The 109312-nt window shown below is 68.8% G+C and carries 108 protein-coding genes, 1 pseudogene and 2 riboswitches (2 of these 111 running past the window's edge); of the genes and pseudogenes, 46 read left to right on the top strand and 63 right to left on the bottom strand.

What is annotated here, in order from left to right; translation table 11 throughout:
• The 10 genes from CKCBHOJB_RS16520 to CKCBHOJB_RS16475 all read left to right on the top strand — a co-directional run.
• Positions 1-8 carry the end of an MFS transporter gene (locus tag CKCBHOJB_RS16520; RefSeq protein WP_281049758.1) on the top strand. The gene continues 1861 nt to the left of window position 1, outside the view, so only the last 8 of its 1869 coding nucleotides appear in the window; the start codon falls outside the window, past its left edge; its stop codon occupies positions 6-8.
• Positions 9-209: 201 nt separating this feature from the next.
• Entirely contained in the window at positions 210-1835 is a 1626-nt protein-coding gene (locus CKCBHOJB_RS16515) for a sulfatase-like hydrolase/transferase (protein WP_281049757.1), read from the top strand.
• A gap of 247 nt (positions 1836-2082) precedes the next feature.
• Positions 2083-2946 (top strand): urease accessory protein UreD, encoded by an 864-nt coding sequence (locus CKCBHOJB_RS16510; RefSeq protein ID WP_281049756.1) that lies wholly within the window; start codon positions 2083-2085, stop codon positions 2944-2946.
• Positions 2947-3038: 92 nt separating this feature from the next.
• The gene (ureA, locus tag CKCBHOJB_RS16505) at positions 3039-3341 is read left to right on the top strand and encodes an urease subunit gamma (protein WP_281049755.1); all 303 of its coding nucleotides are present in this window, start codon (positions 3039-3041) and stop codon (positions 3339-3341) included.
• A 183-nt stretch (positions 3342-3524) separates the two neighbouring features.
• Entirely contained in the window at positions 3525-3830 is a 306-nt protein-coding gene (locus CKCBHOJB_RS16500) for an urease subunit beta (RefSeq protein ID WP_281049754.1), read from the top strand.
• The gene (gene ureC / locus CKCBHOJB_RS16495; RefSeq protein ID WP_281051712.1) at positions 3830-5581 is read left to right on the top strand and encodes an urease subunit alpha; all 1752 of its coding nucleotides are present in this window, start codon (positions 3830-3832) and stop codon (positions 5579-5581) included. Before CKCBHOJB_RS16500 ends, ureC begins: the two co-directional genes overlap by 1 nt.
• Before the next feature lie 47 nt (positions 5582-5628).
• Positions 5629-6177, top strand: a complete 549-nt coding sequence (ureE, locus tag CKCBHOJB_RS16490) for an urease accessory protein UreE (protein WP_281049753.1) — start codon at positions 5629-5631, stop codon at positions 6175-6177.
• A 44-nt stretch (positions 6178-6221) separates the two neighbouring features.
• Positions 6222-6944 carry an urease accessory UreF family protein gene (locus CKCBHOJB_RS16485; RefSeq protein ID WP_281049752.1) on the top strand — a complete coding sequence of 241 codons (723 nt, stop codon included), beginning with the start codon at positions 6222-6224 and terminating at the stop codon, positions 6942-6944.
• Positions 6941-7621: an urease accessory protein UreG gene (gene ureG / locus CKCBHOJB_RS16480; protein ID WP_281049751.1), complete on the top strand. Its 681-nt coding sequence runs from the start codon at positions 6941-6943 to the stop codon at positions 7619-7621. Before CKCBHOJB_RS16485 ends, ureG begins: the two co-directional genes overlap by 4 nt.
• Before the next feature lie 82 nt (positions 7622-7703).
• A complete protein-coding gene (locus CKCBHOJB_RS16475; protein WP_281049750.1) occupies positions 7704-7913 on the top strand; it encodes a HupE/UreJ family protein in 210 nt (69 codons plus the stop codon).
• A 22-nt stretch (positions 7914-7935) separates the two neighbouring features.
• Here CKCBHOJB_RS16475 and CKCBHOJB_RS16470 read toward each other — a convergent pair whose 3' ends face one another.
• The 3 genes from CKCBHOJB_RS16470 to CKCBHOJB_RS16460 form a co-directional block, all read right to left on the bottom strand.
• The gene (locus CKCBHOJB_RS16470; RefSeq protein ID WP_281049749.1) at positions 7936-9210 is read right to left on the bottom strand and encodes a TRAP transporter large permease subunit; all 1275 of its coding nucleotides are present in this window, start codon (positions 9208-9210) and stop codon (positions 7936-7938) included.
• 73 nt (positions 9211-9283) lie between these two features.
• Complete coding sequence (locus CKCBHOJB_RS16465; protein WP_281049748.1) at positions 9284-9781, bottom strand: TRAP transporter small permease; 498 nt, start codon at positions 9779-9781, stop codon at positions 9284-9286.
• Positions 9782-9867: 86 nt separating this feature from the next.
• Complete coding sequence (locus CKCBHOJB_RS16460) at positions 9868-10854, bottom strand: TRAP transporter substrate-binding protein (RefSeq protein WP_281049747.1); 987 nt, start codon at positions 10852-10854, stop codon at positions 9868-9870.
• Between the two features lie 217 nt (positions 10855-11071).
• Between CKCBHOJB_RS16460 and CKCBHOJB_RS16455 the strand changes: the two genes are divergently transcribed.
• Positions 11072-12076, top strand: coding sequence for an adenosine deaminase (locus CKCBHOJB_RS16455; RefSeq protein ID WP_281049746.1), 1005 nt, complete (start codon positions 11072-11074; stop codon positions 12074-12076).
• Between the two features lie 9 nt (positions 12077-12085).
• Here the strand turns inward: CKCBHOJB_RS16455 and CKCBHOJB_RS16450 are convergent, their stop codons facing one another.
• The gene (locus CKCBHOJB_RS16450; RefSeq protein ID WP_281049745.1) at positions 12086-13138 is read right to left on the bottom strand and encodes a patatin-like phospholipase family protein; all 1053 of its coding nucleotides are present in this window, start codon (positions 13136-13138) and stop codon (positions 12086-12088) included.
• On the opposite strand from CKCBHOJB_RS16450, the pseudogene CKCBHOJB_RS17985 reads away from it, so the two are divergent.
• From CKCBHOJB_RS17985 to CKCBHOJB_RS16435, 3 genes and pseudogenes are all read left to right on the top strand, one after another.
• Positions 13089-13613: pseudogene (locus tag CKCBHOJB_RS17985) on the top strand (hotdog domain-containing protein); the annotation flags it as partial. The gene CKCBHOJB_RS16450 and the pseudogene CKCBHOJB_RS17985 overlap by 50 nt on opposite strands.
• Positions 13614-13784: 171 nt before the next feature.
• Positions 13785-14165 (top strand): acyl-CoA thioesterase, encoded by a 381-nt coding sequence (locus CKCBHOJB_RS16440; protein WP_281051711.1) that lies wholly within the window; start codon positions 13785-13787, stop codon positions 14163-14165.
• Between the two features lie 163 nt (positions 14166-14328).
• Positions 14329-14793, top strand: coding sequence for a c-type cytochrome (locus CKCBHOJB_RS16435; protein WP_281049744.1), 465 nt, complete (start codon positions 14329-14331; stop codon positions 14791-14793).
• Between the two features lie 94 nt (positions 14794-14887).
• Here CKCBHOJB_RS16435 and CKCBHOJB_RS16430 read toward each other — a convergent pair whose 3' ends face one another.
• From CKCBHOJB_RS16430 to nosZ, 10 genes are all read right to left on the bottom strand, one after another.
• Positions 14888-15520, bottom strand: a complete 633-nt coding sequence (locus CKCBHOJB_RS16430) for a nitrous oxide reductase accessory protein NosL (protein WP_281049743.1) — start codon at positions 15518-15520, stop codon at positions 14888-14890.
• The gene (locus CKCBHOJB_RS16425) at positions 15517-15888 is read right to left on the bottom strand and encodes a hypothetical protein (RefSeq protein WP_281049742.1); all 372 of its coding nucleotides are present in this window, start codon (positions 15886-15888) and stop codon (positions 15517-15519) included. Before CKCBHOJB_RS16425 ends, CKCBHOJB_RS16430 begins: the two co-directional genes overlap by 4 nt.
• On the bottom strand, positions 15888-16157 hold the full coding sequence (locus CKCBHOJB_RS16420) for a hypothetical protein (RefSeq protein ID WP_281049741.1): 270 nt from the start codon (positions 16155-16157) through the stop codon (positions 15888-15890). Before CKCBHOJB_RS16420 ends, CKCBHOJB_RS16425 begins: the two co-directional genes overlap by 1 nt.
• A 14-nt stretch (positions 16158-16171) precedes the next feature.
• Positions 16172-16714, bottom strand: a complete 543-nt coding sequence (locus CKCBHOJB_RS16415) for a nitrous oxide reductase accessory protein NosL (RefSeq protein WP_281049740.1) — start codon at positions 16712-16714, stop codon at positions 16172-16174.
• 39 nt (positions 16715-16753) lie between these two features.
• Positions 16754-17569 (bottom strand): ABC transporter permease subunit, encoded by an 816-nt coding sequence (locus CKCBHOJB_RS16410; RefSeq protein WP_281049739.1) that lies wholly within the window; start codon positions 17567-17569, stop codon positions 16754-16756.
• A 10-nt stretch (positions 17570-17579) separates the two neighbouring features.
• Positions 17580-18521: an ABC transporter ATP-binding protein gene (locus CKCBHOJB_RS16405; RefSeq protein WP_281049738.1), complete on the bottom strand. Its 942-nt coding sequence runs from the start codon at positions 18519-18521 to the stop codon at positions 17580-17582.
• Positions 18493-19779, bottom strand: a complete 1287-nt coding sequence (locus CKCBHOJB_RS16400; RefSeq protein ID WP_281049737.1) for a nitrous oxide reductase family maturation protein NosD — start codon at positions 19777-19779, stop codon at positions 18493-18495. Before CKCBHOJB_RS16400 ends, CKCBHOJB_RS16405 begins: the two co-directional genes overlap by 29 nt.
• A gap of 151 nt (positions 19780-19930) precedes the next feature.
• Positions 19931-20353 carry a transcription regulator gene (locus tag CKCBHOJB_RS16395; protein WP_281049736.1) on the bottom strand — a complete coding sequence of 141 codons (423 nt, stop codon included), beginning with the start codon at positions 20351-20353 and terminating at the stop codon, positions 19931-19933.
• A gap of 28 nt (positions 20354-20381) precedes the next feature.
• On the bottom strand, positions 20382-22559 hold the full coding sequence (locus tag CKCBHOJB_RS16390; RefSeq protein WP_281049735.1) for a NosR/NirI family protein: 2178 nt from the start codon (positions 22557-22559) through the stop codon (positions 20382-20384).
• 195 nt (positions 22560-22754) lie between these two features.
• Positions 22755-24713: a TAT-dependent nitrous-oxide reductase gene (nosZ, locus tag CKCBHOJB_RS16385; protein ID WP_281049734.1), complete on the bottom strand. Its 1959-nt coding sequence runs from the start codon at positions 24711-24713 to the stop codon at positions 22755-22757.
• Positions 24714-24928: 215 nt separating this feature from the next.
• Here nosZ and CKCBHOJB_RS16380 point away from each other — a divergent pair, with 215 nt between their 5' ends.
• Both CKCBHOJB_RS16380 and CKCBHOJB_RS16375 read left to right on the top strand, forming a co-directional pair.
• Entirely contained in the window at positions 24929-26266 is a 1338-nt protein-coding gene (locus CKCBHOJB_RS16380) for an ATP-binding protein (protein ID WP_281049733.1), read from the top strand.
• Positions 26263-26805 carry a response regulator transcription factor gene (locus tag CKCBHOJB_RS16375; RefSeq protein WP_281049732.1) on the top strand — a complete coding sequence of 181 codons (543 nt, stop codon included), beginning with the start codon at positions 26263-26265 and terminating at the stop codon, positions 26803-26805. The genes CKCBHOJB_RS16380 and CKCBHOJB_RS16375 overlap by 4 nt, the downstream gene beginning before the upstream one ends.
• Positions 26806-26821: 16 nt before the next feature.
• Here CKCBHOJB_RS16375 and trxC read toward each other — a convergent pair whose 3' ends face one another.
• Positions 26822-27259 (bottom strand): thioredoxin TrxC, encoded by a 438-nt coding sequence (gene trxC, locus CKCBHOJB_RS16370; RefSeq protein WP_281049731.1) that lies wholly within the window; start codon positions 27257-27259, stop codon positions 26822-26824.
• Positions 27260-27408: 149 nt separating this feature from the next.
• On the opposite strand from trxC, the gene CKCBHOJB_RS16365 reads away from it, so the two are divergent.
• A complete protein-coding gene (locus CKCBHOJB_RS16365; protein WP_281049730.1) occupies positions 27409-27996 on the top strand; it encodes an NAD(P)H-dependent oxidoreductase in 588 nt (195 codons plus the stop codon).
• Positions 27997-28032: 36 nt separating this feature from the next.
• Here the strand turns inward: CKCBHOJB_RS16365 and CKCBHOJB_RS16360 are convergent, their stop codons facing one another.
• Positions 28033-28443: a putative zinc-binding protein gene (locus tag CKCBHOJB_RS16360; RefSeq protein WP_281049729.1), complete on the bottom strand. Its 411-nt coding sequence runs from the start codon at positions 28441-28443 to the stop codon at positions 28033-28035.
• 199 nt (positions 28444-28642) lie between these two features.
• On the opposite strand from CKCBHOJB_RS16360, the gene CKCBHOJB_RS16355 reads away from it, so the two are divergent.
• Entirely contained in the window at positions 28643-29818 is a 1176-nt protein-coding gene (locus tag CKCBHOJB_RS16355) for an alpha-hydroxy acid oxidase (RefSeq protein ID WP_281049728.1), read from the top strand.
• Between the two features lie 24 nt (positions 29819-29842).
• On the opposite strand, the gene CKCBHOJB_RS16350 is transcribed toward CKCBHOJB_RS16355, so the two are convergent.
• Both CKCBHOJB_RS16350 and CKCBHOJB_RS16345 read right to left on the bottom strand, forming a co-directional pair.
• Entirely contained in the window at positions 29843-30190 is a 348-nt protein-coding gene (locus CKCBHOJB_RS16350) for a DUF1840 domain-containing protein (protein WP_281049727.1), read from the bottom strand.
• A 17-nt stretch (positions 30191-30207) separates the two neighbouring features.
• Complete coding sequence (locus CKCBHOJB_RS16345) at positions 30208-30765, bottom strand: hypoxanthine-guanine phosphoribosyltransferase (protein WP_281049725.1); 558 nt, start codon at positions 30763-30765, stop codon at positions 30208-30210.
• A gap of 242 nt (positions 30766-31007) precedes the next feature.
• Between CKCBHOJB_RS16345 and upp the strand changes: the two genes are divergently transcribed.
• Positions 31008-31640 (top strand): uracil phosphoribosyltransferase, encoded by a 633-nt coding sequence (upp, locus tag CKCBHOJB_RS16340; protein WP_281049724.1) that lies wholly within the window; start codon positions 31008-31010, stop codon positions 31638-31640.
• A 120-nt stretch (positions 31641-31760) separates the two neighbouring features.
• A complete protein-coding gene (locus CKCBHOJB_RS16335) occupies positions 31761-33008 on the top strand; it encodes a uracil-xanthine permease family protein (protein WP_281049723.1) in 1248 nt (415 codons plus the stop codon).
• On the opposite strand, the gene CKCBHOJB_RS16330 is transcribed toward CKCBHOJB_RS16335, so the two are convergent.
• From CKCBHOJB_RS16330 to CKCBHOJB_RS16320, 3 genes are read right to left on the bottom strand one after another with little or no spacing between them, the layout of a single operon-like run.
• On the bottom strand, positions 32941-33342 hold the full coding sequence (locus CKCBHOJB_RS16330; RefSeq protein ID WP_281049722.1) for a YqjK-like family protein: 402 nt from the start codon (positions 33340-33342) through the stop codon (positions 32941-32943). The genes CKCBHOJB_RS16335 and CKCBHOJB_RS16330 overlap by 68 nt on opposite strands.
• 16 nt (positions 33343-33358) lie before the next feature.
• Complete coding sequence (locus CKCBHOJB_RS16325; RefSeq protein ID WP_281049721.1) at positions 33359-33751, bottom strand: phage holin family protein; 393 nt, start codon at positions 33749-33751, stop codon at positions 33359-33361.
• A gap of 4 nt (positions 33752-33755) precedes the next feature.
• Positions 33756-34067 (bottom strand): YqjD family protein, encoded by a 312-nt coding sequence (locus tag CKCBHOJB_RS16320; protein ID WP_281049720.1) that lies wholly within the window; start codon positions 34065-34067, stop codon positions 33756-33758.
• Positions 34068-34268: 201 nt separating this feature from the next.
• Between CKCBHOJB_RS16320 and CKCBHOJB_RS16315 the strand changes: the two genes are divergently transcribed.
• Positions 34269-34763 (top strand): TlpA disulfide reductase family protein, encoded by a 495-nt coding sequence (locus tag CKCBHOJB_RS16315; RefSeq protein ID WP_281049719.1) that lies wholly within the window; start codon positions 34269-34271, stop codon positions 34761-34763.
• 39 nt (positions 34764-34802) lie between these two features.
• On the opposite strand, the gene CKCBHOJB_RS16310 is transcribed toward CKCBHOJB_RS16315, so the two are convergent.
• A complete protein-coding gene (locus tag CKCBHOJB_RS16310; protein ID WP_281049718.1) occupies positions 34803-35585 on the bottom strand; it encodes an exodeoxyribonuclease III in 783 nt (260 codons plus the stop codon).
• Positions 35586-35601: 16 nt separating this feature from the next.
• Here CKCBHOJB_RS16310 and pyrE point away from each other — a divergent pair, with 16 nt between their 5' ends.
• From pyrE to CKCBHOJB_RS16290, 4 genes are all read left to right on the top strand, one after another.
• Positions 35602-36270 carry an orotate phosphoribosyltransferase gene (gene pyrE / locus CKCBHOJB_RS16305; RefSeq protein WP_348634873.1) on the top strand — a complete coding sequence of 223 codons (669 nt, stop codon included), beginning with the start codon at positions 35602-35604 and terminating at the stop codon, positions 36268-36270.
• Complete coding sequence (locus tag CKCBHOJB_RS16300) at positions 36251-36931, top strand: hypothetical protein (RefSeq protein WP_281049716.1); 681 nt, start codon at positions 36251-36253, stop codon at positions 36929-36931. The genes pyrE and CKCBHOJB_RS16300 overlap by 20 nt, the downstream gene beginning before the upstream one ends.
• Before the next feature lie 130 nt (positions 36932-37061).
• Positions 37062-39068, top strand: a complete 2007-nt coding sequence (locus CKCBHOJB_RS16295; protein ID WP_281051710.1) for a molybdopterin oxidoreductase family protein — start codon at positions 37062-37064, stop codon at positions 39066-39068.
• A complete protein-coding gene (locus CKCBHOJB_RS16290; protein ID WP_281049715.1) occupies positions 39065-39847 on the top strand; it encodes an NAD-dependent deacylase in 783 nt (260 codons plus the stop codon). The genes CKCBHOJB_RS16295 and CKCBHOJB_RS16290 overlap by 4 nt, the downstream gene beginning before the upstream one ends.
• Positions 39848-39933: 86 nt before the next feature.
• Here the strand turns inward: CKCBHOJB_RS16290 and CKCBHOJB_RS16285 are convergent, their stop codons facing one another.
• The 3 genes from CKCBHOJB_RS16285 to CKCBHOJB_RS16275 form a co-directional block, all read right to left on the bottom strand.
• On the bottom strand, positions 39934-43812 hold the full coding sequence (locus CKCBHOJB_RS16285; protein ID WP_281049714.1) for a DUF3683 domain-containing protein: 3879 nt from the start codon (positions 43810-43812) through the stop codon (positions 39934-39936).
• 157 nt (positions 43813-43969) lie between these two features.
• Entirely contained in the window at positions 43970-44320 is a 351-nt protein-coding gene (locus tag CKCBHOJB_RS16280; protein WP_281049712.1) for a RidA family protein, read from the bottom strand.
• A 65-nt stretch (positions 44321-44385) separates the two neighbouring features.
• A complete protein-coding gene (locus tag CKCBHOJB_RS16275) occupies positions 44386-44787 on the bottom strand; it encodes a DedA family protein (protein ID WP_281049711.1) in 402 nt (133 codons plus the stop codon).
• 42 nt (positions 44788-44829) lie between these two features.
• Here CKCBHOJB_RS16275 and CKCBHOJB_RS16270 point away from each other — a divergent pair, with 42 nt between their 5' ends.
• Complete coding sequence (locus tag CKCBHOJB_RS16270; protein WP_281049710.1) at positions 44830-45363, top strand: PsiF family protein; 534 nt, start codon at positions 44830-44832, stop codon at positions 45361-45363.
• 72 nt (positions 45364-45435) lie between these two features.
• Here the strand turns inward: CKCBHOJB_RS16270 and CKCBHOJB_RS16265 are convergent, their stop codons facing one another.
• The 3 genes from CKCBHOJB_RS16265 to CKCBHOJB_RS16255 form a co-directional block, all read right to left on the bottom strand.
• The gene (locus tag CKCBHOJB_RS16265) at positions 45436-46317 is read right to left on the bottom strand and encodes an FHA domain-containing protein (RefSeq protein ID WP_281049709.1); all 882 of its coding nucleotides are present in this window, start codon (positions 46315-46317) and stop codon (positions 45436-45438) included.
• 68 nt (positions 46318-46385) lie between these two features.
• Positions 46386-47339 (bottom strand): tRNA 2-thiocytidine(32) synthetase TtcA, encoded by a 954-nt coding sequence (gene ttcA / locus CKCBHOJB_RS16260; protein WP_281049708.1) that lies wholly within the window; start codon positions 47337-47339, stop codon positions 46386-46388.
• A 76-nt stretch (positions 47340-47415) separates the two neighbouring features.
• The gene (locus CKCBHOJB_RS16255; protein ID WP_281049707.1) at positions 47416-48183 is read right to left on the bottom strand and encodes a pteridine reductase; all 768 of its coding nucleotides are present in this window, start codon (positions 48181-48183) and stop codon (positions 47416-47418) included.
• A gap of 170 nt (positions 48184-48353) precedes the next feature.
• On the opposite strand from CKCBHOJB_RS16255, the gene CKCBHOJB_RS16250 reads away from it, so the two are divergent.
• Complete coding sequence (locus CKCBHOJB_RS16250) at positions 48354-49529, top strand: SAM-dependent methyltransferase (RefSeq protein ID WP_281049706.1); 1176 nt, start codon at positions 48354-48356, stop codon at positions 49527-49529.
• A gap of 18 nt (positions 49530-49547) precedes the next feature.
• Here the strand turns inward: CKCBHOJB_RS16250 and CKCBHOJB_RS16245 are convergent, their stop codons facing one another.
• The 5 genes from CKCBHOJB_RS16245 to CKCBHOJB_RS16225 are packed head-to-tail and all read right to left on the bottom strand — an operon-like array spanning position 49548 to position 55213.
• Positions 49548-50351 (bottom strand): alpha/beta fold hydrolase, encoded by an 804-nt coding sequence (locus tag CKCBHOJB_RS16245; protein WP_281049705.1) that lies wholly within the window; start codon positions 50349-50351, stop codon positions 49548-49550.
• Positions 50348-51574 (bottom strand): multifunctional CCA addition/repair protein, encoded by a 1227-nt coding sequence (locus tag CKCBHOJB_RS16240; protein WP_281049704.1) that lies wholly within the window; start codon positions 51572-51574, stop codon positions 50348-50350. The genes CKCBHOJB_RS16245 and CKCBHOJB_RS16240 overlap by 4 nt, the downstream gene beginning before the upstream one ends.
• Complete coding sequence (locus CKCBHOJB_RS16235; RefSeq protein ID WP_281049703.1) at positions 51574-52218, bottom strand: glutathione S-transferase family protein; 645 nt, start codon at positions 52216-52218, stop codon at positions 51574-51576. Before CKCBHOJB_RS16235 ends, CKCBHOJB_RS16240 begins: the two co-directional genes overlap by 1 nt.
• Positions 52219-52262: 44 nt before the next feature.
• Complete coding sequence (locus CKCBHOJB_RS16230; protein WP_281049702.1) at positions 52263-53219, bottom strand: complex I NDUFA9 subunit family protein; 957 nt, start codon at positions 53217-53219, stop codon at positions 52263-52265.
• Between the two features lie 53 nt (positions 53220-53272).
• Positions 53273-55213, bottom strand: a complete 1941-nt coding sequence (locus tag CKCBHOJB_RS16225; protein WP_281049701.1) for a lytic transglycosylase domain-containing protein — start codon at positions 55211-55213, stop codon at positions 53273-53275.
• Between the two features lie 42 nt (positions 55214-55255).
• On the opposite strand from CKCBHOJB_RS16225, the gene CKCBHOJB_RS16220 reads away from it, so the two are divergent.
• On the top strand, positions 55256-55849 hold the full coding sequence (locus CKCBHOJB_RS16220; protein WP_281049700.1) for a 5-formyltetrahydrofolate cyclo-ligase: 594 nt from the start codon (positions 55256-55258) through the stop codon (positions 55847-55849).
• A gap of 64 nt (positions 55850-55913) precedes the next feature.
• Here CKCBHOJB_RS16220 and ilvA read toward each other — a convergent pair whose 3' ends face one another.
• From ilvA to ubiB, 17 genes are all read right to left on the bottom strand, one after another.
• Positions 55914-57437 (bottom strand): threonine ammonia-lyase, biosynthetic, encoded by a 1524-nt coding sequence (ilvA, locus tag CKCBHOJB_RS16215; protein WP_281049699.1) that lies wholly within the window; start codon positions 57435-57437, stop codon positions 55914-55916.
• A 117-nt stretch (positions 57438-57554) separates the two neighbouring features.
• The gene (gene hprK / locus CKCBHOJB_RS16210; RefSeq protein WP_281049698.1) at positions 57555-58502 is read right to left on the bottom strand and encodes an HPr(Ser) kinase/phosphatase; all 948 of its coding nucleotides are present in this window, start codon (positions 58500-58502) and stop codon (positions 57555-57557) included.
• Complete coding sequence (ptsN, locus tag CKCBHOJB_RS16205) at positions 58471-58956, bottom strand: PTS IIA-like nitrogen regulatory protein PtsN (RefSeq protein WP_281049697.1); 486 nt, start codon at positions 58954-58956, stop codon at positions 58471-58473. The genes hprK and ptsN overlap by 32 nt, the downstream gene beginning before the upstream one ends.
• Before the next feature lie 136 nt (positions 58957-59092).
• A complete protein-coding gene (raiA, locus tag CKCBHOJB_RS16200; RefSeq protein ID WP_281049696.1) occupies positions 59093-59416 on the bottom strand; it encodes a ribosome-associated translation inhibitor RaiA in 324 nt (107 codons plus the stop codon).
• 17 nt (positions 59417-59433) lie between these two features.
• A complete protein-coding gene (locus CKCBHOJB_RS16195) occupies positions 59434-60891 on the bottom strand; it encodes an RNA polymerase factor sigma-54 (protein WP_281049695.1) in 1458 nt (485 codons plus the stop codon).
• A gap of 21 nt (positions 60892-60912) precedes the next feature.
• On the bottom strand, positions 60913-61635 hold the full coding sequence (gene lptB / locus CKCBHOJB_RS16190; protein WP_281049694.1) for an LPS export ABC transporter ATP-binding protein: 723 nt from the start codon (positions 61633-61635) through the stop codon (positions 60913-60915).
• On the bottom strand, positions 61622-62071 hold the full coding sequence (recX, locus tag CKCBHOJB_RS16185; protein WP_281049693.1) for a recombination regulator RecX: 450 nt from the start codon (positions 62069-62071) through the stop codon (positions 61622-61624). The genes lptB and recX overlap by 14 nt, the downstream gene beginning before the upstream one ends.
• Before the next feature lie 16 nt (positions 62072-62087).
• Positions 62088-63125: a recombinase RecA gene (recA, locus tag CKCBHOJB_RS16180; protein WP_281049692.1), complete on the bottom strand. Its 1038-nt coding sequence runs from the start codon at positions 63123-63125 to the stop codon at positions 62088-62090.
• Positions 63126-63319: 194 nt separating this feature from the next.
• On the bottom strand, positions 63320-63817 hold the full coding sequence (locus CKCBHOJB_RS16175) for a nicotinamide-nucleotide amidohydrolase family protein (RefSeq protein ID WP_281049691.1): 498 nt from the start codon (positions 63815-63817) through the stop codon (positions 63320-63322).
• Between the two features lie 4 nt (positions 63818-63821).
• The gene (locus CKCBHOJB_RS16170; RefSeq protein WP_281049690.1) at positions 63822-64304 is read right to left on the bottom strand and encodes a phosphatidylglycerophosphatase A; all 483 of its coding nucleotides are present in this window, start codon (positions 64302-64304) and stop codon (positions 63822-63824) included.
• A 39-nt stretch (positions 64305-64343) separates the two neighbouring features.
• Complete coding sequence (thiL, locus tag CKCBHOJB_RS16165; protein WP_281049689.1) at positions 64344-65327, bottom strand: thiamine-phosphate kinase; 984 nt, start codon at positions 65325-65327, stop codon at positions 64344-64346.
• A gap of 98 nt (positions 65328-65425) precedes the next feature.
• Positions 65426-65959, bottom strand: a complete 534-nt coding sequence (locus CKCBHOJB_RS16160) for an SCP2 sterol-binding domain-containing protein (RefSeq protein ID WP_281049688.1) — start codon at positions 65957-65959, stop codon at positions 65426-65428.
• A 17-nt stretch (positions 65960-65976) separates the two neighbouring features.
• Positions 65977-66888 (bottom strand): U32 family peptidase, encoded by a 912-nt coding sequence (locus CKCBHOJB_RS16155; RefSeq protein ID WP_281049687.1) that lies wholly within the window; start codon positions 66886-66888, stop codon positions 65977-65979.
• 115 nt (positions 66889-67003) lie between these two features.
• Positions 67004-68020, bottom strand: coding sequence for a peptidase U32 family protein (locus tag CKCBHOJB_RS16150; RefSeq protein ID WP_281049686.1), 1017 nt, complete (start codon positions 68018-68020; stop codon positions 67004-67006).
• 223 nt (positions 68021-68243) lie between these two features.
• Positions 68244-69704, bottom strand: coding sequence for a sodium:solute symporter family protein (locus tag CKCBHOJB_RS16145; protein WP_281049685.1), 1461 nt, complete (start codon positions 69702-69704; stop codon positions 68244-68246).
• A gap of 122 nt (positions 69705-69826) precedes the next feature.
• A complete protein-coding gene (gene rocD, locus CKCBHOJB_RS16140) occupies positions 69827-71983 on the bottom strand; it encodes an ornithine--oxo-acid transaminase (RefSeq protein WP_281049684.1) in 2157 nt (718 codons plus the stop codon).
• Positions 71984-72078: 95 nt separating this feature from the next.
• Positions 72079-73608 carry a ubiquinone biosynthesis regulatory protein kinase UbiB gene (gene ubiB / locus CKCBHOJB_RS16135; protein ID WP_281049683.1) on the bottom strand — a complete coding sequence of 510 codons (1530 nt, stop codon included), beginning with the start codon at positions 73606-73608 and terminating at the stop codon, positions 72079-72081.
• A gap of 284 nt (positions 73609-73892) precedes the next feature.
• Between ubiB and argS the strand changes: the two genes are divergently transcribed.
• The 4 genes from argS (at position 73893) to CKCBHOJB_RS16115 (ending at position 77501) form a co-directional block, all read left to right on the top strand.
• Positions 73893-75656, top strand: coding sequence for an arginine--tRNA ligase (gene argS, locus CKCBHOJB_RS16130; protein WP_281049682.1), 1764 nt, complete (start codon positions 73893-73895; stop codon positions 75654-75656).
• A 19-nt stretch (positions 75657-75675) separates the two neighbouring features.
• Positions 75676-76359 carry an SPOR domain-containing protein gene (locus CKCBHOJB_RS16125; protein WP_281049681.1) on the top strand — a complete coding sequence of 228 codons (684 nt, stop codon included), beginning with the start codon at positions 75676-75678 and terminating at the stop codon, positions 76357-76359.
• Between the two features lie 84 nt (positions 76360-76443).
• Complete coding sequence (locus tag CKCBHOJB_RS16120) at positions 76444-77076, top strand: thiol:disulfide interchange protein DsbA/DsbL (protein ID WP_281049680.1); 633 nt, start codon at positions 76444-76446, stop codon at positions 77074-77076.
• Entirely contained in the window at positions 77073-77501 is a 429-nt protein-coding gene (locus CKCBHOJB_RS16115) for a PilZ domain-containing protein (RefSeq protein WP_281049679.1), read from the top strand. The genes CKCBHOJB_RS16120 and CKCBHOJB_RS16115 overlap by 4 nt, the downstream gene beginning before the upstream one ends.
• Positions 77502-77556: 55 nt before the next feature.
• Here CKCBHOJB_RS16115 and CKCBHOJB_RS16110 read toward each other — a convergent pair whose 3' ends face one another.
• Positions 77557-80187 carry a TRAP transporter permease gene (locus CKCBHOJB_RS16110; protein WP_281049678.1) on the bottom strand — a complete coding sequence of 877 codons (2631 nt, stop codon included), beginning with the start codon at positions 80185-80187 and terminating at the stop codon, positions 77557-77559.
• Positions 80188-80300: 113 nt separating this feature from the next.
• Complete coding sequence (locus CKCBHOJB_RS16105) at positions 80301-81269, bottom strand: TAXI family TRAP transporter solute-binding subunit (RefSeq protein ID WP_281049677.1); 969 nt, start codon at positions 81267-81269, stop codon at positions 80301-80303.
• Between the two features lie 241 nt (positions 81270-81510).
• On the opposite strand from CKCBHOJB_RS16105, the gene CKCBHOJB_RS16100 reads away from it, so the two are divergent.
• From CKCBHOJB_RS16100 to CKCBHOJB_RS16090, 3 genes are all read left to right on the top strand, one after another.
• Positions 81511-82365, top strand: a complete 855-nt coding sequence (locus CKCBHOJB_RS16100; protein WP_281049676.1) for a helical backbone metal receptor — start codon at positions 81511-81513, stop codon at positions 82363-82365.
• Positions 82366-82570: 205 nt separating this feature from the next.
• A riboswitch (cyclic di-GMP riboswitch) is annotated at positions 82571-82657 on the top strand.
• Positions 82658-82757: 100 nt separating this feature from the next.
• Positions 82758-84527, top strand: a complete 1770-nt coding sequence (locus CKCBHOJB_RS16095; RefSeq protein WP_281049675.1) for a S8 family serine peptidase — start codon at positions 82758-82760, stop codon at positions 84525-84527.
• A 333-nt stretch (positions 84528-84860) separates the two neighbouring features.
• A riboswitch (cyclic di-GMP riboswitch) is annotated at positions 84861-84947 on the top strand.
• 91 nt (positions 84948-85038) lie between these two features.
• Entirely contained in the window at positions 85039-86832 is a 1794-nt protein-coding gene (locus CKCBHOJB_RS16090) for a S8 family serine peptidase (protein ID WP_281049674.1), read from the top strand.
• 75 nt (positions 86833-86907) lie between these two features.
• Here the strand turns inward: CKCBHOJB_RS16090 and CKCBHOJB_RS16085 are convergent, their stop codons facing one another.
• The 6 genes from CKCBHOJB_RS16085 to CKCBHOJB_RS16060 all read right to left on the bottom strand — a co-directional run bounded on the left by CKCBHOJB_RS16085 (position 86908) and on the right by CKCBHOJB_RS16060 (position 93693).
• Complete coding sequence (locus tag CKCBHOJB_RS16085; RefSeq protein ID WP_281049673.1) at positions 86908-87990, bottom strand: isoprenylcysteine carboxylmethyltransferase family protein; 1083 nt, start codon at positions 87988-87990, stop codon at positions 86908-86910.
• A 134-nt stretch (positions 87991-88124) separates the two neighbouring features.
• On the bottom strand, positions 88125-89165 hold the full coding sequence (locus CKCBHOJB_RS16080; protein WP_002924806.1) for an IS630 family transposase: 1041 nt from the start codon (positions 89163-89165) through the stop codon (positions 88125-88127).
• A gap of 53 nt (positions 89166-89218) precedes the next feature.
• Positions 89219-89890 (bottom strand): cistern family PEP-CTERM protein, encoded by a 672-nt coding sequence (locus CKCBHOJB_RS16075; protein WP_281049672.1) that lies wholly within the window; start codon positions 89888-89890, stop codon positions 89219-89221.
• Between the two features lie 243 nt (positions 89891-90133).
• Positions 90134-90640 (bottom strand): PIN domain-containing protein, encoded by a 507-nt coding sequence (locus CKCBHOJB_RS16070; RefSeq protein WP_281049671.1) that lies wholly within the window; start codon positions 90638-90640, stop codon positions 90134-90136.
• A 147-nt stretch (positions 90641-90787) separates the two neighbouring features.
• Positions 90788-92614: a class I poly(R)-hydroxyalkanoic acid synthase gene (gene phaC, locus CKCBHOJB_RS16065; RefSeq protein ID WP_281049670.1), complete on the bottom strand. Its 1827-nt coding sequence runs from the start codon at positions 92612-92614 to the stop codon at positions 90788-90790.
• A 35-nt stretch (positions 92615-92649) separates the two neighbouring features.
• On the bottom strand, positions 92650-93693 hold the full coding sequence (locus tag CKCBHOJB_RS16060) for an MBL fold metallo-hydrolase (protein ID WP_281049669.1): 1044 nt from the start codon (positions 93691-93693) through the stop codon (positions 92650-92652).
• A 175-nt stretch (positions 93694-93868) separates the two neighbouring features.
• Between CKCBHOJB_RS16060 and CKCBHOJB_RS16055 the strand changes: the two genes are divergently transcribed.
• From CKCBHOJB_RS16055 to CKCBHOJB_RS16035, 5 genes are all read left to right on the top strand, one after another.
• Positions 93869-94312 (top strand): MerR family DNA-binding transcriptional regulator, encoded by a 444-nt coding sequence (locus tag CKCBHOJB_RS16055; protein WP_281049668.1) that lies wholly within the window; start codon positions 93869-93871, stop codon positions 94310-94312.
• Between the two features lie 86 nt (positions 94313-94398).
• Positions 94399-94866 (top strand): PaaI family thioesterase, encoded by a 468-nt coding sequence (locus CKCBHOJB_RS16050; protein ID WP_281049667.1) that lies wholly within the window; start codon positions 94399-94401, stop codon positions 94864-94866.
• Between the two features lie 82 nt (positions 94867-94948).
• Positions 94949-96091, top strand: coding sequence for a carbonate dehydratase (gene can, locus CKCBHOJB_RS16045; protein ID WP_281049666.1), 1143 nt, complete (start codon positions 94949-94951; stop codon positions 96089-96091).
• Between the two features lie 57 nt (positions 96092-96148).
• Positions 96149-97357 carry an acetyl-CoA C-acetyltransferase gene (locus CKCBHOJB_RS16040; protein WP_281049665.1) on the top strand — a complete coding sequence of 403 codons (1209 nt, stop codon included), beginning with the start codon at positions 96149-96151 and terminating at the stop codon, positions 97355-97357.
• Positions 97358-97369: 12 nt separating this feature from the next.
• The gene (locus CKCBHOJB_RS16035; protein WP_281049664.1) at positions 97370-98503 is read left to right on the top strand and encodes an acyl-CoA dehydrogenase; all 1134 of its coding nucleotides are present in this window, start codon (positions 97370-97372) and stop codon (positions 98501-98503) included.
• A 306-nt stretch (positions 98504-98809) separates the two neighbouring features.
• On the opposite strand, the gene CKCBHOJB_RS16030 is transcribed toward CKCBHOJB_RS16035, so the two are convergent.
• The 4 genes from CKCBHOJB_RS16030 to CKCBHOJB_RS16015 form a co-directional block, all read right to left on the bottom strand.
• The gene (locus tag CKCBHOJB_RS16030; protein WP_281049663.1) at positions 98810-99103 is read right to left on the bottom strand and encodes a type II toxin-antitoxin system RelE/ParE family toxin; all 294 of its coding nucleotides are present in this window, start codon (positions 99101-99103) and stop codon (positions 98810-98812) included.
• Positions 99091-99375, bottom strand: a complete 285-nt coding sequence (locus CKCBHOJB_RS16025) for a CopG family transcriptional regulator (protein ID WP_281049662.1) — start codon at positions 99373-99375, stop codon at positions 99091-99093. The genes CKCBHOJB_RS16030 and CKCBHOJB_RS16025 overlap by 13 nt, the downstream gene beginning before the upstream one ends.
• A gap of 87 nt (positions 99376-99462) precedes the next feature.
• A complete protein-coding gene (locus tag CKCBHOJB_RS16020; protein ID WP_281049661.1) occupies positions 99463-99945 on the bottom strand; it encodes an acyl-CoA thioesterase in 483 nt (160 codons plus the stop codon).
• A gap of 123 nt (positions 99946-100068) precedes the next feature.
• Positions 100069-100563, bottom strand: a complete 495-nt coding sequence (locus tag CKCBHOJB_RS16015; protein WP_281049660.1) for a hypothetical protein — start codon at positions 100561-100563, stop codon at positions 100069-100071.
• Positions 100564-100803: 240 nt separating this feature from the next.
• Between CKCBHOJB_RS16015 and CKCBHOJB_RS16010 the strand changes: the two genes are divergently transcribed.
• The gene (locus tag CKCBHOJB_RS16010) at positions 100804-102318 is read left to right on the top strand and encodes a CoA-acylating methylmalonate-semialdehyde dehydrogenase (RefSeq protein WP_281049659.1); all 1515 of its coding nucleotides are present in this window, start codon (positions 100804-100806) and stop codon (positions 102316-102318) included.
• A 16-nt stretch (positions 102319-102334) separates the two neighbouring features.
• Here the strand turns inward: CKCBHOJB_RS16010 and CKCBHOJB_RS16005 are convergent, their stop codons facing one another.
• Entirely contained in the window at positions 102335-103441 is a 1107-nt protein-coding gene (locus CKCBHOJB_RS16005) for an AraC family transcriptional regulator (RefSeq protein ID WP_281049658.1), read from the bottom strand.
• A gap of 162 nt (positions 103442-103603) precedes the next feature.
• On the opposite strand from CKCBHOJB_RS16005, the gene CKCBHOJB_RS16000 reads away from it, so the two are divergent.
• The 5 genes from CKCBHOJB_RS16000 to CKCBHOJB_RS15980 all read left to right on the top strand — a co-directional run.
• Positions 103604-104785, top strand: coding sequence for an isovaleryl-CoA dehydrogenase (locus CKCBHOJB_RS16000; RefSeq protein WP_281049657.1), 1182 nt, complete (start codon positions 103604-103606; stop codon positions 104783-104785).
• Positions 104786-104799: 14 nt separating this feature from the next.
• A complete protein-coding gene (locus CKCBHOJB_RS15995) occupies positions 104800-106407 on the top strand; it encodes a carboxyl transferase domain-containing protein (protein ID WP_004291842.1) in 1608 nt (535 codons plus the stop codon).
• A gap of 14 nt (positions 106408-106421) precedes the next feature.
• Positions 106422-107213, top strand: coding sequence for an enoyl-CoA hydratase/isomerase family protein (locus CKCBHOJB_RS15990; RefSeq protein WP_281049656.1), 792 nt, complete (start codon positions 106422-106424; stop codon positions 107211-107213).
• A gap of 77 nt (positions 107214-107290) precedes the next feature.
• Positions 107291-107959: a DUF4126 domain-containing protein gene (locus CKCBHOJB_RS15985; protein ID WP_281049655.1), complete on the top strand. Its 669-nt coding sequence runs from the start codon at positions 107291-107293 to the stop codon at positions 107957-107959.
• A 57-nt stretch (positions 107960-108016) separates the two neighbouring features.
• Positions 108017-109312: the 5' portion of an acetyl/propionyl/methylcrotonyl-CoA carboxylase subunit alpha gene (locus CKCBHOJB_RS15980; protein WP_281049654.1), read on the top strand. Its footprint extends 708 nt past the window's final position; the window shows 1296 of its 2004 coding nt (coding positions 1-1296); it begins with the start codon at positions 108017-108019; the stop codon falls past the right edge of the window.

Genomic DNA, 109312 nt, shown 5'->3' with positions numbered 1-109312 from the left:
CGCAGTAAGACTGCTGCCGCATCACCGCACCCGCCCCGATCCTCACGGTCGGGGCGGGTGTTTTTTTGCGCACGCGGCGCGGCCCGCGGTGCCTTGCGACAAGCGGTGACAAATGCCGCCTCTGTTGCGAGGGCGTTGCAGTACCATTGCGCACCCTTTGCGAGCGTCCAGCCGCGGATCGCTCCGGGGATTGCTTCCGTGGGGACTGCATGCGCGTAGGAAAACCGATCAGATTCCTGGCCATCCTGGCCGGTTGTCTGCTGTACGCGATTCCCCGCTGGCTGCACGAGGAGTTCGGCCGAGTCAGCATCGACCAGGTCCTCTACCACCTGCGCTTCGGTTCGGAAGGGGTGCTCAGCAGCGACCCCGAGATCATCCACCGCTTCCTGTGGAGCGGGCTGGCGCTGCCGCTCGGACTCGCCCTGCTGCTGTGGGGGCTGGACGCCTGGGTGCGCTACCTGCGCGCCCACCCCGAGGCCTGGCCGCGACCGTGGCTGCGCCTCGCCTGGCAGCGGCTGCTGGCGATGCTGCGCCACGCCGCCCATCACACCCTGCCGCGGATCGTGCCGCTGGTCGTGCTCGGCGCCGGCGTCGCCTTCTTCGTCGACAGCTTCTCGGTGGCGCGCTACGTGCGCGGTCATTTCGGCGAGGACTACTTCGCCGACGCGTATGTGGATCCGGCGCGGATCACCTTCGAGCGCGGGCGCAAGCCGCCCAAGAGCCTGGTGCTGATCTACGTCGAGAGCCTGGAGAACACCTACTCCGACCCGGCGCTGTTCGGCCGCGACCTGCTGCAGCGCCTGAATGCGCTGAAGGCGCTGCCCGGCGTGGTGTCCTTCGACAGCTACCGCGAGCTCATGGGCGCGCACTTCACGATCGCCAGCCTGGTGTCCACCCAGTGCGGCGTGCCGCTGAAGTCGGTGGCGATGTTCAGCGGCAACGACGTCGGCGAGAAGGTGGAGCGCTACCTGCCGCGCGCGAGCTGCCTGGGCGACATCCTCGCCGCGCGCGGCTATCGCAACGTGTTCCTCAACGGCTCCAGCCTGGCCTTCGCCGGCGTCGGCAAGTTCTTCAGCGACCACCGCTACGACCGGGTGATGGGGCGCGAGGAGTGGATCGCCGCGGGCGAGCCTCCCGGGGGCATGAGCGGCTGGGGCCTGCGCGACGACGCGCTGTTCCGGCGCGCGCGCGGCGAGCTCGACCAGCTGATGAAGTCGCGCAAGCCCTTCAACCTGACCGTGCTCACCATCGACACCCACCACCCCTACGGCCACCTGTCGCCCGAATGCGCGCGCCGCGGCCATCAGGATTTCGAGGGCATCGTCGAATGCACGGCGGACCTGGTGGCGGAGTTCGTCGAGTACATCATCGCCCGTGGCTGGCTGAACCGCGTCGCGATCGTGGTCCAGGGGGACCACCTGGCGATGGGCAACACCTCCTACGGCAAGCTGGTGACCAACCCCGAGCGCCGGGTCTTCAACCTGCTGATCAATGACAACCCGAAGCTTCAGGCCAACACCCGCGAAGTGACCCACTTCGACATGCTGCCGACCATGCTCGACCTCATCGGCCTGCAGGTGAAGGGCGGTCGCGCCGGGCTCGGCTATTCGGCGATCGGTCCGGTGCGCGCGCAGCGTCCGCCGGATCACGTCGACCGCATGGCGGAGAAGCTGCTCGACTACAGTGCCACCTACCGCGCGCTGTGGGAGCCGTTGCCCGAGCCGCTGCCGGAGCCGCCTGCCGACGAGCCCGCGCCGCGCCCTGTCACCCCGGCCGTGCCCATGACCCCGCCGCCCCCTGGCTCCGCGCCCGAGGCCACGCCGCTGGTGCGTTGAGTCGCGGGCCGCGTGCGCTCATCGCTTGTTCCCGCAGCACGTCCCATAGCACGTTTCCATCGCCGGGCACCGTGATGGTGCGCGTGGCGGCGCGCGCCCCGTCCTGGTGCGTGCGCCGTCGCCAGGCGCCGGGCTGCGTCCTTCGCATAGGCCCAGCCTGGATCCGCCCGGCGCTGGAAAATCACGTCCGTTCATGGGCTTGGCGCATCCGCGCGTGACCTGGCCTGCGGCTTGCTAAGGGTGACCCATGAATGTGGTCGCCGAAGCCCGTCTCCCTGCCTTCCTCACCGACGCCGCCGGCTGGCGTGCCGAGCTTCGTCTCGGCTTCCAGCGCCGTGGTGGGCGCACCGTGCTCGCCGAGCGCGCGCATCGCGGCCCGCTGGTCGTGCAGCGCGCGCTGTATCCGGAAGGCGAGGTGGTGTGCCACACCATCCTCGTGCATCCCCCCGCCGGCATCGCCGGCGGCGACCGCCTGGCGCTGACGCTGGAACTGGGCGCGCAGGCGCACGTGCTGCTGACCACCCCGGGTGCGGGCAAGTGGTACCGCAGCGCCGGCGCGCGTGGCGAACTGGTACAGCGCATCCGCGTCGCCGCCGGCGGGGTATGCGAGTTCCTGCCGCAGGAAAGCCTGGTCTATGACGGCGCGCTCGGCACCCTCGCCACCGAGGTCGATCTCGAAGGCGACGCGGTCTTCATCGGCGCGGAAATGCTGTGCCTGGGCCGCACCGGCTCGGGCGAGCGCTTCACCTGCGGCGAGCTCGCGCTGCGCACGCGCATCCGCCGCGACGGCAGGCCGCTGTGGCTGGAGCGCGGCGTGCTCGGCGGCGGCAGCGCGCTGCTGGATGCGGCGGCGGGCCTGGACGGCGCGCCGGTGAGCGCGAGCCTGCTGGTTGCGGCGCCGGGCTGCGGCGCGGGGCTGCTGGAGGCCTGGCGGGCGATCGAACCTGCCGCCGGCCGCGGGGCGGTGACCCTGCTGCCGGGCCTGCTGGTGGCGCGCTGGCTGGGGTCGGCGTGCGAGCCGGGGCGGGCGTGGCTGGCGCGGCTGTGGGGCGCGGCGCGTCCGGCGGTGGCGGGGCGGGCGATGCAGTTGCCGCGGATCTGGAACACCTGAGGACGAGTGCATCCCGTGGTGCCGGCTGGCCGGTGCGTGCGGGGTGGCGGAGGGCGGTGGCATCGAGGCCGGCCGCAGCGGAAGGAGAGGAAATGGAACTGACACCACGCGAGAAGGACAAGCTGCTGATCTTCACCGCCGGCCTGCTGGCCGAGCGCCGGCGCGCGCGCGGGCTGAGGCTGAACTACCCGGAGGCGGTGGCGCTGATCACCTGCGCGATCCTGGAAGGTGCGCGCGACGGACGCACGGTGGCGGAGCTGATGAGCTTCGGGGCGACGCTGCTGACGCGGGAAGAGGTGATGGAGGGGGTGGCGGAGATGATTCCGGACATCCAGGTGGAGGCGACGTTTCCGGATGGGACGAAGCTGGTGACCGTGCATGAGCCGATCGTTTGAGTTCGCGGGCGGGGGCTGCGTTTTCCGGTGCTGCCCGCGACCGCCACGCCGGGTATTTGCTCTGCAGGCTGCGGAACTCGCCCTTCGGGCTCGGACAGTCCTCGCCTGCGCCGCAAATACCCGACATGACGATCGCTACTTTGTCGCGTCTGCAATGCGCGGCGTGAAACTGGGGGAGAAGAGATGATTCCCGGAGAGTATTTCGTCGCTGACGGCGACATCGAGCTCAACGCCGGCCGCGCCACGCTGACGGTGGTGGTGACCAATACCGGGGACCGGCCGATCCAGGTTGGCTCGCACTACCACTTCGCCGAGACCAATACCGCGCTCGACTTCGAGCGCGCTGCGGCGCGCGGCTTCCGGCTCAACATCGCGGCCGGGACCGCGGTGCGCTTCGAACCCGGGCAGTCGCGCACCGTCGAGCTGGTGGCACTGGACGGGGAGCGCGAGGTGTATGGGTTCAACGGCCTGGTCATGGGAGCACTATGATGACGAGGATCTCGCGAGCCGCCTATGCGGAGATGTTCGGCCTCACGGTGGGCGACCGGCTGCGGCTGGCCGATACCGAGCTGGTGATCGAGGTCGAGAAGGACTACACGATCTACGGCGAGGAGGTGAAGTTCGGCGGCGGCAAGGTGATCCGCGACGGCATGGGCCAGGGCCAGGGCGTGGCCGCCGACGTGGCCGACACCATCATCACCAATGCGCTGATCGTCGATGCGGTGGCTGGCATCGTGAAGGCGGATGTGGGCCTCAAGGACGGGCGCATCTGGAAGATCGGCAAGGGTGGCAACCCGGACATCCAGCCCGGGGTCACCATCTCGGTCGGCGCCGGCACCGAGGTGATCGCCGGCGAGGGCATGATCCTCACCGCCGGCGGCATCGACAGCCACATCCACTGGATCTGCCCGCAGCAGATCGAGGAGGCGCTGAGCTCGGGCGTCACCACCATGCTCGGCGGTGGCACCGGGCCGGCGACCGGCACCTTCGCCACCACCTGCACGCCGGGGCCATGGCACATCCACCGCATGCTGGAGGCGGCCGAGGCGTTTCCGATGAACCTCGGCTTCTTCGGCAAGGGCAACGCCAGCCTGCCGGCGCCGCTGAAGGAGCAGGTGCAGGCGGGCGTCATCGGCCTCAAGCTGCACGAGGACTGGGGCACGACGCCGGCGGCGATCGACAACTGCCTGACCGTGGCCGACGAGATGGACATCCAGGTCGCCATCCACACCGACACGCTCAACGAATCCGGCTTCGTCGAGACCACGCTGGCCGCGTTCAAGGGCCGCACGATCCACACCTTCCACACCGAAGGCGCGGGCGGCGGCCATGCGCCGGACATCATCAAGGCCATCAGCCGGCCCAACGTGCTGCCGTCCTCGATCAACCCGACGCGGCCGTACACGGTCAACACCATCGACGAGCACCTCGACATGCTGATGGTGTGCCACCACCTCGACCCCGCGATCGCCGAGGACGTGGCCTTCGCGGAGTCGCGCATCCGGCGCGAGACCATCGCCGCCGAGGACATCCTGCACGACAGCGGCGCGTTCTCGATGATGTCGTCCGACTCCCAGGCCATGGGCCGGGTCGGCGAGGTGGTGATCCGCACCTGGCAGACCGCGCACAAGATGAAGCTGCAGCGCGGCTGGCTGGCGCCGAAGCGCGGCGCTGCAGCGGCGGTGCCGGAAGCGGTCGCGGTGGTCGAGGGCAGCACCGCCAACGACAACTTCCGCGTCAAGCGCTACATCGCCAAATACACCATCAACCCGGCGATCACCCATGGCATCAGCGATGTCGTGGGCTCGATCGAGCCCGGCAAGCTCGCCGACCTGGTGCTGTGGCGGCCGGCCTTCTTCGGCGTCAAGCCGAGCCTGATCCTCAAGGGCGGCATGATCGCGGCGGCGGCGATGGGCGACCCGAATGCGTCGATCCCGACCCCGCAGCCGGTGCATTACCGGCCGATGTTCGGCAGCTTCGGGCGCGCGCTGAGGACCTCGGTGACCTTCGTGTCGCAGGCCGCGCTCGCCAATCCCGAGGTCGCCGCACTCGGGCTGCGCAAGCCGCTGGTCGCGGTGCGGGGCTGCCGCAAGGTGACGAAGGCCGACATGGTGCTGAACGACGCCACGCCGCAGATCGAGGTCGACCCCGAGACCTACATCGTGCGCGCCGACGGCGAGCATCTCGCCTGCGAGCCCGCCGAGGTGCTGCCGCTGGCGCAGCGCTACTTCCTGTTCTAGGGCGAGGGCGAGCCGTCCTTGTCCGTATCCCTCTGGAGTCCAACCTCATGCCGATGACCAACGACGTCCTTGCCGACTTCGTGATGCCCACCGCAGCGCCCGCGGTGCTGCTGATCGAGAACCTGTACGCCGGCGACGTGCCGGCGAGCGATGTGCTCGAACTCGATTTCGGCGCACGCACCAAAAGCCGGCTGCGCACGCGGCTCGTCTCCGGCGCCGAGGTCGGCCTGTTCCTGCCGCGTGGCACCATCCTGCGCGGCGGCGACCGCCTGTTCGCAAGCGACGGGCGCGTCGTCGCCGTCGTCTCCGCGCCAGAGGACCTGCTCGAGGCGCGCTGTGCCACCGCGACCGAGCTCGCGCGCGCGGCCTTCCACCTCGGCAACCGCCACGTCGCCGTGCAGGTGGGGCGGGACGCGGGCGGCGACTGGCTGCGCATCCAGGCCGACCACGTGCTCGAGGGCATGCTCGTCGGCCTCGGCGCGCTGGTGAGTTCGCTGCGTGCGCCCTTCGAACCCGAGGCCGGCGCCTACGCACCGGGCCACCAGCACCCGGGCGACGGCAGCGGCGCACGCATCCACTTGATGGCCGGGCAGTGAGCATGGAGCGGCCGGCCGCACACCCGGCGTCCGTACGTTCGGGCTTGCCGGCGAATGATGCGCGTGCAGGGCCGGCCGGCCCGGGCCTGCTGCCCCTGGTCCGCCTGCTGCAACTGGCCAGCCCGGCGCTGCCGGTGGGCGCCTATACCTACTCGCAGGGCCTGGAGTGGGCGGTGGAGAGCGGCGCGATCCGCGGCGAAGCCGATGCCGCGGCGTGGATCGGCGACCTGCTGGAGTGGAGCCTGGCGCGCTTCGAGGCGCCGCTGCTGGCGCGTCAGCTCGACGCCTGGCGCGCGGGTGACGATGGCGAGGTGGCGCGGCTCAACGACGACTTCCTCGCCAGCCGCGAGACCGCGGAGCTGCGCGCCGAGACCGCGCAGATGGGCTGGTCGCTGGTGAAGCTGCTCGCCGAGCTCGATGCCTTCGCCGCGCTGCCCGGATGGCGCGCGCGCCTGCTGGCGATCGAGGCGCCCTGCTTCCCGAGCGCATGGTCCGCCGCCGCCGCGGCCTGGCAGGTGCCGGCCGAGCAGGCGCTCGCCGCCTACCTGTGGGCCTGGGCGGAGAACCAGGTGATGGCGGCGGTGAAGGCGGTGCCGCTCGGCCAGAGCGCTGGTCAGCGCCTGCTGGCGACGCTGGGTCGGCGCATCCCGCCCCTGGTCGAGACCGCACTGCATCTGCCCGAGGCGCGCTGGAGCAACTACACCCCCGGCCTGGCGATCGCCAGCAGCCGGCACGAAACCCAATACACGAGGCTGTTCAGATCATGACCCCGCTTCCCGTCTCCTTCGGCGGCCCGGCCGACGCCCCCTCCGTCTCCCCGTCCGCCGCGCGCGGCCCGCTGCGGGTCGGCATCGGCGGCCCGGTCGGCTCCGGCAAGACCGCGCTGACCCTGGCGCTGTGCCTGGCGCTGCGCGACAAGTACGACATCGCCGTGGTCACCAACGACATCTACACCGCCGAGGACGCCCAGTTCCTGGTGCGCAACCAGGCGCTGGCGCCGGAGCGCATCATCGGGGTGGAGACCGGTGGTTGTCCGCACACCGCGATCCGCGAGGATGCGTCGATCAACCTCGAGGCGGTGGACCGCCTGAATGCGCGCTTTCCCGGGCTGGACATCATCTTCGTCGAGTCCGGCGGCGACAACCTCGCCGCCACCTTCTCGCCCGAGCTCTCCGACCTGACGCTCTACGTCATCGACGTCTCCGCCGGCGACAAGATCCCGCGCAAGGGCGGCCCCGGCATCACCCGCAGCGACCTGCTGGTGATCAACAAGATCGATCTTGCGCCGCTGGTCGGCGCCTCGCTCGAGGTCATGGACCGCGATGCGCGCCGGATGCGCGGTGCGCGGCCCTTCGTGTTCTCCAACCAGAAGACCGGCCAGGGGCTTGCCGATATCATCGACTTCATCGAACGCCAGGGCCTGCTCGCCGCCGCGGCGAGGTGAGTGCCCGGTTCCCGTCACCGAGCGGACGGCGAGGCGCCGCCGCGCAGATCAGCACATCATCGAGACCACAGGAGTAGCCATCATGAAGACCGTCCGCCTGCCCATCCCGTCCGCCTTCGTCCTCGCCCTTGCCGGCGCATCGGGCGCCGCCTTCGCCCATCCCGGGCACACCCACGGCACGGAGGGTTTCCTCGGCGCCCTCGTCCATGCCTTCACCGATCCCGCTGTGCTGCTGCCGCTGATCGCGGTCGGGGCCTGGCTGGCGTGGCGGGCGGCACGTCGGCCCGACTAGTCGCTTCGTGCGCCGTGCGTGCTCAGCGATAGACGAGGTCGCGCAGCACCAGGCTGATCTGCGGCACGTAGGTGACGATCATCAGGCAGGCGATCACGGTGGCGACGAAGGGCAGCAGCGGACGTACCATGCGCTCGAGCGGCACGCCCGAGATCGAGCTGGCGGCGAACAGGTTCACGCCGAAGGGCGGGGTGATCATGCCGAGCGCGAGGTTGATCACCATGATGATGCCGAAATGCACCGGATCGACGCCGAAGCCCACCGCCACCGGCAGCAGCAGCGGCGCGAGCACGACGATCGAGGCCGAGGTCTCGATCACCATGCCGATCAGGAACAGCGCCGCATTCACCCCGAGCAGGAAGGTGTACTTGTCGCTGAAGAGCTGGCCGAGCCACTGCCCGAGCGCATCCGGCACGCCGGCGCGGTTGAGCAGGAAGCCGAACACGCCGGCGTTGGCGATGATGAACATGATGCTGGCGGTGCCCACCACCGAACGGTGCAGGGTCGTCGACAGGTCGGCGAGGCGGATGCGCCGATACACCAGCATGCCCACCACCAGCGCATACACCACCGCCACCACCGAGGCCTCGGTCGGCGTGAACACGCCGCCATAGATGCCGCCGAGGATGATCACCGGCATCAGCAGCGCCAGCCAGGCGCGGCGCAGCGCCGGCCACAGCGGCAGGCGACCGTCGCCGTCCTGCAGGCCGAGGTGCTTGCGGCGCGCGTAGAGCCATACGTAGGCCATCAGCGCCACCGCGATCAGCAGGCCGGGCAGCACGCCGGCGATGAAGAGCTCGCCGGTCGAGGTGTCGGTGGATACCGCGAACAGGATCATCGGAACCGAGGGCGGGATGATCACGCCCAGTTCGGCGGCGGTGGCCTGCAGCGAGGCGGCGAAGGGCGCCGGGTAGCCGTGGCGCACCATGGCCGGGATCAGGATCGCGCCCACCGCGAAGGTGGTGGCGACGCTCGAGCCCGCCACCGCGGCGAAGATCATGCAGGTGATGACGCAGGCCATCGCGAGCCCGCCCTGCACGCCGCCGACCAGGCTCTTGGCGAACTCGACCAGGCGCTCGGAGATGCCGCCGGCCTCCATCAGGTTGCCGGCGAGGATGAAGAAGGGGATCGCCACCAGCGGGTATTTGTCGAGCGCGGCGTAGATCTGCTGCGCCACCACCAGCCAGGGCAGGTTCGCCGCCGCCACCCCGCTCATCGCCGCCAGGCCGATCGATACCGCCACCGGCACGGTGAGGCCGAAGAAGATCAGCATGGTGAGGATCATCAACTGGGACATGGCGGCAGGCGGGGAAGGTGGGCGAGGGGGGCGGGTGGAGTGGGGCGTTCGGCGCTTGTGGTCGGGGCGGCGTTCAGCCCTGGCCGTCGAGCGGCACGGGTTCGGCGTCGGACGCGGCGGCCACGCGCAGCAGCACCGCGATCGCCGCCAGCGCGGCGCCGACGGGAATCGCCAGGTAGATCCACGAGATCGAGACGTCGAGGCTGGGCACGGTCTGGAAGCGCACGCGCCAGGTCATCTGCCCGCCGATCCAGGCCAGGAAGCCGAGGAAGCCGGCGCACACCAGCGCCACCAGCCATTCCAGCGCGCGGCGCTGGGCCCCGCGCAGCACGCTGCGCAGGATCTCGACGCCGAGCATCGCGCCGTGGCGGAAGGCGAGCGCCACGCCCAGCAGCACCGCCCAGATCAGCAGCGCGCGTGTCAGCACCTCGCTCCAGTCGAGCGGCGAGGACAGCACGAAGCGGGCGACGACCTGCCAGAAGCCGGTCGCCACCGCGCCGATCAGGAAGAGCTGGGCGAGCACGGACACGCCCTTGAACAGCCAGTGGTCGATGCGGCGAAGGAGAGTCATTGCGCTTGCGTAGACGGTCAAGCCCCCGCACGGGGCGGGGGCGGTGAGGGCGCCGGGCCGGTGTCGTGGCCGGCGTGCGCGGGTTTTCAGCGGGTGTTGCGGATGTCGTCGATCAGCTTCTTGTCGAAGCGCTTGTAGTACTCCTCGTACACCGGCGCCACCGCGTCCTCGAAGGACTTGCGGTCCACGCTGGTGACGACTTCCATGCCCTCCGCCTTGAGCTGCTCGACGCCGGTCTTCTCGATGTTGTCGACGAAGTTGCGCATCGCCTGCGCGGCCTGCTTCGCGGCTTCCATGAACACCTTCTTGTCGGCATCGGACAGGCTGCCGTACACGGTAGGCGACACCATGATCACCGCCGGCGCATAGACGTGGCCGGTCAGCGACAGGTGCTTCTGCAGTTGCGACAGCTTGGCCGAGGTGATCACCGACAGCGGGTTCTCCTGGCCGTCGATGGTGCCCTGCTGCAGCGCGGTGGCGACCTCCGGCCAGGCCATCGGCGTGGGCAGGATGCCGATCTGGCGGAAGGCGGTGATGTGCACCGGGTTCTCGGTGGTGCGGATCTTCAGGCCCTTGGCGTCCGCGGCGGTGGTGACCGCGCGCTTGCTGTTGGTCAGGTGGCGGAAGCCCTGCTCGCCCCAGGCCAGCGCCTCGAGGCCGCGTGCGGAGAAGGCCTTCAGCATGTCCTGGCCGATCGGGCCGTCCAGCACCTGGCGGGCGTGGGCGAGGTCGCGCATCAGGAAGGGGATGTCGAACACGCCGGTCTGCGGCACGAAGTTCAGCGTGGCGCCGGTCGACAGGATGGCGAGGTCGATGGTGCCCAGCTGCAGGCCCTCGATGACCTCGCGCTCGCCGCCGAGCGCGCTGCTGGGGAACTGCTGCACCTTGTAGCGGCCGCCGGTGCCGGCATCGAGCGACTTCGAGAACGCCTCGCCGCCCGCGCCGTAATGCGAGTTGGCCGACAGCGCATAGGCCATCTTCAGGGTCGTCTGGGCGGCGGCGGGCGTCGCCAGGGCGAGGCCGGCGGCGGCGGTGAAGGCGGCGAACAGCGGGGCAAGCCAGGTTTTGCGCATCGGGTCGGTCTCCGGAGCAGGGGTGGATTCAGCGGGTTCGCGCGCACGCTGCCGGCGCGCAAGCGAGAGGGCGCAGGCCGCGTTGCAGGGCAGCGGGCCGTCATGCTAACGCCGGTCCGTGGCCGCTACAAGAAAACACCGCCCCGATCGGGGCGCAGGCGGGGAGGCCGCCCGCGGCGTTTGGCGCTAGGATGCATTCATCTGCAAGGAGACCGCCATGGACCTCGAGACCTATGTCCGCGCCCTGCCCAAGGCCGAGCTGCACCTGCACATCGAAGGCACGCTGGAGCCGGAGATGATGTTCGAGCTCGCGCGCCGCAACGGCGTCGCGCTGCCCTGGGACAGCGTGGAGGCCACGCGCGCGGCCTATGCCTTCACCGACCTGCAGAGTTTCCTCGACCTCTACTACGCCGGGGCGGCGGCGCTGATCCATGAGCAGGACTTCTTCGATCTCGCCATCGCCTACTTCGAGCGCGCCCATGCCGACGGCGTGGTGCATGCCGAGCTCTTCTTCGATCCGCAGACCCATACCGCGCGCGGCGTCGCCTTCGCGACCGTGCTCGACGGGCTCGAGCGCGCCTGCGCCGAGGCCCAGGCGCGCTGGGGCATCAGCTCGCGGCTGATCCTGTGCTTCCTGCGCCACCTGAGCGAGGACGAGGGCTTCGCCACGCTGCAGCAGGCGCTGCCGCACCTCGCGCGCATCCACGGCGTCGGCCTGGACTCGTCCGAGAAGGGCCACCCGCCGGGCAAGTTCGCGCGCTTGTTCGCGCGCTGCCGCGAGCTCGGCCTGCACGTCGTCGCCCACGCCGGCGAGGAGGGGCCGCCGGCCTACATCGTCGAGGCCCTCGACGTGCTCGAGGTCGAGCGCATCGACCACGGCGTGCGCTGCGAGGAAGATCCGGCCCTGGTCGAGCGCCTGGCGCGCGCGCAGGTGGCGCTGACCGTGTGTCCGCTGTCGAACGTGAAGCTGTGCGTGTTCCCCACGCTGGCGCAGCACAACTTCAAGCGCCTGCTCGACGCCGGGCTCAGGCTCACGATCAACTCCGACGATCCCGCCTACTTCGGCGGCTACATCGCGCAGAACTATCTGCAGACCGCGCAGGCGCTCGGCCTGACGCGCGCCGAGCTCAAGCGCGTGGCGCGCAACAGCCTGGAGGCGAGCTTCGTGCCCGAGTCGCTGCGTGCGCCCTGGCTGGCGCGTCTGGAGGCGCTGCCCGACTGAAGCGGCGCGCTACAGGAACAGGCGCGCGACATCCACCGTCTCGCGCTGGCCGACCTGGCGCTGGTGCCTGCGCAGCCACTTCGCGGCGCGTGTGCGGCCGAGCTCGTGGAGTTGCGTGAGGAAGCCGCTGGCAGCGTTGAGCTTGCTGGCCTGGTCGGCGTCGGCGAGTTCCTCGGCTTCGATGAGGTGGAAGCGCTGGTGCACGAGCTTGCGCTCCAGGCGGCCGAGCGGCATCCAGCCCGCGGTCTCGGCGATGTGGCGGCGGGCGTGGGCGATCATCCGCATCTCGCGCAGGAAGGTGGTGGAGAAGCCCAGTTCCATGCTGCGTGCCGCGATGTCGTCGGCGCTGCGGGGCGCGTCATCGCGCTGCAGCGGATTGAGCAGCACCATCAGGATGTCGGGCGTGCTGCACTCGTAGAGCAGCGGGTAGATCGCCGGGTTGGCGGTGAAGCCGCCGTCCCAGTAATGCTCGCCGTCGATCTCCACCGCGTGGTGCAGGGTCGGCAGGCAGGCCGAGGCCAGCAGCGCCGACGCGCTGATTTCGGCGGTATGGAACAGGCGGACCTTGCCGGTGCGCACCGCGGTGGCGGCGATGAAGAGCTTGAGCGGGCAGTCGCGACGCAGGCGCTCGAAGTCGAACTGGGCGCTCACCACGTCGCGCAGGGGGTTGAGCTCGAAGGGGTTGAACTGGTAGGGCGAGAACAGCCGGGTGAAGCCCAGCATCATGTTCATCGGCGCCGGCAGCGCGCCGTCGGCAGCCGGGTTCAGGCTGTGCAGCAGCTCGAGGTGGAAGGGCACGCTGTCGCCCACCGCCTGCCAGAAGGCGGCGAGCGCGGCACGTGCGCCGTCCGCACCGCCGACCGTCCACCCGTGGGCGAGGGCGACCGCGTTCATCGCGCCGGCGCTGGTGCCGCTGATGCCGTCGATGCGGATGCCGGCCTCGAGCAGGCGGTCGAGCACGCCCCAGGTGTAGGCGCCGTGCGCGCCCCCGCCCTGGAGCGCGAGGCTGAGGATGGGGGCCTGTTCTTGCGCGCGCTGGCGCGGCCATCGTAGTTTGAGCATGGTGATCCTCGCATTCGCCCGGCCCTGGCGGGCGTCACGGGCGTTATGTTGCAATGCACAAATCCAGAGTATCACGCAGGCGGCATTGCAGGCACGCGCATGTGTTTCACGATGCTGGCGGGCGGTGAACGCAGCACGCGCACAACATGGCGCAGGCGTTTCTTGGCATGATCGGGGCTGTTTCTTTCCGCCGGCTGGTCCGGTTTTCCGCCCGATGGAGTGCCTCATGGTCGCTAACCCAAGCCCCGGTGCAGACGCGCCTCCGCATACGCTGCCGGCCCTGCGCGTGATGCCGATGCCGGCCGATCTCAACCCTGCGGGCGACGTGTTCGGCGGCTGGATCATGGCGATGGTGGACGTCGCCGGCGCCCTGCCCGCGATCCGCCAGGCGCGCTCGCGGGTGGTGACGGTGGCGGTGAACTCCTTCGTCTTCAAGCAGCCGGTGTCGGTCGGCGACATCGTCAGCTTCCACGCCGACGTCGCCGCGGTGGGCAAGTCGTCGATCACGGTCGACGTGCATGTCTTCGCCGAGCGCAATCCCGCCGACCCGGTGGTGGTCAAGGTCACCGAGGCGCGCCTGACCTATGTCGCGATCGATGCGCAGGGCGGCAAGCGCGTGATCGGCGACTCGGCGCCGCTGTGCCTGATGCCGCCCTCGCGCAAGGAACTCGTGCTGCGGGTGGTGCCGATGCCCGCCGACCTCAACCCCGCGGGCGACGTGTTCGGGGGCTGGATCATGGCCATGGTCGACATCGCCGGCGCGGTCCCGGCGACGCGGCGGGCACGCTCCAAGGTGGCCACGGTCGCGGTGGACTCCTTCCTGTTCAAGCAGCCCGTCTCGGTGGGCGACATCCTGAGCTTCCATGCCGAGATCGTGCATGTCGGCAAGACCTCGGTGACCGTCGATGTCGAGGTCTTCGCCGAGCGCAACCCGGAGCATCCGGTGGTGGTGAAGGTGACCGAGGCCAAGCTGACCTACGTCGCGGTCGATGAATTCCGCGCCAAGCGCCCGATCGGCGCGGCGTGACACTCGTCCGGGCGGCTGCCGGCCGGATGCGCGGGTCGGTTATATTGGGCGCCGCCCGGGTGGAATTGACGGCTATCAATCACCTCGTGAGATTTTGACGCTAGTGTTCGGGCATTCGCAGGGCATCGCTGCGACACAGACCATGACAAAACGGAGAAAGCGCATGAACAAGTTTCCCTTCCTGATCGCCGCCGCGGCATCTGTCCTGCTCGCTGCCTGTGGCGGTTCCGACAGCGGCAGCGCGGCCAAGCCCGCGGCCGCGCCGGCACAGGCCCCCGCCGCTGCCGCTCCGGCCGCTGCTCCGGCCCCCGCCGCCGCGCCTGCGGCTGCGCCTGCACCGGCTGCCGCCCCGGCCGCGGCCGCGGCGCCGGCCAATGCCGCCGGCGAGAGCACGTACAAGAAGGTCTGCGCGCTGTGCCACGCCTCTGGCGTCGCCGGTGCCCCGATCCCGGGCAACAAGGACGACTGGGGTCCGCGTATCGCCCAGGGCAACGACATCCTGTACAAGCATGCGATCGAAGGCTTCACCGGCTCCAAGGGCATGATGCCCCCGCGCGGCGGCGGTGCCTCGCTGAGCGACGCCGACGTGAAGGCGGCGGTCGACTTCATGGTCGGCAAGTCGAAGTAAGGCGAGACGCTGCGGCCCGCGGTAAGCGGGTCGCACCGAGCGAGAAACGGGGCCTGCGGGCCCCGTTTGCATTATGGTGCGCGCCCAGGCGTGTTCAGTGCATGTGCTGGGCGTGGTTGGCGTCGCGCAGGCCGCTGACGACGCTGGCGTCGATCTGCTCGAAGGACAGCGCGCGACCGCCCTGTTCGGCGATGAAGGCCTGGGCGGTGGCCGCGTCGGCGAAGGCGGGCAGGTCGGGGCCGCGCATCGGGCCGCGCGCCCTGGAGTCGCGCACGAACACCGCCTGCCGCGCGGGCAGCCAGGCGCCGTTGCGGAAGTCGGCGACGTAGACCGCCGCCACGTCCGCAGGCTTGCGCTCGGAGCCGAAGCGTTCGGGCGTCTCCAGGTACATGAACAGGTCGACCGGGGAGTCGAAGAAGTGGGCGGCGCCGTCCTTGAAGATGAGCTGCGCCGCCCAGCGCGGGAAGCGCGCCGGATACATGCCGCAGATCGGGCAGCGCGCATCCGCAGGCACCGGGCGGGCCTCGTACATCGCAAGCCCGCTCGCCGGATCGTAGGCATGGGGTTCGGTCACCCGCGCGGGTGCGACGACGCATACGTCCTCGGCCGGTGGCTCGAAGCCGAGTCCCGGCCGGCTGCCGTAATCCAGGAACAGCGCGCTGCCCGCAGCGAGTGCGCTCGCCGCGCCGGCGAGCAGCAGCCGGCGGCGCCATACCGGGCTCGTCATGCGCAATCCTTCAGCTGTGGATCACGCAGCAGGGCCTCGATCACGCGCGCGAGGTTGTGCTCGGGGGCGCCACCGGGCTGCGTCAGCGGATCGGCGACGACCGTGCCGTCGGCAAGGTGCAGGTGGTTCGGCGTGGTGGCGAGCTGCGGGTGGGTGGGTGCGGTGTCGATGCCGAGCTCGACACCGTCGGCATGCAGGCTGCTGCGCCAGCGCAGGGAGTAGGCGTCCGTCGCAGCGTAGCGCACGGTGAGCACCACGCCGTTCGTCAGCACCACGGTCAGCGCGTCCTGCGCCAGTTGCGGCGGGGTGAGCAGGGCATCCCCATGTTCGCGCTCGACGTATTCGAGCAGTGCGGTGTGCAGGCTCATCAGCGGTTGATCTCCTGCAGGCGCTTGCCGACCACCTCGCGGGCGGCCGCGTGGGTGTCGGCCAGGATGCGGGCGGCGAGATAGTGCTCGTAGGCCGGGTGCTCGTCGATCTCGCCGGCGGCGATGCGGGCGAGCAGCGCAGCCTCGTCGCTGGCGCCGACGGCGTCCAGCACCTTGCGGCGGTTCTCGCGCGACTCGTAGATCAGGCGGGTGATCTGCTCGAGCTCGAGCGCGTCCTCGGGGGGGATGGCATCGAAGATCGGGTTCATCGTCGTCCTCCTGCTTACATCGACTGGTCGTGCAGGGCGCCGCCGTCGAGGATCGCCATGTCGGGCGTGACCTCGTCGAAGCGCAGCATCTTGCCGCCGTGCTCGGCGGCGAAGGCCTTGGCGTCGGCCTCGCTGGCGAAGGAGGCGGCGGTCGGGCCCATCGCGCCCAGGCGCTTGGAGCCGAACACGTAGAAGGCCTTTTTCGCGTCGATCCAGTGGCCGACCGGCTTGTCCCACTCGGCCTTGCCCATGTCCTGGACGTAGAGCGCGGTGACCAGGCGGGCCTGCTCCGGGTTCAGATAGACGTTGAACATCTCGATGGTGTCGCAGAACCAGTCCGGGCGCGGGACGCCGGCGTAGTGCATCTGCACCTTGGGGCCGGGATAGTCGGCGAGCAGCATGCCGTCGAGCGCGCAACTGGTGCTGCGGTCGAACTCGAGCGGCGCGATGGCGCCGCCGCCGCTGTCGTTACCGCTGCCGCAGGCGGCGAGCAGTCCGGCTGCGGCGCCGGCGATCAGGAAGCGGCGACGGCTCAGGCAGGCGTGATGTGTGCACATGGGGAAACTCACTCCATCCGGTTCAGTGTGTGGGCGCGATCAGCGGCGGAAGCGCCACGCCGCGATCGCCAGCGGGCCGGCGATCCATGCCGCCATCACCAGGCCGAGCAGCCAGGGCTGCGCCAGCGCGGGCGGGAACACGGTCGACAGGCCGTACAGGGTGCGGACATCGTCCATCGAGAAGATGTTCAGGATGCGGAAGACGTCGGCCGGATTCAGCAGCAGCGCGTAGGGCAGGGCTTCGCCGCCCCACTGGCCGGCGGTCACGACCAGCACGCCGAGCACCAGCAGGTCGAAGATCAGCACGAAGAAGAACCACATCGCGATCGCCAGTCCGGAGGCGCGGGTGCGGTCGGCGGCAAACACCGACAGCATCACCGCCAGGCTGAGGAAGGCGCAGCCGAGCAGCACCGAGCTGAGCATGAAGCCGAAGTAGTGGAACAGCGCGGAGAGGTCGAGCTGGGACGCCAGCACCACGCCCACCAGGCCGAAGCCGGCGACGGTGGAGAAGGTGAGTGCGCCGGCCAGGCCCAGGTACTTGCCGAGCAGCAGCTCGAGGCGGGTGATCGGCATCGACAGCAGCAGGTCGAGCGAGCCGCGCTCGCGCTCGCCGACGATGGCGTCGAAGCCCAGCACCAGCGCGATCAGCGGGATCAGGTAGATGACCAGGCTGACCAGGCTGGCGATGGTGACCTCGATCGAGCGGAAACCCACCGCGCCCTGCTGCGCCGAGCCGAAGTAGGCGATCGACAGCGCGAACACGGTGAACACCAGCGCCACGGCCAGCACCCAGCGGTTGCGGATGCGGTCCCAGAACTCCTTGCCGGCGATGGTGGCGACTTGCGAAAACTCCATGGTCCGCCTCTCAGTCGGAAAAGCCGAAGAACACGTCTTCGAGGGAAGGCTCGCGCACCGTGAGGTCGCGCACCTTGCCGTTGAGGGTGGCGAGCGCGGCGATCACCGTCATCTTGGCGTCGCGCGCGCACTGCACCGCGATGTGGCCGTCGCGGGCCTCGACCGCGCCCACCGGCAGGTCGGCGAGCACGTTGCGCACCGACTCGAAGTCCTCCGGCGCGACGCGGACGTCGAACCACAGCGGCAGGTCCATCTGCTCGCGCAGGGCCTGCACCGTGCCGGTGGCCTGCACCTTGCCGGCGGCCATGATCGCCAGCCGGTCCACCCGCTCCTGGATCTCGGCCAGGATGTGCGAGGTGATCACCATGGTCACGCCCTCGCTCTTCAACTGCCGCAGGATGGCGTAGAAGCCGCGGATCGCCTCCGGGTCGAGGCCGGTGGTGGGCTCGTCGAGAAACAGGATGCGCGGCTTGCCGAGCAGGGCCTGGGCGAAGCCGAGGCGCTGGCGCATGCCCTTGGAGTATTCGCGCACGCGGCGCCGGGCCGCGTGCATCAGGCCGACGCGCTCGAGCAGCGCGGCGTTGTTCGCCGGCGACACGCCCTTCAGGCGGGCGAAGAAGTCCAGCGTCTCGGCGCCGGTGAGGTTGTCGTAGAGCACGACGTTCTCGGGCAGGTAGCCGACCTTGCGCCGTACCGTGCGGAAGTCGCTGCCCGGCACCGGGGCGCCGTCGATGCGGATCTCGCCAGCGGTCTGCGGGATCAGCCCCAGCATCATCTTGAACATGGTGCTCTTGCCCGCGCCGTTGTGGCCGATGAGGCCGAACAGTTCGCCGCTGCGGACCTCGAGGTCCACGCCATCGACGGCGTGGATGGGGCCGTAGTGCTTGCGAACGCCGCGGGCGACGATCACCGGTGCGCCGGCGTCATTCTGAGCGGGGGAAATATCTGCCACGCCATTGGCTCCAGTCAGGGTTGTTCGGTTCCATGCGCGGGTTGGGGTCCACGATGCTGGGCGCACGCAGCAGCGGGAACTGCTGGGCCACCATGCGCAGGGTCTGGATGGCCGGGCTGCCGAGCAGCAGCTTCATCATCGGATGGCGCCAGGTCAGGCGGTCGACGAGGTCGTTGGCCTCGTACTGGACGTCGCCGATGCCGTCGCCGTTGCGATCCCAGCCCAGGTAGTTGCTCCAGTGGTTGCCTTCCTGCTCGCCCCAGATCATGTCGCGCGCGGCGACGTAGCGGATCTGCTCGCGGTTGGCGATGAAGTCGTTGCGCTCGACCTTGTTGTTCTTCGAGCCCGCCCACAGGTGGATGCCGACGACGTTGTCGATGATCCGGTTACCGCGCAGCTCGTTGTATTCGGCGTCATAGATGAAGAAGCCGCGCTGGTTGCCGGCGACGATGTTGTTCTCGATCACCGCGTCCTGGATCGTGCGCAGCATGATGCCGTGATCGGAGTTGCCCCACGCGCGGTTGTTGCGCACGACCTGGTCGCGCACTTCCATCAGCGCCAGGCCGCCGCGGTTGTACCAGGTCTCGTTGTCCTCCCAGACGTTGCGGTAGGAGGTCATGTAGTGCGTGCCGTAGCGGCTGTGGTGCAGCTTGTTGCCGCGGAAGATCGCGTCGTGGGAGACGTCGACGTAGATCGCGTCGCGCACGAAGCTGACGTTGTTGCCGATGATGCGCGCGCGCTGGGTGTTGTAGAGCTGGATGCCGTTGCCGCGCTTGGGCGAGTCGAAGTCGCGCTTGCCGGTGATGAGGTTGTTCTCGATCAGCACGTCGTTGGCCTTCTCGATCCACAGCCCGAACAGGGTGTAGGAGAAGTCGCAGTTGCGCACCACCGCCTTGTGCGAGCCGGGGTAGATATAGACGCCGGCGTGCTGGTACAGCGTGTCGCCGCCCGAGTTGGTGACGATCAGGCCCTCGATCGTGACGTTCTCGGCCTTCACGCTGATGGTGTTTTCCTTCAGCTCGCCGTCGATCGTCGGGCGGTCGAGGCCGCGCAGGGTCAGCGGCTTGTCGACCAGCAGGTGGCCGAAATAGCGCGCGCGCTCGATCTCGATCACGTCGCCGGGGGCCGCGCGGTCGATGGTGGCCTGGATGGATTCGCCGGGCTGCACACGCCACGTCGCTGCTCCGGCCGGCGCCGCCAGTCCCGCTCCCAGCGCGAGTGCAGCGGTCAGTCGGCAGAACGTGTGTATGAAGGACATCGATTCGGTCGCAGTTGAGGGTAGCCCGAAGTATGCGGCCGAATGCCGCAGTACGACTTGATTTAGGTGAAGCAGGGGCGGCGGCACGGGCGCTCAAAACGACGCGCCGCCCGGTGGGCGGCGCGTCCTCTGGCGGGTGCTGCCGGCGTGGTCAGACGACAAGCATACCGAGGCTCTTGAGGCCGAGGAACAGCGCGGCGCCGATCAGCAGGTTCTTGAAGCCGACGTAGCAGATCATGTCCATCACGCTCGCCCGGCGATAGCGCTGGCCCCACCACGGGCCCTCCTTGACGTAGGGCTTGGAGCCGAGACGCACCACGACCTCGAACACGCTCCAGCCGAACCACCAGCCGATGATCGCAGCCGGGGTCAGGTTGCCCATCGCCGCCAGCACCCAGGCCACGGTGGCGGCGAGCGCGAGCGCCAGGCCGGCGGCCTGGATCGCGCGCTGGCGCTGGAAGCCGCTGCGGCTCCAGGGCCACAGGTGATCCCAGATCTCGGCGCCGATTCGCGCCACGCCGCCGCCAGCATAGGGCGGGGTCACCGGTTCGGTCATGCTGCGGGGGTCGATCATGATGCGCTCCTCTGCGGAAAGTCGGTGCTCAGGTCCGGGGTGCGGCCGGCATCGGCTTGATCGGAATGTAGTAGCCGTCCGCGCCGATCGGGGTCAGCGGCAGGCCGGCCTTGGTGCGCCGCTTGCGCTCCTGCGCCAGCGGCGGGCAGGCGTGCTCGTCGGTGTAGAGCACCATGCAGTCGAGGCAGTGCATGCACTCGCGATGGTCGATGCGGCCATGCTCGTCGATCGCGAGCGAACCACAACCCACCGCGCAGGCCTTGCAGCTGTTGCATTCCTGCTTGCGCTTGAGGCCGAACCAGCGGAAGGTCGACGGCATCGCGAGCGAGGCGCCGAGCGGACACAGGTACTTGCAGAACGGCCGCTCGATGAAGATCGACAGGCCGAGCAGCACCGCGACGAACAGGGTGTAGGGCCAGGCGCGGTTGAACATGCCGACGAGGAAGGTGGTCTTGAACGGCTCCACCTCGGCGAGCATCTCCGCCAGGCCCATCGAGAACACCGACACCGCGAGCAGGCCGAAGAACACCGCGTACTTCACCCACTTCAGGCGGTTGTGCCACTTCATCGGCAGGGCGAACTGGAAGCGCTTGAGGCCGATGGCGCCGGCCACCTTGTAGATCAGCTCGGAGAGCGAGCCGAAGGGGCACATCCAGCCGCAGAACAGGCCGCGGCCCCACACGAAGGTGGTCAGGATGATGAAGATCCAGAACAGGAAGATGAAGGGGTCGGTGAGGAAGAGTTCCCACTGCCACTGGAACAGCAGCGAATGGAACCAGGTCAGCACCTGGGTGATCGAGGGCTGGGCGAGCAGGCCAAAGCCGACAAAGCCGATGCTGATGACCCAGAAGGTGTATTTGAAGGCGTTGACCGGCCACTTGTTCTTGCGCGTCGAGCGCCGGGTCAGCGCGTCGCGATTGGCATAGACGACCGCCACGGCGATCAGCAGCGCGGAGAACAGCACGATCTCGAGCACGCGCGACTTCCACACCTTCACCCACGGCGCGTCGGGCTTGACCACCTTCGGCCGCCCGCCTTCCATGTAGCGGTCGAGCACCCAGTACTCGTCGCTGAAGCTGACGAAGTCGCGGTGGCCGGTCTCGCGGTCGAGCTTGTTCGCCAGGAACACCAGGTTCCACGGGTAGGCCGCGCTGAAGCCGGCGTCGCGGATGATGAAGATCGCCGATTCCTTGTAGCTCGGCGCGCCTTCGGCCTTCACGCCCCACAGGTTGAGGTAGTCGAGGTCGCGGAAGGTGTAGGCGTCCATGTCCTGGCCGACCTGCACGCGGTCGTAGATGCCGCCGCGCACGAAGCCCGAGCCCTTGAACGAGTCGGTACCGTTGGAGACGATGAAGATCGCGTTCTCGTGCGGCTTGAGCGAGGACATCAGGCTCCTGTAGCCGTTGTCGCCGAGGATGCTGCGGCCCACCGTCGGCGTGTTCAGGTAGCCGTAGTACATGTCGACGTAGGGCTGCGGCCCGCGCGGCATGCCCAGCTGCTCGGGCTTCACGGTCAGGCGGCGCACGCTGCCTTCCTTGACCAGCTGCTCCCAGCTCAGCTTTTCATCGACCGCGGAGAACTTGATCGCCGGCTTGGGTTCCACCTTGAGGATGCCGACCTGGCGGGCGATCGCCACGCCCGAACGCATGATCACCTGGTTCTGCGCGATCACGGTGACGGTGGCACCGGTGATCGCGTCCAGGCCGATGACGCCCTCGCCCTCGCGCGACTTGCCGATCTCGATCTTGTCGCCGACGAACTTGCCGAGATACTGGTTCACGAACTTGGTCAGCACGCTCTCGGGGATGCCGAGCAGCAGGATCGGTTCGCTGTGACGCAGGATCTTGGTGCCGGTGATGATGCCCTTGGTGTCCATGCCGATCAGCGTGATCACCGGCTTGCCCGAATAGGCGGGGATGTCGACGATGTCGGTGGACAGGAAGACGTAGCCGGCGAGCGACTTCTGGCCGCCTTCGTTGCGGTAGGCCTCGACGTAGGTGGGCTTCCCCTTGCGTTCGGAGAAGCTGTCGGCACCCGGCAGCACCTCCTTGCAGGGGAGGTTGGCACAGAGATCGGGGTTGGTGTTGATGTCCGCTGGCAGCGGGGCCTCGTAGGCGGTTTGTGCCGAGGCGACCGGGGACAGCAGGGAAGCGGTGGCGAGGATCGCCGCCATCGCAATGCCCCGCAGGGCGGAGAGGGGCTTCATGAGGCGCTCCATTAGTAAATCACGATGGAGTTTAGGCGGCGACGGCCGACGTGTATTTGTCCAGCGTCAAATTGTCGCGGGGTGAAGGCCCGCATCCGGTGACCGGGCATCGCCGGCGGAAAAAAGCAATCGAGGGGCTTGCGCCCCTCGATCTTCAGACGACGCCGCTTTCTGCTGGCGCGATGCGGTGCCGCGTTACGGGCGCACGATCATGCGCGAACGCATCTCCAGGTGCAGCGCGTGGCAGAAGTGCGTGCAGTAGCACCAGAACACGCCCGGCTTGTCGGCCTTGAAGGTGACCGACTTGGTCTCCTGCGGGTTCACCACGAAGTTGATGTCGTACTTCGGAATCGCGAAGCCGTGCGACAGGTCTTCCACCTTGTCGAGGTTGGTCAGGATCAGCGTGACCTCGTCGCCGACCTTGAGCTCGAACTCGCGCAGGGTGTAGGCCGGCGCCAGGGAAGCGATCTTCACCGTGACCTTGTTGCCGTCGCGGAACACGCCCGATTCCTTGGCATCCTTGACCGCGAGCGGGTGGGCGTCGAGCGTGCCGACCTGCTTGGTCTTGATGATGTCGCGGTTGACGATGATGAAGTCGTGCGGCTCCGGATGCACCGGGTGGTCGGCCAGCAGCACCATCTTCTCGCCGCGGATGTCGATCAGCTGCTCGTTTTCCGGGTGCATCGGGCCGACCGGCAGGAAGCGGTCCTTCGAGAACTTGCAGCCCACCGCCAGGAACTGGCCGCTGGCTTCCTTGGTTTCGCCCATGTTGGCGCTGATGTGGCCCGGCTGGTAATGCACGTCGATGCGGTCGACCACGTACTGCACGGCCTTGTCGCCATTGTGGAACTTGATCGCGGCGTCGATGTTCCACTTGACGATCTGGCTGTCCAGGAACAGCGTCGTGAAGGCGTTGCCGCGGCCGTCGTAGGTGGTGTGCAGGGGGCCGAGGCCGACTTCGACTTCGGCGACCACCGCCTTGCGGACGTCGTCGAGCTTGCCGTCGAAGAAGTCGGCGACCTTGGCGACCTCGATGACCGTGCAGGTGGGCGACAGCTTGCCCGAGCAGATCATGTACTTGCCGTCCGGGCTGGCGTTGACGCCGTGCGGGTTCTTGGGCACCGGCACGTAGGCGGTCAGTGCGGTCTTCGGATCGGGGTTGGCGGCCTTGGTGCCGTCGACCACCGGGACCTTGGAGTTGCCGACGGTGAAGGACTTGCCGTCCTTGATCGCCTTCTCGATGCGGGCGACGTCGAAGAACACGCAGGCGTCCATCTCGGCCGACATCATGTCCTCGTAGCGCGCGCCACCTTCCACGTTGTACTGGTTGGAGCAGGCGAAGCGGCCGTCGTACGAGGTGGCGACGAGGTCCATGTTGCCGTCGACCTTGCACTGCCAGCGCACTTCCATGGTCTCGGCGTCGACGCAGGTGAACAGGCAGTAGTACTTGCTCGGGTCGTCCAGGTCGTGGCCGTCGTTGGGCTGCGGGATGTGGAACTCGTTGCCGCAGAACACGCGCGTGGTGTGGTTGATCGCCTTGTCGACCGGGTCGCGCTTGTCCGAGAAGATGCCGTGGAAGCCCTGGATGTTGGGCAGCTCGGTGATCGCATCGCACTCGAAGATGTCGCCGCGGATGCGGGCGAGGCGGCCGTGGATCTTGTCGTTGACCCAGAAGTACTTGCCGTCGTAGGTGCCGTCGGTGTACGAACCGTGGACGTGGTGGGTGTCGCCGGTCTTGTACTTGAGCTGACCGTCGGGGCGGGTGCCGATGATCTTCTTCGACTCGTTGGTGATGCCCCAGCCGCTCATGCAGTCGATGTTGAAGGTCGGGATGCGCTTGATCTCGCGGCCGGAGGGCAGGCCGAGCACGCGGCATTCACCGGAGTGGCCGCCGGACCACACGCCGTAGTAGGTGTCGAGTTCGCCCGGTGCCATGTGCAGCTTGAGGTCGGAGGCGGCGTGCGCCGCGGCGGGTGCCGGAGCGGGCGCGGCAGCCGGTGCAGCGGCCGGAGCGGGAGCGGATTCCTTGTTGCACGCGGACAGGCCGACCGACAGGCCGGCGCCGGCAAGGCCGGCAAGCGCCGCGGTGTTCAGGAACTTGCGGCGGCTCGGGTCGGGCATGGCGTCGACCTGGTTCATTTTTGCGTCGTTCATGGTTTCTTGCTCCCGTAGGCAGGTGTGATCGATTCCCACAGGCCGGGTACCACGCCGCTGCGCCCCTCGCGCTGGCTGTTCATGCGTTCCGGCGACCTGTGACAATTTGTCCTGTGACGTTTTGTCGCACCTGAATTCTATGAAGACGGAAATCAGTAAACCTTGATATAAAACAAAGAAGGGTCGCTTGGCCGGCAAGATGCGCAGGGAGTTGGATGCAGGTGAAGAGCAACGAGACCGTGGCGGATGTCGATGACCGGATGCTGGAGCGTCCCCCGTCCGCGCTGACGCCGACCCGGGTGCTGAGCGCGGTGCGCACCGACCGCGGCCGCCTGCTGCAGCTGCGCTGGGTGTCGCTGGTGGCGATGGCGCTGATGAGCCTGGTGGTCTTCCCCTGGCTGGCGCCCGCGCAGCCGGTGGCGCCGCTGGCCGGCGTCACCCTGTGCCTGCTGGCGGTGAACCTCGCCCTGCTCGGCGGCGTCGCCGAATGGCTGGTCGGACGCTGGGGCGCCCTGCTGCAGCTGATCGTGGACCTGGTGGCCTGGGCGGCCTTCCTGTACTTCACCGGCGGTGTCACCAATCCGGCGATCTCGTTGCTGCTGCCGGTGGTCGCGGTCGGCGCCTCGATCCTGCCGGCGCTGCAGGCCTGGCTGCTGGCGGCGCTCGCGGTCACCGTCTATTCGCTGCTGTGGCAGTACCACCAGCCGGTCCATCTGGCCGACGCCGACCAGGCCATGTACTGGCATCTGGCCGGTATGTGGATCAGCTTCGCGCTGTCGGCGGTGACGGTCGTGTGGTTCATCGTGCGCCTGAACGCGGAGCTCGCGCGCCGCGACGACGAGCTGGCCGCGGTCGATGCCGCGCGCGCGCGCGACGCCTACGTGGTCGGCCTCGGAAAGCTCGCCGCCGGCGCGGCGCACCGGCTGGGCACGCCGCTCGGCACCCTGCGCATCGTCGCCGACGACCTCGTGACCAGGCCCGAGCTCGCTGTCGAGCTGCGCGAGGACGTGGAGCTGATGCGCGAGCAGATCGACCATTGCCGCGACATCCTCAACGGCCTGACGCGAGAGGCCGGCCAGCAGCGCGCGGAGGGCGGCGGCGCGGTCGACGCGCTGGCCTGGGCGCGCGAGGTGGCGGCGCGCTGGCAGCGGCTGCGTCCGGGCGCCGCGCTGGAGATGCGGGCGAATGCCGCCGATCCCGCGGCGGTCATCGTCGCCGATGCCTCGCTCGGCGAGGCGCTGCACAACCTGATCGACAACGCCGCCAACGCGAACGCACGCGCCGGCAAGGACGACGTGGCGGTGGAGCTGGCCATGGGCCGCGAGGACGACCTGGTCCTCGTCGAGGTGCTCGACCGCGGCCCGGGCCTCGACCCGGCGCGGGTGGACGCCGCCCGCCACGCGCCGCTCGGCGCCCACGCCCAGGGCATGGGGGTCGGCCTGATGCTGGCGCATGCCGCGATCGAGCACCACGGCGGTCGCCTGGAATTCCGTTCCCGGCCCGGTGGTGGCACGATTGCGCGCATGCTGATTCCCGAACAGGTTTGCCGATGACCGCGGACAACGCCCCCTGCCTGCTCGTCGTCGATGACGATCCCGCCTTCAACAAGGTGCTGGTGCGCGCGCTCGGCCAGCGCGGCTTCGACACCTACGGCGCCACCGACAGCGAGGGCGCGCTCGAGCTCGCGCGCGATCACGAGCCCGAGTTCATCGTGCTCGACCTCAACATCGGCGGCGAGTCGGGGCTGAAGCTGATCCGCCCGCTGCTCGATGCCAGTCCCGGCGCGCGCATCCTGGTGCTGACCGGCTATGCCAGCATCGCCACCGCGGTCGATGCGGTTAAGCTCGGGGCGATCCAGTACCTGGCCAAGCCGGCCGACGTCGACAGCATCGTGCGCGCCCTGCGTGCCGAGGAGGTCGTGCTCGAGGATCACGTGCCCGACGCCCCGATGTCGGTCGATCGCCTCGAGTGGGAGCACATCCAGCGCGTGCTCGCCGAGCACGAGGGCAACATCTCGGCGACCGCGCGCGCGCTGCAGATGCACCGCCGCACCCTGCAGCGCAAGCTGGCGCGCCCGCCCTCGGCGGCTTGAGCGCGAGGCCGGTCGCTCAGCCGAGCTGGCCGCGTACCCAGCGCACGATGTCGGCCGCGCCCATCGCGCCCGCCTGGCGGGCGATCTCGCGGCCGCCGCGGAACAACGCCAGGGTGGGGATGCTGCGGATGCCGAAGCGGGCGGCCAGTGCCGGGTGGGCCTCGGTGTCGAGCTTGGCGAGGCGCACCTGCGGCTCGAGCATGCCGGCGGCCTGGGCGTAGGCGGGCGCCATCATCCGGCAGGGGCCGCACCAGGGCGCCCAGAAATCGACCAGCACCGGGATGTCGCTGCGGCCGATGTGGCGGTCGAAACTGGCGGCGTCGAGCTCCACCGGGTGGCCGGTGAACAGCGCCTTGCCGCACTGGCCGCAATTCGGCGCGTCGGCGAGGCGGGCGGCGGGGACGCGATTCACCGCATTGCAGTGCGGGCAGACCAGGTGCAGGGCGTCGGACATGGTGGGCTCCGGGGTATTTCAGATTTCCCTGATATCGAGGCGCGTGCGAGGGTTTCAAGGGCTGCATGCGGCCGGATGTCGGGCGAGTGCCAACGGCGCGCCGCGCCGGCGGATAATGGCGGTCCTCTCAATGCGAAGGAGCAGCGCGAATGAAGCAGCCCCGAATCGTGGTGATGGCCGGCAGCCGCCGGCGCGAGGCCTTGTCGCGGCGGGTGGCCGACGCCTGTGCGCTGGCCGTGCGCAATGCGGGCGCGGAGGTCGAGCTGATCGACCTCGACGACTACCCGGCGCCGCTCTACGACGGCGACCTGGAGGCCGCCTCCGGCCTGCCCGAGAGCATCGTGCGCCTGCAGCAGCGCCTGCACGCCAGCGACGGCCTGCTGGTGGTGAATCCCGAGTACAACGGATCGATCACGCCCCTGCTCAAGAACACGCTCGACTGGTGCTCGCGGCCGAATCCGGCCGACCGTGCGCGCTCGGGCGGCGCGGTCTATGCCGGCCGCGCGGCGGCGGTGGTGGGGAGCTCGCCGGGTGCGCTGGGCGGCATGCGCGTGCTGTTCCATGTACGCGACATCCTCGGCTATCTGGGCATGCACGTCATTCCGCAGCAGCTCGCGGTGGCGAAGTCGGGCGAGGCGGTGGGCGAGGATGCGCGCCTGCGCGATGCCGCGCAGCAGGACATGCTCGACAAGCTCGCGGCCGCGCTGGTCGACAGTGCGCGCAGGCTGCGCAGCTGAGCGGGCGCGGCTTCCCGCGGCGGTGGAGCGGGGCGATCAGTCCGCTGCGGCGGGAGGTTCGGTGCGTTGCATCGCCTGCTGCAGCCTGCGGACTTCCGTGCGCGCCTGGGCGAGCACCTGTTCGGCCTCCGCGGGATCGAAGTCGCTCGCATAGCGCTTCCTGACCCCCTGCTCGCTGAGCAGCAGGTGAACGGCGGGTGCGACCCCGCGCTGGGCGAGGCTGCTGCGCGTGCATTCGAGCGCGCAGCCGTCGAGGGCGAGGATGGGGCGGCCGGAGCGCGCGATCTTCACCAGATGGGGCACGTTGCCGCCCACGCCGGCGATGCATGACATCTCCGCCTCGCCCTCGCGGTCCAGGCGCAGCGCGACATGGTTGGCCATCTGCGCCGCGCTCGAGCAGCCCGAACAGGAATAGACGAGCGGCAGGTTCTTCTTGCGGCCGGCCATGGCGGGGTCCTCGATGTGTCCTTGCATTGGGCCGAACAGTCTACGCCCGCCCGCCGCGTGCAGGAAGCGACGGGGCGCCGTTTCGAGTTCGATCTGCAGACGGCTGCGGGGCGGCGGGTACAATCCCGCTTCCGATCCGGGCGCGGCGGCCGATCCCGCCGCGGATGCCCGATCGCCACTCCGGCTTGAAGAATCGACCGTGTTTCCCCGACGACAGCATTACCGCGGCCGCGACCCCGCGCGCGCCCACAGCATCGCCGAGCTGCGCAGCATGGCGGCGCGGCGCCTGCCGAATTTCTGCCTCGAATACCTCGAAGGCGGCGCCGACGACGAGCTGAGCCTGGCGCGCAACCGCCGCGCGCTCGACGACATCCTGCTGCTGCCGCGCACCCTGGTGGACGTGTCGCGGCGCGAGCTCGCCGTGCCGCTGTTCGGGCAGGACAGCGCGCTGCCGGCGATCATCGCGCCCACCGGCTTCAACGGCCTGCTGAGCCACGAGGGCGACCGCGTGCTCGCCGAGGCCGCGCGCGCCGCCGGCATCCCGTTCTGCCAGAGCATGGTGTCTACGGTGGCGCTTGAGGAGATCGCCGCCACCGGCGTGCGCCACTGGATGCAGATCTATCCCTTCAAGGACCGCGACAACCTCGCCGCGGTGGTGAAGCGCGCCGAGCGCGCCGGCTGCGAGGCGATCGTGCTGACCACCGACGCCTCGGTGTTCGGCAACCGCGAGTGGGACCGCCGCAACTACCGCGCGCCGATGAAGCTCACCGCGCGCAACCTGTTCGACCTCGCCTTGCATCCGCGCTGGATCCTCGACGTGCTGGTGCCGCACGGCATGCCGCGCTTCCGCAACCTCGGCGACTTCCTGCCGCCGGGCATGGACAGCGCGAGGAACGCCGCGGCCTTCCTCGCCGCGCAGATGGACACCTCGCTCACCTGGGACGACCTGCGCCGCCTGCGCGAGCTGTGGCCGCGCAAGCTGCTGGTGAAGGGCGTGCTGCTGCCCGAGGATGCGCTGCGCGCGCGGGAGGCGGGGGCCGACGGCGTGGTGGTGAGCAACCACGGCGGGCGCCAGCTCGACGGCGCGCCGGCGCCGATCGAGACCCTGGCCGCGGTGCGCCAGGCGGTGGGGGCCGAGATGACGGTGATCGTCGACAGCGGCTTTCGTCGCGGCAGCGATTTCGTCAAGGCGCGCGCGCTCGGTGCGGACGCGGCGATGTCGGGGCGGGCGACGCTGTACGGGCTGGCCGCGGCCGGTGCGGCCGGCGCGGCGCGCGCGCTGGAGATTTTGCGCAGCGAGATGGAGCGCACGCTGGGCCTGATCGGCTGCGTGCGCATGGCGGAGGTCGACGACCGCTTCGTCGGTCGCGGCTGAAGGACGGTGCCGGGGAGGCGGCGCTCAGACGCCCCAGACCACCGGTGTTTCCTCGCGCAGCGACTCCTCCAGCATGTTCAGCAGCGGCCAGGCGCGCTGGGCGAGGCTGACCGGAGCGGCCATCCCGGTGCGACCGGCTTCCTTGTCGGCGGCCTCGTCGGCCTCGGTACGCCGGCGCTCGAGCTCGGCCTGGCGGGCGCGGTCTTCCTCGATGGCAGCCTTCAGGCGGGCGATCGCCTCGGGCAACTGCTGGGCGGTGATGATGCCCTGGGCGCCGTGCGGGTCCTTGCCGAGGATGGCGATCAGCTTCTTGGCGGCGTCGCCGAGCATGATGACGTCCGCGCTGGCGTGGGATTTGAAGGTGACGAGCATGGCGATGCCTCCTGTGCTTAGAGTCCCTTGACCGCGTAGATGCCGGGCGCGTTGCGCCAGTAGCCCTTGTAGTCCATGCCGCAGCCGAACAGGAAGCGGTCGGGGATGTCGAGGCCGGAGAAGTCGGCGCGCATGCCGGGTTCGGCCTTGCGCTCGTGCAGCTTGTGCACCAGCACCGCGGACAGCACCTCGGCGGCGCCTTCTTCCTTCAGGTGCTCGATGATCGCCTTCAGGGTGTGGCCCTCGTCGAGGATGTCGTCGAGCACCAGCACCGTGCGTCCGCGCAGGTCCTGGGTGGGACGAACCCGCCAGTCGAGCAGGGTGCCCTGCAGCGCGTGGCCGTAGCGGCTGGCGTGCAGGTAGGCGACCTCCAGCGGGAAGGGCAGGCGCGGCAGGATGCGGCCGGCGAGGATCAGACCGCCGTTCATCACCGCATAGACCAGCGGGTTGGCGTCGGCGAGGCGGGCGGTGATCTCGGCCGCCATGCGGTCGAGCGCCGCTTCCACGGTGGAGGCGTCGGCGAGGCAGTCCGCCTCGTCGCGAGCGCGCTTGATTTCTTCCAGGTTCAGGGACATGTCGATGGGCTGCGGGCACGGGCCCGGTGCGTTTTCGGACGCGACATTCTAGCGCCGATCCCTGGCGGGCGCCGACATCGCGGGAGCGCGACAATTGCACGAAGGCGCCGTGGGCGCAGACTCGCCCGCGAATGCGCACGTGTGCGTCGCCGCGATGCCGCGGGCTGTGGTTTGTGCGCTTGTGTGCGGACCGGCGGCGCGGTAAAAGAGGCGGGTCTTCGTCCCGCCGCCCGGAAACCGCCATGCCCATCCATGAGATCCGCCACCCGCTCGTCCGCCACAAGATCGGCCTGATGCGCGAGGGCGACATCAGCACCAAGAAATTCCGCGAGCTCACCGCCGAGATCGCCCGCCTGCTGGCCTACGAGGCGTGCAAGGACTTCCCGCTCGAGACGGTCGAGATCCGGGGCTGGGCGGGGCCGGTCGAGATCGAGCAGATCAAGGGCAAGAAGGTCACCGTGGTGCCGATCCTGCGCGCCGGGCTGGGCATGCTCGACGGCGTGCTCGACATGGTGCCGAGCGCCAAGGTCAGCGTGGTCGGCATCGCCCGCGACGAGGAGACGCTGCAGCCGGTGCCGTACTTCGAGAAGTTCGTCGGCCAGCTCGAGGAGCGCATGGCGCTGATCATCGATCCGATGCTGGCCACCGGCGGCTCGATGGTCGCCACCGTGGACATGCTCAAGCGCAAGGGCTGCGCCCACGTGCGCGCGCTGGTGCTGGTGGCAGCGCCCGAGGGCATCGCGCTGATGAACGACAAGCACCCCGACGTCGACATCTACACCGCGAGCATCGACAGCCACCTCAACGAGCACGGCTACATCATCCCCGGCCTGGGCGACGCCGGCGACAAGATCTTCGGCACCCGCCACAACTGATCGCGCGGCGACGGCGGGTGCGTGCCCGCTGCCGCCGTCGCGTCATCACCGCTTCATCGATAATGACAACCATGCCGGCTGCGCGGTGCTGCGACCGCGAACCTCCGGCGGAGAGCCTTCATGCGTGAAATCCCCATCCAGTCTGCCGAGCCCATGTGGCGGCAGGCGATCTCCGGCGCCCAGATCCTGTTCGTCGCCTTCGGCGCGCTAGTGCTGGTGCCGCTGCTCACCGGGCTGAACCCCGCGCTCGCGCTGCTCGGTGCCGGGGTCGGCACGCTGCTGTTCCAGCTCGTCACCGGACGCCAGGTGCCGATCTTCCTCGGCTCCAGCTTCGCCTTCATCGCGCCGATCATCTTCAGCATCCAGACCTGGGGCGTGCCGGCCACGATGGGCGCGCTCGCCTGCGTGTCGCTGATGTACTTCGCCTTTGCCGGCCTGGTGTGGAAGCACGGCGCCGAGATCGTGCACCGCTACATGCCGCCGGTGGTGGTGGGGCCGATCATCATGATCATCGGCCTTTCGCTGGCCGCGGTGGGCGTGAACATGGCGATGGGACGCAGCGGCGACGGCAAGATCGAGCTCGTGCCCTACGCCACCGCGCTGACCGTCGCCGCCATCGCCTTCGGCACCACGGTGCTGGTCGCGGTGTTCGCGCGCGGCTTTCTGAAGCTGGTGCCGATCCTGTGCGGGGTGGCGGCCGGCTACCTGGCGGCGATCCTGTTCGGGCTGGTGGATTTCGCCGCGGTGGGCGCCGCGCCGTGGTTCGTGCTGCCGCAGTTCGTGACCCCGAGCTTCGAGCTCGCGGCCGTGCTGTTCATGCTGCCGGTGGCGCTGGCGCCGGTGATCGAGCACGTCGGCGACGTGCTGGCGATCGGCGGGGTGACCGGCAAGGACTACACCGAGAAGCCCGGCCTGCACCGCACGCTCGTTGGCGACGGGGCCGGGGTGTTGTTCGCCGGCCTGGTCGGCGGCCCGCCGATCACCACCTATTCGGAAGTGACCGGCGCGGTCACGCTGACGAAGAACTACAACCCGGCGATCATGACCTGGGCGGCGGTGCTGGCGGTGATCCTCGCCTTCTTCGGCAAGTTCAATGCGCTGCTGGCGTCGATCCCGGTGCCGGTGATGGGCGGCATCATGATGCTGATGTTCGGCTCGGTGGCGAGCGTGGGCATGAACACGCTGATCAAGGCGCGCGTCGATCTGGAAGAGCCGCGCAACCTGGTGATCGTGTCCTCGGTGCTGGTGATGGGGATCGGCGGCCTGGCGCTGAACTTCGACGGCCTGACCCTGCAGGGCGTCAGCCTGTGCGCCGTCGTCGCGGTGCTGCTGAACCTGATCCTGCCGAAGACTCGAGCCGGCGCCTGACCAGCGCGAGCAGCCCGCGCAGCAGCGGGATGGCGGTGGGCAGCAGCGCAGACAACCTGCCGCCGCGTGCCTGGCGGACCAGCAGCCAGCCCACCCAGGCGCGCTTGGCGAGGCGCAGTGCGAACCGCGGCCTGGCGGCCACCACGGCGAGCAGCGCGACCGACAGCAGCGGAATCTTGTCCTTCGCCCACGCCAGGTGCTCGCGCAGCGTATCGACGCGGTCGAGCGCGCCGTCGATGCCCGAGAGTCGTCGCGTCATGTCGGCGCGCTGGGCTTCGGCGCGCAGTTGCAGCTTCTGCTTGCGCAGCGCGAGATCGATCTGGCGGGAATCCATGCCGGTGTCGCCGCCTTCAGTCGGGCTTGCGCAGCGCTGCGCGGTCGCGTGCGAGTTCGGCGAGGCTGGCGGAGAACAGCCTGGTGCCGCTGCGGAACGCGCGCGCGGCGTTGCTCGCCGCGAGCAGCCCGCCGACCAGGCAGACCGCAGTGGAAATCCCGAGCGCGAGCAGACGGTGCTCGTCCCAGAACAGCACGGTCAGGAACACCATCAGGAACACCAGGCCGAAGCCGAGCAGCAGCCCGGCCAGCACGGTGTTGAGCGCGAGGCCGCTGAGGCGGAGCTTTTCCTCCTGGAGCTCTACCGCCAGCAGTTCCAGCCGCGTCTGCACCGTCTGCAGTCCGGCATCGACGATGCCGTGCAGGCTTTCGGCCAGACGCGGCCTGGGCGTCCCGGATTCCTCGCTCATCGAATCAGCGGCGGCTGACCAGCAGGCCGAGCAGGAAGGCCACACCGGCGGCGACGCCGACCGACTGCCAGGGATTCTCGTGCACGTAGTCGTCGGTGGCGCGCACGGCCTTCTTGCCGCTGTCGACGATCGCCGCCTCGGCGTCGGCGAGGCGATCCTTGGCCACGGCCACGCGGCTGTTGATGCGCGCGCGCAGGTCGTCGAGCTTGCCGCCCTGCTGGTCGGCGGTGAGCTTGAGCAGCTCTTCCGCGTCCGAGATCAGCAGCTTGAGGTCGTCGACGAGCTTGTCCTTGGACGGGTGGGTGGTCGTGCTCATGGTTCTTCTCCGGTTGGTTGGCGGAAAACGGATGCGATCCACGGCAAAGGCTACCCCCAGTGCCGGGGGATGGCAATTCACGCGGCGTAAGCAGATGCGATCCCGCGGCCTTTTCGGTCACGCGTTGAATTGATCGCGGTCGATGTGGTCTGTCGCAATGCTTGGCACAATCCCGCCCATCGCATTCAAGGAGCCGTCGTCATGATCAGGAAGCTCGTTGCCGTGCTCGGCCTCGGTTTCGCAATGAGTTCGCAGGCCGCCGGGGGCATCGACACCGAAGCCTTCTTCGCCGCGCAGCTCACCGGCCTGGACGGCGAGCCGGTGGCGATGGCGCAGTTCCGCGGCCGTCCGCTCATCGTGAACTTCTGGGCGCGCTGGTGCGCCCCCTGCCGTGAGGAGATCCCCGAGCTCGTGCGCCTGCGCGATGCCCAGGGCGAGGGCGGGATCGAGGTGGTCGGCGTCGCGCTGGAGAGCCAGGTCGAGGGCGTGCGCGAGTTCGCCACCGCCCAGGACATGCGCTATCCGGTGGTGCTGGCGGCGAAGCAGGGCATTCCGCTGATGAAGGCGCTGGGCAACGCGCAGGGCGGCGTGCCGTTCACGGTCTATATCGGTCGCGACGGCAAGGCGGTGGGCAGCAAGCTCGGGATCGTGCGCGCCGACGACCTGGCGGCGGCGACGCAGACCCTGCTGAAGTGAACGGCGCACGCGCTGCGGCGGCCTGCCCCTCTCCGCTGCTCACGGCGTCCAGTCGTAATCCACCGTCAGCGGCGCGTGATCGGAGAAGCGCTGTTCCTTGTACACCGCCGCGGCGCGCGCCGCGTCCGCCAGCCCCGGCGTGGCGATCTGGTAGTCGAGCCGCCAGCCCACGTTCTTCGCCCATGCCTGGCCGCGGTTCGACCACCATGTGTAGCAGGCGTCGGTGGCCTCCGGGTGCAGTCGGCGATAGACGTCGATCCAGCCCTGCTCGTCGAACAGGCGGCTGAGCCAGGCGCGTTCCTCGGGCAGGAAGCCGGAGTTCTTCTGGTTCGACTTCCAGTTCTTGAGGTCGGCCTCGCGATGGGCGATGTTCCAGTCGCCGCACACCACTACCTCCTGGCCGCTCTGGTAGAGCTGGTCCATGTGGGGCAGGAAGCGGTCCATGAACTCGAACTTCACCTGCTGGCGCTCTTCCGAACTGGAGCCGGAGGGCAGGTACAGCGACACCACCGACAGCCTGCCGAAGTCGAGTTGCAGGAAGCGCCCCTCGGCGTCGATGTCGGCGATGCCCAGGCCCTCGACCACGCGGTCGGGCGCATGCCGGCTGTAGATGCCGACCCCGCTGTAGCCCTTCTTCTCGGCATGATGGAACCAGCCCTGCAGGCCGGCCGGCGCGCGCATGGCCTCGTCGAGGTCGCCGGCCTGGGCCTTGAGCTCCTGCACGCAGACGAAATCCGCGTTCTGGGCGGGCAGCCAGTCGAGCAGGCCCTTGCGGCAGGCCGAGCGGATGCCGTTGAGGTTGAGGGAGATGATGCGTAACATGGACGGCTTCCAGATTATGCTGCCAGGCAGCCCAAAAGCCGTGGATTTTAGCCGGGATTTCATCGCCCTCGCGTGCCGCAAGGGCGTACTGCGCTTCGGCGCGTTCGTGACCAAGGCGGGGCGCAATTCCCCGTACTTCTTCAATGCCGGCCTGTTCGACGACGGCGCATCCTTCCGCGAGCTGTGCGGCTACTACGCGCGCGCGATCCGCGCCTCGGGCGTGGCCTGCGACATGCTGTTCGGGCCGGCCTACAAGGGCATCCCGCTCGTCGCCGGCACCGCGATCCGCCTCGCCGAGGACGGCGTGGACCTGCCCTTCGCCTTCAACCGCAAGGAAGCCAAGGACCACGGCGAGGGCGGCACGCTGATCGGCGCGCCGCTCGAGGGCCGGGTGCTGATCCTCGACGACGTCATCTCCGCCGGCACCTCGGTGCGCGAATCGGTCGAGCTGATCCGTGCCGCGGGCGCCACGCCGGCCGGCGTCGTCATCGCGCTGGACCGCATGGAGCGAGGCAAGGGCGCGCTGTCGGCGGTGCAGGAGGTGAGGGAGAGCTTCGGCATCCCGGTGATCGCGGTCGCCACGCTCGAGGATCTGATCGGCTACCTCGCCGACAGTCCGGAGCTGGCCGCCAACCTCGACGCGGTCAGGGCCTATCGGGAGCAGTATGGGATTTCCGCAAGCTGAATCCGGTCTCGCCGCGCTCGCCTGCGCGGCCGTGCTCGGCGTACTGCCCCTTGTCGCGCACGCGCAGGCACAGGGCGGTAGCCGCGCGATCTACTGCTGTGACGTCGGCGGCCAGCCGGTATGCGGCGACATCCTGCCGGCGGCCTGCTACGGCCGCGCCTACCGCGAGATGAGTCCCTCGGGCGTGCTGCGTCGTACGGTGGCGGCCCCGCTCACGCCGGAAGAGATTGCCGAGCGCGCCGCCGTCGAGCGCGAGCGGCGCGCGGCGGAAGCGGATCGCGCCCGCCAGCAGCGCCTCGATCAGGCCCTGCTCGAGACCTACCGCAGCCTGGAAGATCTCGACGCCCGTCGAGACCGCGAGCTGCGCGAACTCGACCGCAGCATCCGCGTGCTGCGCGGACGCGAAAGCGAGCTGATCGAGCGCCAGCAGGCGCTGATCTCCGAGGCCACGCATACCGACAACAGCGAAGTGGCCGCCAGCCTCGAGGCCGACATCGGCGTGCTCGACAGCGAGATCGCCGCGCAGTCGTCGATCATCGCTGCCAAGCTGCGCGAACGCGGCGCGGTGGTCGAGCGCTTCCAGGAGCACCGTCGCCGCTACCAGGAACTCACCGCGGGCGGCAGGGCCGAGGCGGCCGGCGCGGCACCGGAGCGGCGCTGAACCGGGGCGCTCCCGGTAACCGGCGCCCCCTCTCCGCACGATGAGCGACCAGGACCCGACGATCGCCCGCGGCCGTGCCGAAACGCGCGTGCGCGCCGCCTGCCCGCACGACTGCCCCGACACCTGCGCGATGGAGGTCACCGTCGCCGGCGGGCGCGCGGTGAAGATCCGCGGCGCCGCCGACATGCCCTTCACCAAGGGTGCGCTGTGCACCAAGGTCGCGCACTACCTCGAGCGCGTCTATTCCGACCAGCGCCTGCTCCATCCGATGAAGCGCGTCGGCCGCAAGGGCGAGGGGCGTTTCGAGCGCATCTCCTGGGACGAGGCGCTCGACACCATCGCCGCGAAGTACCGCGAGATCGCCGCCGAGGATCCGCGCGCGATCCTGCCCTACAGCTACGCCGGGACCATGGGTCTGGTGCAGGGCGAGAGCCTGGACCGGCGCTTCTTCCATCGTCTTGGCGCCTCGCTGCTCGATCGCACGATCTGCGCCGCGGCCGGTGCGCACGGCTGGAAGGCCACCGTGGGGGCGATGGTCGGCGCCGATCCGGAGGCGGTGGCCGCGGCGCGCCTGATCCTGGTCTGGGGCGGCAACCCGGTGGTGTCCAACCTGCACGGCTGGCGCTACCTGCAGGAGGCGAAGCGCCGTGGCGCGAAGCTGGTGTGCATCGACCCGCGGCGCAGCGAGACCGCGGCGAAATGCGACCAGCACCTCGCCCCGCTGCCCGGCACCGACGGCGCGCTGGCGCTGGCGATGATGCAGGTGCTGATCGAGCACCAGCTGCTCGACCACGACTACATCGCCCGCCACACCCTGGGCTTCGAGGCGCTCGCGGAACATGTGCGCGGCTTCACGCCGGAATGGGCGGCGCCGCTAACCGGGCTGGACGCGGCGCAGATCCGCGCGCTGGCGCTCGAATACGGGCGCAGGCCGCACAGCCTGATCCGCCTCAACTACGGCCTCAACCGCTGTGCCGGTGGCGGCATGGCGGTGCGCAACGTCGCCTGCCTGCCGGCGCTCACCGGCGCCTGGCGGTACGCGGGCTGCGGCGCACTGCTGTCCACCTCGGGCAACTTCCCGGTGGATGGCCGGACGCTGCAGCGCCCCGACCTCTATCCCGACGCCGGGCGCTTTCCGCCGCGCACGCTCAACATGGCCTTCATCGGCGAGGTGCTGCTGGAGACCCGCGACCCGCCGGTGCGCGCCATCCACGTCTACAACTCCAACCCGGTCGCGGTGGCGCCGGACGGCAACCGGGTGCGCGCCGGCTTCGCGCGCGAGGACCTGTTCTGCGTGGTGCACGAGCAGTTCCAGACCGATACCGCCGACTACGCCGACATCCTGCTGCCGGCGACCAGCCAGCTCGAGCACCGCGACGTGCACACCACCTACGGCCATGTCTACGCGGTGGACAACCGTCCGGCAATCGCGCCGCTCGGCGAGGCGCGATCGAACACCGAGGTGTTCCGCGCGCTCGCGCGCCGGCTCGGCTTCGGGCATCCGGCGCTGTACGAGTCCGACGAGGCGATCGCCGCCGCGGCCTTCCGTGCCGGCGATGCGCGTGCCGAAGGGCTCGCTGCCGGGCTGCAGGCGCAGGGCTGGGCGCGGCTCGCGCTGCCGCAGCCGTTCGCGCCCTTCGCCGAAGGCGGCTTCCGCACGCCCTCGGGCAAGTGCGAGTTCTTCTCCGAGTCGCTCGCCCGCGAGGGCCACGATCCGCTGCCCGCCTGGCATCCGCCGGCCGAGTCGGTGGTCAGCAACCTCACGCTGGCGGCGCGCTACCCGCTGGCGCTGATCAGCCCGCCGGCGCGCAATTTCCTCAATTCCAGCTTCGCAAACCTGCCGCGCTTCGTGGACGCAGAAGGCGGGCCGACGCTGCAGATCCATCCCGACGACGCCGCGACGCGTGGCATCGTCGAGGGCGCGCGCCTGCGCATCCACAACGATCGCGGCGAATTCATCGCGCGCGCGGTGGTGACCCGGGACGTGCGCCCCGGCGTGGTGTGCGCGCCCTCGGTGTGGTGGCCCAAGCTGTGCGAGGGCGGCCGCAACGCCAACGCGGTGACCTCGCCCGCGGCCACCGACATGGGCGGCGGACCGATCTTCTACGACTGCCTGGTCGAGGTCGGCGCAGCATGACGCAAGCCCAGGCGCTGGACGCGGTGGCGGCCATCCTCGCGCGCGCGCAGCGCATCCTGTTCGTGACCGGGGCGGGCATCTCGGTCGACTCCGGCCTGCCGACCTACCGCGGCATCGGCGGCCTCTATCACGAGCGCCTGACCGAGGACGGCCTGTCGATCGAGGAGGCGCTGTCCGGCGAGATGATGGCGACCCGGCCCGAGATCGCCTGGCGCTACATCGCCGAGATCGAGGCAAGCTGCCGCGGCGCGCGGCCGAACGCCGCGCATCGGCTGATTGCCGCGCTCGAGCAGGAGAAGGAGATGGTCTGCGTGCTGACGCAGAACGTCGACGGCCTGCATCGCGCGGCCGGCTCGCGCAACGTCATCGAGATCCATGGCACCGTGCATCGCCTGCACTGCATGGCCTGCCATCACGGGCGCAAGGTGCACGACTACGCCGGCCTCCAGATCCCGCCCGAGTGTCCGCAGTGCGGCGGCATCATGCGTCCGGAGGTGGTGCTGTTCGGCGAGGCGCTGCCGGAGCATGCGCTCGAGCGCCTCGAGGCCGTGCTCGAGCGCGGGGTGGATGCGGTGGTGTCGATCGGCACCACCAGCGTGTTTCCCTACATCGCCGGGCCGGTGGTGTGGGCCGCGCGCCAGGGGCTGTCGACGGTGGAGATCAACCCGGGCGACACCATGGTGAGCGGCCTCGTCGACTGGCGCCTGCGCATGTGTGCCGCAGAGGCGCTGCCGGAGCTGTGGCAGCGCATGCATCCGCGCGACCCGGCCGAGGACTGAGGGCGCGCCCGCCTCCGGGCGCCGGAAAGGAAAACGGGCCGCAGGCGCAGCGCGCCCCGGCCCGTCGTTCGTGCGCGTCGCCGCGCTTACAGCAGCACGCGCTCGATGCCGCCGCTGTTGGCCTTGGCGACGTAGTCCGGCAGCCAGTTCTCGCCCAGCAGGTGCCTCGCCAGCTCGACCACGATGTAGTCGGGCTCCACGCCGCCGGCGTCGTTGGCGTAGCGGTGCATGCCCTGCAGGCAGCTCGGGCAGGAGGTCAGCATCTTCACCTTGACGCTGGCGTCGCCCTCGCGCAAGGCCGCTGCACCCTTCTCGATCTCTTCCTGCTTGCGGAAGCGCACCTGGGTGGAGATGTCGGGGCGCGCGACCGCGAGCGTGCCCGATTCGCCGCAGCAGCGCTCCGACAGGTCGACGCGCGTGCCCATCAGCTCGTTGGCCACCTTGATGCCCTGGTACTGCTTCATCGGCGTGTGGCAGGGTTCGTGGTACATGTACTTGACGCCGCCGACGCCCTCCAGCTTCACGCCCTTCTCCATCAGGTACTCGTGGATGTCGAGCAGGCGGCAGCCGGGGAAGATCTTCTCGAATTCGTACTTCTGCAGCTGGTCCATGCAGGTGCCGCAGGACACGATCACGGTCTTGATGTCGAGATAGTTCAGCGTGTTGGCGACGCGGTGGAAGAGCACGCGGTTGTCGGTGGTGATCTTCTGGCCCTTGTCCTCCTCGCCGGCGGCGGTCTGCGGATAGCCGCAGCACAGGTAGCCCGGCGGCAGCACGGTCTGCGCGCCGACGTGGTAGAGCATGGCCTGAGTGGCCAGGCCGACCTGGCTGAACAGGCGCTCCGAGCCGCAGCCCGGGAAGTAGAACACCGCCTCCGAATCGCCGTTGGCCTTCTGCGGGTCGCGGATCACCGGGATGACCTTGTCGTCCTCGATGTCGAGCAGGGCGCGGCTGGTCTTCTTGGGCAGGTTGCCGGGCATCGGCTTGTTGATGAAGTGGATCACCTGGGCCTTGATCGGCGCCTTGCCGAGCGTGGCCGGCGGCGCCTTCACCTGCGGCTGGATGAGGCCGAACTTCTTGCCCATCTCGTGCGCCCAGCGCTGGGCCTTGTAGCCCCAGTCCATCATGCCGACCCGCATCGCCTTGATGGTTGCCGGATCCTTGACGGTCAGGAAGGCCATCGCCGCGGCCTTGCCCGGGTTGAACGACTTCTTGCCCTGCTTGCGCAGCAGGTTGCGCATCTTGATCGACACGTCGCCGAAGTCGATGTCCACCGGACAGGGCTTCTCGCACTTGTGGCAGATCGTGCAGTGGTCGGCCACGTCCTCGAACTCGGCCCAGTGCGCCAGTGAAACGCCGCGCCGGGTCTGCTCCTCGTACAGGAAGGCCTCGATCAGCAGCGAGGTGCTGAGGATCTTGTTGCGCGGGCTGTACAGCAGGTTGGCGCGCGGCACGTGGGTCGAGCACACCGGCTTGCACTTGCCGCAGCGCAGGCAGTCCTTGATGTCGTGGGCGATGTCGCCGACGTCGGTCTGCTCCATGATGATGGACTCGTGGCCCATCAGGTTGAAGCTGGGGGTGTAGGCGTTGTCGAGGTTGCCGCGGATCGGGCCCTTGCGCATCAGCTTGCCGCGGTTGAAGCGGCCTTCGGGGTCGACCTTCTCCTTGTAGGCCCAGAAGTTGGCCATCTCGTCGTCGGTGAGATAGTCGAGCTTGGTGATGCCGATGCCGTGCTCGCCGGAGATCACGCCGTCCAGGCTGCGCGCCAGCGCCATGATGCGGTCGACCGCGCGGTTGGCGGTCTGCAGCATCTCGTAGTGGTCGGAGTTGACCGGCAGGTTGGTGTGCACGTTGCCGTCGCCGGCGTGCATGTGCAGGGCGACGAACACGCGCCCGCGCAGCACCTCGCGGTGGATCTCGGCGATGCGCGCGAGGATGCGGGCGAACAGCGCGCCGTCGAAGGTCTGCTCGAGCAGCGGGCGCAGCTCCTCCTTCCACGACACCCGGATCGAGTAGTCCTGCAGGCGGTGGAACAGGGTCGGATCGACGGTGCGGTTGGAGAGCTCGCCGGCACGGACGCCGTAGTCGGCGAACTGCGCCTCGGCCGCGGCCAGCGGCAGGTCGAGATGGTCGAGCAGCCACTGCCAGCGCCGGCGCACGCCGGCGACTTGTTCCAGGGCCTGGGCGCGGTGGTCGGCGAGCAGGGCGTCGCGGTCGACCACCTCGTCCTTGACGTCGAGCGGCAGCTCGCCCTGCAGGAACTCGCACAGCGCGTCGCACAGCGCGATCTTGTTCTGCAGCGAGAGCTCGATGTTGATGCGCTCGATGCCGTCGCAGTACTCGCCCATGCGCGGCAGCGGGATGACCACGTCCTCGTTGATCTTGAACGCGTTGGTGTGGCGCGAGATCGCCGCGGTGCGCGAGCGCTCCAGCCAGAAGCGCTTCCTCTGCTCGGGGCTGACCGCGATGAAGCCTTCGGAGCCGCGCGCGTTGGTCATGCGCACGACCTCGGAGGCGGCCTTCATCACCGCGTCCTCGTCGTGGCCGACGATGTCGCCGATCAGCACCATCTTGGGACGGCCGTGGCGGCGCGCCTTGGTAGCGTAGCCGACCGCCTTCACGTAGCGCTCGTCGAGGTGCTCGAGGCCGGCGAGCTGCACGCCCGCGGCATGGCCGGCGCCGCCGGGCTTGAAGAAGTCGGTGATCTCGACGATCGCCGGCACCGCCTCGCGCACCTGGCCGAAGAACTCCAGGCACACCGTGCGCGTGACCGGCGGCATCTTGTGCAGCACCCAGCGCGCGGCCACGATCAGGCCGTCGGTGCCTTCCTTCTGCACGCCCGGCACGCCGCCGAGGAACTTGTCGGTGACGTCCTTGCCCAGCCCGACCTTGCGGCAGGCCGCGCCCGGCATGGCGAGGACCTCCTCGCCGAGCGGTGCGTTGGTGAGGCCGTCGAAGCGGCGCAGGCGGAAGCGCACCGTCTCCTGCTCGTGGATCTTGCCGAAGTTGTGGTCGAGGCGCTCGACTTCCAGCCAGTTGCCGTCGGGCGTCACCATCTTCCACCACGCCAGGTTGTCGAGCGCGGTGCCCCACAGCACGGCCTTCTTGCCGCCGGCGTTCATCGCGATGTTGCCGCCGATGCAGGACGCGCTGGCCGAGGTCGGGTCGACCGCGAACACGCGGCCGGCGAGCGCCGCGGCTTCCGACACGCGCTCGGTGACCACGCCGGCGCCGGTGCGGATGGTGGGGTAGGGCGCGGCCATCGGGCCGTCGCTGCCGGGCAGTACGATGGGTTCGACCGCGCCGATCGAGATCAGCTTCTCGGTGTTGATGACCACCGAATTGGCGTCCAGCGGTACCGCGCCGCCGGTGTAGCCGGTGCCGCCGCCGCGCGGGATGATGGTCAGGCCGAGCGCGATGCACTCGCGCACCAGCGGCGCCATCTCGTCCTCGGTGTCCGGGTAGAGCACGACGAAGGGGTACTCGACGCGCCAGTCGGTGGCGTCGGTGACGTGGGAGACGCGGGCGTGGCCGTCGAAGCAGACGTTGTCGCGGCGGGTGTGTTTCGCCAGCGCCTTCAGCACCGCCTTGCGCCGGCGCCCGGTGTCGTCGAACCAGCGCTCGAAATCCGACACCGCCTCGCGGCCGCGGGCGATCAGCATGGCGACGCGGTCGTTGCCCTGGCGGCGCTTGTCGACCTCGTTGAGGCGGTGGTGCAGCGCGCCGATCAGCGCCTCGCGGCGCTCGCGGCTGGTGAGCAGGTCGTCTTCCAGGTAGGGGTTGCGGCGCACCACCCAGATGTCGCCCAGCACCTCGTACAGCATGCGCGCGGAGCGGCCGGTGACGCGCTCGGTGCGCAGCTCGTCGAGCACCGCCCAGGCGTCGGCTCCGAGCAGGCGGATGATGATCTCGCGGTCGGAGAACGAGGTGTAGTTGTACGGGATCTCGCGCAGGCGTTGGCTCATTGGACTACCGGGAAGCGGCTGCAGGGAAGAGGTCCATTCTAGCGAACCGCAGTGCACCATGCAGCAAAAAACAAGACCTTAAGGTTCTTGTGGATTCGTGCGGAACGCACTTCGGACGAGCGTTCACAGGTGCTGCGGCGACCGTGGGCGGCGCGCTTCAGCGCGCCGCGGTGAGCGCGATCTCGATCCGCCAGCCGGGATCGACCAGGCCGGCGACCTTCACGCAGGCGCGCGCCGGCGCGCTCCCGGCCGGCACCCACGCGTCCCACACCATGTTCATCGCCGCGCAGTCGGCGAGATCCGTGAGGTAGATGGTGGCCATCAGGATGCGCGCGGGATCGCTGCCCAGCGCGCGCAGCTGGCGCTCGATGCTGTCGAGCACTTCCCGGGTCTGCACGCCGATGTCGGCACCGCTGCTGGCGGGGACCTCGACCAGGTGGATCACGTCGTTGTGGATGACGGCGTCGGCGTAGCGGGCGGTGACGCCGAGGCGTTCGATTGCGGACATGGGCGCTCCTGCGCAGGGTCGGGGAGGGCGCGAGTATAGGCCAGCCGCCCGGCGTCCAGCGGGGCTCAGTGCATGGCCCAGGCGATGGCGGCATAGCGCAGGCCCTTGCCGACCGCCATCCACAGCAGGCAGGCCGCCCAGTTCAGGCGCAGCACGCCGGCGGCCGCGCACAGGGCATCGCCGAGCACCGGTACCCAGGACAGCAGCAGCGCGACGCTGCCCCAGCGCTGCACCGTGGCCAGGCGCGGCGTCGCCTCCTTGCGCGGCAGCAGGCGGCCGAGCAGCCAGGTGCTCATGCCGCCGGCCGTGTTCGCCACCGTCGCCGTCACCAGCGCGGCCGGACCGAGCTCCGGACGCAGTGCGAGCAGGCCGGCGAACACCGCTTCGGAGCCGCCGGGGAGCACGGTCGCGGCAAGGAACGCGGACAGCGCCAGGCCGCCGAGGGCGAAGAGATCGTCGTTCAGCATGCGCTTCGCCGTCCGCCGGGGCTCTTTCCCGGATTTCTGGAAATGACAAAAGGATTGACGCGTGCAAATGCCATATGGAAAATCGTCGTACGCATTTTGCGTAAAAACGAATGGAGGGAATTTCCGATGAAGACCATTATCGGCGCGATGTCCGCCGCCCTTGCACTGATCGCGCTCAGCCCCGCGCAGGCGTGGGCCAATCCGCAGCACGAACGCATGAAGCGCTGCAATGCCGAGGCCAGGGAGCAGGCACTGAAGGGGGATGAGCGCAAGGCGTTCATGAGCACCTGCCTGCGCGGCCGCCACGATGGCGGCGCGGCGAAGGACGCCGCGGGCGCATCGGCTGCGGCCGTTCCCGTACCCGCGGTCGCGTCGCCTGCAGCCGCCGCCGGCGATGCGCCGAAGGCGACTGCGGGCAGCGTGGCGCCGGCGGCTGCGGTCGTGGCGGACAAGCTCGCCGTTGCGGAGGGATCGGGCGACAAGACGCGCGAGAAGGCCTGCAACCAGTCGGCGACCGAGCAGTCGTTGCGCGGCGCCAAGCGCAAGGCCTTCATCGCCGAGTGTCTGAAGGGATGAGGTAGGACCGGCGCCGGCGCAGGGCCCGGCGCCGGTTGTCCCGCTGGCCGTCGGCGACGGCGGCTGGCGGGCTCAGACGATGTCGAAGAACACCAGGTCGCGTTCGACCTCGTCCGCCGAGAAGCCGCAGCCGATGCGGCCGGGGGCGCTCAGCAGCAGGTGATCCTGCTTGACGTGGTGTTCGCCCTGGCCGTCGAGCGCGACATAGGTGCCATTCGTGCTCTGGTCGAACAGCACGAAACCCTCGTGCCGGCATTCGATGCGGGCGTGCTGGCGTGATGCGCGCGGATCCATGATGGTCACGTCATTGGCGCGTTCGCGCCCGAGCAGCACGACCGGACGCGACTCGTCGACGAACAGCACGCCCTGCTGGTGACGGACGCGCAGCCGCTGGCTCAGGTGCGCCGTGGGTGGAGCCGAGGCTGCGCCGTCGGTGCGATGGCCGATCCCGAACACCAGCCAGCCGAGGTTCGTCCAGCTCGGGCCGCTCAGCGCTTGCGCGCTGATCTGCGCGCGGCTCGCACTGCCGGCAAGCATCGCGACCGTACCGGAGACGAGGGCCCGTTCGTCCTCGCACAGCCCGGCGAGCTGGCGGGCGACGTCGATGCCTTCGCCGGTCGCTTCGGCGACGTCCGTTTCCAGGTTTTCCACCGTGCCGTGGTGCAGGCCGAGGCGAATCGGCTGGCGTGTGCCGCGCAAGGGGGGCAGGTTGCGAATGCGCTGCAGGGCATCGCTCGCGGCCTGCACGCCGGCGTCGGTGCTGTCGAACACGGCCACGGTGCGGCCGGCGTCGACGCTCAGGATCCGTCCGCCGTGCGCGGCGACCGCGCGCTCGAGCCGGTTCGCGCAGCGTTCCGCCGCATGTCGTGCCTCGTCCTCACCGATACGGTCGGCAAGGGGCTGGTCCCCGTGGTGGAAGGCGACGAGGACGCACAGATTCTTTCGCTCGGACATCGACGGCAGTTCCGTTTTCGCAGTGGTGGTTGTGGCGGAGGGCGCGCATGGTGCGCGGGGCACCGGCCTCAGTCGCGCGCTTCGTCCTCGAGCGCGCCCGGTCGGATCAGGCGTACGGTCTCGGCGCGCGGCGCGGCCGGCAGCTCGACCGGGTCGAAGGCGGTGTCGCCTTCCTCGACCACGGTGTGCTGCGTCAGGCCGACGAAGTCGAACAGGCGCGCATCGGCCAGATGCGAGGGCACCACGTTCTTCAGCGCGGTCGCGAGCGATTCGATGCGGCCCGGGTAGTCGCGCGCCCAACCCTGCAGCATGGCCTTGATCTGCTTGCGCTGGGCGTTCTCCTGCGAGCCGCACAGGTTGCACGGGATGATGGGGAAGTCCATCGTGCGCGCGAAGCGGGCGATGTCGGCCTCGGTGCAGTAGGCGAGCGGGCGGATCACCACGTGCTTGCCGTCGTCGCTGACCAGCTTGGGCGGCATGGCCTTGATCTTGCCGCCGAAGAACATGTTCAGGAACAGGGTCTCGAGCATGTCGTCGCGGTGGTGGCCGAGCGCGATGCGGGTGGCGCCGAGCTCCGTCGCGGTGCGGTAGATGATGCCGCGGCGCAGGCGCGAGCACAGCGAGCAGGTGGTCTTGCCCTCGGGGATCTTGTCCTTGACGATCGAGTAGGTGTCCTCGGTGACGATGCGGTACTCGACGCCGATGGATTCGAAGTAGGCCGGCAGCACGTGGTCGGGGAAGCCGGGCTGCTTCTGGTCGAGGTTCATCGCCACGATGCGGAAGTCCACCGGCGCGCGCTCGCGCAGCGCGAGCAGGCAGGACAGCAGGGTGTAGGAGTCCTTGCCGCCGGAGACGCACACCATCACGGTGTCGCCGTCGCCGATCATGTTGTAGTCGCCGATGGCCTCGCCGACGCCGCGCTCGAGCTTCTTCTTCAGGCGCAGGAAGGTGTTCGAGAAGCGGGCGTCGCCGGCGGCCTCGGCGGGCGAAAGGGTGTCGGCGGGTGCGGAAACTGCGCTCACGGTCGGGACTCGTCGGAAAGGATCAAGCCGTGATTATCCCAGAAACCGGCGCCCCCATTTGTTGCAGTGAGCACGCTTACAGGTGCGCGCTGCGTCCGCCATCCACCGCGATGATCTGGCCGGTGACGTAGGGGGCGTCGAACATCAGGAAGCGCACGGTGCGCGCGATGTCGGCGGCGCTGCCGGTGCGCTTGAGCAGGGTGTGGTCGATGATGCGTGCGCGCTCGGCGGGCGGAAACTGTCCGTCCTCGGGCCAGTCGATCGGGCCCGGTGAGACGCCATTGACCCGAACCGCGGGCGCGAGCTCGATCGCCAGCGCGCGCGTGAGCCCGGCGAGCCCGGCCTTGGCGGCGCAATACAGCGGATAGCGTGCGAGCGGGCGCTCGGCGTGGATATCCACGATGTTGACGATCGCGCCGCCGCTCGCCTGCAGGGCCGGCGCCAGGGCCTGCGACAGGAACAGCGGCCCCATCAGGTTGGAGCCGATCAGTTCGTCCCAGGCGGCGCGGTCGATGCGACCGAGGGGGCTCGCGAAGAAGCTCGACGCGTTGTTGACCAGGCCGTCGAGCCGCCCCGCGCGTGCCAGCACCGCGGCGGCGATCTCCTCGGCGGCGCCGAAGCGCGCCAGGTCGCCGCCCACGGTGAACGCGGAATCGGCGCGCACAGCGTTGAGTGTCGCGGCCAGGGTCTCGGCCTCGTCGGCGCTGTGGCGGTAGTGCAGGGCGACGCACGCGCCGGCGGCGTGGAGTTCGCGGGCGATCTCGGCGCCGACGCGGCGGGCGGCGCCGGTCACCAGGATCAGCGGAGCCGCGTTCGGTGGGGAGGCGGAGGAGGGCGTCGTCATCGGGTTCATCGGGAACGTCTGTAAATGAATCAAGGGCAGGGGGCGATCGTGGCCTTACCGCTCGGTGCGCGGGACAGCCGGTTGCGGCGCGGGCGTGGCGTTTTCGCCCGGCCCCGGTGCGGGCCTGCCGCTACAATCGCGGGCTCGTGTCTCTGTCGGATCGAACATTCATGTCTGAACTACCCCAGCCGTCCGCCGATGCGCTCGCCCAGAGCGCCCGCCTGCTCGAACGCATCGAGGCCGAGATCGCCGCTGCCGGCGGCTGGATTTCGTTCGCCCGCTACATGGAGCTCGCGCTCTACGAGCCGGGACTCGGCTATTACAGCGGCGGCGCAAGAAAGTTCGGCCCCGGCGGCGATTTCATCACCGCGCCCGAGCTTACCCCGCTTTTCGGCCAGGCGCTCGCCGCCCAGGTCGAGCAGGTGATGCGCGCGAGCGCACCCGAGGTGATCGAGGTCGGCGCCGGCACCGGCCTGCTCGCCGCCGACCTGCTGCTCGAACTCGAGCGCCGCGGCTGCGTGCCGGAGCGCTACCGCATCCTCGAGCTGTCGGGCGAGTTGCGCGCGCGCCAGTTCGACACCCTGGCGCACAAGGCGCCGCACCTGGCCGCCCGCGTGCAGTGGCTGGACGCACTGCCGGAGCGCTTTGCCGGCGCGATGGTGGCCAACGAGGTGCTCGACGTGATGCCGGTGCATCTGCTGGTGTCGCGCGCCGAGGGGCTGGCCGAGCGCGGAGTCGCCTTCGAGGCCGACGACCATGGCGTGCGCCGGCTGTGCTGGGCCGACGTGGCTGCCCAGGGTGCGGTGTGCGAGGCCGCGCTCGCGCTGGAGCTGCCGGCGCCGGCAGGCGGCGAGTACGTCACCGAGCTGAACCTCGCCGGCCGCGCCTGGGTGGCGGCGTGGGCGGCCTGCCTGCAGGCGGGCGCGCTGCTGCTGATCGACTACGGCTACCCGCGCGCCGAGTACTACCTGCCTTCGCGCTCGACCGGCACCCTGCTGTGCTACTACCGCCACCACGCCCACGGCGACCCCTTCCTGTGGCCGGGGCTCAACGACATCACCGCCTTCGTGGACTTCACCGCGGTGGCCGAGGCCGGCTTCGAGGCCGGGCTGGACGTGCAGGGCTACACCACGCAGGCGCAGTTCCTGTTCAACTGCGGCGTGCTCGACTGCCTCGCCCGCCGCGGCGCGCAGGAGAGCGCCGACTACATCCGCGCCGCGCGCGCGGTGCAGCGCCTGACCGCGCCGCAGGAGATGGGCGAGCTGTTCAAGGTGCTGGCGCTATCGCGCGGCATCGAGGCGCCGCTGCTGGGCTTCGTCCGCGGCGACCGCCTGCACGCGCTGTAGGCGGTCGCCCCGCCAACCTCAGAGCCGACGCTCGGCGAGCCAGTCGGCGATGCGGATCGCGACCTTCTCCCAGTCGCGCTCGAGCATCATGCCGTGGCCGATGCCGGGGACGATCTCGGCCTGGCGGCCGTAGGTCAGCGCGGTCATGTGCACCTGGTCGGGGGGGATCAGGCTGTCGTGCTCGGCGCCGAGGATCAGCATCGGCGCACGGTGCATGCGTGCCGGCTGCGGCAGGTTGAACAGCGACATGTCCCAGATCGCGCGGTGCGATTCCGGCTGGCTGAGATGGTAGTAGCGCAGCAGGTCGCCGGCAGCCACCGGCTGGTGGAAGAGCGCCTCGCGCAGGCTGTCGATGTTGACGTCGTTGCCGGTCATGATGTTGTTGAGATCGGCGAGCAGGTTGGGGCGCTTCAGCATCAGGCCGAAGGCCGAGCCCATCAGGCCCTGCGGCGGCACCGCCGACATCAGCACGGTGGCCGGCGCGTCGTACTGTTCGAGGTACTTCTGCACCACCATGCCGCCCATCGAGTGGCCGACCAGGATCGGCGGCGCCGGCAGCTTGGCGGCGACCTCGGCGACGTCGCGCACGTAGTCGTCGAGCGAGTAGGAGTCGAGGTGCTCGCGTCGGCGGCTGTTGCCGTGGCCGGACAGCGACACGGCGTAGGTCGCCCAGCCGTGGCGGGCGAACCAGGGCTGGAAGTGCTCTTCCCAGCACCAGGCCGCGACGTAGGCGCCGTGGACGAAGAGCAGCGGATGTTCATGGGTGACGCGCTCGGGTGCATGGCACAGCACCTCGAGTTCGCCGAAGCGGGTGGCGTTCATGGGGTTTCCTTGTCCAGCGCCTTCACCGCGGCCACGCGGGCCGCGTGCAAAGCCTGCGGAATCAGTGATTTGTCTTTGCAGTTTTGCGCAATTGTACCGGCATCGACGCTGCGCACCGCCGTCAGTGCGGCGTGCCAGCGTGTCAAAGGCCTCGCGGCCGGCGCATCTTCGCCGCGGGCGCCGCGACCGGCCTGGTCACAGGCGGCAGCGGCCAGCATCAGCGCGAAGCGCTCCGGCCGGCGCAGGCCGTCGCAGCGTTCGATCAGCCCGACCATGGTCTCCGCGCGCAGCTCGTCGGCGCGGGCGAGGATGCCGTGCTCGCGCGCCACCATCTCGGCGAGGTCGCGGCAGTCGGTGGGCGCTTTCAGGCGTTCGGAGACCTCGCGTGCGCGCTGCGCGCTGGCCGCCTCGTGGCCGTGGTGGTGCGGCAGCGCATGGGCGGGGGTGTCGGCCTTGCCGAGGTCGTGCATCAGGCAGGCCCAGCGCACCGCCAGCGGCTGGGCGGTGGCGGCGGCGTGATCGACGACGAGCAGCACGTGCGCGCCGGTGTCGATCTCGGGGTGGTGCTTCTCGGGCTGGGGCACGCCGAACAGGCGGTCCACCTCGGGCAGGATCACCGCCAGCGCGCCGCAGTCGCGCAGCACCCGGATCATGCGCGAAGGGCGCGCTTCCATCAGCCCGCGGGCGAGCTCCTGCCACACGCGTTCGGCGACCAGGTGGTCGACCTCGCCGGCCGCGACCATCTGCCGCATCAGCGCCAGGGTCTCCGGCGCCACCGTGAAGTCGGTGAAGCGCGCGGCGAAGCGCGCCACGCGCAGGATGCGCAGCGGATCCTCGGCGAAGGCTTGGGAAACGTGGCGGAACACGCGCGCGTCGAGGTCGCGCCGGCCGCCGTAGGGGTCGATCAGCGTGCCGTCCTCGGCACGCGCGATCGCGTTGATGGTGAGGTCACGGCGCAGCAGGTCCTCCTCCAGCGTGACCGCGGGCGAGGCGTGACAGACGAAGCCGGTGTAGCCGCGGCCCGACTTGCGTTCGGTGCGCGCGAGCGCGTACTCCTCGCCGGTCTGCGGATGGAGGAAGACCGGGAAGTCGCGCCCGACCGGACGGAAACCACGTGCGAGCATCTCCTCGGCGGTGCTGCCGACCACGACCCAGTCGCGGTCCTTGACCGGCAGTCCGAGCAGGGCGTCGCGAACCGCCCCGCCGACGACGTAAGCCTGCATCAGCCGTAGAGGTCCTCTTCCGGGATCGACTCGGTCTCGGTGCGCGCGGCCGCTGCCCAGTCCTGCATGTGCGGGTTGGCGAGCAGGGTGGCGAGGTAGGCACCGGCGGCGCCCTCGGGCTTCACGGCGTAGGTCTGGAAGCGGAAGGCGACCGGCGCGAAGGCGGCGTCGGCGAGGCTGAAGCGGCCGAACAGATACGGACCTTCGGCGCCGAAGCGCGCCCGGCAGTCGTTCCAGATCCCGACGATGCGCGCGATGTCGGCGTCCACCTCCGGGCTGTGGCCGAAGCCGGTGTAGTCCTTGCGGACGTTCATCGGCATGCGGCTGCGCAGGTTCTGGAAACCCGAATGCATCTCTGCGGTCACCGCGCGGGCGATGGCGCGTGCCGCGGGGTCGGCGGGCAGCAGTTCCGGATTCTTCTCGGCGAGGTATTCGCCGATCGCCAGCGAGTCCCACACCGTGAAGCCGTGGTCGATGAGGCAGGGTACCTTGCCCGAGGGCGAGTGCGACAGGATGCGCTCGCGGCTGCCGGGGATGAACAGCGGGATGCGGATCTCCTCGAAGGTGAAGCCGCCCTCGCGCGCGGCCAGCCAGGCGCGCAGGGACCAGGACGAGTAGTTCTTGTTGCCGATGATGAGTTTCATCGTGTGCTCCGGGTCACGGGTGAAAGTGGGTCGTTGCAGGTCGATCAGCGCCGCGCATGGCGGCGGAACGGGTAATAGAAGGCGCGCGGGCCGGCTTCGCCGAGCCAGGCGGGGGCGACCGCCTCGAGTGCGCTCGGGTGCAGGCCGAAGGGCAGCGGGTCGCCGTGGGCGACGTTGTCCACCCGCATCGAGCGCACGTTGTCGCGGCTCATCAGCGGCTGCGGGGCGAATTCCATCAGGCGGGCCTGCAGCATGGCGATTCCCTCGGGCAGCGGCACGACCGGACGCGGCTTGCCGACCAGCGCGGAGACGTATTCGACGAGCTGGCGCAGGGTGTAGACGGTCGGCCCGGCGAGCTCGAAGGTCTGGCCTGCGGCTTGCGGGCGGATCAGGCTCTGCCACACCGCCTCGGCGACGTCCTCGACGTACACCGGCTGGAAGCGGCAGCCGGCGCCGGCCAGCGGCAGCACCGGGAGGCTGCGTGCGAGGCCGGCAAACAGGTTGAGGAAGCTGTCGCCGCGGCCGAACACCACCGAGGGGCGCAGGATGGTCCACGCGATGTCCGCGCCGGCCGCGTGAATCGCGAGCTCGCCGGCCGCCTTGGAACGCTGGTACTCGGACGGGCCGTCGATGCTGGCACCGAGCGCGCTGATGTGCACCAGGCCCGGCACGCCGGCGGCGCGACAGGCCGCGACGATCTTCTGCGGCAGCTCGACGTGCGCACGCGCGAAATCCGGGCCGAAGGGCGTGCCGGAGCGCGAGTGCAGCACGCCGACGGTGTTGATCACCGCGTCTGCGCCGGCGAACAGGTTGGCGAGCACCGCCGGGTCGTGCACGTCGGCCTCGACGACCTCGACGTTGGGCAGCAGCAGTACGTGACCGGCGCGGCTGCGCCGGCGGGTGGGAATGAGTACCCGGATGCCTGCCTCGCACAGGCGGTTGGCGATGGCGCTGCCGATAAAGCCGGAGCCGCCGACGATGACGACACGTTGCGGATTCATGCGTGGACCCTTGCCGGATGGTTGATGATGTTCGGTATGCGCACGCCTCGAGCTTACTCGCTGAGCGGAGACGGGGCGATGGTGCCGAGGCGGGCCTTCAGCGACTGCGGGCGCTTGTCCAGCATCGCCGAATAGATGACCGCGTTGGCGAGCACCTTCTTGACGTAATCGCGGGTTTCGTCGAAGGGAATGGTCTCGGCGTAGATCGCGCCTTCCAGGGGCTGCACGTCCCGCCAGCGCCGTGCGCGCCCCGGCCCGGCGTTGTAGCCGGCACTGGCCAGCACCGGATGGGCGTCGAGGTCGTTCATGATCAGGCGCATGTAGCTGGTACCGAACAGCACGTTGGTGTGGGGGTCCTCGAGCAGTCCCGGGTGATAGCCGGAATAGCCGATCTTGTTCGCCACCCACTTGCCGGTCGCGGGCATCACCTGCATCAGGCCGCGGGCGCCCACGCTCGAGCGCGCCGGTGCGGCAAAGCGGCTCTCCTGGCGCATCAGGCCGTATACCCAGCCCAGGTCCAGGCCCTGCGCCCGCACCTGGGGTTCGATCAGCTCGCGGTAGGGGGTCAGGAAGCGCAGCTCGAAGTTGCTGCGCGGGTTGGCGAGTTCGGCGGTGTTGATCGCGCGGTCGTAGAGCTCGTTGCGCAGCGCGAGGTGGGCGGCGCCGAGGCGGAACTGCTCGTCGCGCTCGCGCACGCCCCATACCCATTCGCGGATCGCCTCGGTGCGCATGTCGAGCTGGTAGAGCGCGAGCGCGCGGCGCAGGCTGGGGTCGCGCTCCGCTTCCTCGAGCTTGGCACGCGGCAGCGGGGCGGTGGCGGGCGGCGTCATGAAGGGCTGGCCGAGCTCCTCGGCGGCGAGCATGCCGTAGAAGTGCGGTTCGGCGGCGATGCGCACGAACAGCGAGTCGGCGGCGTCGCGGTTGCCGGTGGCGGCGTGGGCGCGACCCAGCCAGTAGATCCATTCCGGCTGCTCGCGCTCGTCGGCGGGCAGGTCTTCGATCGCGCTGCGCACGCCGCGCCAGTCCTGCGCACGCAGATTCGCGCGTACCCGCCAGGCGCGCTGCAGGGGCGTCGTCTCGATGTCGCCGGCTGCGGCGTAGAGGGCGCGCGCCTCGGGCAGGCGATCGATGGCGGCGTGCATCGCCATCACCAGGTTGGCGTAGTTGCGCTCCTCGGCGCTCAGGCGGTCCTGGATGCGCAGCAGGCGCAGCTGGGCGGCGGGAACGTCCTCGCGGGCGAGACGCACCAGCGCGGCCAGGGCGAGCTCGCGCCCGGCCCGCGTGACCGCGAAGTTGGCCGGCAGGCGGTCGAGCCAGGGCGCGGGCGAGCGGATCGCCTGGTCGAACTCCGCGTGGCCGGGGGCGCTGCCCGGAGGCAGCAGCGTGAGGCTGGCGAGCGCGGCGTCCGGATTGCGGGTATCGACCTGGCGGCGGATGCGCTGCCAGATCCGATCCTCGCTCACCAGTCCGTTGCCGACCGCGCTGCGCAGCGGCAGCTCGCAGGCGGCGTGGGCGTCGATGAGGCCGGCCCATTGCTGCGCCACCTCGTCGAGCGCGCTGCGCTCGCCGGTGAGGATGCGGGCGGTCCACGCCGAACAGCGCAGCTCGCCGTCGGGGTTCTTCAGCTCCGGGTACAGGCGCAGGAAGGCGGCCCAGTCGCCGTCCTTGGCCAGGCGGCGCAGCCAGTCGGCACGCAGGCGCTCGCCGAGGTTGCTGCCGTCTTCCTCGGCGAGGAAGGCTTCGAGCAGATGGGCGGGCGGGGGCTCGCTGCGGGCGAGGAGGTTGACGAGCAGCCAGTAGCGCGGATAGGCGTCGAGCACATGGGGCTCGCGTACTGCGGCCAGCCGTTCCAGGGTGTCGCGGTCGCCCTTGCGCAGGGCCTCGCGAGCGGCGACGATACGGTCGGCTCCGGTCTCGCTGCCGACCTGTGCGAATGCTCCGCCTGGGAGCAGGAATGCTGCAGCGAACAGGGTCGCCCGTAATGCCTTTCTCATGCCTGATGATGCCTCCGTTGCAGGCCTACCATACCACAAGCGATGACCTCCTTTTCCGCACCCGAGCCCGAGCTTGCCGCCAGGCGCAAGCATCTTCGCGAGCATGCGCTGAAGTTGCGCCAGGCCTTGCCGGCCGAGCACCGGGACGCGATGACCGCGCGGCTCGCCGCCCACCTCGATGAGCTGATGAAGAGCCTGGCGCCGCGTGCGCTCGGCTTCTGCTGGCCCTACCGCGCCGAGCCCGACCTGCGCGCCTGGGTGCGCGCCTGGCTGGCGGCTGCGCCCGGACGGGTGGCGGCGCTGCCGGTGGTGGTGGAGCGGCATGCGCCGATGCTGTTCCGGCGCTGGGACCCGGACGTGCCGATGGCGCTCGATCGCCACGGCATCCCGCATCCGGCCGCGGGCGAGGCGATGGTGCCGGAGGTGCTGCTGGTGCCGCTCAACGCCTTCGACGACCGCGGCTACCGCATCGGCTACGGCGGCGGTTACTTCGACCGTACGCTGGCCGGCATGAAGACCATCGCGGTGGGGGTGGGGTTCGAGGTCGGTCGCGTGGCGGACACCCATCCGCAGCAGTACGATCTGCCGATGCAGTGGGTGGTCACCGAGGCCGGCGTGATGCGGCCGCGGGCATGAGCGCGGGCCTTGCCGGCGCGCCTCCCCGTCGCGGCGGAGGCGGCCGGGGGCTAGGGTCCGCGGATCAGCTCCCGGAGAGGAACATGCGGTAGACCGGATTCCCGGTCTCGGCGACGTATTCGTAGCCGAGGCGCTGCAGGAAGGCGTCGAACGCCGCCTTGTCGGCGGGCGGCACCTGCATGCCGACCAGCACGCGGCCGAAATCCGAGCCATGGTTGCGGTAGTGGAACAGGGAGATGTTCCAGTCCGAGCGCAGGTTGGAGAGGAAATTCATCAGCGCGCCGGGGCGCTCGGGGAACACGAAGCGGTACACGACCTCGTTGTCGACCTGCGGCGCGCGGCCGCCGACCATGTAGCGCACATGGGTCTTGGCCATCTCGTCGTCGGTGAGGTCGAGCGCCGGCAGTTCGTGGCGCTCGAGCATCTCCACCAGGCGGCCGACCTCGTTGCGGTTGTGCACGGTGACGCCGACGAAGATGTGCGCCTGCTGCGGATCGGCGTAGCGGTAGTTGAACTCGGTGATGTTGCGGTTGCCGAGCACGCTGATGAACTTCCTGAACGAGCCCGGCTTTTCCGGGATCGTCACCGCCAGTACGGCCTCGCGCTGCTCGCCGAGCTCGGCGCGCTCGGCGACGAAGCGCAGGCGGTCGAAGTTCATGTTGGCGCCCGAGGCCACCGCCACCAGGTTCTTGTCGCGCAGCTTGTTGCGACGGGCGTATTCCTTGGCGCCGGCGACGGCGAGCGCGCCGGCGGGCTCGAGGATGGAGCGCGTGTCTTCGAACACGTCCTTGATGGCCGCGCAGATCGCGTCGTTGTCGACCACGATCATCTCGTCGACGTACTGTTGGCACAGGCGGAAGGTCTCGGCGCCGACCTCCTTGACCGCCGCGCCGTCGGCGAAGATGCCGACCTGATCGAGCGCGATGCGGCGGCCGGCGGCCAGCGACTGCGTCATCGCGTCGGCATCGACCGCCTCGACGCCGATGATCTTCGTCTCCGGGCGCAGGCGCTTGATGTAGGCGGCCACGCCGGCGATCAGGCCGCCGCCGCCGACGCAGCAGAACACCGCGTGGATCGGCTTGGTGTGGGCGCGCAGGATCTCCATGCCGATCGTGCCCTGGCCGGCGATCACGTCGGGGTCGTCGAAGGGATGGACGAAGGTCAGCTTCTCGGCCTTCTCCAGCTCGAGCGCGTGGGCGTAGGCGTCGGAATAGGATTCGCCGGCGAGCACGACCTCGCCGCCGCGCGCCTTGACCGCGTCGATCTTGATCGCCGGCGTGGTGCTCGGCATCACGATCACCGCGCGCACGCCCAGCTTCGCCGCCGACAGCGCCACGCCCTGGGCATGGTTGCCGGCAGAGGCGCAGATCACGCCGCGCTTCATGGCCTGCGGCGACAGGTTCGCCATCTTGTTGTAGGCGCCGCGGATCTTGAAGCTGAACACCGGCTGCATGTCCTCGCGCTTGAGGTAGATGCGGTTGTGCGCGCGCGCCGACAGGTTGGTGGCGAGATCGAGCGGGGTCTCGACGGCGACGTCGTACACCTGTGCGTTGAGGATGCGTTCCAGGTAATCCGTGGGGGTGGTCATGGCCGGCCAGTGTGCTGCTGTAAAGCGGTCGACGGTAACAGCCGCGGCCGGCGCGCCGCAAGTGCAGCGCCGGCGAAGGCGGGCGGGGGCTGGCAGCGGGACTGGGGCGTCGTGCCGTTAGCGTGCGCCGTTGTCGTCGGCCGCGCGCAGCGCGCGGGTCTGGCGCTCGATGAACTCCTGGGTGGAGTCGATGCCGCGCAGTTGCAGGATGGTGGAGCGCACCGCGGCTTCGAGCAGCACCGCCAGGTTGCGGCCGGCGGCGACCGGCAGCACCACGCGTGCGATCTTGACGCCGAGGATGTCCTGGGTCTCCTGCTGCAGCGGCAGGCGGCTGGGATCGTCGGGGCCGGGCTGGCGGCGGTCGAGGTGGCAGACCAGGCGCAGGCGCATCTTCCGCCGGCATGCGGTCTCGCCGAAGATGGTGCGGATGTTCAGCAGGCCGAGGCCGCGCACCTCGATGAAGTCCTGCAGCATCTCGGGGCAGCGCCCTTCGAGCACGGTGGGCGCCACCCGCGACAGCTCGACCACGTCGTCCGCGACCAGGCCGTGGCCGCGCGAGATCAGCTCCAAACCGAGTTCGGACTTGCCGGCGCCGGAGTCGCCGGTGATCAGCACGCCCAGTCCGAGCACGTCCATGAACACGCCGTGCAGCGAGGTCTTCTCGGCGAGCTCGCGCGACAGGTACAGGCGCAGGTGGTCGATGACGCTCGCCGAGGGGTGGCGCGCGGTGAACAGCGCGACGTCGTGGGCTTCGCAGATGCCGTGGATGATGTTCGGCACCTCGCAGCCGTCGGCGACGATGATCGCCGGCGGGCGGGCGGAGAGGATCTCGTTGAGGTGGCGCGCGACCTTCTCGTTGGACTGGCGCTGCGCCCACGCGAGCTCGGCGGTGCCGAGGATCTGCAGCCGCGTCGGGTGGATCAGGTTGAGGTGGCCGATCAGGTCGGCGGGCCAGATCTGCTCGTCGCCCACCGACAGGCGCGCGTCGAGGTTCCCGCTGACGTGGGTCAGGCTCAGGCTTTCGCGATGGGCCTCATACAGCCGCGCTACGCTGGTCTGCCGCATCGGCGCCCCAGGTCAGGAACATGCGGTGGATGTGGGCCGCGTCCGGCGCGTTCTGCAGCGCCTCGCGGAATTCGCGGTCGCTGAACATCTGCGCGAGCTCGGACAGCAGCTGGAGGTGGGTTTCGTTGGCCTGCTCGGGTACCAGCAGCACGAACAGCATGTTGACCGGGCGGCCGTCGGGGGCGTCGAACTGGACCGGGGCCGCGAGGCGCAGGAAGGCGCCGGCGGCGTCCTTCAAGCCCTTGATGCGGCCGTGCGGGATCGCGATGCCCTGTCCCAGCCCGGTGGAGCCGAGGCGCTCGCGGGTGAAGAGACTGTCGAAGACGGTACTGCGGGCGATGCCCTGGTTGTTCTCGAACAGCAGTCCGGCCTGTTCGAAGACGCGCTTCTTGCTGCTCGCGTCGAGATCGACCACCACGTTGGACAGTGGCAGGAGTTGGGATATGAGGCTCATTCGCTGGTGGGCTCGCGCTGCGCCCCTTGTGCCGATGCCACGCAGTGTGGGCAGCCGGTCCGGGGCGCGTGGCAGTCGCGTCGTGAAAACGCGCGCATTATAACCACACCCCGGACACGGGGCTGTAACGAAGGCGTCAGGCTTCCGGTTCCTGGTGCTTGAGCGTCTCGTGGTTGTGGTCCGACTGCTTCTGCTTGTACTTCTGGACCTGGCGGTCGAGCTTGTCGGTCATGGCGTCGATGGCCGCGTAGAGGTCGGCATCGTCGCTCTCGACGAAGATGTCCTTGCCACGCACGTGCAGGGTGACTTCGGCCTTCTGCTTGAGCTTTTCGACCGACAGGATCACGCCGACGCTGGTGACGTTGTCGAAGTGGCGGATGACGCGGTCGAGCTTGGAAGTCACGTAGTCGCGGATGGCGGGGGTGACTTCGACGTGACGCCCGGTGATGTTCAGGTTCATGGTAACTCCTGTTGTTGTCAGAGGGACTTGCGCAGACTGACCGGCGGGATATTGAGGGATTCGCGGTATTTGGCGATCGTTCGCCGCGCGACCACGATACCCTGCTGGCCCAGAATTTCTGCAATCTTGGCGTCGGACAGCGGCTTTTTGCTGTCTTCCGCATCCACCAGCTGGCGAATCAGCGCGCGAATCGCCGTCGAGGATGCCGCTCCACCGGTATCGGTGGCGACGTGACTGCCGAAGAAATACTTGAGTTCGAATACGCCGCGCGGGGTCGCCATGTACTTCTGCGTGGTGACGCGCGATACGGTGGATTCGTGCAGCTCGAGCTGGTCTGCGATCTCCCGGAGGGTGAGTGGCCGCATCGCCACGTCCCCATGATCGAAGAACTGCCGCTGCTGGTCAACGATGGCCTGAGACACGCGCAGGATGGTGTCGAAACGCTGCTGCACGTTGCGGATCAGCCAGCGCGCTTCCTGCAGCTGACCGCTCAGGCCGCCGCCCTGGGCACGGTTCTGCTGCAGCAGGCTGGCATAGAGGCGGTTGATGCGCAGGCGCGGCATCGCCTCCTGGTTGAGGCTCACGGTCCACCGCCCGCGCAGCTTGCGCACGACGACGTCGGGCAGCACGTAGCGCGTCTCGGCATTGGAGTAGCGCGAGCCCGGATGCGGGTCGAGGCTGCAGATCAGGGCCTGGGCGGCGCGCAGCTCGTCGTCGTCGCAGCCGGTGAGTTTCTTGAGCTTGGCGAAGTTGCGATCGGCGAGCAGCTCGAGGTGGCGGGTGACGATCTCGAGGGCGAGCGTGCGGATCGGGTCCGGCGGCAGGGCGCGCAGCTGCAGGGCCAGGCATTCCTGCGGGCTGCGGGCGCCGACGCCGATCGGCTCGAGGTTGTGCACGTGATGCAGCGCGATCGTCAGCTCGTCGAGGTCGACCTCGGATTCCGGGGGCAGCAGCTGCAGCAGCTCCTCGAGCGGCTGGTGCAGGTAGCCGTCGTCGTCCAGGGCCTCGATCACGAAGCGCACCAGCGCGCGGTCGCGATCGGAAAGCTGGGACAGGGCGACCTGCTGGTCGAGGTGCTCGCGCAGCGAGATGCCCGAAGCCTGCAGGTCCTGGTAGTCGACGTCGTCGTCGTCGCCCTCGCTGCGGCTCGAGGCGCCGGTGCCGACATTGGACCAGTCGATGCCCTCGTCCTCGCTGCTGCCTTCGCCGCCTTCGCGGCGCTCGCCCTCGCCGGCCGGCGGTTCGGCTGCGGCTTCCTGGGCCTGCTCGCGCTCGGGCGGGCTGCCCGCGGGCGGCGCGGGCGCGAAGTCCGAGCCGTCGCCGTCCTCGCGCTCGAGCATCGGGTTGTCGACGAGGATGCGCTCGATCTCCTGGTTCAGCTCGATCGTCGACAACTGCAGCAGCTTGATCGACTGCTGCAGCTGCGGCGTCAGCGTGAGGTGCTGGGAGAGCTTGAGCTGGAGGCTGGGCTTCATCGCGATTTTCGGTGCGCGCCCTCAGAGGCGGAAGTGTTCGCCGAGATAGACCTGGCGCACGCGCTCGTTCTCGATGATCTCGCCGGGCTGGCCGCTGGCCAGCACGCGGCCCTCGCTGATGATGTAGGCGCGGTCGCAGATGCCGAGCGTCTCGCGCACGTTGTGGTCGGTGATCAGCACGCCGATGCCGCGTTCCTTCAGGAAGCGGATGATCTTCTGGATGTCGATCACCGCGATCGGGTCGACACCGGCGAAGGGTTCGTCGAGCAGGATCAGGCGCGGATCGGTGGCCAGCGCGCGGGCGATCTCGCAGCGCCGGCGCTCGCCGCCCGACAGCGAGATGGCGGTGTTGTTGCGCAGGTGGTGGATGCCGAGCTCGTGCAGCAGCTCGTCCAGGCGCTCGCCGACCTGGCGCTTGTCGAGGCCCTGCAGCTCGAGCACGGCCTGGATGTTCTCGGCCACGGTGAGCTTGCGGAACACGCTCATTTCCTGCGGCAGGTAGGACAGGCCCAGGCGCGCGCGGGCGTGGATCGGCAGGTGGGTCAGGTCCTTGCCGTCGAGGCCGATCTGGCCGCCGTCGGCACGCACCAGGCCGACGATCATGTAGAAGCAGGTGGTCTTGCCGGCGCCATTGGGGCCGAGCAGGCCGACGACCTCGCCCGAGCCCACCTCGAAGCCGACGTCGTGCACCACGGTGCGCGCCTTGTAGCGTTTTTGGAGGCCGGCGACCTTAAGCAGACTCATCGTAGGGCTCTTTCAGCAGCTTGCGGATCAGGTCGGGCGCGAAGCCGCGGGTTTGCAGGAAGCGCGCCTGGCGCGCCCATTCGCGGGCATCGGCCGGCGGCGTGGAAAAACGGCCGCGCAGCACGGCACGGGCGCGCTCCGCTTCCGATTCTACGCACTCGGTGGCGAGAGCCTCGTCGATCAGGTCACGGTCGATGCCGCGGCGGGCGAGTTCGCTGCGTAGGCGGCCGCTGCCGAAGCGCGCCGCCTTGCCGCGCACGAAGGCCTCGGCGTAGCGGCTGTCGGACTGCAGGCCGAGCTCGCCCATGCGTTCGATGACCGCCTCGATCTCCTCGGCGTCGCCATGGGCGGCGAGCTTCTTCGCCAGCTCGGCGCGCGAATGGTCGCGCCGGGCGAGATGGCGAAGGGCGCGTTCACGCAGGCTCGGTTCGCCCATGCTCGACGTCCGGCGCTCAGGCCTCGGCGGATGCCGGGGTGGTCGGCGCCGCAGCCGCCAGTTCGGGCAGGCCGACGGCGACGCGCACCTTGTTCTCGATCTCGCGCGCCAGCGCCGGGTTGTTGCGCAGGAACTCGCGCGAGTTGTCCTTGCCCTGGCCGATCTTGTCGCCCTGGTAGGCGTACCAGGCGCCCGACTTGTCGACGATCTTGTGCTCGACGCCGAGGTCGATGATCTCGCCCTCGCGCGAGATGCCCTCGCCGTACAGGATGTCGAAGTGCGCCTCCTTGAACGGCGGCGAGACCTTGTTCTTGACCACCTTGACGCGGGTCTCGGAGCCGACCACCTCGTCGCCCTTCTTGATCGTGCCGGTGCGGCGGATGTCCATGCGCACCGAGGCGTAGAACTTGAGCGCGTTGCCGCCGGTGGTGGTCTCGGGGCTGCCGAACATCACGCCGATCTTCATGCGGATCTGGTTGATGAAGATGACGAGGGTGTTGGTGCGCTTGATGTTGGCGGTGAGCTTGCGCAGCGCCTGCGACATCAGGCGCGCCTGCAGGCCGGGGAGCTGGTCGCCCATCTCGCCCTCGATCTCGGCCTTGGGCGTCAGCGCGGCGACCGAGTCGATGACGACGATGTCCACGCCGCCCGAACGCACCAGCATGTCGGCGATCTCGAGCGCCTGTTCGCCGGTATCGGGCTGCGAGATCAGCAGGTCCTCGATGTTGACGCCAAGCTTTTCGGCATAGCCGACGTCGAGCGCGTGCTCGGCATCGATGAAGGCCGCGGTGCCGCCGAGCTTCTGCATCTCGGCGATGACCTGCAGCGTCAGCGTGGTCTTGCCGGACGATTCCGGGCCGTAGATCTCGACCACCCGGCCGCGCGGCAGGCCGCCGAGGCCGAGCGCGATGTCGAGTCCGAGCGAGCCGGTGGAGACGGTCTGGATGTCACGTTCGACGTTGCCGTCGCCCATGCGCATGATCGATCCCTTGCCGAACTGCTTCTCGATCTGGGAGAGCGCGGCGGCGAGGGCTTTGGCCTTGTTGTCGTCCATGGGAGTGGGTCCTGTAGGTTGAGCTGATTATGGCACAAAGATTGCAGGCGTGCGGCCCGCCTCGTGCATGGCGCCAGTTTAATGCCTGTATGGATTTACAGACAATGACTTTTCGTCCCGCGCCGTGATGCGCGGACGCCGGCGTGCCGTATTAATGCCAAAGGAATAGTTGCGGCGCAAGTGGCCCTGTGCGCTCAGGGTTCCCGCGCTGCCAGCTGCAGGATGCCGTCGAGCGCGCGGACCACGGTCTGGCGGCGGACCGCCGCGCGGTCGCCGGCGAAATGCACGGTCAGGCAGCGGGTGGGTGCCGTCTTCGCGGCCCAGCCGATGCACACCATGCCGACGGGCTTGGCGGGGGAGCCCCCGCTCGGCCCGGCGACGCCGGACACCGCGACCGCCACGTCGGCGAGGCTGCGTGCGAGCGCGCCCTCGGCCATCTCGCCCACGGTGGCCTCGCTGACCGCGCCGTGCGTGGCCAGCGTGTGCGCGGACACGCCGAGCATGTCCATCTTGGCTGCGTTGGAGTAGGTGACGAAGCCGCGGTCGAACCACGCCGAGCTGCCGCCGATCGCGGTGACCGCCTCGGCGATCCAGCCGCCGGTGCAGGACTCCGCGCTCGCCAGCTGCCAGCCGCGCGCCGCCAGGGCCTCGCCGACGCGGCGGGCGAGGGTTTCGAGTTCCGAGTCCATCATGGCCTCAGCTGCCGAACAGGGCGACCAGGATGGCGAGCGCCAGCAGGGTGTAGCCGGCGGCGACCAGGTCGTCGAACATCACCCCGAAGCCGCCCTTGAAGCTGCGGTCGGCCCAGCGCACCGGCGGCGGCTTGACGATGTCGAAGAAGCGGAACAGCGCCACCGCCACCGCCTGCCACAGCAGCGTGGTCGGCGTGAACAGCAGCACCAGCCAGGTCGCCACCATCTCGTCCCAGACGATGCCGCCATGGTCGGGCACGCCCAGCGCCCGCCCGGTGCGGTCGGCCGCCAGCACGCCGGCGACGAACAGGCTGGCGAGCAGGGCGAGGAAGACGAACTCGGACAGCGGGGTGCGGATCAGCGGATACAGCGCCCAGGCCAGCAGCGTGCCCATGGTGCCCGGCGCCCACGGCGACAGGCCGGAACCGAAGCCCAGGGAGATGAAATGGGCGGGGTGACTCATCATCAGGCGGGCGGTGGGGCGCATGGGCGGGTGTCTTGTCGTGGATGGAGAGGCCGGTGTGGCTCAGCCGAAATGATCGTAGCCCGAGCGCGCGCCGGGGACCAGCCGGCCATCGCGCTCGCGCAGCTGGAGCACGCCCGGCTCGGCGGTCAGGGCGCCGATGCGATGCAGGGGGATGCCGAGCGCACGCGACAGGCTTTCGATGTCCGCACGCCGCGCCGCGGGGGCGGCGAACAGCAGCTCGTAGTCGTCGCCGCCGCCGAGCACGCAGCGCTTCGCCAGCGCGGCATCGGCGCCGGCCTCGAGCAGGGCGTCGAGCGGCAGCGCGCCGATGTCCACGATCGCGCCGGTGGCGGAGCATTCGAGGATGTGGCCGAGGTCGCCGAGCAGGCCGTCGGAGACGTCGAGCATCGCGCTCGCCAGCCCGCGCAGCGCCCGCCCGAGCGCCACGCGCGGCTGCGGCCGCTGCAGCGCGGCGATACAGGCGGCGCGACCCGCGGCCGCAAGTTCGATCTCGCCCTTCAGTGTGGCCAGGCCCAGTGCGGCCATGCCGGGCTGGCCGGAGACCCACAGTTCGTCGCCGGCGCGGCCGCCGGCGCGGGTGATCGCCGCGCCCTGCGGCACCTCGCCGAGGATCGTGACCGACAGCGTCAGCGGTCCGCGCGTGGTGTCGCCGCCGGCGAGATCGATGCCGTGGGTATCGGCGCAGGCGAACAGGCCGTGCGCGAAGGCGGCGATCCAGGCTTCGTCGGCCCGCGGCAGCGCGAGCGCGAGAAAGGCCCAGCGCGGCTCGGCACCCATCGCGGCGAGATCCGACACATTCACCGCCAGCGTCTTCCAGCCCAGGTCCTCGGGATCGGTGTCGGCGAAGAAGTGCGTGCCCGACACCAGCATGTCGGTCGAGACCGCCAGCTGCATGCCGGGGCGCGCGCGCAGCAGCGCGGCGTCGTCGCCGACGGCGAGGTCGGTGTGGCGGGTCGGGCGCGTGAAATGGCGCCGGATCAGGTCGAACTCGGAAGCTCGTGCGGGCGTGGGGGCGGAAGGCATTGCGCGGCAGGCGCGGTGCGCAGGACGTGCGCACCGGGTCGATATGGGGCCGCTAGCTTAACGCACAGCCGGCCCGATCGCGCATGGCGCGCGGGCGTTCAGCGCCGGCCGGTGAACTTCGCCTTCAGCGCGTCCCAGTCCACCGCGTCGAGCGTGTTCTTGACCAGCAGGCCGAGCTCGGTGTCGCCTTCCATGCGCAGGCGGCGGCTGAAGAACAGCGTGTCGGGATCTTCCTCGCGCAGCGCCAGCGCCATGAAGTCGCGGGTGGTGGCGGAGATGATCAGATCCGGCTTCCTGCCCGCGGCCGGGGTGGCGCGGCGGAAACCCTGGTCGGCGAGGGTGAAGTCGAGCGTCAGGCCGGCGTCGAGCACGCGCATCTGCAGGTGGTGGCCGGCAAGCGGCGCCAGCGTGTCGCGCGGCAGGATGCGGCCGAGGGCGAGGTTGAGCGCCAGCGTCAGCACATGGGTCGGCGGCTGCTGCGGCAGGCGGGCGACCAGCCTGGCCAGCGCGGCGGGCACGGTGAAGTCGGGGATGCGGAAGTTTTCCAGGCGCTCGCCGATGCGCTGGCGCAGGCTGCCGGGCAGCAGCTCGGCGGGCAGGGGCGGGCGGGGCAGGGTGGGCAGTGCGGGCATGTGCGGTCTCCGAAGGGTCAGGCGGCGACGTATTGTTCGACGCCGGCACGGCCGTGCCAGAAGCCGTTGCAGGGCTCTTCCACCATCCACTCGCGGCTGGCGGCGAGGGCGGCCGATGGCGTCTGCGTGCCGTCGAGCGCGGCGCGGAAGAGTTCGATGATCTGGCGGGTGTGCGCGCCCTGCGGGCTGATGCGCAGCACCTCGGCGTTGCCACGCACCGCCGGCAGGTCGCCGAGCAGGTTGTGCACCCGCGCCGACTGGGTCTGCACGCCGTTCAGGGTCAGGAAGGGCTCGCCCTCGCGGGTGCGCAGCGTGATGCCGTCCATGATCGACAGGCAGCGGAACTCGCAGGTGTCCTTCTGCAGGTTGAAGTGGCGGGCGGTGAAGCAGCGCGCCGAGTGCGCCAGCGGCAGGCGGCCGTAGGCGAAGACCTCGGTCTCGATCGGCGTGGGCAGCGCGGCGCGCACCTCGGCCAGCGCGGCGCCCGCCATCTCGGGGGCGACCGCCCAGCGCGTGGCGCCCGAGTCGATCATCAGCTGCAGCGTGGTCGGGTTGAAGATGTTCAGCGTCGGCCCGGCGACCCAGTCGTTCACGCCGGCCTCGGTGAGCAGGCGCACCGCGCCCATGTCGTTGGCCTCGACGCGGAAGCCGGGCTCGCCTCCCGCGCTCTGACGCACGATGCGGCGCAGCACCTTGAGGTCGGACTCGGATTCGATCAGCCCCTGGGTGCTGATCACCACTTCCTTGCCGGCGGCGGCGAGCACCTTGCCGACCTCGAGCCAGTCCTCGAGGCGCAGTTCGTGGCGGCGCGAGCACACGGTCTCGCCGAGATAGACGCTGTCGACCGGCGCTTCGGCCATGTCGGCGTAGAAATCGAGCACGCTCTGGTGCGGCCAGTAATAGAGCAGGGGGCCGAGGGCGAGTTTCATGTTGCGGTTCTCATTCGGATTGGGTGCCGCCGCAGGCGCCGCGCGCGCGGACGCGGCGGACGGGGTGCGGCGATCGGGTTCGGCATGTGCGGCTGAGGTCGATCCGGCGTGCCGCTCACTTCCACGGGCGGTAGTAGGCGCCCAGGGTGTGGCTCTGGCCTTCGGAGACCTTGTTGAGCTCGGCCATCCACGCCGGCAGCACGCTGAAGGATTCGGCGCCGCCGGCCTCGAGCTTGTCGAGCGCGGCGCGCCACACCTTGGTGACCTGGGCGACGTAGGCCGGGCTGCGCTGGCGGCCCTCGATCTTGATCGCGCGGATACCGATGCGGGCGAGCTCGGGCAGCAGCTCGAGGGTGTTGAGGCTGGTGGGCTCCTCGAGCGCGTAATAGGTCTCGTCGTTCACCTCGAAGCGGCCCTTACACAGGGTCGGGTAGCCGGCGCGCTCGCCGTCGGCGAAGCGGTCGATGAGGATGCCGTTGAGCCGCGTCTCCATGCCGCGCGGAGTGTCTTCCCAGCGTACGTGCTTGCCCGGCGAGCAGGCGCCGTTGCAGTTGGGCGACTCGCCGGTGGCGTAGGCCGACAGCGCGCAGCGGCCTTCGACCATCACGCACAGGCCGCCGAAGCCGAAGACCTCGATCTCCACGGGCGTGTTGGCCACCACGCTCTCGACCTGCGCCATCGACAGCACGCGCGGCAGCACCGCGCGCTGGATGCCGAAGCGTTCGTGGTAGTAATTGATCGCCTCGTAGCTGGTCGCGGAGCCCTGCACCGACAGGTGCAGGCGCAGCTGCGGGTGGGTCTTGGCAGCGTAGGCCATCAGGCCGGGATCGGCAAGGATCAGCGCGTCCAGGCCGAACTCGGCGGCGCGGTCGATGGCCTGGGTCCAGCTCGGCCAGTTGCCGGTCTGCGGGTAGGTGTTGAGCGCGAGCAGGACCTTGCGTTTGCGCGCGTGGGCGTAGGCGATGCCCTCGCGCATCTGCGCCGGGTCGAAGTTGAGGCCGGTGAAGTTGCGCGCGTTGGTGGCGTCCTTGAAGCCGAGGTAGACGCAGTCGGCGCCGTGATCGATGGCGGTCTTGAGCGCCGGAAGGCTGCCGGCCGGGCAGACGAGTTCGATCGGGGAAGACACGGTCATGGGGGCGGTATTTCCAGAGGAAAAAACGCCGCAACCATAAACGAGGCCGGCGGCGCCCGCGTTGATAACCATCAAACGCAGGGGCCGCCGGCAAGCAGGTGTCGTCCCGCGGGTGCCACCGATTTCGTGGGAGCGGGCGTGCCCGCTAACATTGCATGCGGAACCGCTGCATTCGCGGGCACGCCCGCTCCCACCGCGACCCCGCAGCCGCGGGGGCCGTCGATCAGCGATGGGTGTGGTAGGTCCCCGCGGCGGCGTGATGCCCGCCCACGTGCGGGCGGTGGTGCGGCTTCGGGCCGAGCAGGCCGCCGACCAGCATGCCGAGCGCGCTCGCCGCCAGGCCGTAGAGCTGGGGCTCGATATCGCCTTCGGGCACGAAGAGCTCGAACAGGATCCAGGTCGACAGGCCGAGGATGATCGCCAGCGCGGCGCCGAGGTTGTTGGCGCGCTTCCAGAACAGGCCCGCCGCCAGCGGCACGAAGGCGCCGGCGAGCGTGATGCGGTAGGCGTTCTCGACCATCTGATGGATCGAGGATTCGGTGCTGGTGGCGTACCAGGTCACGAAGGCGGTGAACGCGATCACGGTGATGCGGGTGCTGAGCAGGAAGGCGCGGTCCCCCATGGCCGGGAAGAAGCCGCGCAGCACGTTCTCGGAGAAGGTGACCGAGGGCGCGAGCAGGGTGCCGGAGGCGGTCGACATGATCACCGACAGCAGCGCGCCGAAGAAGATCACCTGGGCGTAGAAGGGCATGTACTGCAGGATCAGCGTCGGCAGGATCAGCTGCGAATCCTCTTCCATCAGGCGCTCGACCATGCCCGGGTCGATGATGTTGGCGGTGTAGGCGAGGAACAGCGGCACCGCGGCGAAGAAGAAGTAGCTGACGCCGCCGAGGGTGGTGCCCCACACCGCGACGGTCTCGTTCTTCGACGAATTGACGCGCTGGAACACGTCCTGCTGAGGGATCGAGCCGAGCGCCATGGTCGCGAACGCCGCGAACCAGGCCACCATGTCCACCAGGTCGAGCGTGGGCAGGAACTCGAACTTGCCCTCGGCCGCGGCCTTGGCGATCACGTTGTCGAAGCCGCCCGCCATGTCGCCGGCGATCCAGCTCACCCAGATCAGGCCGACGACGATCACGATCATCTGCACGAAGGTGGTCATCGCCACCGACCACATGCCGCCGAACAGCGTGTAGACCAGCACCACGCCGGCGCCGATCAGCATGCCCTGGTTCATGCTCACCAGGTCGCCCGACAGCACGTTGAACACCAGTCCGAGCGCGGTCACCTGCGCCGCCACCCAGCCCAGGTAGGACAGCACGATGCACATCGACAGCACCAGCTCGGTGCTGCGGTTGTAGCGCATGCGGAAGAAGTCGCCCAGGGTCAGCAGGTTCAGGCGGTACAGCGGACGGGCGAAGATCAGGCCGAACAGGATCAGGCAGGCGGAGGCGCCGAGCGGGTCGGAGATCAGGCCGCGAAAGCCTTCCTCGATGAAGGTGGCGGAGATGCCGAGCACGGTCTCGGCGCCGAACCAGGTGGCGAACACCATGGCCAGCACGACGATCATCGGCAGGTTGCGGCCGGCGGTGATGTAGTCACGCGCGTTGTGCACCCGGGTGGCGGCATACAGGCCGATGCCGATGGAGACGACCAGATAGGCGACGACAAGCCAGAGCAGCATGGTTGGGCCCTTCGTGATGGCGCATCCGCGCGCGGTAAGAAAAAAAGAGGGCGCGAGTTTAGCAACAGAACGCCCCCGGCGGGGGGCGTGAATCACATGCCAAGGGCTTGATCGCTCGCGATTTATTGCATGTGCGCAACGGCCTGGCCGGCGTGCGCCGCGGCGGGCGTGCGCAGGGTGTCGATGATGCGGGTCGCCGCCTCGTCGAGCGTGGCCTCGTCGATCACCAGGGGCGGTGCCAGGCGGATCACGTTGCCGTTGGTGTCGCGGGTGGCGATGCCGCATGCGAGCAGGCGCTCGGCGAGCTCGCCGGCATCGGCCTGCGCAGGGTCGAGGGCGAGGCCGACGAGCAGGCCGCGGCCGCGCACCTCGCGCACGCAGGGCAGGGCGGCGGCGCGCAGGCGGGCCATCAGGCGCTCGCCGAGGCGTTCCGCGCGCTCCCACGGCCGGGTCTCGGCGAGCAGGGCGAGCACCTCGGTGCCGACCGCCGCCGCGAGCGGGTTGCCGCCGAAGGTGGAGCCGTGGTCGCCGGGGCCGAACACGTCCATCACCCGGCGGTCGGCGAGGAAGGCGGACACCGGCAGCAGCCCGCCGCCGAGCGCCTTGCCCAGGATCAGCCCGTCCGGGCGCACGCCCTCGTGATCGCAGGCGAGCAGCCGTCCGGTGCGGCCGAGGCCGGTCTGGACCTCGTCGGCGATCAGCAGCACGTCGTGGCGACGGCAGATCTCGGCGCAGCGCGACAGGTAGCCGGGCGGCGGCACCACGATGCCACCCTCGCCCTGGATGGGCTCGACCAGGAAGGCGGCGGTGTCGGGGGTGATGGCGGCTTCCAGCGCGTCGGCGTCGCCGAAGGGCACGCGCTCGAGCCCGGGCGGGAAGGGGCCGAAGCCGTCGCGGTAGTGATCGTTGGCCGACAGCCCGACGATCGCGATCGAGCGCCCGTGGAAGTTGCCGTCGCAGGCGAGGATGCGCGCGCGCTCCGGCGCGATGCCCTTGACCTTGTAGCCCCACTTGCGCGCGGCCTTGAGCGCGGTCTCGACCGCTTCCAGTCCGGTGTTGACCGGCAGCGCGCGCTCGTAGCCGAAGGTCGTGCACAGGCGCTCGAGGAAGACCGGCAGGCGGTCGCTGGAGAAGGCGCGCGAGGTCAGCGCCAGGCGCTGCGCCTGGCTCGTCAGCGCCTCGACCAGGCGCGGATGGACGTGGCCGAAGCTCACCGCCGAGTAGGCGCTCATCATGTCGAGGTAGCGGCGGCCGTCGGTGTCCCACAGCCACACGCCCTCGCCGCGCTGGAACACCGCCGGCAGCGGCGCATAGTTGGCGGCGCCGTAGTGGCGCTCCTTCGCACGCAGCCAGGCGGTGCCGGGGCCGAGGGCGGCGGCGGCGAACTCCTCGATCCAGGCCGCGCTGCGGCGGTCGGGGTCGAGGTCGGGACGGTATTCGACGATCTCGAGGGCGACGAAGTCGGCGCAGGCGCGCAGGCGCAGCAGCGCGTCGGCCAGCGCGCGCGGATCGAGCCCGCCCGCCTCCGGGCAGGTCACCGCCGGCAGCGCCTGCGGGTCGAGCGCGTCGAGGTCGAGGCTGAGGCCGAAGCCGGCCTCGTGATCGGCGCGCGCGATCGACAGCGCGTCGCCGAACACCGCCGCAAGGCCGCGGGCGCGGATCTCGCCCATGTCGAACACGCGCACGCCGAGGCGGGCGAGCAGGGCGCGCTCCTCGGGCTCCCAGGCGCGTGCGCCGAGGATGCAGGTTCGTGCCGGATCGAGCGCCGGGCCGGCGATGCCGGTGAGCGCGGGATGGCCCAGGCCGAGCAGCGCGGCCAGCGGCATGCCGTGGATGTTGCCGGAGTGGGTGGTGGCGTCGGTGTGGCTGTCGAGGTGGGCGTCGATCCAGATCAGCCCCGGCGCGCGCCCGCGCCGGCGCCCGACGCCGCGCCAGGTGCCGGCGGCGATCGCGTGATCGCCGCCGATCACGAGCGCAAAGCAATCCTCGGGCAGGGCGGCGACATGGTCGGCGAGGCGATGCGCGAAGCCGGCGTTGGCGGCGATCCGGCTCGTCATGTCGGAGGCGGCGCCAGCGGCGCCGTCGACCGCGGTCGGCACCAGGGTTTCGGTCCACTCCACGCGCGGTCCGATCCCCGCGAGGCGGTGCAGCAGCGCACCGTCCTGCAACGTGGCCGGTGCGGCGGCGCTGCCGTCATGCGGCGCGCCCAGCGCCGAGGCGGCACCGATGATCCTGATCAGCGTGTGGGGGCCCCGCAGGGCGTCGAGACGCGTCGTCATCGCACACCTCCCGTTCGCAGCCGTGGCGAGGCTGCTGCTCGTACGGGTTTCGACGGGGCCGCGGGCGAATCGTTCAGCGGGCCGCGTCGCGGCGCTCAGCCGAGCAGGCGATAGAGCTCCAGGCCGAGCAGGGCCATCGCCACCGCGCCGATCACCAGCAGCAGGCGGCTCTGCGTGCGCTGGCTGGCGGCGAGCTCGTCCAGGCGCTGCTGCTGCGCGCTCTGGTGGCGGGTGGATTCGGTGAGCGCGTGATGCACCAGGCGCGGCAGCTGCGGCAGGGTGCCGGCCCAGGCCGGGGCTTCTTCCTTCACCCCGCGCACCAGCGCGCGCATGCCCATGCGCTCGTCCATCCAGCGCTCGAGGAAGGGCTTGGCGGTCTTCCACAGGTCGAGCTCGGGGTCGAGCTGGCGGCCCAGGCCCTCGATGTTGAGCAGGGTCTTCTGCAGCAGCACGAGCTGCGGCTGCACTTCCATCTCGAAGCGGCGTGCGGTCTGGAACAGGCGCAGCAGGGTCTTGCCGAAGGAGATGTCCTTCAGCGGCTTGTCGAAGATCGGCTCGCACACGGTGCGGATCGCCGCCTCGAACTCGTCGACGCGGGTCTTCGCCGGCACCCAGCCGGCCTCGATGTGGGCGAGCGCGACGCGGCGGTAGTCGCGCTTGAAGAAGGCGAGGAAGTTCTGCGCGAGATAGTTCTTGTCCACCTCGTTGAGCGTGCCCATGATGCCGAAGTCGAGCGCGATGTAGCGCCCGTCCTGGTGCACGAAGATGTTGCCCGGGTGCATGTCGGCGTGGAAGAAACCGTCGCGGAAGACCTGGGTGAAGAAGATCTCCACGCCCGCGCGCGACAGCGCCTTCAGGTCGGTGCCCTGGGCGAGCAGCGCCGGGGTCTGCGAGATCGGCACGCCGCGCATGCGCTCCATCACCATGACCTTGCGCCCGCACCAGTCCCAATAGACCTCGGGCACGATCAAGAGCGACGAGTTGGTGAAGTTGCGCCGCAGCTGCGAGCAGTTGGCGGCCTCGCGCATCAGGTCGAGCTCGTCGTGCAGGTACTTGCTGAACTCGGCGACCACCTCGCGCGGCTTCAGCCGGCGGCCTTCGGGCCAGATCTTCTCCAGCAGCACCGCGGCGACCTCGAGCAGGGCGAGGTCGTGCTCGATCACGCGCTCGATGCCCGGGCGCAGCACCTTGACCGCGACCTCGGTGCCGTCGGGCAGGCGCGCGAAATGGACCTGCGCCACCGAAGCCGAGGCTACCGGCGTGCGCTCGAAGTCGTCGAAGACCTCGTCGATCGGGCGGCCGTAGAAGCCCTCCAGCACTTCGAGCGCCTGCTCGGTGGGGAAGGGCGGCACGCGGTCCTGCAGCAGCGCGAGCTCGTCGGCGAGGTCGGGCGGCAGCAGGTCGCGCCGGGTCGACAGCATCTGGCCGAACTTGACGAAGATCGGCCCGAGGGACTCCAGCGCCTGGCGCAGGCGCGCGCCGCGCGACTCGGAAAAGGTCCGCCAGAAGAAGACCTTGTGCCACACATGCGCCAGCCGGCCGCTGCTGTCGGCGTCGAGCACCATGCGGTCGAGGCCGAAGCGCAGGCTGACGGAGACGATCTTGGCGAGGCGGAAGAGGCGCACGGTGTACTGGCCGGACGAGGCAAAGCGCGGACTTTAGCCCGAAAGCGGTGCGGATGGAACGCGGGCTCGCAGTCTCGGTGGGAGCGGGCGTGCCCGCGAAAGCAGTGCTGGAGCTCGCAATGTTCGCGGGCACGCCCGCTCCCACAGGTCCACTCCCGGTGCGCAGGCGGGCGCCGGCCGTCCCGTCGTCACGGGCCTTGCCGTGCAAACTGCGCTCACATCCTCGCCGGGGCGCGGTCCTGCCTTCCTATATAATCGCGCGTTTCGAATTCATCCCGAGTGCCATGAGCGCCGATCCCAAAGTCCTGTTGTCCGATCTGCTGAAGAGCGCGCTGAAGAGCGTCGCCCCGGATCTGGCCGATACCCCCATCCTGCTCGAGCGCCCCAAGCAGGCGAGCCACGGCGACTTCGCCACCAACCTCGCGCTGCAGCTGGCCAAGCCCCTGAAGCGCAACCCGCGCGAGCTCGCCAACCTGTTGCTGGCCGAGCTGCCGGCCTCGAAGCTGGTGGCCAAGACCGAGGTCGCCGGTGCCGGCTTCATCAACTTCACGCTGGCCGCCGACGCCAAGACCGCGGTCGTGCGCGAGGTGCTGGCGAAGGGCGCGGACTTCGGCCGCGGCGCGGCCAAGGGCGTCAAGGTGCAGGTGGAGTTCGTCTCCGCCAACCCCACCGGCCCGCTGCACGTCGGCCACGGCCGCGGCGCGGCCTACGGCGCCTCGCTGTCGGACGTGCTGGCCTTCGCCGGTTTTGATGTCACCCGCGAGTACTACGTCAATGACGCCGGCCGCCAGATGGACATCCTGGCGCTGTCGACCTGGCTGCGCTATCTCGCCTTCTTCGGCATCGAGATCCCGTTCCCGCCCAACGCCTACCAGGGCGACTATGTGATCGACATGGGCCGCGACATGCGCGACGCCCACCAGGACCGCTTCGCCAACGTGACGGTCGAGCAGGTGCTGGCCGGCACCCCCGGCCTGCCGCCGGCCGAGCGCAAGGACGACGAGGCCAGGCAGCAGCGCGAGGAACACCTCGACGCGCTGATCGCCAACGCGAAGAAGCTGCTCGGCGACGACTACGGCTGGGTGCACGGCTTCGCGCTCAACGAGCAGCTCGGTGATGGCCGTGACGACCTCGGCGAATTCGGCGTGCGCTTCGACAAGTGGTTCTCGGAGCAGAGCCTGTTCGACACCGGCCTGGTCGAGCGCGCGGTGAGCCAGCTCGAGCAGCAGGGCCACATCTACCTGCAGGACGGCGCCAAGTGGTTCCGCTCGACCGCCTTCGGCGACGAGAAGGACCGCGTCGTGCAGCGCGAGAACGGCCTCTACACCTACTTCGCCTCCGACATCGCCTACCACCTCAACAAGTACGAGCGCGGCTTCGACCGCGTCATCGACATCTGGGGCGCCGACCACCACGGCTACATCCCGCGCGTGAAGGGCGCGATCGCCGCGCTCGGGCTCGACCCGGCCAAGCTCGAAGTGGCGCTGGTGCAGTTCGCGGTGCTGTACCGCGACGGCCAGAAGACCTCGATGTCCACCCGCTCGGGCGAATTCGTCACCCTGCGCGAGCTGCGCAAGGAAGTCGGCAATGACGCCTGCCGCTTCTTCTACGTGCTGCGCAAGTCGGACCAGCACCTGGATTTCGACCTCGACCTCGCCAAGAGCCAGAGCAACGAGAACCCGGTGTATTACGTGCAGTACGCCCATGCCCGCGTGTGCTCTGTGCTGAACCAGTGGGGTGGCGAGGCTGCCGAGCTGGCCGGCGCCGACCTCGGCCTGCTGCAGAACGAGCGCGAGCTCGCCCTGTGCGCGCGCCTGGCGACCTTCCCGGAACTGGTGCAGAACGCCGCCGCCGACTACGCGCCGCACCAGATCGCCTTCTACCTGAAGGACGTCGCCGCCGATTTCCACAGCTGGTACAACGCCGAGCGCATGCTGGTCGAGGACGAGGCGGTCAAGCTCGCCCGCCTCGCGCTCGCGGCTGCGGTGCGCCAGGTGCTGGTGACGGGCCTGAAGATGCTGGGCGTGTCCGCGCCCGAGTCGATGTGATGCAGCAGGGAGCGCAATCGTGAGTCGAGATCGCAAGCCGGCCCGCAGGACCGCCCGCGCCCCGGCGAAGAGCGCCGGCGGCACGCTGATCGGCATCTTCATCGGCCTGGTCTTCGGCGCGCTGGTCGCCGCCGGTGCGGCCTGGTACTTCACCCGTGCCAATCCCTTCCAGCCCGCCCCGGTGGCGCCGCGGGTGCAGGCCCCGGCCGAGCAGGGGCCGGCCGCGCTGCCCGGCAAGCCAGGCGACCGTCCGGTGGCCAAGCAGGACTTCGAGTTCTACCGCATCCTGCCCCAGGGCGAGAACGTGCCCTCGCCGACCTCGCCGCAGACCGCGCAGGTCCAGCCCGTGCCCACCACGCCGGTGCCGAGCCCGACCCCGACTCCGGCCCAGCAGGCGCCTGCGCCGGTGACCGAGGCGGTGCCTCAGCCGGTGCAGCAGGCCGCCCAGCAGCCGGCGCAGCGCCCGAACCAGCGCCTCTACCTGCAGGTGGGGGCGTTCGAGAATCCGAGCGAGGCCGACAACCTGAAGGCGCGGCTCGCGCTGTCGGGCATCCAGGCCAGCGCCCAGCGCACGCAGCTGCCCGATGGGCGGGTGGTGCACCGGGTGCGCGTGGGTCCGTTCGCGAAGCCGGAAGACATGAACCCGATGCGTTCGCGCCTGGCCGATGCCGGTTTTTCCGCCTCGGTGAGCCGCAACCCCTGAACGCCGGACCGATCACAAGCAGCAGGGCGGGGAACGCTTGCCGGCGTGCCGCGTCACAGCAAGCTCTAATCAAGGGAGTACTGCATGAACCGTCGTGATGCCCTCAAGCTGGCCAGTGTGGCCATCGCCCTGCCCGCCACCAGGCTCGCGTGGGCGAGCGAGAACTACCTGGTGCTCGATCCCGCGCAGAAAGGCGACGATCCGTCGAAGATCGAGGTGATCGAGTTCTTCCACTACGGCTGCCCGCACTGCCGCGACTTCGATCCGCTGGTGACGGCGTGGAAGAAGAAGCTGCCCGCCGACGTCGTCTTCCGTCCGGTCCCGGCGGTGTGGAACAACGCCCAGCTCGGCGGCCTGGCCCGCCTCTACTACGCTGCCGAGATCACCGGGGAGCGCGACAAGCTGCAGTCCGCCATCTTCGCCGCGGTGCAGGACGAGAAGCGTCCGCTGTTCAACGAGGAGCAGGTGCGCGAGTGGGTCACCGGCAAGGTCGCCGATCCCGCCAAGTTCATCGAGACCTACAAGTCCTTCGGCGTCGGCTCGCAGGTGCAGCGCGCCGACCAGCTTGCGCGCGCGATGAAGATCCAGGGCGTTCCGTCGATGGTCATCGACGGCCGCTTCGTGACCTCGGCATCGATGAGCGGCAGCCACGAGAACACCCTCAAGGTCGCCGACGAACTGATCGCTCGCGTGCGCAAGGAGCGTGCAGGCAAATGAGCGCCCGTGACGCCCAGTCCCAGACCACCGCCGCCGACAGCGCCGAACGCAGGCGCATCCAGCGCTTCCTGGCCCTGTGTCGCGGCGAGCCCTGGTTCTGGGTCGTCATCGATGGCGAGCGCATCCCGCTCCACGACATCTCGATCGAAGGCTTCGCGATCGCAGCGGATGCACCGCTGCCCGCCGGCGCGGCCTTCGACTTCGAGCTCCACCGCCAGGGCGTGCCCGAGCGCATCCACGGCCGCGCCGAGGCGGTCAATCACATCGCCCCGGCCTTGCGCGCCGGCTGCCGCTTCCTCGCCCTCGAGGACGGCGGCACCGAGCGCCTGCGCGAGTGGCTGACCGCGCTGGTGATCATGAACGCCAGCGTGCGTATCAGCGCGCAGGAGGCGGCGGCCATCGTCGCCGGGCCGTCGCTGATCTGAGCGCCGGCTGCCGGCCGACGCCGCGGGGGCCCGCAAGCGGGCCCCGTCCTGCGCTTCAGCGCGTCGATTGCGGCTTGACGCGCTCGGCCTCCTTGCGGCGCTGGCGCGGCTTCTGCATCGCATAGACCAGACCGAGCAGCACGAAGGCCGGCACGAACATCCACTCCTTGGCCGGACGTTCGCCGGAGGGAATCTCGATCGCGGTGATCGTGTAGCCCTGCTCCAGCCCCAGCTTTTCCGCCTGGCTGCCGAAGCGCACCGCGCCCACCTGCACCTGGTCGCCGAGCGCCATCACCGTCAGGCCCATCGCCCCCAGGCGTTCGCGCGCGCTGGCCGCCTTCTCGCCCAGCGGCAGCAGCACGCCCTTGGAGATGTCCTGGCCCTCCAGGCTCATGCCTTCAACCCATACCCGCAGGTTGCCGTTGCGCGGGGTCTCGTCGACCAGGCGGCTGAGCTCGGTCGGCGGCAGTTCCTCGTAAGGCGGATACAGCATGTCCATCCAGTAGCCCGGGCGGAACAGGGTGAAGGTCACCAGCAGCAGCAGCAGGGACTCGTGCAGCCGGCTCTTGGCGATGAAGTAGCCCTGCGTCGCCGCCGCGAACATCATGCTCGCCACCGTCGCCGAGACGATCGTCAGCACCAGCTGGAAGGTGTTGTCGATGCCGATCAGCAGCAACTGGGTGTTGAAGATGAACATGAAGGGCAGGATCGCCGTCCGTGCGCTGTAGCCGAAGGCGGTCAGGCCGGTGCGCATCGGCTCGCTCTTGGCAATGCCCGCCGCCGCGTACGAGGCCAGGCCCACCGGTGGCGTCACGTCCGCCATCAGGCCGAAGTAGAACACGAACATGTGCACTGCGATCAGCGGCACGAGCAGGCCGGTCTGCGCGCCGAGCTCGACGATCACCGGCGCCATCAGCGTCGATACCACGATGTAGTTGGCGGTGGTCGGCAGGCCCATGCCCAGGATCAGGCAGATCACCGCGACCAGGATCAGCATGATCATCAGGTTGCCGCCGGACAGCACCTCCACCAGCTCGGTCATCGCCAGGCCGATACCGGTGAGCGTCACGGTGCCGACGATGACCCCGGCGGTCGCGGTTGCGATCGCGATGCCGATCATGTTGCGCGCGCCGGTCACCAGGCCGGTGAACAGATCCGAGAAGCCCTGCTGCGTCGCCGCGCCGACGTTGCCGGTGCCGCGGAAGAGGGCGAACAGCGGGCGCTGGGTGACGAGGATGAACATCAGGAACAGCGTGGCCCAGAACGCCGACAGCGCCGGCGAGAGCTGCTCGACCATCAGGTTCCAGATCAGCGCCGCCACCGGGAGCAGGAAGTGCAGGCCGGATTTCAGCGTGGGGCCAATCTCGGGCAGGTACTCCATCTTCTCGTCGGGCTTCTCCATGTGCAGCTCGGGGAACTTCGCCGCATAGCGCACCAGGCCGACGTAGGCGCCCAGCATCAGCAGGCCGATGACGAGGAACGCGCTCTCGCCGAACACCGTCTTCAGCCAGCCGAAGCCCCAGTAGATGACCGCGGACAGGATCACCAGCCCGGACACGGTCGCCACCATGCTCGTCACTGCACGCTGCCAGGGCAGCGGCTCGCGCCGCGGCAGGCCCTGCAGGTCCATCTTCAGCGCTTCGAGGTGCACGATGTAGTAGAGCGCGATGTAGGAGATCAGAGCCGGCAGGATGGCGTGCTTCATGACCTGCACGTAGGTGATGCCGACGTATTCCACCATCAGGAAAGCGGCCGCGCCCATCACCGGCGGCATGATCTGGCCGTTCACCGAGGACGCCACCTCCACCGAGGCGGCCTTGTCGGCGCGGTAGCCCACGCTCTTCATCAGCGGGATGGTGAAGGTGCCGGTGGTGACCACGTTGGCGATCGACGAGCCGGAGATCAGGCCGGTGCTGGCCGATGCCACCACCGCCGCCTTGGCCGGGCCGCCGCGCATGTGGCCGAGCAGGGCGATCGCCGCCTTGATGAAGTAGGCGCCGGCACCGGCGGTCTCCAGCAGCGCGCCGAACAGCACGAACAGGAAGATGAAGCTGGCCGACACGCCGACCGCGACACCGAACACCCCCTCCGTGGTCAGCCACATGTGGCTCATGCCCTTGGCCAGCGAGGCGCCGCGGTGGGCGATGACCTCGGGCATGTAGGGGCCGAAGAAGATGTAGATCATGAACACCGCGGCCAGGATCACCATCGGCAGGCCGAGGGCGCGGCGCGCCGCTTCTAGCAGCAGGATCATGCCGATGACCGCTGCCACCAGGTCCATGTCGGTCGGCGTCCCCGGACGTCCGGCGAGTTCCTTGTAGAAAATGAACAGATAGGCCGCACAGAAGGCACCCACGGCGGCGAACACCCAGTCCTGGACCGGCACGTAGTCGCGTGGCGAACGCTTGAGCGCCGGATACGCGGCGAAGGCGAGGAAGATCGCGAAGCCGAGGTGGATGGCGCGCGACTCGGTGTCGTTGAACACGAACACCCCCAGCGAGAAGGGCAGCGGGGAGGCGATCCAGAGCTGGAACAGCGACCACGCCAGCGCCACCATCAGCAGCAGCTGGGCGGTGAAGCCGGTCGGCTTGCGGCCGCCGGTGTCGGCCTCGGCGACGATCTTCTTCAGTTCTTCGTCGGACAGCTCGAAGCTGGCCTTGTCCTTGTTTTCGTCCGGGCGGGTCATGAGCGTCGCCTCTCAGGTTCGTGGCGGAGACAAAAAACGGCGGAGACCGGATGGGTCGCCGCCGTTCGCACAGCAGAAACCGGCGCCCGGTAGCGGGCGCCGGCCGGCGGGAATCACATCCAGCCCTTTTCCTTGTAGTACTTCACCGCGCCTTCGTGCAGCGGAGCCGACAGGCCGTCCTTGACCATGTGCTTCGGGTCGAGGTTGGCGAAGGCCGGGTGCAGCTTCTTGAAGTCCTCGAAGTTCTCGAACACCGCCTTGACCATGGTGTAGACCGTGTCGGCCGGGACCTTGGAGGAGGTCACGATGCTCGCGACCACGCCGAAGGTGTCGGTCGGGTTCGGGTTGTTGGCGTAGAGGCCACCCGGGATCTGCACCTTGGCGAAGTAGGGGTGCTCGGCGACCAGCTTGTCGACCGCCGGGCCGGTGATCGGCACCAGCTTGGCGCCGCAGGTGGTGGTCGGGTCCTGGATGTTGGCCGCCGGGTGGCCGACGACGTAGGCGAAGCCGTCGATCTTGTTGTCGCACAGCGCCGCGCTGTGCTCGTCGGGCTTGAGCTCCGAGACCAGCGAGAAGTCGGCGTTCGACATGCCCATCGCCGGCAGCAGCATCTCCATCGTCGCGCGCTGGCCCGAGCCCGGGTTGCCGACGTTGAAGCGCTTGCCCTTGAAGTCCTCCATCTTGGCGACGTTGGCTTCCTTGCGCGACAGCACGGTCAGCGGTTCCGGATGCAGGGCGAACACCGCGCGCAGTTCGGTAAACGCGCCGCCGTCCTTGAACTGGGCGGCACCCTTCATCGCGTTGTACTGGATGTCGGACTGCGACACGCCGAAGTCGAGTTCGCCGGCCTTGATCGTGTTGACGTTGTACACCGAGCCGCCGGTGCTCTCGACCGAGCAGCGCAGGCCGTGCTGGGCGCGGTCCTTGTTGATCAGGCGGCAGATCGCGCCGCCGGCCGCGTAGTACACGCCGGTTACGCCACCGGTGCCGATCGTGACGAACTTCTGCTGGGCCTGCGCGGGCGCCGCGCCCAGGGAGCCGACGAGAGCGAATGCAGCAGCCAGTGCGGTCAGTTTCTTCATGGAGTTCTCCTGTGAGTGAATCGACACGGGTAGGGATGATGAATGCGCGCGCGGGTGCGGCTGGCGACAGATCTGACGAACGCGCCTCACACCGCGCGCCGGTGTTCGTCTAACGACCGGCCAAGCTTTGCACAAAACGCCCGCCCATGTCACCCGGGATTTCCCGCAGGCCGCGTCCATGCGTCGTTTCAGCGCGATCCGTCGCGCTAGAATCGCGGCCTCCCACCTCGGACCCGAGCCCATGCAGACGCAGCAGTTACAGCACGGCGCCACCGGCGCCTGGATCGACGCCGCCGGGCAGGCGCATCCGCCCGCCGGTCCCGGGGCGCGCATCGTGTCGCTGGTGCCGTCGCTCACCGAACTCCTCTTCGATCTCGGCCTCGGCGAGCGCGTGGTGGGGCGCACCGGCTTCTGCGTGCATCCGCGCGCAGCCCTGCGCGCCGTGCCCAAGGTCGGCGGCACCAAGGACGTCCGCCTCGAGCGCGTGCGCGAGCTCGCCCCTACCCACGTGCTGGTGAACATGGACGAGAACCGGCGCGAGACGGTCGACGAACTGGCCGCATTCGTGCCGCACATCGTCGTCACCCATCCCAACACGCCGCAGGACAACCTCGGGCTGTTCGAACTGCTCGGTGGCCTCTTCGGCGCCGAGGCCGCGGCGGCAGGGCTCGCCGCGGACCTGCGCGCCGCGCTCGCCGAAGCCGCCGCGCTGCGCGCGACCCTGGCCGACGAGCGCGTGCTCTACCTGATCTGGCGCGAACCGTGGATGACCGTCGCCCGCGACACCTACATCGCCGCCACCCTCGCCGCGGTCGGCTGGCACACCCTGCCCGCGGTGGACGGCGGCGAGACCGGCGCCGCGCGCTATCCCGCCTTCGAGTGGACTGCATCCTGGTTGAGCCAGGTCGAGCGCGTGCTGTTGTCGACCGAGCCCTACCGCTTCCGCGAGGCACATGTGGACGAGGTCGCCCGCCTCGCCGCACGCCCGGCGACCCTGGTCGACGGCGAGATGGTGTCCTGGTACGGCAGCCGGGCGGCGAAGGGCTTGCGCTGGCTTTGTGCGCTGCGGCAAACGCTGGCCGGGGTGCGGGGCTGATGCCCCTGTCTTCGGTAGGCGTCTGTAGCCCGCATTCAACCGTCGTTTGAGCGTAAACGGCTGTTATGTATATGGAAAATGAAGGGTGTCCGGCTATGCATATTGGCTCGCCGGAAGTGTTTGCGGAAACGTAACATCGATTTTCAAGCGCTCAATTTGGTGCGCTGAACAAATACCATCCGCGCCGGTATTGATAGCAACCGCGGCCTGACAAGGGCAAACCCGTCGAAAGACGGGGACGCAAAATCACCGGTCTACAAGGCTTAGGCCTCATGACGGCGGGATTCCCAGGAATATGATGCTGCCCCCTCGGGGCAAGCGCTGCTGTGTCTCCACGCGATCTTGAGGCTCGAGTTGAAGCGCCGGTAAACGGAAACCGCTCGGAGTCACAGATGAATATTCCCGCAACCCTTCACAAACCCGTCCTCGCTTCGCTTGCCGTCGCCCTCGGTGCGACCTTCCTTCCCGCTCAGGTGTCTGCCGCTGATGAAGCGCAGTGGGTGCCTGGCCGCCTTCTGGTGCAGCCGCGTGCCGGCCTGCCGGAGGCGGAGTTCGAGAAGATCGTCAAGCAGCACGGCGGCAAGCAGGTCGGGAAGATCGAAGGGATCGACGTGCGGGTGATCCAGCTCCCGCCGCAGGCCTCCGAGAAGGCGGTGGAAGCGCTGCTGAAGAAGAACAAGCACCTGAAGTTCGCCGAGCGCGACATGCTGATCAAGCCCGATGCGACGGCGAACGATCCCTACTATGGCAGCGCCTGGCACCTGAGCAAGATCGGCGTGTCGTCGGCCTGGGACGTGTCGACCGGTCGCGGCGCGACGATCGCCATCCTCGATTCGGGCGTGGATGCAAGCCACCCGGACCTCGCCGGCAAGCTGGTGTCGGGCTGGAACTGCTACGACAACAACTCGAATACGGCCGACGTGTATGGCCATGGCACCGCGGTGGCGGGTACGGCTGCGGCGGCGACCAACAACGCGCTCGGCGTTGCCGCGCTGGCGGGTGAGGCGATGATCATGCCGATGCGCATCACCAACCTGAGCGGCTATGGGTCGTGGAGCGCGGCCGCGCAGTGCCTGACGTGGGCGGCCGATCGCGGCGCGAACGTCGCGAACATCAGCTTCGGTGGCGTGTCGGGCAGCTCCACGGTGCAGAGCGCGGCCCAGTACCTGAAGAACAAGGGCGGTCTGACCGTCGTGGCCGCAGGCAACAGCAGTGGCGAGGAACTGATCGCCGCCAGCAGCACGATGATCAGCGTGTCGGCGACCGACAGCAACGACGTGAAGGCGTCGTGGTCGAGCTACGGCAAGTACGTCGACATCGCGGCCCCGGGCACCTACATCTGGACCACGACCCGTGGTGGCTCCTATCAGAAGTGGCAGGGCACCTCGTTCGCCAGTCCCGTCGTCGCGGGCGTCGTCGCTCTGATGAAGGCGGCCAACCCGGCGCTGGGCGCGGCCGACCTCGAGAAGGTGCTGTTCTCGACCGTGGTGGATCTGGGTACGACGGGCTGGGATGCCTACTACGGCCATGGGCGGGTCAACGCGGCTGCCGCGGTCAAGGCGGTGCAGACGGCGAAGACCAGCGACACCACGGCGCCGAGCGTCGGCATCGGCAACCCGACGGCGGGCAGCACGGTCAGCGGCCTGGTGGCGGTGAATGTGTCGGCCACCGACAACATGGGGGTGAGCCGCGTGGATCTGCTGGTCAACGGCAGCAAGATCGCGAGCGACACGACCGCGCCGTATGCCTTCAGCTGGGACAGCACGAAGGTGGCCGATGGCTCGGCCACGCTCACGGCCTACGCGTACGACGCGGCCGGCAACTACGCGTCGAAGTCGGTGAGCGTCACGGTCGCCAACGCGACGGCACAGAAAACGCAGACGACGACCGATACGCTGGCCCCGGTGGCCACGATCAGCAATCCGGCGGCCTCGAGCAAGGTGAGCGGGCAGGTGACCGTGCAGGGCAAGGCGACCGACGATGTGGGGGTCCGTCAGATGCGCCTCTCCATCGACGGCAAACTCGTTGCCAGCGCCACCTCGGGCAGCCTGAGCTACCGCTGGAACACCAACAAGCTGGCAGCCGGTTCGCACACGATCCTGCTCGAAGCGTTCGACGCGGCTGGCAACAGGGGTAGCAAGAGCATCACGGTTACCAAGTGATCGACACCGAGGCTCCTGCCTCGGAGTGAGTCGCTCGAGTGTCGCCGGGACGGATGGGTGTCACATCCATCCGTCCCGGTTTGTCGCGGTCGCAGGGTAGGCGAGCGCGGCGAAGGCGATCGGGGAGGCGTCTTCTTCGGGCCAATGCAGTTGGTCCGGGTTTCGGCCTCCAATGAGGAAATTTTCCACAAAACGCTTTAGAAACTGGCTGTTAGGCCATGGTCGAAGCCAGGAAGTTGTGAGATCTTAAGCTTCAGTGAAAGCCTCTCCCTGGACGCTTTACGAAAGCAGTATTCGCGTCGACAGCCGCTCGTAAAGAGCAAGTCGTCGCGACCTGAAAAAAGGCAAACCCGTCGAAAGGCGGGGACGCAAAGTTACCGGTCTAAAGGGCTTGCGCCCCATGACAGCGGGATTGCCAGGTGGTGCCGTCCGTCGAGGACAGGTGCGTCGTTCGCCCATGCAATCCGCAGCCGTGAGGCGCGGGCCGGAAACCTAGAGCATGGAGTTCGCAATGAGCGCACCGCAGCACAGTATTTCTTCCTTCTTCCATATCTCGCACCGCATTCCGGCGCTGACCTGCGTCGCCGTGGCCCTGGGGGCGCTGTCCCTGCCGGCGCACGCACAGGTGTCGCAAACCGAGTCGCAGTGGGTGCCCGGCCGTCTTCTGGTGCAGCCGCGTGCCGGCCTGCCGGAGGCGGAGTTCGAGAAGATCCTCAAGCAGCACGGCGGCAAGCAGGTCGGAAAGATCGAGGGGATCAACGTGCGTGTGATCCAGCTCCCGCCGCAGGCCTCCGAGAAGGCGGTGGAAGCGCTGCTGAAGAAGAACAAGCACCTGAAGTTCGCCGAGCGCGACATGCTGATCAAGCCCGATGCGACGGCGAACGATCCCTACTATGGCAGCGCCTGGCACCTGAGCAAGATCGGCGTGTCGTCGGCCTGGGACGTGTCGACCGGTCGCGGCGCCACGATCGCGATCCTCGACACCGGCGTGGATTCGAACCATCCGGACCTGGCCGGCAAGATGGTGTCGGGCTGGAACTGCTACGACAACAGCTCCAATACTGCGGACGTGCATGGTCACGGCACGGCGGTTGCGGGTACCGCTGCAGCGGCGACCAACAACGCGCTCGGTGTCGCTGCGCCCGCGGCAGACGCGTTGATCATGCCGATGCGGATCACCGACACCAACGGGTATGGCTACTGGAGTGCGGCTGCGCAGTGCATCACCTGGGCGGCTGACCGTGGGGCGAATGTCGCGAACATCAGCTTTGGTGGCGTGTCGGGCAGTTCCACGGTGCAGAGCGCGGCGCAGTACCTGAAGAACAAGGGTGGTCTGACCGTGGTGGCTGCGGGCAACAACAGCGGCGAGGAGCTGATCGCCGCCAACAGCACGATGATCAGCGTGTCGGCGACCGACAGCAACGACGTGAAGGCGTCGTGGTCGAGCTACGGCAAGTACGTCGACATCGCGGCGCCGGGCACCAACATCTGGACGACGACCCGCGGCGGCTCCTATCAGAAGTGGCAGGGCACCTCGTTCGCCAGTCCGGTCGTGGCGGGCGTCGTCGGCCTGATGAAGGCGTCCAACCCGGCCTTGGGCGCAGCGGACATCGAGAAGGTGCTGTTCTCGACTGCGGTGGATCTGGGGACCACGGGTTGGGACGCCTACTACGGCAACGGCCGGGTCGATGCGGCTGCGGCGGTCAAGGCGGTGCAGACGGCGCAGGCGAGCGACACCACGGCACCGAGCGTCGGCATCAGCAACCCCGCGGCTGGCAGCACGGTGAGTGGCTTGGTGGCGGTCGATGTGTCGGCCATCGACAACGTCGGCGTGAGCCGTGTTGAGCTGACGGTCAACGGCAAGAGCGTGGGGAGCGATACGACCGCGCCGTTCGGGTTCAGCTGGGACAGCACCACGGTGGCCGATGGTTCGGCGACCGTGACCGCGTACGCGTATGACGCTGCAGGCAACTACGCGAGCAAGACGGTCTCGGTGACGGTGGCGAACAGCGCCGAGAAGACGCTTTCGGCTGATACGGTGGCGCCTGTGGCGACGATCAGCAATCCGACTGGTGGCAGCAAGGTCAGCGGTACCGTGAGTGTGAAGGGCGCGGGTTCTGATGATGCCGGCGTGACCCTGATGCGCCTGTACGTCAACGGCAAGCTCGTCAGCAGCGTCAACGGCGCAAGCCTTTCGTACTCGTGGAACACGCGCAAGGTCGCCACGGGTAGCCATACCCTGAAGCTCGAGGCGACCGATGCTGCGGGGAATGTCGGCAGCCAGAGCATTCAGGTTACGCGCTGATAGTTGTCTCCCTGGACACGGTGGCGCCTCGCACATGAAAGTCGTGCGAGGCGCCACTTTTTGCATCCAGGCGATCTACAGCACTCCCGGGATGAACCGGTAGCGCACCTTTTGGCAGTAGGCGTCGTATTCCCCGTCCACCTTCCTGAGGTGGTCTTCCTCGGTGAGGGCGCGCAGGGCATAGAGTCCAGTCCACGCCGCGGTGGCGGCCAGTGCCACGAGGGCGGACCACCAGGATACGGTCCACGCTGCGGCGATCACCGGCAGGCTGCCCAGCCACCATGCTGCGTTCTTGCAGACATAGGCAGGGTGGCGGATGTAGCGGTACGGTCCGTGGTGGATGATGCCGCGATGAGTCAGGTTGCTGGCCTTGAGGTTCAAGGCGACCGATGCCCAGGCGTAGATGGCCATCAGCACCAGCACTGCCATGTTTACTGCCACGTGAACCACCGGGTTGTCGAATTGCGGAAACTCCGTCGCGCTGCCGCCCAGCAGCCAGTTGGTGATGCCGTTGATCGGCGGGTAGCAGGCCAGCGTGACCGCCCAGCCCTGCCAGCTGCGGTCCACCGAGCGGATCTGGTTCTTCAGCCGCGGATGTTCCACGAGGTAGCCGATGGTGAAGAAGGTGATGTCCGCGAACACGATGAGCTGGAAGAGGAACCAGAAGCCATGCGTGTTGAAGATGCTCAGGAAGTCGACGCGCAGGGAAGGCAGGTGCTCGAAGACATGCGCGCCATTCATCACCATCGCATTGGTCCAGCCGAACAGCGACAGGAGCATTAGCGGGGCGAAGAACGCCTTCAGCAAGACAGACAACACCCCCAGGCGCTCTGCATCGGGCAGGCCGTTCTTGAAGACCTGCCGCGGTTTGTTGATGGTACGGAAAAGGCCGCGGATGGCAGCGACCGACTTCGATTCATGGGGGGCGCGTTCAAAGAGATAAAACAGGATCAGGGCGAGACAGTAGGCGACGAAGGCTGCAGAAAGAAAAGCTGAGCCGTTGAAGGTGCCTTCTTGTTGCCAGCTCACCCCCCTCATAGATTGCGTATGGGGTGAAAACCTGTAGATCAGGTAAGCGATCAGCGTCAGGAGTATCGAAGCGCTGCAATTGACAGCACGCTGCCGGAACGCATTGTTGCTCGTGCCTGCATTTTTCATGCGCTTCCTCATCGAAATCTGGCAAGACTGGACGCAAGAAGATCAAGTCGAATGTAGTTCCGAAAGCGAAAGGCCCCGTTTTCACGGGGCCTTTCGATTCTACGTGCTATTAACCCGGCAATCAAATAGCTAAATTACTGAGCGTAGCGAACGTACTCATGGCTGAAATACGACCGCACACGATCCGGCATCGCAGCGATGCGTTCCATGCACGTACGCGCCTTCTCGAGAAGTGCGGCGGCGGTCCTGGCAATCGGCCCGGAGCGTATCGACGTTTTCAGATCCCGGTTCAGATACTCGTCGGGGTTGAGTTCCGGCGCATACGGCGGCAGGTAAAACAGCTCGATCTTCTCGGTGTTTTCGGCAGCCCACTCGCGGACACGGTTGGCGCGGTGCACGCGCAAATTGTCGACGATCAGGAACACCTTACGCTGCGCATCCTGAATCAGGTCCTTCAAGAACACGATGAAGCGCTCGGCATCGATGGCGCCCTCGAAGAACGAGAAGCGCACCAAGCCTTGGTTGGTGATCGCCGAGATCATCGATGTCGATCCGTGGCGACCGGCCGGCAGTCGAAGCTCAGGCGTCAGCCCCGCCATCGAGTAGCCGCGCACCCAGTGCGAGTCCTGGCGAATGGCGGTCTCGTCACCCCAGTAGATCTCGGCATCCTCAGTCTTGGCGCGCGCAACGATCTTCGGATACTCGTCCTCAAGCCACGCCTTGAGCCGGGCCGGATCCTGCTCAAGCGCACGCTTGACCGGCCGCTGCGGCGTGAAACCCCACCGCCGAAGGTACTCACCGACGGTGCGAATGGGCATGTCGATGCCAAAGAGCTGCTTGATGGCGAGCATCACTGCGCGACGATTCCACAGCGCAAACTCAAGCTGAAGCTGGGCGGGATTCGAGCCGATGATCTTCAAGCGCAGCTGCTCCTCTTGAACCAGCGTCAGAGTTCGTCCCGAGCCATGGCGCCGACCACGTTGCCCGCCCTTGATGACGGCGTCGAGGTCGTCAGCTTGGGCGCGCCGCGCCCATTTCAGAACGGTCCCAACATGAACCCCACACACTTCAGCAATGTGCGTCCATGTGTAGCCTTGCTTGCGCAGTACAAATGCTTGGCGACGAATGTGTTCCAGGGCTTCGGGCGGAAGCTTGCGGGCATCGATCTTTTCCATGCCCGAATTATATCAAAACCTATTTGATTGCCGGGTTAATAGCCGATTTTGCGTCATGCACGTCGTTCGGTGCGGCGGCGATAGAACAGAGTGCCGAGCAATCCCAACCCCAGCAGCGTAATCGTACCAGGTTCAGGCACCGGGCCCGTGGTCGGAGGGCCTCCGCTCGTCGTGACAAATTCGTACGACCCGATTTTGGTTTGGTACTTGAATCCGATCGGATCGATGGTGACGGAGTTACCCCATGTTCCAGTAAGCGTGAGTGTGAAGGTGTCTTCATCCCCAGCCCAAATCCCGCCATTGGAGCCGCCCGGGCAATTGTTCCCACCGTAAGCGCAAACCTCAATTGTCTTGAGGCTCGGGATGCTGGCGAGGGCCGCATCAATCATGCCGCCGTCGCCGTCGTCGGAGAATGTAACGCCTGTCGTGTTCGGATCGATGGCAAAACCAAAGGCGGTAAGGCGGATGTCCTTCGGCACTCCGCCCGATGGGAAGGTGGAGTAGTCATTGAGTGTGATGTTGAGAGTAAGAGTAGTGCTGGTTAGGCTAGCGATCGACATGGTCCCCATGCCTGCCATCGTGTAACCGGCATCGGTAAACGTCCAAGAGAAAGACTCACTAGTATCACTCGTAGAAAGTACGAGGGCATTCGCGTTACCGGCTGCTCCAAACGCCGCAAACAGCATGGCGCATAGAAGTTTCGGTGCAGTGGTGGTCCGTTTCATTTTGACCTCCGATTGGTGGATGTCGTTGAGCCGCGATGTTTTGGGTACGGCCCTATCGAGTCATCTTGGCGTCGGCGGTGTGACAACGCTTGTGCTGCACGCCAAATTGCTCTTGAGAATTCCTTAGCAATGGGCGTGCCATGTTTTTATGTTGTTGAAAAATAAGGGTTAAATTTCATTTTTCTGGCGCACTGGAGGACTGAGTGTAAGAAATATCGACATTTTTTGCGTATGAGGGCGGCTTCATGCATTTTGGTGCCGATGAAATCCATTTTTGAAGCTGTCGGGCTGCATGATCGAGCATCTCATTCTGCTCGCGACAGGCCTTTGGAGCTTCAGCAGTGCCTTGTCGCGGGTCAGCAGATGGGTCGCCTCCGCCTCGAAGGCGATTTCGAGGAATTTCTGATCGTCCGTGTCGCTGCAGCGCGGCAGGCATGCGGACTCATCCGTGGCGCTTGGCCCCCGGGGACCCGCCCAAGGGGTCAGGAGCGAGCGGTAGTGGCAATGAATGGCTTCCTGGCAGGGCAAATCCAGCCCGAACTGCCGATACGCCAGCACCCGCCGCAGCTCCTCCAGCGCGTCCTCCCGGCTGTACAGCCGGCAATTCCCCGCCTCGATCCAGTCGCGCAACTTTTCCAGCGCGGGGTCGCGGAACATCCACAGCGCGAGCACGGTGTTGGTGTCCAGCACGAGGGCAGGGCGTTGGTCGTAGATTTGGGTGCCGCTGACGGGTGTAAAAATTTCCGACACTGTATGTAAAGCCTGGTTGTGGCCGGGACAAACCGCGATGCGGAAGCGGATGCTCCGCGGCGCACTGCTGTGCGCCCGTGTCCTTTTTCCCGCCCGTAAACGAAAAAACGGGGAGGGTCACCCCTCCCCGCTTCACTGCATCGATGCTCAGGCCGCGAGCTGGGTGGCGTCGATGCGGAGCTTGACGAAGCTGCCCGGCGCGTCTTCCAGCGCCTTCAGCTTGCCCTTGGCCGGGTCGCGGGCGTCGGTCTGCTCGCTGTCGTGGGCGGTGACCCAGGACTGCCAGTCGGTCCACCACGAGCCCGGGTGCTGCTGGCTGCCTTCGAACCAGGCGTCGGCGGTTTCCGCCAGCTTGGCGGCCGAGTTGAGCCAGTAGCCGTACTTGTTGGCGGCGGGCGGGTTGACGATGCCGGCGATGTGGCCGGAGCCGCCGAGCACGAAACGGACCGGACCGCCGAAGCGGCGGGCGCCCATGTAGGTGCTCTTCCACGGCGCGATGTGGTCTTCGATCGTGGAGATGAAGTAGCACGGCACCTTGATCTTGCCGAGGTCGATCGGCGTGCCGTCGATCTCGATGCCGCCCGGCTCGATCAGGCGGTTCTCCATGTACATCTTGCGCAGGTAGAAGCTGTGCATCGCCGCCGGCATGCGGGTCGAGTCCGAGTTCCAGTACAGCAGGTCGAACGGGAACGGATCCTTGCCGAGCAGGTAGTTGTTGACCACGAAGGACCAGATCAGGTCGTTGGCGCGCAGCATGTTGAAGGTGCCGGCCATTTCCGAGCCCTCCAGGTAGCCGCGCTCGAACATCTTCTTCTCGAGGCTGGTGACTTGGCCTTCGTCGATGAACACGCCGAGTTCGCCCGGGTCGGTGAAGTCGGTCATGGTGGTGAAGAAGGTCGCCGAGGCGATGCGCTTCTGGCGCTTGGCGCTGAGGTAGGCCAGCGTGGTGGCGAGCAGGGTGCCGCCCAGGCAGTAGCCCGCGGCGTTGACTTCCTTCTCGCCGGTCTGCTGCTCGATGGCGTCGAGGGCGGCGATCACGCCTTCCTTGACGTAGGCGTCGAAGCTCTTCTCGGCCAGGCGCTCGTCCGGGTTGACCCAGGAGATCACGAACACGGTGTGGCCCTGGTCAACCGCCCACTTGATGTAGGAGTTCTTCTCGCGCAGGTCGAGGATGTAGAACTTGTTGATCCAGGGCGGCACGATCAGCAGCGGCTTCTTCAGCACCTTGTCGGTGCTGGGGGTGTACTGCACCAGCTGCATCATCTCGGTCTGGAACACGACCTTGCCCGGCGTGGTGGCGACGTTCTTGCCCAGCTCGAAGGCCGTGGTGTCGGTCATCTTGACGCGCAGGTTGCCGCCGCCTTCCTCGACGTCGCGCAGCAGGTTGTTGAGGCCCTTGAGCAGGTTCTGGCCGTGGCTCTTGACCGTCTCGCGGAAGACTTCCGGGTTGGTGATCGCGAAGTTCGACGGCGACAGTGCGTCGATGTACTGGCGGGTGTAGAAGTTGACCTTCTTCTGGGTCTGCTCGTCGAGGCCGTCCACACAGCACACGGTGTCATGGATGTGACGCGCGGCGATCAGGTAGGACTGCTTGATGAAGTCGAACAGGAAGTGCTCTTCCCACTCCTCGTCCTTGAAGCGCTTGTCGGTCTTCTCGGGGGCGGCGACCGGGGCGGCGCTGAGGCCGGCGACGCGCATCATCGAGTGCTGCCACAGCGAGAAGTAGTCCCACACCAGGTTCATCTGCGCCTGGGCGAGCTTGTAGGGGTTGGCGAGCAGCTTGGCCATCATGTCCATGAAGGCCTGGGCGATGCCGAGTTCGTCGGCCGGCGTCGACACGCCTTTCTTGAGCTGGCGATGGACGTGGTCGCTGATCAGGTGCGAGGCGCGGCGGGCGACCTCGGCGTAGGTCTTGGCGACTTCCTGCGGATCGGGCAGTTCGGCCTTCGGGGTCTCGGTGTTGGGTGCAGCCATCTGGGTTGGGCTCCTGTTGTTTGATCGGGGCGTGCTTAGCGGCAAGGGGTGAAACGGATCAGGCCGTCCGCATCGACCTGCCTCGCGAGCATTCCCTGGCTCTCGAGGTGGTTGAGGTGGGCGATGGCCTCCCCCATGGCGAACATGACCTGATGGGTATCGAGCGGGCGAGGGAACAGCGTCGGCAGCAACTCTGCAGCCGTGCGTGGCGTGTCGCAGGCTGCCAGCAGCACCTCGCAGCGCTCGCGGTGATGCGCGACGAGTTGATCCACTCTTGATCGAATACCCTTGAAAGGTTTGCCGTGAGATGGTAGCACGAGCGTGTCGTCGGGGATGTTGCACAATTCCCGCAGTGAGCGCAGAAACCAGCCCAGCGGGTCGTCGTAGGGGGTGGCGGCATACACGCTGACATTGGTGGAGATGCGCGGCAGCAGCATGTCGCCCGAGATCAGCACGCCGAGCTCGGCGCAGTACAGGCTGGCATGCTCGGGCGCATGGCCGAAGCCGACCACGATGCGCCAGGTGTGGGCGCCGATGCGCAGCTCGTCGCCGTCGAACAGGCGGTGGTAGCGGCCGGGAATCTCCGGCGCGCCGCGCCGATAGGCGTTGCCGCGGGTGGCCAGCGCCTCGTGGCGCTCGTCGTGCAGGCCGTGGCGGTGGAACTGGTCGAGCATGTCCACGATCGAGTAGCCCGGAAGCTGGTGCCACACCGCCTGCGCGGCGAGGAATTCGCCCTGGGTCATGTGGATGCTGGCGCCGTCGCGCGCCGCCAGCCAGGTGGCCAGCCCGATGTGGTCGGGGTGGTGATGGGTGACGATGACGCGCTCGAGCGGCCGGCCGTCGGCGGCGAGTACCGCGTCCCAGGCGGCCTGGGTCTCGGCCGAGGCGTAGCCGCAGTCGACGGCGACCACGCGCTCGCCGTCGTCGAGCAGCCACAGGTTGATGTGGTCGAGCGCGAACGGCAGGCGCATGCGCACCCAGCGCACGCCGGGCGCGACCTCGAGGCTGGTGCCGGCTTCCGGCAGGGCGTCGAAGGGGTAGTGGGGTTCGGTCGGCGCGCTGGCCTGGTTCGTGTGCATGTCTCTCTGTGTCCTGTGTCGTCGTGGCCGGGTGGCGGAGCGCGCCGGATCGCGTGCGCATTGCCCAAATCCCGGGAATCTGCTTAAACTTCGTTCGACTTTTCTGTTATCAGCAAATAAATCAATAAATTGCGGTCGCCCCTGCAGACGCGGGCGGCGGTCGCCGTGACCGAGCATGGCCGACGAGCAAACCTACACCATCACCGAACTCGCCCGCGAATTCGACATCACCCCGCGCGCGATTCGCTTCTACGAGGACCAGGGGTTGCTGACCCCGGCCCGCGCCGGGCGCGCCCGCGTCTATACCAAGGCCGATCGTACCCGCCTGAAGCTGACCCTGCGCGGCAAGCGCCTCGGCCTGTCGCTGGCCGAGATCCGCGAGCTGCTCGACATGTACGGCGGCGTGCGCAACTCCGCGCCCCAGCTGCAGCGCTTTCTCAAGGTGCTGGCCGTGCGCCGCGCGGCCATGGAACAGCAGCGCCGCGACATCGAGGCCGTGCTCGAGGAGATCGACATGCTCGAGTGCCAGTGCGAGGCCCTGCTCGGCGACAACGCCGAAGGGGCCGCGGCGGCGCGCGCGGAGCTGGTCCGTCGCATCGATCGCGCGAGCGTCGGCTGAGGCCGGTGCTTGCGTTTTTTCAGCGCTGAGTTTACGTTGACGTAAACGTTAAAACAAGCAACCGGATGCCCTCAGGAGACCCCCGCATGCGACCCGAGATGCCGCAGTTCCAGCCCCGTGACCCGGGCTACGCCGAGCGTGTGCGCACGAGCTTCGGCCTGCAGCAGGCGATGGGCCTGATCGGTGCCGAGATGGCGGTGGTCGAGCCCGGCTACGTCGAGATCCACCTGCCGCACAAGCCCGAGATCACCCAGCAGCACGGCTTCATTCACGGCGGCGTGGTGGGCATGATCGCCGACTCGGCGGCGGGTTATGCGGCCAACACCCTGACCCCGGCCGACGCCAGCGTGCTGACGGTCGAGTACAAGATGAACCTGGTCGCGCCCGCCGACGGCCAGCGCCTGGTGGCGCGCGGCGAGGTGGTGCGCCCGGGGCGCACGCTGATCGTGACCCGCGCCGACGTCTATGCGATCCGCGACGAGCAATGGACCCTGTGTGCCATCATGCAGCAGACGATCATGGCCATGCACGGCAAGAAGGAGCGCGAGGGCTGAGGCGCGGTGATGCGGCCCGGCTCCGCGCCGATGCGCCCGCTCGACCATTCCCTCCAACCGACTCCCCGATGAGGCCTGCCCGATGACGATCGAACTGCGCGCGCTGACCGCTTCCGACACCGCCGAACTGGAGCAGGTGCGCCAGTTCTTCCGCAATTACGCGGCCTGGCTCGGGGTGGACCTGAGCTACCAGGGCTTCGCCGACGAGGTCGCCAACCTGCCCGGCGCCTACGGCGAGGCCGACGGCCGGCTGTTCTACGCCACCCTCGGCGGCCAGCCGGCGGGCTGCGTCGGCATCCGCCGCTTCTCCGAAGGCGTGTGCGAGATGAAGCGGCTCTACGTCGATCCGGCCACGCGCGGCCAGGGCATCGGGCGCAAGCTCGCGCTCGCGGCGATCAAGTCCGCACATCGGCTCGGCTACCGCCGCATCCTGCTCGATACCGTGCCGGCGATGCGGATCGCGGTGAAGCTGTACCGCGAGCTCGGTTTCACCGAGGCACCCGCGTACTACCCGACGCCGGTCGAAGGCACGATCTTCCTGACTCTGGACCTCGAGAACTGGTCCGAGGACGCGGTCAACAACGAGAACCTGTTCCACCTCTTCGACTACAACCAGGCATGGTCGCGGCAGATGCAGCAGATCGACCCCGGCTTCTTCGAGAAGCTGTCGCACCTGCAGAGCCCGGAATACCTGTGGATCGGCTGCTCCGATTCGCGCGTGCCCGCCAACCAGATCGTCGGCCTGCTGCCGGGCGAGGTCTTCGTGCATCGCAACGTGGCCAACGTCATCGTTCATACCGACCTCAACGCGCTGGCGGTGATCCAGTACGCGGTCGATGTGCTCGAGGTCAAGCACATCATGGTCGTCGGCCACTACGGCTGCGGCGGCGTCAAGGCGGCGCTCGAACGCGCCCGCGTCGGCCTGGTCGACCTGTGGCTGCGCCACGTGCAGGACGTGCATGTGCGCCACCTGCAGGCGGTCGACGCGCTGCCGGCGGAACTGCGCCACGACCGCCTGTGCGAGCTCAACGTCATCGAGCAGGTGGCCAACGTGGCGCAGACCGTGGTCGTGCAGGACGCCTGGCGGCGCGGCCAGGCGCTCACCGTGCATGGCTGGATCTACGGCCTCAAGAACGGCCTGATCCGCGACCTCGGCATCAACGTCAGCCGCCCCGACGATCTCATGCCGCGCTACGCCGCGGCGCTCGAAGCGCTCGGCAGCTGAGCGCGGCGAGTCATCATCAAGCAAGACACAGTCAACGACATTCATCAGGAGAATCGCATGTCCGATCCCGTCGTCATCGTATCCGTCGCCCGCACCCCGCTGGGCGGTTTCCAGGGCGACCTCGCCAGCCTCACCACGCCGCAGCTCGGCGCCATCGCCATCAAGTCGGCGGTCGAGCGCGCGCGCCTGAAGCCCGAGCAGGTCGAAGAGGTGATCATGGGCTGCGTGCTGCCCGCCGGCGTCGGCCAGGCGCCCGCCCGCCAGGCCGCGCTCGGCGCCGGCCTGCCGCTGTCGGCCGGCTGCACCACGATCAACAAGGTGTGCGGCTCGGGCATGAAGGCCACCATGCTGGCCCACGACCTGATCCTGGCCGGCACCAACGAGGTGATGGTCGCCGGCGGCATGGAGTCCATGTCCAACGCCCCCTACCTGCTGCCCAAGGCGCGCTCGGGCTATCGCCTCGGCCATGGCCAGATGTTCGACCACATGTTCCTCGACGGCCTGGAAGACAGCTACTCGAAGGAGAACAAGGGCCGCCTGATGGGCACCTTCGCCGAGGACTGCGCCGGGCATTTCAACTTCACCCGCAGCGCGCAGGACGAGTTCGCGATCGCCTCGACCACCCGCGCCCAGGCCGCGATCAACAACGGCGACTTCACCTGGGAAGTGACCCCGGTGACCGTGTCGGGCCGCAAGGGCGAGGTCGTGGTCGACAAGGACGAGCAGCCGCTGAAGGCGCAGATCGACAAGATCCCCGGTCTCAAGCCGGCGTTCAGGAAGGACGGCACCGTCACGCCGGCCAACTCGAGCTCGATCTCGGACGGCGCCGCCGCGCTGGTGCTGATGCGCAAGTCCACCGCCGACAAGCTCGGTCTGAAGCCGGTCGCGACCATCGTCGGTCACGCCACCCATGCGCAGGAGCCGGCCTGGTTCACCACCGCCCCGGTGGGCGCGATGCAGAAGGTGCTGGCCAAGGCCGGCTGGAGCACCGACGACGTCGATCTGTGGGAGATCAACGAGGCCTTCGCGGTCGTCACCATGGCGGCGATGCACGAGATGAAGCTGCCGCACGACAAGGTCAACGTGAACGGCGGCGCCTGCGCGCTCGGCCACCCGATCGGCGCCTCGGGCGCGCGCATCCTGGTCACGCTGATCGGCGCCCTGCGCAAGCGCGGTCTCAAGCGCGGCGTGGCCAGCCTGTGCATCGGCGGCGGCGAAGCCACGGCGATGGCGATCGAGGTCGATGCCTCGGTGGCCTGCGGCTAAGGAGACAGCGACATGATTCTGACCCAGGAACAGGAACTCATCCGCGACTCGATGCGCGCCTTCGCGCAGGAGCGCCTGGCCCCCTTCGCCGCCGAATGGGACCGCAACCACACCTTCCCGCGCGAGGCGCTGAACGAGCTCGCCGAACTCGGCGCGCTCGGCATGGTGGTGCCCGAGGAGTGGGGCGGCGCCGGCATGGACTACATGAGCCTGGTGCTGACGCTGGAAGAAATCGCCGCCGGCGACGGCGCGACCTCGACCATCGTCAGCGTGCAGAACTCGCTGCCGTGCGGAATCGTCAACCGCTTCGGCAACGATGCGCAGAAGGAAGCCTGGCTGAAGCCGCTCGCCCGCGGCGAGAAGCTCGGCTGCTTCTGCCTGACCGAGCCGCACGTCGGCTCGGATGCGTCCGCGATCCGCACCACGGCCGTGCGCGACGGAAACGAGTGGGTCTTGAACGGCGTCAAGCAGTTCATCACCACCGGCAAGCACGCCGACGTCGCCATCGTGTTCGCGGTGACCGACAAGGCCGCCGGCAAGAAGGGCATCACCTGCTTCCTGGTGCCGGCGAACGCACCGGGCTACCAGGTCGGCCGCATCGAGGAGAAGATGGGCCAGAAGGCGTCCGACACCACCCAGATCCTGTTCGAGAACTGCCGCATCCCGGCCGACTCGGTGATCGGTGCGGAAGGCGAAGGCTACAAGATCGCGCTCTCCAACCTCGAGGCCGGCCGCATCGGCATCGCCGCGCAGTGCCTGGGCATGGCGCGCGCTGCGCTGGAAGCGGCGGTCAAGTACGCGCAGGAGCGCGAGAGCTTCGGCAAGCCGATCTTCGAGCACCAGGCGGTCAACTTCCGCCTCGCCGACATGGCGACGCAACTGGAAGCCGCGCGCCAGCTCGTGTGGCACGCCGCCAGCCTCAAGGACGCCGGCCGCCCCTGCCTCAAGGAGGCCTCGATGGCCAAGCTGTTCGCCTCCGAGATGGCCGAGCGCGTGTGCTCGGACGCGATCCAGGTGCACGGCGGCTACGGCTACGTCACCGACTTCCCGGTCGAGCGCATCTACCGCGACGTGCGCGTGTGCCAGATCTACGAAGGCGCGAGCGACATCCAGAAGCTGGTGATCGGGCGCGCGCTGGCGGGCTGATTACCGCCTGACGGCAGCCCGGGGCCGGCCTTTTCCGCAAGGGGAAGGTCGGCCCAGTGTTCTTGGCGGCGGGTGCCGCGGAGCTGAGCGTCGTTGGTACACTGCGCGCGCGAGCCTAACGCCGCCGGCAATCGGTTCAAAAGAGCTCAATGGATGAGCTGAATCGTGTTGGTGTCCGGCTTGTCTTCCTTCCCCACAATGCCCTGCTCCTCTCTCCTCCATGGACACAGTGGCGCTCTACTGCCTGGGTACGCTTGATCGTGCCGTTCCCGCGAAATCCGGGTGGCGTTCAATTGCGTCACCGGGCTACGCCCAGTAACCCGTCTCGCGCTGGTGGCGCACGGCGAGGATCAGGACGCAGTCTTGCGCGGTTTCGAAACTGTAGAGGGCGATGTAACCCGTTCGTCCGCGCGAGATGACCAACTCGCGGAGACCATGCTCGGCCGGGCGGCCGATCAAGGGGTGGCGGGCGAGGATCGCCACGGCTTCCGCGATCAGGTCGACCGTTACCGCGGCGGCAGCGGGATCAGTATCGACAAGAAAGTCCGTCACGCGCTCGAGGTCGTCGAGCGCGCGCGCCGAATAGATCAGTCGCGCCAAGGCTTGGCCTGCGGTCTTGCAGCCTGTCGGTCGGTGGCGCGCGCCTTGAGCCAGGCATGCACGTCGGCGGCGTCGTAGCCTTCGCCGGTGGCCAGCATTTGCTCGCGAGCGCCGAGCGCTTCGGCGACAAAGCCTGCGCGTGCTTCCGCCAGGGTCGCGGCCTGCTCGATGGCCTGCACCATGAAGGCGTGCGGCGAAATGCCCTGTCGTTGGGCGGCTTCCGCGGCACGCTGCCTCAGCGCGTCGGGGAGCTTCAGCGAGGTTGTCGTCATGGGGTGCGCCTTGAGGTCTTTGGTGTTACCAAGGTAGCACTGTGGGTTGAGGACTGACAAGCCCGCCCATTGCCCGTCAGCAGCCCTTCAGTTCCCGCCATGCACCTCGGCGAACTTGCGCTCCATCTCGCGCCGCATCGCGCGGCGCACCTCGGCTTCGGCAAAGCGCCGGCGTTCGTCGGGCGTGCGGGGTTCCAGCGCCGGCACCTTGGTCGGGCGGCCTTCGTCATCGACCGCGATCATGGTGAAGAAGCAGCTATTCACATGGCGTACGACCTTGGCGCGGATGTCCTCGGCGACGACCTTGATGCCCACTTCCATCGACGAGTTGCCGGTGTGGTTGACCGAGGCGAGGAAGGTGACGAGCTCGCCGACCTGGATGGGCTGGCGGAACATCACCTGGTCGACGCTGAGCGTGACCACGTAGTGGCCGGCGTAGCGGCTGGCGCAGGCGTAGGCCACCTGGTCGAGCAGCTTGAGGATGGCGCCGCCGTGGACCTTGCCCGAAAAGTTCGCGGTGTCGGGCGTCATCAGGACGGTCATGGTGAGCTGGTGGGCGGGCAGGTCCATTGCGGTGTCTCGTGGTGATGGAGGAGGGCGTGCCGGGGCGGTTGAGTCTGGGGCGAGGGGCGGGCGGCGCCAGCCGTGCGCAAGGCGGCAGCCAGGGCTGCGATCGTACCCGCAAAGGGCCGTTCAAAGCCGTGCGCACTGATCCTCCTTGTCGCCGCGCACCCGGTTGCCGCTGCCGCTCGGCCGGTTCCGGTTCTGCTTGCACTGCAGGTTGCCGTCCACCCGGTTGCGGCTGACCCGGATCGCGCCGCGGTTGGCGAACAGCTGGATGTCGCCGTCGACCTCGACCGCATCTACCCGCACCGCGCTGCCCTGTTCGAGTTGGATGTTGCCGCCGATCCGCGAATGAGTCACCGCGACCTCGCGCGCGCCCTCGGCCTGGATGTTGCCTTCGACCTTGATGCCGCGCGCCTGTAGCGTGGCGCCGCGGCCGATCTTGATGCTGCCGTCGATGCGGGTGCCGTCGAGCGTGCAGCGCTTGCCCGTGGGCACGCGCAGGTCGCCGTCGATGGCTGCGCGGCCCATGCGGCCGTTGCAGTCGATCTCGTCGGCGAGGGCGGGGGTGGAGAGCAGCGCGCCGCAGAGCAGCAGGCTGGCGAAGGGCGTCGTCTTGTTCATGGTCGTATCCTGTCGGGCGCGGGCGGTCTTCGTTCAGAGGCGTCCGCAAGGTCGAATGCGCGGACCGATTCTAGGTGGCGTGGTCACGACGGGACAGCCGCGGTGGTAACAGGATGCGACGCCTGCTGTCCGGCGACCGCCTGCCTGCGTCGGCATGGCGCGACGCAGGGCTAGAATGGAAAGATCGGTCGCAGCCATCCTGCGGCGCAGAATAAGATCACTCAGCGAGGAGACGAGACGATGGGCATTCACTGGACGACTGCGCCCGCGCGCGTGAGTCACTGGATCGACAACGAAATCCACCAGGGCGGGGGCGAGGGCAGCAGCCCGGTGTTCGACCCCGCGCTCGGCCGGGTGGCGCGCGCGGTGGACCTGGCGACGCAGGCCGAGGTCGATGCCGCGGTGGCGTCCGCCGTGCGTGCGCAGGCGAGCTGGGCCGAGCATGCGCCGCAGCGCCGGGCGCGTGTGCTGTTCAGGATGAAGGCGCTGGTCGAGCAGTACGCCGACGACCTCGCCCGCCTGATCACCCGCGAGCACGGCAAGACCTTTCCCGACGCCCAGGGCGAGGTGCAGCGGGGGCTGGAGGTGATCGAGTTCGCCTGCGGCATCCCGCAGCTGCTCAAGGGCCAGCACTCGGCCGAGGTCGGCGGCGGCATCGCGAACTGGAGCCAGCGCATGCCGATCGGGGTGGCGGCCGGCATCACGCCGTTCAACTTCCCCTTCATGGTGCCGATGTGGATGGCACCGGTGGCGATCGCCTGCGGCAATGCCTTCATCCTCAAGCCCTCCGAGCGCGATCCCTCGCCCTCGCTGCTGACCGCCGAGCTGTTCCGCGAGGCCGGGCTGCCGGCGGGCGTGTTCAACGTGGTGCAGGGCGATCGGACCGCGGTGGACGCGCTGCTCGCGCACCCCGATGTCGCCGCCGTGAGCTTCGTCGGCTCGACGCCGATCGCCCGCCACATCCACGAGACCGCGGCGCGCCACGGCAAGCGCGTGCAGGCGCTGGGCGGGGCCAAGAACCACATGGTGGTGATGCCCGACGCCGACCTCGACCAGGCCGCCGACGGCCTGATCGGCGCCGCCTACGGCTCGGCCGGCGAGCGCTGCATGGCGATCTCGGTGGCGGTCGCGGTGGGTTCGATCGCCGACGAGCTGGTGGCGCGGGTCAAGGCGCGCGCGCAGGTGCTGCGCGTCGACGACGGCGAGGCGCCGGGCGCGGACATGGGGCCGGTGGTCACCGCCGAGGCCAAGGCGCGCATCGAGGCCTACATCGCCGCCGGGGTGGAGGCGGGCGCCGAGCTGGTGCTCGACGGCCGTGGCCTGACGGTGCCGGGGCGCGAGCACGGCTTCTTCGTCGGCCCGACCCTGTTCGACCACGTGTGCCCGGGCATGAAGATCTACGACGAGGAGATCTTCGGGCCGGTGCTGTGCGTGGTGCGCGTACCCACCTTCGCCGACGCGGTGGCGCTGATCAACGCGCACGCCTTCGGCAACGGCGTCGCCTGCTACACCCGCGACGGACGCACCGCGCAGGCCTTCGCCAACCGTATCCAGGTCGGCATGGTGGGCATCAACGTGCCCATCCCGGTGCCGATGGCCTGGCATTCCTTCGGCGGCTGGAAGCAGAGCCTGTTCGGCGACCACCACGCCTACGGCGAGGAGGGCGTGCGCTTCTACACGCGCTACAAGAGCATCATGCAGCGCTGGCCCGACAGCGGCTCGAAGGGGCCGGAGTTCGTGATGCCGGTGAATTGAGGGGCGCGGCCGGCCCCTACGCGAGGACGTCGGGGCGGCGTCCGCTCCGTGCTGCCGTCCAGCCGTCCGCCGGTTGCGCGTCTGCGCCGGCAGTACTCGACCTGAACGCGCTCGGCGCCACCCCCGTCCATTCCCGGAACGCGCGCGCGAAGCTCTTCTCGCTGTCGAAACCGACCGCGGCCGCGACCTGCTTCACCGGTTTCCGGGTTTGCAGCAGCAGCCGGGTCGCATGCTCGCGCCGCGCCTCGTTCTTGAGTTGCTGCAGTGACACGCCTTCTTCCTTGAGCTGTCGGTGCAGGGTACGCACCGAGGTGTTGAGCTGGGCGGCGACGTCCTCCGCGGTGTGCGCGGCGGCGGGCTTGGCGGAGAGCAGCTGGGCGACGCTGTGCACCAGCAGGCGGTCGCGGCGGTACTGCAGCACGGTGAGCGGCAGTGCGCGCTGCAGCATGGACTGCAGGGCCTTCTCGTCGCGGCGCACCGGCAGCGCCAGGTAGCGCGCGTCGAAGGCGATGCTGGCGGCCTCAGCGGAGAAGCGCGCCGGACCGGCGAACAGGTAGGCGTAGGCGTCGGCGTGGGCCGGCGCCGGGAAGGGGAAGGCGGCCTCGGTGAGCGCGATGCGCGAATCGACCAGCCAGCAGGCGTAGCCGAGCAGGTAGCGCAGCGTGCTGACCAGGCAGAACTCGCGCAGCTCGCCAAGCGCGGCGTGCTCGGTGACGCGGATCGTGGCCATGCCGCCGCGTTGCGTCAGCTCGAAGACGATGTCCTCGGTCAGCAGGCGGTGGTGGCGGCACCAGCGCTTGAGCGCCACCTCCAGCGTCGGCGAGGTGATCGAGGCGCGGCACAGCATGCCGTAGCTGCCCCAGGGCAGGCGGCGCGAGAGCCAGCCCAGCGCCTCGTCGTCGAGTTCCTGCATCGCCACCCCCGACATCAGCTCCATCTGCGCCGCGGTGACGCGTGCCGCGGGGTCGTCGAGGAGCGCCGGCGGGATCTGCGCCTGGGCGAGCGCGCTGGCCGGATCCATGCCCCGGCGGCGATACCCGGTGACGATCGCGCGGATGAAGGCGATCGGCGTGGCGGCGCGGCCACGGGAGAGTTCGGCGGGCGAGGGGGCGAGGATCTTCATGTGCCGGAATGCTAGCCACAATGGCACGAATTGCAACCACGATGGCACTCGTCGTCCGCGGCGCGCCGCTAATCTCCGCCCATCCCCGGGCATGCGCCGTCCATAATGGATTTTCCGCGCGCTGCCCGCCGCGCCAGGACAACCTCGAGAAGGAGACACCCCATGAACGTGCCCAGCCTGAACTTCAACCTCGGCGAGACCATCGACGCCCTGCGCGACACGCTGCAGGCCTTCTGCGCGGCGGAGATCGCGCCGCGTGCGGCCGAGATCGACCGTGTGAACGAGTTCCCGGCCGACCTGTGGAAGAAGCTCGGCGACCTCGGCGTGCATGGCATGACGGTGAGCGAGGAGTATGGCGGCACCGACATGGGCTATCTCGCCCACATCGTGGCGATGGAGGAGATCTCGCGCGCCTCGGCCTCGGTGGGCCTGTCCTACGGCGCGCACTCCAACCTGTGCATCAACCAGATCCGCCGCAACGGCACCGAGGCGCAGAAGCAGAAGTACCTGCCCAAGCTGATCTCGGGCGATCACGTCGGCGCGCTGGCGATGTCCGAGCCCAACGCCGGCTCGGACGTGGTGTCGATGAAGCTGCGCGCCGACCGCAAGGGTGATCATTTCGTCCTCAACGGCGCCAAGATGTGGATCACCAACGGCGGTGACGCCGATACGCTGGTGGTGTATGCCAAGACCGACCTCGCCGCCGGGCCGAAGGGCATCACCGCCTTCATCATCGAGAAGGGCATGAAGGGCTTTTCCCATGGCACCCACCTCGACAAGCTCGGCATGCGCGGCTCCAACACCTTCCCGCTGTTCTTCGACGACGTCGAGGTGCCGGTGGAGAACGTGCTCGGCGGCGAGGCCAACATCGGCCGCGGCGTGCAGGTGCTGATGAGCGGCCTGGACTACGAGCGCGCGGTGCTGTCGGGCGGCCCGCTGGGCATCATGGCGGCGTGCATGGACGCGGTCGTGCCCTACATGCACGAGCGCAAGCAGTTCGACACCCCGATCGGCGAGTTCCAGCTCATGCAGGGCAAGATCGCCGACCTGTATTCGACCTGGAGCGCCTGCCGCGCCTACGCCTACGCGGTGGGCCAGGCCTGCGACCGCATCGACCACGCCCGCACGCTGCGCAAGGACGCCGCCGGCGTGATCCTCTACACCGCCGAGAAGGCGACCTGGATGGCGGGCGAGGCGATCCAGGCCCTGGGCGGCGTGGGCTACACCAACGAGTATTCGGTGGGCCGCCTGTGGCGCGACGCCAAGCTGTACGAGATCGGCGCCGGCACCAGCGAGATCCGCCGCATGCTGATCGGCCGCGAGCTGTTCTCCGAAACCCGCTGAACGGAGCGTCTGCGATGAGCGTGATCAAATCCAGCATCAACACCCGCAGCGAGGACTTCCAGGCCAACGCCGCCAGCCTGCGCGCCCAGGTCGAGGATCTGCGCGCCAAGGCTGCGCAGGTGAGCCTCGGCGGCGGCGAGGCGGCGCGCGCCAAGCACACCGCGCGCGGCAAGCTGCTGCCGCGCGACCGCGTCGGCCACCTGCTCGACCCGGGCACGCCCTTCCTCGAGGTCGGCCAGATGGCGGCCTACGGCATGTACGACGACGAGGCGCCGAGCGCCGGCGTCATCACCGGCATCGGCCGCGTGCAGGGCGTCGAATGCATGATCGTGGCCAACGACGCCACGGTGAAGGGCGGCACCTACTACCCGATGACGGTCAAGAAGCACCTGCGCGCGCAGGAGATTGCCGAGCAGAACAACCTGCCCTGCATCTACCTGGTCGACTCGGGCGGCGCCTTCCTGCCGCGGCAGGACGAGGTCTTCCCCGACCGCGACCACTTCGGTCGCATCTTCTACAACCAGGCCAACATGTCGGCCAGGGGCATTCCGCAGGTCGCGGTGGTGATGGGTTCCTGCACCGCCGGCGGCGCCTACGTGCCGGCGATGTCGGACGAGACCGTCATCGTCAAGAACCAGGGCACGATCTTCCTCGGCGGCCCACCGCTGGTGAAGGCGGCGACCGGCGAGGTGGTGAGCGCCGAGGACCTGGGCGGCGGCGACGTGCATACGCGGCTCTCCGGCGTGGCCGACCACCTGGCCGAGAACGACGCCCACGCGCTCTACATCGCGCGCCGCATCGTCTCCAACCTCAATCGCACCAAGCCGATCGGCCTGGCGCTCGGCCAGGGCGAAGAGCCGCTGTACGACCCGGAAGAGATCTACGGCATCATCCCCACCGACACCCGCAAGCCCTTCGACGTGCGCGAGATCATCGCCCGCGTGGTCGATGGCTCGCGCTTCGACGAGTTCAAGGCGCGCTACGGCACGACCCTGGTGTGCGGCTTCGCCCAACTCCACGGCTACCCGGTGGGCATCGTCGCCAACAACGGCATCCTGTTCGGCGAATCGGCGCAGAAGGGCGCGCACTTCATCGAGCTGTGCGGCCAGCGCGGCATCCCGCTGCTGTTCCTGCAGAACATCACCGGCTTCATGGTCGGCCGCAAGTACGAGAACGGCGGCATCGCCAAGGACGGCGCCAAGATGGTGACCGCGGTCGCCACCGTGCAGGTGCCCAAGATCACCATGCTCATCGGCGGCAGCTTCGGCGCCGGCAACTACGGCATGTGCGGCCGTGCCTACTCGCCGCGCTTCCTGTGGATGTGGCCCAACTCGCGCATCAGCGTGATGGGCGGCGAGCAGGCGGCGAGCGTGCTGTCCACCGTGCGTCGCGACGGCATCGAGGCCAAGGGCGGCAGCTGGAGCAAGGAAGAGGAAGAGGCCTTCAAGGCGCCGATCCGCGAGCAGTACGAGTTCCAGGGCCACCCCTACTACGCCACCGCGCGCATGTGGGACGACGGCGTGGTCGATCCGGCGCAGACGCGGCGCATCCTCGGCCTGTCGCTGTCGGCCGCGCTGAATGCGCCGATCCAGCCGACGAAGTTCGGCGTGTTCCGGATGTAATGGGAGGTCGAGACATGAGCTACGAGACCCTGGAGGTCGCCCGCGAAGCCGGTGTGGCGACGATCTGGATGAATCGTCCGGACGTGCACAACGCCTTCAACGCGCAGCTGATCGCCGACCTCACCACCGCCTGCATCGAGCTCGATGCCGACGATTCGGTGCGCGCGGTGGTGCTGGCCGGGCGCGGCAAGAGCTTCTCCGCCGGCGCCGACCTCAACTGGATGAAGGCCGCCGGCGAGGCGAGCGAGGCGGAGAACTTCGCCGACGCGATGAAGCTCGCCGGCATGCTGCGCACCCTGGCCGAGATGAAGAAGCCGACGATCGCGCGCGTGCATGGCGCGGCGCTGGGTGGCGGCATGGGCCTGGCGAGCGCCTGCGACATCTGCATCGCGGGGGACAAGGCGGTGTTCGCCACCTCCGAGGTCAAGTTCGGGATCATCCCCTCGGCGATCAGTCCCTACGTGATCCGTGCCATCGGCGAGCGCCAGGCCTACCGCTACTTCCAGACTGCCGAGCGCATCAACGCGGCACGCGCGGCCGATCTGGGCCTGGCACACGAGGCGGTGGCGAGCGAGGAACTGGACGCCAAGGTGAAGGAAGTGGTCGAAGCCCTGCTGCAGGGCGGCCCGAAGTCGCAGGCCGCGGCCAAGGACCTGATCCGCGCGGTGGCCAACCGGCCGGTGAGCGACGCGGTGGTGGAAGACACCGCGCGCCGCATCGCCAGCCTGCGCGCCACGCCGGAGGCCAAGGAAGGCCTGGCCGCCTTCCTCGACAAGCGCCCGGCGGCGTGGATCGAGCAGGGCTGAGGCGCGGACAAGCCCCGGCCTCGCAGCGCCCGGACCGCCTCGCCGGCTGAGTCTCGAGAACACCGGGGGACATCGCCATGGACGCCTACGCCTTCAGCAGCTGGCCGACCGAGCTCACCGCGCTGCTCGACTGGAGCGGTCTGCCGCTGGACATGGCCTCGCTTGCCGCGCTGGCGGCGGGACTGGGCTGGGCGAGCGGGCTGCGGCTGTACGCGCTGGTGTTCGTGCTCGGCGCGCTCGGTCGCTTCGGCGGCGTGCAGTTGCCGGGCGGGCTGGAGGTGCTGACCCATCCGCTGCTGCTCGGGGTGTCCGGGGTGATGCTGCTGGCCGAGTTCTTTGCCGACAAGCTGCCCTGGTTCGACTCGATGTGGGACGCGGTGCATACCTTCATCCGCATCCCGGCCGGCGCGGCGCTGGCCGCGGCGGTGATGGGGGACCAGGCGGGTGCGGTGCAGCTGGCGGCAGCCCTGGCCGGCGGCACGCTGGCGGCGGGCACGCACTTCGCCAAGGCGGGGGCGCGGGTTGCGATCAACACCTCGCCCGAGCCGGTGACCAACGTCACCACCTCGCTCGGCGAGGACGCGCTGTTCGCCGGCGGGCTGTGGATGCTGCTGCAGGAGCCGCTGTGGTTCCTGGTGGCGCTGGTGGTGTTCCTGGTGCTGGCGGTGGCGCTGATCGTGCTGCTGTGGCGCTTCCTGCGGCGCGTGTTCCGGCCCCGATTGCGACCGGAGCTGCCCGCGCCGTGACGACTGCATCAAGCGCAAAGACAGATTGCTGAATTCCGACAAGAAGCTGGAGACGACATGTTCGACAAGATCCTGATCGCAAACCGTGGAGAGATCGCCTGCAGGGTGATCAAGACCGCCCGCCGCATGGGCATCAAGACCGTCGCGGTGTATTCCGAGGCCGACGCCAATGCCCGCCACGTCCGCCTGGCCGACGAGGCGGTGCTGATCGGGCCGGCGGCGGCGCGCGAGAGCTACCTGGTGATCGACAAGATCATCGCCGCGGCCAAGGCCACCGGCGCCCAGGCCATCCACCCCGGCTACGGCTTCCTGTCCGAGAACGAGGACTTCTGCCACGCCTGCGAGCGCGAGGGCATCGTCTTCATCGGCCCGCCGGTGTCGGCGATCCGCGCCATGGGCTCGAAGTCCGAGGCCAAGAAGCTGATGGAAGCGGCCGGCGTGCCGCTGACCCCCGGCTACCACGGCGACGACCAGGAACCCGCCTACCTGCACCGGCAGGCCGACGCCATCGGCTATCCGGTGCTGATCAAGGCCGCGGCCGGCGGCGGCGGCAAGGGCATGCGCCTGGTGGAGAAGTCCGAGGACTTCATCGACCTGCTCGCCTCCTGCAAGCGCGAGGCCAGCTCCAGCTTCGGCGACGACCATGTGCTGGTCGAGAAGTACATCACCAAGCCGCGCCATATCGAGATCCAGGTCTTCGGCGACACCCACGGCAACGTGGTGTACCTGTTCGAGCGCGACTGCTCGGTGCAGCGCCGCCACCAGAAGGTGCTGGAAGAAGCGCCCGCGCCCGGCATGACGCTCGAACGGCGCGCGGCGATGGGCAAGGCCGCGGTCGATGCGGCCAAGGCAGTGGGTTACGTCGGCGCCGGCACGGTGGAATTCATCGCCAACCAGGACGGCTCCTTCTACTTCATGGAGATGAACACCCGCCTGCAGGTCGAGCACCCGGTCACCGAGATGATCACCGGGCTCGACCTGGTGGAGTGGCAGCTGCGCGTGGCCTCCGGCGAGAAGCTGCCGCTGGCGCAGGAGCAGTTGCAGATCCGCGGCCATGCGCTCGAGGCGCGTATCTACGCCGAGGACCCGGCCAAGGGCTTCCTGCCTTCCACCGGCCGCCTGGTGCACCTGGCGCCGCCGGCCGAGTCGCTGCACGTGCGCGTCGACACCGGCGTCGAGGAGGGCGACGAGATCAGCCCGCACTACGACCCGATGATCGCCAAGCTGATCGTGTGGGACATCAACCGCGACCGCGCGCTCGCCCGCATGCTGCAGGCGCTGGCCGACTACCGCGTGGTGGGCGTGGCCAACAACATCGAGTTCCTGTCGCGCCTGACGGCCTGCCCGGCGTTC

It is taken from the genome of Thauera sp. GDN1 (genome assembly GCF_029223545.1).
In the GTDB taxonomy this organism is placed as follows: Bacteria; Pseudomonadota; Gammaproteobacteria; order Burkholderiales; family Rhodocyclaceae; genus Thauera.
This window is presented reverse-complemented; position numbering and strand designations above follow the sequence as displayed.

Bases quoted from the DNA above. Each gene is read 5' to 3' on its own strand.
- CKCBHOJB_RS16155 (WP_281049687.1), bottom strand. From the start codon at position 66,888: ATGAAACTCGCCCTCGGCCCCCTGCTCTATTACTGGCCGCACCAGAGC.
- ureA (WP_281049755.1), top strand. From the start codon at position 3,039: ATGGAACTGACACCACGCGAGAAGGACAAGCTGCTGATCTTCACCGCC.
- CKCBHOJB_RS16145 (WP_281049685.1), bottom strand. From the start codon at position 69,704: ATGCTGCTCTGGCTTGTCGTCGCCTATCTGGTCGTCTCCATCGGCATC.
- CKCBHOJB_RS16295 (WP_281051710.1), top strand. From the start codon at position 37,062: ATGGAGGTCACCGTCGCCGGCGGGCGCGCGGTGAAGATCCGCGGCGCC.
- CKCBHOJB_RS16390 (WP_281049735.1), bottom strand. From the start codon at position 22,559: ATGAAGCCCCTCTCCGCCCTGCGGGGCATTGCGATGGCGGCGATCCTC.
- CKCBHOJB_RS16510 (WP_281049756.1), top strand. From the start codon at position 2,083: ATGAATGTGGTCGCCGAAGCCCGTCTCCCTGCCTTCCTCACCGACGCC.
- CKCBHOJB_RS16375 (WP_281049732.1), top strand. From the start codon at position 26,263: ATGACCGCGGACAACGCCCCCTGCCTGCTCGTCGTCGATGACGATCCC.
- CKCBHOJB_RS16455 (WP_281049746.1), top strand. From the start codon at position 11,072: ATGGACCTCGAGACCTATGTCCGCGCCCTGCCCAAGGCCGAGCTGCAC.
- CKCBHOJB_RS16250 (WP_281049706.1), top strand. From the start codon at position 48,354: ATGTCTGAACTACCCCAGCCGTCCGCCGATGCGCTCGCCCAGAGCGCC.
- ureG (WP_281049751.1), top strand. From the start codon at position 6,941: ATGACCCCGCTTCCCGTCTCCTTCGGCGGCCCGGCCGACGCCCCCTCC.
- recA (WP_281049692.1), bottom strand. From the start codon at position 63,125: ATGGACGACAACAAGGCCAAAGCCCTCGCCGCCGCGCTCTCCCAGATC.
- CKCBHOJB_RS16460 (WP_281049747.1), bottom strand. From the start codon at position 10,854: ATGCGCAAAACCTGGCTTGCCCCGCTGTTCGCCGCCTTCACCGCCGCC.
- CKCBHOJB_RS16330 (WP_281049722.1), bottom strand. From the start codon at position 33,342: ATGGATTCCCGCCAGATCGATCTCGCGCTGCGCAAGCAGAAGCTGCAA.
- CKCBHOJB_RS16015 (WP_281049660.1), bottom strand. From the start codon at position 100,563: ATGAACAAGACGACGCCCTTCGCCAGCCTGCTGCTCTGCGGCGCGCTG.
- CKCBHOJB_RS16075 (WP_281049672.1), bottom strand. From the start codon at position 89,890: ATGAAACGGACCACCACTGCACCGAAACTTCTATGCGCCATGCTGTTT.
- CKCBHOJB_RS16010 (WP_281049659.1), top strand. From the start codon at position 100,804: ATGGGCATTCACTGGACGACTGCGCCCGCGCGCGTGAGTCACTGGATC.
- CKCBHOJB_RS16395 (WP_281049736.1), bottom strand. From the start codon at position 20,353: ATGATCGACCCCCGCAGCATGACCGAACCGGTGACCCCGCCCTATGCT.
- CKCBHOJB_RS16280 (WP_281049712.1), bottom strand. From the start codon at position 44,320: ATGTCCGCAATCGAACGCCTCGGCGTCACCGCCCGCTACGCCGACGCC.
- CKCBHOJB_RS16410 (WP_281049739.1), bottom strand. From the start codon at position 17,569: ATGGAGTTTTCGCAAGTCGCCACCATCGCCGGCAAGGAGTTCTGGGAC.
- upp (WP_281049724.1), top strand. From the start codon at position 31,008: ATGCCCATCCATGAGATCCGCCACCCGCTCGTCCGCCACAAGATCGGC.
- nosZ (WP_281049734.1), bottom strand. From the start codon at position 24,713: ATGAACGACGCAAAAATGAACCAGGTCGACGCCATGCCCGACCCGAGC.
- ureE (WP_281049753.1), top strand. From the start codon at position 5,629: ATGCCGATGACCAACGACGTCCTTGCCGACTTCGTGATGCCCACCGCA.
- CKCBHOJB_RS16275 (WP_281049711.1), bottom strand. From the start codon at position 44,787: ATGCTGAACGACGATCTCTTCGCCCTCGGCGGCCTGGCGCTGTCCGCG.
- CKCBHOJB_RS16350 (WP_281049727.1), bottom strand. From the start codon at position 30,190: ATGCTCGTCACCTTCAAATCCCACGCCAGCGCGGACGTCATCATGCTC.
- CKCBHOJB_RS16325 (WP_281049721.1), bottom strand. From the start codon at position 33,751: ATGAGCGAGGAATCCGGGACGCCCAGGCCGCGTCTGGCCGAAAGCCTG.
- rocD (WP_281049684.1), bottom strand. From the start codon at position 71,983: ATGACGACGCGTCTCGACGCCCTGCGGGGCCCCCACACGCTGATCAGG.
- CKCBHOJB_RS16255 (WP_281049707.1), bottom strand. From the start codon at position 48,183: ATGACGACGCCCTCCTCCGCCTCCCCACCGAACGCGGCTCCGCTGATC.
- CKCBHOJB_RS16095 (WP_281049675.1), top strand. From the start codon at position 82,758: ATGAATATTCCCGCAACCCTTCACAAACCCGTCCTCGCTTCGCTTGCC.
- CKCBHOJB_RS16110 (WP_281049678.1), bottom strand. From the start codon at position 80,187: ATGACCCGCCCGGACGAAAACAAGGACAAGGCCAGCTTCGAGCTGTCC.
- CKCBHOJB_RS16105 (WP_281049677.1), bottom strand. From the start codon at position 81,269: ATGAAGAAACTGACCGCACTGGCTGCTGCATTCGCTCTCGTCGGCTCC.
- CKCBHOJB_RS16270 (WP_281049710.1), top strand. From the start codon at position 44,830: ATGACAAAAGGATTGACGCGTGCAAATGCCATATGGAAAATCGTCGTA.
- CKCBHOJB_RS16400 (WP_281049737.1), bottom strand. From the start codon at position 19,779: ATGTCCTTCATACACACGTTCTGCCGACTGACCGCTGCACTCGCGCTG.
- CKCBHOJB_RS16060 (WP_281049669.1), bottom strand. From the start codon at position 93,693: ATGCACACGAACCAGGCCAGCGCGCCGACCGAACCCCACTACCCCTTC.
- CKCBHOJB_RS16290 (WP_281049715.1), top strand. From the start codon at position 39,065: ATGACGCAAGCCCAGGCGCTGGACGCGGTGGCGGCCATCCTCGCGCGC.
- phaC (WP_281049670.1), bottom strand. From the start codon at position 92,614: ATGGCTGCACCCAACACCGAGACCCCGAAGGCCGAACTGCCCGATCCG.
- CKCBHOJB_RS16160 (WP_281049688.1), bottom strand. From the start codon at position 65,959: ATGCCCGCACTGCCCACCCTGCCCCGCCCGCCCCTGCCCGCCGAGCTG.
- CKCBHOJB_RS15985 (WP_281049655.1), top strand. From the start codon at position 107,291: ATGGACGCCTACGCCTTCAGCAGCTGGCCGACCGAGCTCACCGCGCTG.
- CKCBHOJB_RS16345 (WP_281049725.1), bottom strand. From the start codon at position 30,765: ATGTCCCTGAACCTGGAAGAAATCAAGCGCGCTCGCGACGAGGCGGAC.
- CKCBHOJB_RS15990 (WP_281049656.1), top strand. From the start codon at position 106,422: ATGAGCTACGAGACCCTGGAGGTCGCCCGCGAAGCCGGTGTGGCGACG.
- CKCBHOJB_RS16315 (WP_281049719.1), top strand. From the start codon at position 34,269: ATGATCAGGAAGCTCGTTGCCGTGCTCGGCCTCGGTTTCGCAATGAGT.
- CKCBHOJB_RS16025 (WP_281049662.1), bottom strand. From the start codon at position 99,375: ATGACGACAACCTCGCTGAAGCTCCCCGACGCGCTGAGGCAGCGTGCC.
- trxC (WP_281049731.1), bottom strand. From the start codon at position 27,259: ATGTCCGACGCCCTGCACCTGGTCTGCCCGCACTGCAATGCGGTGAAT.
- CKCBHOJB_RS16265 (WP_281049709.1), bottom strand. From the start codon at position 46,317: ATGTCCGAGCGAAAGAATCTGTGCGTCCTCGTCGCCTTCCACCACGGG.
- raiA (WP_281049696.1), bottom strand. From the start codon at position 59,416: ATGAACCTGAACATCACCGGGCGTCACGTCGAAGTCACCCCCGCCATC.
- CKCBHOJB_RS16040 (WP_281049665.1), top strand. From the start codon at position 96,149: ATGTCCGATCCCGTCGTCATCGTATCCGTCGCCCGCACCCCGCTGGGC.
- CKCBHOJB_RS16425 (WP_281049742.1), bottom strand. From the start codon at position 15,888: ATGAGCCTGCACACCGCACTGCTCGAATACGTCGAGCGCGAACATGGG.
- pyrE (WP_348634873.1), top strand. From the start codon at position 35,602: ATGCTGCCAGGCAGCCCAAAAGCCGTGGATTTTAGCCGGGATTTCATC.
- CKCBHOJB_RS16245 (WP_281049705.1), bottom strand. From the start codon at position 50,351: ATGAACGCCACCCGCTTCGGCGAACTCGAGGTGCTGTGCCATGCACCC.
- CKCBHOJB_RS16150 (WP_281049686.1), bottom strand. From the start codon at position 68,020: ATGACCGTGTCTTCCCCGATCGAACTCGTCTGCCCGGCCGGCAGCCTT.
- CKCBHOJB_RS16115 (WP_281049679.1), top strand. From the start codon at position 77,073: ATGAGCGCCCGTGACGCCCAGTCCCAGACCACCGCCGCCGACAGCGCC.
- CKCBHOJB_RS16440 (WP_281051711.1), top strand. From the start codon at position 13,785: ATGCCGCCCTCGCGCAAGGAACTCGTGCTGCGGGTGGTGCCGATGCCC.
- CKCBHOJB_RS16415 (WP_281049740.1), bottom strand. From the start codon at position 16,714: ATGTGCACACATCACGCCTGCCTGAGCCGTCGCCGCTTCCTGATCGCC.
- argS (WP_281049682.1), top strand. From the start codon at position 73,893: ATGAGCGCCGATCCCAAAGTCCTGTTGTCCGATCTGCTGAAGAGCGCG.
- CKCBHOJB_RS16430 (WP_281049743.1), bottom strand. From the start codon at position 15,520: ATGACGAGCCCGGTATGGCGCCGCCGGCTGCTGCTCGCCGGCGCGGCG.
- ilvA (WP_281049699.1), bottom strand. From the start codon at position 57,437: ATGACCACCCCCACGGATTACCTGGAACGCATCCTCAACGCACAGGTG.
- CKCBHOJB_RS16080 (WP_002924806.1), bottom strand. From the start codon at position 89,165: ATGGAAAAGATCGATGCCCGCAAGCTTCCGCCCGAAGCCCTGGAACAC.
- CKCBHOJB_RS16035 (WP_281049664.1), top strand. From the start codon at position 97,370: ATGATTCTGACCCAGGAACAGGAACTCATCCGCGACTCGATGCGCGCC.
- CKCBHOJB_RS16055 (WP_281049668.1), top strand. From the start codon at position 93,869: ATGGCCGACGAGCAAACCTACACCATCACCGAACTCGCCCGCGAATTC.
- CKCBHOJB_RS16420 (WP_281049741.1), bottom strand. From the start codon at position 16,157: ATGAACCCGATCTTCGATGCCATCCCCCCCGAGGACGCGCTCGAGCTC.
- CKCBHOJB_RS16120 (WP_281049680.1), top strand. From the start codon at position 76,444: ATGAACCGTCGTGATGCCCTCAAGCTGGCCAGTGTGGCCATCGCCCTG.
- CKCBHOJB_RS16175 (WP_281049691.1), bottom strand. From the start codon at position 63,817: ATGATGGACTCGGAACTCGAAACCCTCGCCCGCCGCGTCGGCGAGGCC.
- CKCBHOJB_RS16195 (WP_281049695.1), bottom strand. From the start codon at position 60,891: ATGAAGCCCAGCCTCCAGCTCAAGCTCTCCCAGCACCTCACGCTGACG.
- CKCBHOJB_RS16365 (WP_281049730.1), top strand. From the start codon at position 27,409: ATGAAGCAGCCCCGAATCGTGGTGATGGCCGGCAGCCGCCGGCGCGAG.
- CKCBHOJB_RS16500 (WP_281049754.1), top strand. From the start codon at position 3,525: ATGATTCCCGGAGAGTATTTCGTCGCTGACGGCGACATCGAGCTCAAC.
- CKCBHOJB_RS16000 (WP_281049657.1), top strand. From the start codon at position 103,604: ATGAACGTGCCCAGCCTGAACTTCAACCTCGGCGAGACCATCGACGCC.
- CKCBHOJB_RS16335 (WP_281049723.1), top strand. From the start codon at position 31,761: ATGCGTGAAATCCCCATCCAGTCTGCCGAGCCCATGTGGCGGCAGGCG.
- can (WP_281049666.1), top strand. From the start codon at position 94,949: ATGACGATCGAACTGCGCGCGCTGACCGCTTCCGACACCGCCGAACTG.
- CKCBHOJB_RS16085 (WP_281049673.1), bottom strand. From the start codon at position 87,990: ATGAAAAATGCAGGCACGAGCAACAATGCGTTCCGGCAGCGTGCTGTC.
- CKCBHOJB_RS16285 (WP_281049714.1), bottom strand. From the start codon at position 43,812: ATGAGCCAACGCCTGCGCGAGATCCCGTACAACTACACCTCGTTCTCC.
- CKCBHOJB_RS16020 (WP_281049661.1), bottom strand. From the start codon at position 99,945: ATGGACCTGCCCGCCCACCAGCTCACCATGACCGTCCTGATGACGCCC.
- hprK (WP_281049698.1), bottom strand. From the start codon at position 58,502: ATGCGGCAGACCAGCGTAGCGCGGCTGTATGAGGCCCATCGCGAAAGC.
- CKCBHOJB_RS16005 (WP_281049658.1), bottom strand. From the start codon at position 103,441: ATGAAGATCCTCGCCCCCTCGCCCGCCGAACTCTCCCGTGGCCGCGCC.
- recX (WP_281049693.1), bottom strand. From the start codon at position 62,071: ATGGGCGAACCGAGCCTGCGTGAACGCGCCCTTCGCCATCTCGCCCGG.
- CKCBHOJB_RS15995 (WP_004291842.1), top strand. From the start codon at position 104,800: ATGAGCGTGATCAAATCCAGCATCAACACCCGCAGCGAGGACTTCCAG.
- CKCBHOJB_RS16320 (WP_281049720.1), bottom strand. From the start codon at position 34,067: ATGAGCACGACCACCCACCCGTCCAAGGACAAGCTCGTCGACGACCTC.
- CKCBHOJB_RS16240 (WP_281049704.1), bottom strand. From the start codon at position 51,574: ATGCAGGCTTACGTCGTCGGCGGGGCGGTTCGCGACGCCCTGCTCGGA.
- CKCBHOJB_RS16220 (WP_281049700.1), top strand. From the start codon at position 55,256: ATGACCTCCTTTTCCGCACCCGAGCCCGAGCTTGCCGCCAGGCGCAAG.
- CKCBHOJB_RS16100 (WP_281049676.1), top strand. From the start codon at position 81,511: ATGCAGACGCAGCAGTTACAGCACGGCGCCACCGGCGCCTGGATCGAC.
- CKCBHOJB_RS16230 (WP_281049702.1), bottom strand. From the start codon at position 53,219: ATGAATCCGCAACGTGTCGTCATCGTCGGCGGCTCCGGCTTTATCGGC.
- CKCBHOJB_RS16465 (WP_281049748.1), bottom strand. From the start codon at position 9,781: ATGACTCTCCTTCGCCGCATCGACCACTGGCTGTTCAAGGGCGTGTCC.
- CKCBHOJB_RS16475 (WP_281049750.1), top strand. From the start codon at position 7,704: ATGAAGACCGTCCGCCTGCCCATCCCGTCCGCCTTCGTCCTCGCCCTT.
- CKCBHOJB_RS16300 (WP_281049716.1), top strand. From the start codon at position 36,251: ATGGGATTTCCGCAAGCTGAATCCGGTCTCGCCGCGCTCGCCTGCGCG.
- CKCBHOJB_RS16360 (WP_281049729.1), bottom strand. From the start codon at position 28,443: ATGGCCGGCCGCAAGAAGAACCTGCCGCTCGTCTATTCCTGTTCGGGC.
- CKCBHOJB_RS16450 (WP_281049745.1), bottom strand. From the start codon at position 13,138: ATGCTCAAACTACGATGGCCGCGCCAGCGCGCGCAAGAACAGGCCCCC.
- CKCBHOJB_RS16310 (WP_281049718.1), bottom strand. From the start codon at position 35,585: ATGTTACGCATCATCTCCCTCAACCTCAACGGCATCCGCTCGGCCTGC.
- lptB (WP_281049694.1), bottom strand. From the start codon at position 61,635: ATGAGTCTGCTTAAGGTCGCCGGCCTCCAAAAACGCTACAAGGCGCGC.
- CKCBHOJB_RS16090 (WP_281049674.1), top strand. From the start codon at position 85,039: ATGAGCGCACCGCAGCACAGTATTTCTTCCTTCTTCCATATCTCGCAC.
- CKCBHOJB_RS16170 (WP_281049690.1), bottom strand. From the start codon at position 64,304: ATGCGCCCCACCGCCCGCCTGATGATGAGTCACCCCGCCCATTTCATC.
- ptsN (WP_281049697.1), bottom strand. From the start codon at position 58,956: ATGAGCCTCATATCCCAACTCCTGCCACTGTCCAACGTGGTGGTCGAT.
- CKCBHOJB_RS16380 (WP_281049733.1), top strand. From the start codon at position 24,929: ATGCAGGTGAAGAGCAACGAGACCGTGGCGGATGTCGATGACCGGATG.
- ureC (WP_281051712.1), top strand. From the start codon at position 3,830: ATGACGAGGATCTCGCGAGCCGCCTATGCGGAGATGTTCGGCCTCACG.
- CKCBHOJB_RS16515 (WP_281049757.1), top strand. From the start codon at position 210: ATGCGCGTAGGAAAACCGATCAGATTCCTGGCCATCCTGGCCGGTTGT.
- CKCBHOJB_RS16235 (WP_281049703.1), bottom strand. From the start codon at position 52,218: ATGAAACTCATCATCGGCAACAAGAACTACTCGTCCTGGTCCCTGCGC.
- CKCBHOJB_RS16435 (WP_281049744.1), top strand. From the start codon at position 14,329: ATGAACAAGTTTCCCTTCCTGATCGCCGCCGCGGCATCTGTCCTGCTC.
- CKCBHOJB_RS16470 (WP_281049749.1), bottom strand. From the start codon at position 9,210: ATGTCCCAGTTGATGATCCTCACCATGCTGATCTTCTTCGGCCTCACC.
- thiL (WP_281049689.1), bottom strand. From the start codon at position 65,327: ATGCCTTCCGCCCCCACGCCCGCACGAGCTTCCGAGTTCGACCTGATC.
- CKCBHOJB_RS16225 (WP_281049701.1), bottom strand. From the start codon at position 55,213: ATGAGAAAGGCATTACGGGCGACCCTGTTCGCTGCAGCATTCCTGCTC.
- CKCBHOJB_RS16050 (WP_281049667.1), top strand. From the start codon at position 94,399: ATGCGACCCGAGATGCCGCAGTTCCAGCCCCGTGACCCGGGCTACGCC.